General features: G+C 69.8%; 108 protein-coding genes, 1 tRNA gene and 1 riboswitch (1 of these 110 cut by a window edge). Of the genes, 50 read left to right on the top strand and 59 right to left on the bottom strand.

All coding sequences use genetic code 11. From position 1 onward, the window contains the following. Positions 1-23: 23 nt before the first annotated feature. Entirely contained in the window at positions 24-653 is a 630-nt protein-coding gene (locus tag ABKA19_RS05065; protein WP_353687935.1) for a CoA transferase subunit B, read from the bottom strand. Further along, positions 653-1,366, bottom strand: coding sequence for a CoA transferase subunit A (locus ABKA19_RS05060; RefSeq protein ID WP_353687934.1), 714 nt, complete (start codon positions 1,364-1,366; stop codon positions 653-655). Before ABKA19_RS05060 ends, ABKA19_RS05065 begins: the two co-directional genes overlap by 1 nt. Before the next feature lie 163 nt (positions 1,367-1,529). Here ABKA19_RS05060 and ABKA19_RS05055 point away from each other — a divergent pair, with 163 nt between their 5' ends. Both ABKA19_RS05055 and ABKA19_RS05050 read left to right on the top strand, forming a co-directional pair. Next, the gene (locus tag ABKA19_RS05055) at positions 1,530-2,876 is read left to right on the top strand and encodes a phosphohexomutase domain-containing protein (RefSeq protein ID WP_353687933.1); all 1,347 of its coding nucleotides are present in this window, start codon (positions 1,530-1,532) and stop codon (positions 2,874-2,876) included. Positions 2,877-2,901: 25 nt separating this feature from the next. Next, entirely contained in the window at positions 2,902-4,305 is a 1,404-nt protein-coding gene (locus tag ABKA19_RS05050; protein WP_353687932.1) for a mannose-1-phosphate guanylyltransferase/mannose-6-phosphate isomerase, read from the top strand. 156 nt (positions 4,306-4,461) lie between these two features. Here the strand turns inward: ABKA19_RS05050 and rfbD are convergent, their stop codons facing one another. Genes rfbD through rfbB form a run of 4 tightly spaced genes read right to left on the bottom strand, consistent with a single transcriptional unit; the run spans position 4,462 to position 7,872 of the window. After that, complete coding sequence (gene rfbD, locus ABKA19_RS05045) at positions 4,462-5,379, bottom strand: dTDP-4-dehydrorhamnose reductase (protein WP_353687931.1); 918 nt, start codon at positions 5,377-5,379, stop codon at positions 4,462-4,464. Next, positions 5,376-5,933: a dTDP-4-dehydrorhamnose 3,5-epimerase gene (rfbC, locus tag ABKA19_RS05040; protein WP_353687930.1), complete on the bottom strand. Its 558-nt coding sequence runs from the start codon at positions 5,931-5,933 to the stop codon at positions 5,376-5,378. Before rfbC ends, rfbD begins: the two co-directional genes overlap by 4 nt. Beyond that, positions 5,930-6,820, bottom strand: a complete 891-nt coding sequence (gene rfbA, locus ABKA19_RS05035; RefSeq protein WP_353687929.1) for a glucose-1-phosphate thymidylyltransferase RfbA — start codon at positions 6,818-6,820, stop codon at positions 5,930-5,932. The genes rfbC and rfbA overlap by 4 nt, the downstream gene beginning before the upstream one ends. After that, positions 6,817-7,872, bottom strand: coding sequence for a dTDP-glucose 4,6-dehydratase (gene rfbB, locus ABKA19_RS05030; protein ID WP_353687928.1), 1,056 nt, complete (start codon positions 7,870-7,872; stop codon positions 6,817-6,819). The genes rfbA and rfbB overlap by 4 nt, the downstream gene beginning before the upstream one ends. A gap of 225 nt (positions 7,873-8,097) precedes the next feature. On the opposite strand from rfbB, the gene ABKA19_RS05025 reads away from it, so the two are divergent. The 13 genes from ABKA19_RS05025 to ABKA19_RS04965 are packed head-to-tail and all read left to right on the top strand — an operon-like array spanning position 8,098 to position 19,947. After that, a complete protein-coding gene (locus ABKA19_RS05025) occupies positions 8,098-8,844 on the top strand; it encodes an electron transfer flavoprotein subunit beta/FixA family protein (protein ID WP_353687927.1) in 747 nt (248 codons plus the stop codon). Then, entirely contained in the window at positions 8,844-9,788 is a 945-nt protein-coding gene (locus ABKA19_RS05020) for an electron transfer flavoprotein subunit alpha/FixB family protein (protein ID WP_353687926.1), read from the top strand. The genes ABKA19_RS05025 and ABKA19_RS05020 overlap by 1 nt, the downstream gene beginning before the upstream one ends. 35 nt (positions 9,789-9,823) lie before the next feature. Further along, positions 9,824-10,780, top strand: coding sequence for a glycosyltransferase family 2 protein (locus ABKA19_RS05015; protein WP_353687925.1), 957 nt, complete (start codon positions 9,824-9,826; stop codon positions 10,778-10,780). Continuing rightward, positions 10,777-11,544, top strand: a complete 768-nt coding sequence (locus ABKA19_RS05010) for a GNAT family N-acetyltransferase (RefSeq protein ID WP_353687924.1) — start codon at positions 10,777-10,779, stop codon at positions 11,542-11,544. The genes ABKA19_RS05015 and ABKA19_RS05010 overlap by 4 nt, the downstream gene beginning before the upstream one ends. Next, on the top strand, positions 11,541-11,789 hold the full coding sequence (locus ABKA19_RS05005) for an acyl carrier protein (protein WP_353687923.1): 249 nt from the start codon (positions 11,541-11,543) through the stop codon (positions 11,787-11,789). The genes ABKA19_RS05010 and ABKA19_RS05005 overlap by 4 nt, the downstream gene beginning before the upstream one ends. A gap of 1 nt (position 11,790) precedes the next feature. Beyond that, positions 11,791-12,534, top strand: a complete 744-nt coding sequence (locus tag ABKA19_RS05000; RefSeq protein ID WP_353687922.1) for an SDR family NAD(P)-dependent oxidoreductase — start codon at positions 11,791-11,793, stop codon at positions 12,532-12,534. A gap of 3 nt (positions 12,535-12,537) precedes the next feature. Further along, positions 12,538-13,947 carry an AMP-binding protein gene (locus tag ABKA19_RS04995; protein ID WP_353687921.1) on the top strand — a complete coding sequence of 470 codons (1,410 nt, stop codon included), beginning with the start codon at positions 12,538-12,540 and terminating at the stop codon, positions 13,945-13,947. Further along, the gene (locus ABKA19_RS04990; RefSeq protein ID WP_353687920.1) at positions 13,947-15,038 is read left to right on the top strand and encodes a LuxE/PaaK family acyltransferase; all 1,092 of its coding nucleotides are present in this window, start codon (positions 13,947-13,949) and stop codon (positions 15,036-15,038) included. The genes ABKA19_RS04995 and ABKA19_RS04990 overlap by 1 nt, the downstream gene beginning before the upstream one ends. Next, positions 15,035-16,258 (top strand): acyl-CoA reductase, encoded by a 1,224-nt coding sequence (locus ABKA19_RS04985; protein ID WP_353687919.1) that lies wholly within the window; start codon positions 15,035-15,037, stop codon positions 16,256-16,258. The genes ABKA19_RS04990 and ABKA19_RS04985 overlap by 4 nt, the downstream gene beginning before the upstream one ends. A 4-nt stretch (positions 16,259-16,262) precedes the next feature. Then, complete coding sequence (locus tag ABKA19_RS04980; RefSeq protein WP_353687918.1) at positions 16,263-16,631, top strand: EamA family transporter; 369 nt, start codon at positions 16,263-16,265, stop codon at positions 16,629-16,631. A gap of 1 nt (position 16,632) precedes the next feature. After that, positions 16,633-17,259 (top strand): class I SAM-dependent methyltransferase, encoded by a 627-nt coding sequence (locus ABKA19_RS04975; protein ID WP_353687917.1) that lies wholly within the window; start codon positions 16,633-16,635, stop codon positions 17,257-17,259. Between the two features lie 19 nt (positions 17,260-17,278). After that, complete coding sequence (gene rffA / locus ABKA19_RS04970; protein WP_353687916.1) at positions 17,279-18,409, top strand: dTDP-4-amino-4,6-dideoxygalactose transaminase; 1,131 nt, start codon at positions 17,279-17,281, stop codon at positions 18,407-18,409. An 8-nt stretch (positions 18,410-18,417) separates the two neighbouring features. Further along, complete coding sequence (locus ABKA19_RS04965) at positions 18,418-19,947, top strand: hypothetical protein (protein ID WP_353687915.1); 1,530 nt, start codon at positions 18,418-18,420, stop codon at positions 19,945-19,947. 25 nt (positions 19,948-19,972) lie between these two features. Here the strand turns inward: ABKA19_RS04965 and ABKA19_RS04960 are convergent, their stop codons facing one another. The 16 genes from ABKA19_RS04960 to ABKA19_RS04885 all read right to left on the bottom strand — a co-directional run bounded on the left by ABKA19_RS04960 (position 19,973) and on the right by ABKA19_RS04885 (position 36,913). Beyond that, entirely contained in the window at positions 19,973-20,395 is a 423-nt protein-coding gene (locus ABKA19_RS04960; protein WP_353687914.1) for a hypothetical protein, read from the bottom strand. 121 nt (positions 20,396-20,516) lie between these two features. After that, positions 20,517-21,533: an acyltransferase family protein gene (locus ABKA19_RS04955; RefSeq protein WP_353687913.1), complete on the bottom strand. Its 1,017-nt coding sequence runs from the start codon at positions 21,531-21,533 to the stop codon at positions 20,517-20,519. Next, entirely contained in the window at positions 21,530-21,979 is a 450-nt protein-coding gene (locus tag ABKA19_RS04950; RefSeq protein ID WP_353687912.1) for a hypothetical protein, read from the bottom strand. Before ABKA19_RS04950 ends, ABKA19_RS04955 begins: the two co-directional genes overlap by 4 nt. A gap of 175 nt (positions 21,980-22,154) precedes the next feature. After that, positions 22,155-22,766 carry an HAD family hydrolase gene (locus ABKA19_RS04945; protein WP_353687911.1) on the bottom strand — a complete coding sequence of 204 codons (612 nt, stop codon included), beginning with the start codon at positions 22,764-22,766 and terminating at the stop codon, positions 22,155-22,157. Further along, positions 22,763-23,467, bottom strand: coding sequence for a sugar phosphate nucleotidyltransferase (locus ABKA19_RS04940; RefSeq protein WP_353687910.1), 705 nt, complete (start codon positions 23,465-23,467; stop codon positions 22,763-22,765). The genes ABKA19_RS04945 and ABKA19_RS04940 overlap by 4 nt, the downstream gene beginning before the upstream one ends. Continuing rightward, positions 23,467-24,045 carry a D-sedoheptulose-7-phosphate isomerase gene (locus tag ABKA19_RS04935; protein ID WP_353687909.1) on the bottom strand — a complete coding sequence of 193 codons (579 nt, stop codon included), beginning with the start codon at positions 24,043-24,045 and terminating at the stop codon, positions 23,467-23,469. The genes ABKA19_RS04940 and ABKA19_RS04935 overlap by 1 nt, the downstream gene beginning before the upstream one ends. Continuing rightward, on the bottom strand, positions 24,042-24,983 hold the full coding sequence (locus tag ABKA19_RS04930) for a GHMP family kinase ATP-binding protein (RefSeq protein ID WP_353687908.1): 942 nt from the start codon (positions 24,981-24,983) through the stop codon (positions 24,042-24,044). Before ABKA19_RS04930 ends, ABKA19_RS04935 begins: the two co-directional genes overlap by 4 nt. Positions 24,984-25,072: 89 nt before the next feature. Then, positions 25,073-26,029 carry a GDP-mannose 4,6-dehydratase gene (locus tag ABKA19_RS04925; RefSeq protein ID WP_353688053.1) on the bottom strand — a complete coding sequence of 319 codons (957 nt, stop codon included), beginning with the start codon at positions 26,027-26,029 and terminating at the stop codon, positions 25,073-25,075. 14 nt (positions 26,030-26,043) lie between these two features. Then, positions 26,044-29,538: a methyltransferase domain-containing protein gene (locus ABKA19_RS04920; protein ID WP_353687907.1), complete on the bottom strand. Its 3,495-nt coding sequence runs from the start codon at positions 29,536-29,538 to the stop codon at positions 26,044-26,046. Beyond that, a complete protein-coding gene (locus ABKA19_RS04915; RefSeq protein WP_353687906.1) occupies positions 29,535-30,917 on the bottom strand; it encodes an ABC transporter ATP-binding protein in 1,383 nt (460 codons plus the stop codon). Before ABKA19_RS04915 ends, ABKA19_RS04920 begins: the two co-directional genes overlap by 4 nt. Beyond that, positions 30,907-31,698: an ABC transporter permease gene (locus tag ABKA19_RS04910; RefSeq protein WP_353687905.1), complete on the bottom strand. Its 792-nt coding sequence runs from the start codon at positions 31,696-31,698 to the stop codon at positions 30,907-30,909. Before ABKA19_RS04910 ends, ABKA19_RS04915 begins: the two co-directional genes overlap by 11 nt. 13 nt (positions 31,699-31,711) lie before the next feature. Continuing rightward, positions 31,712-32,896 (bottom strand): cystathionine gamma-synthase, encoded by a 1,185-nt coding sequence (locus ABKA19_RS04905; protein WP_353687904.1) that lies wholly within the window; start codon positions 32,894-32,896, stop codon positions 31,712-31,714. 263 nt (positions 32,897-33,159) lie between these two features. After that, positions 33,160-34,536, bottom strand: a complete 1,377-nt coding sequence (locus ABKA19_RS04900; RefSeq protein ID WP_353687903.1) for a pyridoxal-phosphate dependent enzyme — start codon at positions 34,534-34,536, stop codon at positions 33,160-33,162. Positions 34,537-34,895: 359 nt separating this feature from the next. Next, positions 34,896-35,111 carry an HP1242/YdcH family protein gene (locus ABKA19_RS04895; RefSeq protein WP_162376279.1) on the bottom strand — a complete coding sequence of 72 codons (216 nt, stop codon included), beginning with the start codon at positions 35,109-35,111 and terminating at the stop codon, positions 34,896-34,898. 531 nt (positions 35,112-35,642) lie between these two features. After that, positions 35,643-36,524, bottom strand: coding sequence for a hypothetical protein (locus ABKA19_RS04890; RefSeq protein WP_353687902.1), 882 nt, complete (start codon positions 36,522-36,524; stop codon positions 35,643-35,645). Next, entirely contained in the window at positions 36,521-36,913 is a 393-nt protein-coding gene (locus ABKA19_RS04885; RefSeq protein ID WP_353687901.1) for a DUF4398 domain-containing protein, read from the bottom strand. The genes ABKA19_RS04890 and ABKA19_RS04885 overlap by 4 nt, the downstream gene beginning before the upstream one ends. A 110-nt stretch (positions 36,914-37,023) precedes the next feature. Here ABKA19_RS04885 and ABKA19_RS04880 point away from each other — a divergent pair, with 110 nt between their 5' ends. Beyond that, positions 37,024-38,160, top strand: coding sequence for a PilT/PilU family type 4a pilus ATPase (locus ABKA19_RS04880; protein WP_162376282.1), 1,137 nt, complete (start codon positions 37,024-37,026; stop codon positions 38,158-38,160). 174 nt (positions 38,161-38,334) lie between these two features. Here the strand turns inward: ABKA19_RS04880 and maiA are convergent, their stop codons facing one another. Beyond that, entirely contained in the window at positions 38,335-39,003 is a 669-nt protein-coding gene (gene maiA, locus ABKA19_RS04875) for a maleylacetoacetate isomerase (protein ID WP_353688052.1), read from the bottom strand. 107 nt (positions 39,004-39,110) lie between these two features. Beyond that, positions 39,111-40,109 (bottom strand): fumarylacetoacetate hydrolase family protein, encoded by a 999-nt coding sequence (locus ABKA19_RS04870; RefSeq protein ID WP_353687900.1) that lies wholly within the window; start codon positions 40,107-40,109, stop codon positions 39,111-39,113. 387 nt (positions 40,110-40,496) lie between these two features. On the opposite strand from ABKA19_RS04870, the gene ABKA19_RS04865 reads away from it, so the two are divergent. The 3 genes from ABKA19_RS04865 to ABKA19_RS04855 all read left to right on the top strand — a co-directional run bounded on the left by ABKA19_RS04865 (position 40,497) and on the right by ABKA19_RS04855 (position 42,965). Next, positions 40,497-41,873 carry a DEAD/DEAH box helicase gene (locus ABKA19_RS04865; RefSeq protein ID WP_162376422.1) on the top strand — a complete coding sequence of 459 codons (1,377 nt, stop codon included), beginning with the start codon at positions 40,497-40,499 and terminating at the stop codon, positions 41,871-41,873. An 82-nt stretch (positions 41,874-41,955) separates the two neighbouring features. After that, positions 41,956-42,309 carry a 6-carboxytetrahydropterin synthase QueD gene (gene queD / locus ABKA19_RS04860; protein ID WP_353687899.1) on the top strand — a complete coding sequence of 118 codons (354 nt, stop codon included), beginning with the start codon at positions 41,956-41,958 and terminating at the stop codon, positions 42,307-42,309. A gap of 266 nt (positions 42,310-42,575) precedes the next feature. After that, complete coding sequence (locus ABKA19_RS04855; protein WP_162376285.1) at positions 42,576-42,965, top strand: phasin family protein; 390 nt, start codon at positions 42,576-42,578, stop codon at positions 42,963-42,965. Between the two features lie 161 nt (positions 42,966-43,126). Here the strand turns inward: ABKA19_RS04855 and bioD are convergent, their stop codons facing one another. Beyond that, a complete protein-coding gene (gene bioD / locus ABKA19_RS04850; protein ID WP_353687898.1) occupies positions 43,127-43,795 on the bottom strand; it encodes a dethiobiotin synthase in 669 nt (222 codons plus the stop codon). Continuing rightward, positions 43,788-44,522 (bottom strand): TMEM175 family protein, encoded by a 735-nt coding sequence (locus ABKA19_RS04845; protein WP_353687897.1) that lies wholly within the window; start codon positions 44,520-44,522, stop codon positions 43,788-43,790. Before ABKA19_RS04845 ends, bioD begins: the two co-directional genes overlap by 8 nt. 98 nt (positions 44,523-44,620) lie before the next feature. Between ABKA19_RS04845 and msrC the strand changes: the two genes are divergently transcribed. From msrC to ABKA19_RS04825, 4 genes are all read left to right on the top strand, one after another. Next, positions 44,621-45,106: a free L-methionine (R)-S-oxide reductase MsrC gene (msrC, locus tag ABKA19_RS04840; RefSeq protein WP_353687896.1), complete on the top strand. Its 486-nt coding sequence runs from the start codon at positions 44,621-44,623 to the stop codon at positions 45,104-45,106. Beyond that, positions 45,103-45,495: a TfoX/Sxy family protein gene (locus ABKA19_RS04835; RefSeq protein ID WP_353687895.1), complete on the top strand. Its 393-nt coding sequence runs from the start codon at positions 45,103-45,105 to the stop codon at positions 45,493-45,495. Before msrC ends, ABKA19_RS04835 begins: the two co-directional genes overlap by 4 nt. Positions 45,496-45,608: 113 nt before the next feature. Beyond that, positions 45,609-45,850, top strand: a riboswitch (cobalamin riboswitch). 122 nt (positions 45,851-45,972) lie between these two features. Then, positions 45,973-47,829, top strand: a complete 1,857-nt coding sequence (btuB, locus tag ABKA19_RS04830) for a TonB-dependent vitamin B12 receptor (RefSeq protein ID WP_353687894.1) — start codon at positions 45,973-45,975, stop codon at positions 47,827-47,829. A gap of 261 nt (positions 47,830-48,090) precedes the next feature. After that, positions 48,091-48,378, top strand: a complete 288-nt coding sequence (locus ABKA19_RS04825; protein WP_353687893.1) for a DUF2218 domain-containing protein — start codon at positions 48,091-48,093, stop codon at positions 48,376-48,378. Between the two features lie 150 nt (positions 48,379-48,528). Here ABKA19_RS04825 and dinB read toward each other — a convergent pair whose 3' ends face one another. Beyond that, entirely contained in the window at positions 48,529-49,626 is a 1,098-nt protein-coding gene (gene dinB / locus ABKA19_RS04820; RefSeq protein WP_353687892.1) for a DNA polymerase IV, read from the bottom strand. Positions 49,627-50,017: 391 nt separating this feature from the next. On the opposite strand from dinB, the gene fabA reads away from it, so the two are divergent. Together fabA and fabB are read left to right on the top strand one after the other, a co-directional pair. After that, entirely contained in the window at positions 50,018-50,533 is a 516-nt protein-coding gene (gene fabA / locus ABKA19_RS04815) for a 3-hydroxyacyl-[acyl-carrier-protein] dehydratase FabA (RefSeq protein ID WP_162376293.1), read from the top strand. 2 nt (positions 50,534-50,535) lie between these two features. Further along, a complete protein-coding gene (fabB, locus tag ABKA19_RS04810) occupies positions 50,536-51,747 on the top strand; it encodes a beta-ketoacyl-ACP synthase I (protein ID WP_353687891.1) in 1,212 nt (403 codons plus the stop codon). A 242-nt stretch (positions 51,748-51,989) separates the two neighbouring features. Here fabB and ABKA19_RS04805 read toward each other — a convergent pair whose 3' ends face one another. Continuing rightward, positions 51,990-54,017 (bottom strand): M3 family metallopeptidase, encoded by a 2,028-nt coding sequence (locus ABKA19_RS04805; protein ID WP_353687890.1) that lies wholly within the window; start codon positions 54,015-54,017, stop codon positions 51,990-51,992. Positions 54,018-54,271: 254 nt separating this feature from the next. Next, a complete protein-coding gene (locus tag ABKA19_RS04800; RefSeq protein WP_353687889.1) occupies positions 54,272-55,375 on the bottom strand; it encodes a PLP-dependent cysteine synthase family protein in 1,104 nt (367 codons plus the stop codon). Positions 55,376-55,658: 283 nt separating this feature from the next. Here ABKA19_RS04800 and ABKA19_RS04795 point away from each other — a divergent pair, with 283 nt between their 5' ends. Continuing rightward, positions 55,659-57,398 (top strand): alpha/beta hydrolase, encoded by a 1,740-nt coding sequence (locus ABKA19_RS04795; protein ID WP_353687888.1) that lies wholly within the window; start codon positions 55,659-55,661, stop codon positions 57,396-57,398. Positions 57,399-57,512: 114 nt separating this feature from the next. On the opposite strand, the gene glmS is transcribed toward ABKA19_RS04795, so the two are convergent. Next, complete coding sequence (gene glmS / locus ABKA19_RS04790) at positions 57,513-59,345, bottom strand: glutamine--fructose-6-phosphate transaminase (isomerizing) (RefSeq protein ID WP_353687887.1); 1,833 nt, start codon at positions 59,343-59,345, stop codon at positions 57,513-57,515. Between the two features lie 243 nt (positions 59,346-59,588). On the opposite strand from glmS, the gene ABKA19_RS04785 reads away from it, so the two are divergent. From ABKA19_RS04785 to ABKA19_RS04755, 7 genes are all read left to right on the top strand, one after another. Then, positions 59,589-60,863, top strand: coding sequence for an efflux RND transporter periplasmic adaptor subunit (locus ABKA19_RS04785; protein ID WP_162376299.1), 1,275 nt, complete (start codon positions 59,589-59,591; stop codon positions 60,861-60,863). Positions 60,864-60,934: 71 nt separating this feature from the next. Then, positions 60,935-61,660 (top strand): ABC transporter ATP-binding protein, encoded by a 726-nt coding sequence (locus tag ABKA19_RS04780; protein WP_353687886.1) that lies wholly within the window; start codon positions 60,935-60,937, stop codon positions 61,658-61,660. 10 nt (positions 61,661-61,670) lie between these two features. Further along, entirely contained in the window at positions 61,671-62,972 is a 1,302-nt protein-coding gene (locus ABKA19_RS04775) for an ABC transporter permease (protein WP_353687885.1), read from the top strand. 122 nt (positions 62,973-63,094) lie between these two features. After that, positions 63,095-64,330: an ABC transporter permease gene (locus ABKA19_RS04770; protein ID WP_353687884.1), complete on the top strand. Its 1,236-nt coding sequence runs from the start codon at positions 63,095-63,097 to the stop codon at positions 64,328-64,330. Next, the gene (locus ABKA19_RS04765) at positions 64,327-64,893 is read left to right on the top strand and encodes a nuclear transport factor 2 family protein (protein WP_353687883.1); all 567 of its coding nucleotides are present in this window, start codon (positions 64,327-64,329) and stop codon (positions 64,891-64,893) included. The genes ABKA19_RS04770 and ABKA19_RS04765 overlap by 4 nt, the downstream gene beginning before the upstream one ends. A gap of 45 nt (positions 64,894-64,938) precedes the next feature. Continuing rightward, positions 64,939-66,273, top strand: coding sequence for a sigma-54-dependent transcriptional regulator (locus ABKA19_RS04760; RefSeq protein ID WP_162376304.1), 1,335 nt, complete (start codon positions 64,939-64,941; stop codon positions 66,271-66,273). Positions 66,274-66,315: 42 nt separating this feature from the next. Continuing rightward, positions 66,316-67,650 carry a sensor histidine kinase gene (locus ABKA19_RS04755; RefSeq protein ID WP_353687882.1) on the top strand — a complete coding sequence of 445 codons (1,335 nt, stop codon included), beginning with the start codon at positions 66,316-66,318 and terminating at the stop codon, positions 67,648-67,650. Positions 67,651-67,896: 246 nt separating this feature from the next. On the opposite strand, the gene glmU is transcribed toward ABKA19_RS04755, so the two are convergent. After that, a complete protein-coding gene (gene glmU, locus ABKA19_RS04750; RefSeq protein WP_353687881.1) occupies positions 67,897-69,264 on the bottom strand; it encodes a bifunctional UDP-N-acetylglucosamine diphosphorylase/glucosamine-1-phosphate N-acetyltransferase GlmU in 1,368 nt (455 codons plus the stop codon). A gap of 180 nt (positions 69,265-69,444) precedes the next feature. Here glmU and ABKA19_RS04745 point away from each other — a divergent pair, with 180 nt between their 5' ends. After that, positions 69,445-69,828: a GtrA family protein gene (locus ABKA19_RS04745; RefSeq protein WP_353687880.1), complete on the top strand. Its 384-nt coding sequence runs from the start codon at positions 69,445-69,447 to the stop codon at positions 69,826-69,828. A gap of 42 nt (positions 69,829-69,870) precedes the next feature. On the opposite strand, the gene ABKA19_RS04740 is transcribed toward ABKA19_RS04745, so the two are convergent. From ABKA19_RS04740 to ABKA19_RS04720, 5 genes are all read right to left on the bottom strand, one after another. Further along, on the bottom strand, positions 69,871-70,449 hold the full coding sequence (locus ABKA19_RS04740) for an anthranilate synthase component II (RefSeq protein WP_353687879.1): 579 nt from the start codon (positions 70,447-70,449) through the stop codon (positions 69,871-69,873). 10 nt (positions 70,450-70,459) lie between these two features. Continuing rightward, entirely contained in the window at positions 70,460-71,947 is a 1,488-nt protein-coding gene (gene trpE / locus ABKA19_RS04735; protein WP_353687878.1) for an anthranilate synthase component I, read from the bottom strand. A gap of 125 nt (positions 71,948-72,072) precedes the next feature. Beyond that, positions 72,073-73,053 carry a lipid kinase YegS gene (gene yegS, locus ABKA19_RS04730; RefSeq protein WP_353687877.1) on the bottom strand — a complete coding sequence of 327 codons (981 nt, stop codon included), beginning with the start codon at positions 73,051-73,053 and terminating at the stop codon, positions 72,073-72,075. A 250-nt stretch (positions 73,054-73,303) separates the two neighbouring features. Then, entirely contained in the window at positions 73,304-73,990 is a 687-nt protein-coding gene (gene rpe / locus ABKA19_RS04725) for a ribulose-phosphate 3-epimerase (RefSeq protein WP_353687876.1), read from the bottom strand. A 48-nt stretch (positions 73,991-74,038) separates the two neighbouring features. Then, on the bottom strand, positions 74,039-74,374 hold the full coding sequence (locus ABKA19_RS04720) for a J domain-containing protein (protein WP_162376328.1): 336 nt from the start codon (positions 74,372-74,374) through the stop codon (positions 74,039-74,041). A 143-nt stretch (positions 74,375-74,517) separates the two neighbouring features. Between ABKA19_RS04720 and ABKA19_RS04715 the strand changes: the two genes are divergently transcribed. Further along, complete coding sequence (locus ABKA19_RS04715; protein WP_353687875.1) at positions 74,518-75,462, top strand: phosphoribosylaminoimidazolesuccinocarboxamide synthase; 945 nt, start codon at positions 74,518-74,520, stop codon at positions 75,460-75,462. Between the two features lie 120 nt (positions 75,463-75,582). Further along, positions 75,583-76,062: an Mpo1 family 2-hydroxy fatty acid dioxygenase gene (locus tag ABKA19_RS04710; RefSeq protein WP_162376330.1), complete on the top strand. Its 480-nt coding sequence runs from the start codon at positions 75,583-75,585 to the stop codon at positions 76,060-76,062. 16 nt (positions 76,063-76,078) lie between these two features. Here the strand turns inward: ABKA19_RS04710 and ABKA19_RS04705 are convergent, their stop codons facing one another. Then, positions 76,079-76,960 carry an NAD-dependent epimerase/dehydratase family protein gene (locus tag ABKA19_RS04705; protein ID WP_353687874.1) on the bottom strand — a complete coding sequence of 294 codons (882 nt, stop codon included), beginning with the start codon at positions 76,958-76,960 and terminating at the stop codon, positions 76,079-76,081. A gap of 270 nt (positions 76,961-77,230) precedes the next feature. Between ABKA19_RS04705 and ABKA19_RS04700 the strand changes: the two genes are divergently transcribed. From ABKA19_RS04700 to ABKA19_RS04675, 6 genes are read left to right on the top strand one after another with little or no spacing between them, the layout of a single operon-like run. Further along, positions 77,231-80,059 carry a monovalent cation/H+ antiporter subunit A gene (locus tag ABKA19_RS04700; RefSeq protein ID WP_353688051.1) on the top strand — a complete coding sequence of 943 codons (2,829 nt, stop codon included), beginning with the start codon at positions 77,231-77,233 and terminating at the stop codon, positions 80,057-80,059. A gap of 13 nt (positions 80,060-80,072) precedes the next feature. Next, positions 80,073-80,516 carry a Na+/H+ antiporter subunit C gene (locus ABKA19_RS04695; RefSeq protein ID WP_162376333.1) on the top strand — a complete coding sequence of 148 codons (444 nt, stop codon included), beginning with the start codon at positions 80,073-80,075 and terminating at the stop codon, positions 80,514-80,516. Then, a complete protein-coding gene (locus tag ABKA19_RS04690) occupies positions 80,513-82,078 on the top strand; it encodes a monovalent cation/H+ antiporter subunit D (protein WP_162376334.1) in 1,566 nt (521 codons plus the stop codon). The genes ABKA19_RS04695 and ABKA19_RS04690 overlap by 4 nt, the downstream gene beginning before the upstream one ends. Before the next feature lie 2 nt (positions 82,079-82,080). Continuing rightward, on the top strand, positions 82,081-82,593 hold the full coding sequence (locus ABKA19_RS04685) for a Na+/H+ antiporter subunit E (protein ID WP_162376335.1): 513 nt from the start codon (positions 82,081-82,083) through the stop codon (positions 82,591-82,593). A 38-nt stretch (positions 82,594-82,631) separates the two neighbouring features. Continuing rightward, on the top strand, positions 82,632-82,874 hold the full coding sequence (locus ABKA19_RS04680; RefSeq protein ID WP_238394295.1) for a K+/H+ antiporter subunit F: 243 nt from the start codon (positions 82,632-82,634) through the stop codon (positions 82,872-82,874). Continuing rightward, entirely contained in the window at positions 82,871-83,224 is a 354-nt protein-coding gene (locus ABKA19_RS04675) for a Na+/H+ antiporter subunit G (protein ID WP_353687873.1), read from the top strand. Before ABKA19_RS04680 ends, ABKA19_RS04675 begins: the two co-directional genes overlap by 4 nt. 86 nt (positions 83,225-83,310) lie before the next feature. Here the strand turns inward: ABKA19_RS04675 and ABKA19_RS04670 are convergent, their stop codons facing one another. The 4 genes from ABKA19_RS04670 to hppD all read right to left on the bottom strand — a co-directional run bounded on the left by ABKA19_RS04670 (position 83,311) and on the right by hppD (position 87,637). Further along, positions 83,311-84,261 (bottom strand): calcium/sodium antiporter, encoded by a 951-nt coding sequence (locus tag ABKA19_RS04670; protein ID WP_162376338.1) that lies wholly within the window; start codon positions 84,259-84,261, stop codon positions 83,311-83,313. A gap of 61 nt (positions 84,262-84,322) precedes the next feature. Further along, positions 84,323-84,967 carry a hypothetical protein gene (locus ABKA19_RS04665; protein WP_353687872.1) on the bottom strand — a complete coding sequence of 215 codons (645 nt, stop codon included), beginning with the start codon at positions 84,965-84,967 and terminating at the stop codon, positions 84,323-84,325. Positions 84,968-85,130: 163 nt separating this feature from the next. After that, positions 85,131-86,432, bottom strand: a complete 1,302-nt coding sequence (gene hmgA, locus ABKA19_RS04660; RefSeq protein ID WP_353687871.1) for a homogentisate 1,2-dioxygenase — start codon at positions 86,430-86,432, stop codon at positions 85,131-85,133. An 80-nt stretch (positions 86,433-86,512) separates the two neighbouring features. Then, positions 86,513-87,637, bottom strand: a complete 1,125-nt coding sequence (gene hppD / locus ABKA19_RS04655; protein WP_353687870.1) for a 4-hydroxyphenylpyruvate dioxygenase — start codon at positions 87,635-87,637, stop codon at positions 86,513-86,515. 90 nt (positions 87,638-87,727) lie between these two features. On the opposite strand from hppD, the gene ABKA19_RS04650 reads away from it, so the two are divergent. After that, positions 87,728-88,240, top strand: a complete 513-nt coding sequence (locus ABKA19_RS04650; RefSeq protein WP_162376342.1) for a MarR family winged helix-turn-helix transcriptional regulator — start codon at positions 87,728-87,730, stop codon at positions 88,238-88,240. 109 nt (positions 88,241-88,349) lie between these two features. Here the strand turns inward: ABKA19_RS04650 and ABKA19_RS04645 are convergent, their stop codons facing one another. The 3 genes from ABKA19_RS04645 to ABKA19_RS04635 form a co-directional block, all read right to left on the bottom strand. Next, on the bottom strand, positions 88,350-88,952 hold the full coding sequence (locus ABKA19_RS04645; RefSeq protein ID WP_353687869.1) for a hypothetical protein: 603 nt from the start codon (positions 88,950-88,952) through the stop codon (positions 88,350-88,352). A 29-nt stretch (positions 88,953-88,981) separates the two neighbouring features. Continuing rightward, a complete protein-coding gene (locus ABKA19_RS04640; protein WP_353687868.1) occupies positions 88,982-90,505 on the bottom strand; it encodes a peptide MFS transporter in 1,524 nt (507 codons plus the stop codon). A gap of 245 nt (positions 90,506-90,750) precedes the next feature. Beyond that, entirely contained in the window at positions 90,751-91,614 is an 864-nt protein-coding gene (locus tag ABKA19_RS04635) for a tryptophan 2,3-dioxygenase (protein WP_353687867.1), read from the bottom strand. A gap of 214 nt (positions 91,615-91,828) precedes the next feature. On the opposite strand from ABKA19_RS04635, the gene pdhA reads away from it, so the two are divergent. From pdhA to ABKA19_RS04615, 4 genes are all read left to right on the top strand, one after another. After that, positions 91,829-92,911 (top strand): pyruvate dehydrogenase (acetyl-transferring) E1 component subunit alpha, encoded by a 1,083-nt coding sequence (gene pdhA / locus ABKA19_RS04630; protein ID WP_353687866.1) that lies wholly within the window; start codon positions 91,829-91,831, stop codon positions 92,909-92,911. Further along, complete coding sequence (locus ABKA19_RS04625; RefSeq protein WP_162376347.1) at positions 92,904-93,995, top strand: alpha-ketoacid dehydrogenase subunit beta; 1,092 nt, start codon at positions 92,904-92,906, stop codon at positions 93,993-93,995. The genes pdhA and ABKA19_RS04625 overlap by 8 nt, the downstream gene beginning before the upstream one ends. 94 nt (positions 93,996-94,089) lie before the next feature. Then, a complete protein-coding gene (locus ABKA19_RS04620) occupies positions 94,090-95,490 on the top strand; it encodes a dihydrolipoamide acetyltransferase family protein (protein ID WP_353687865.1) in 1,401 nt (466 codons plus the stop codon). A gap of 204 nt (positions 95,491-95,694) precedes the next feature. Then, a complete protein-coding gene (locus tag ABKA19_RS04615; protein WP_353687864.1) occupies positions 95,695-96,078 on the top strand; it encodes a VOC family protein in 384 nt (127 codons plus the stop codon). Between the two features lie 129 nt (positions 96,079-96,207). Here the strand turns inward: ABKA19_RS04615 and ABKA19_RS04610 are convergent, their stop codons facing one another. The 3 genes from ABKA19_RS04610 to ABKA19_RS04600 all read right to left on the bottom strand — a co-directional run bounded on the left by ABKA19_RS04610 (position 96,208) and on the right by ABKA19_RS04600 (position 99,017). Further along, positions 96,208-97,137 (bottom strand): MBL fold metallo-hydrolase, encoded by a 930-nt coding sequence (locus ABKA19_RS04610; protein ID WP_353687863.1) that lies wholly within the window; start codon positions 97,135-97,137, stop codon positions 96,208-96,210. A 190-nt stretch (positions 97,138-97,327) separates the two neighbouring features. Further along, positions 97,328-97,642 (bottom strand): hypothetical protein, encoded by a 315-nt coding sequence (locus tag ABKA19_RS04605; RefSeq protein ID WP_353687862.1) that lies wholly within the window; start codon positions 97,640-97,642, stop codon positions 97,328-97,330. A 13-nt stretch (positions 97,643-97,655) separates the two neighbouring features. After that, positions 97,656-99,017 carry a tryptophan--tRNA ligase gene (locus ABKA19_RS04600; RefSeq protein WP_353687861.1) on the bottom strand — a complete coding sequence of 454 codons (1,362 nt, stop codon included), beginning with the start codon at positions 99,015-99,017 and terminating at the stop codon, positions 97,656-97,658. Between the two features lie 126 nt (positions 99,018-99,143). Between ABKA19_RS04600 and ABKA19_RS04595 the strand changes: the two genes are divergently transcribed. Next, complete coding sequence (locus ABKA19_RS04595) at positions 99,144-100,034, top strand: hypothetical protein (RefSeq protein ID WP_353687860.1); 891 nt, start codon at positions 99,144-99,146, stop codon at positions 100,032-100,034. A 191-nt stretch (positions 100,035-100,225) separates the two neighbouring features. Here the strand turns inward: ABKA19_RS04595 and ABKA19_RS04590 are convergent, their stop codons facing one another. The 7 genes from ABKA19_RS04590 to birA form a co-directional block, all read right to left on the bottom strand. Beyond that, entirely contained in the window at positions 100,226-100,441 is a 216-nt protein-coding gene (locus ABKA19_RS04590; protein ID WP_162376354.1) for a CsbD family protein, read from the bottom strand. 221 nt (positions 100,442-100,662) lie between these two features. After that, positions 100,663-100,815, bottom strand: a complete 153-nt coding sequence (locus ABKA19_RS04585; protein ID WP_162408484.1) for an entericidin A/B family lipoprotein — start codon at positions 100,813-100,815, stop codon at positions 100,663-100,665. Between the two features lie 98 nt (positions 100,816-100,913). Continuing rightward, entirely contained in the window at positions 100,914-101,837 is a 924-nt protein-coding gene (gene rocF / locus ABKA19_RS04580) for an arginase (RefSeq protein ID WP_162376356.1), read from the bottom strand. Between the two features lie 119 nt (positions 101,838-101,956). Continuing rightward, positions 101,957-102,032: transfer RNA gene (locus ABKA19_RS04575), tRNA-Thr, on the bottom strand. A gap of 18 nt (positions 102,033-102,050) precedes the next feature. Further along, positions 102,051-102,725 carry an SPOR domain-containing protein gene (locus tag ABKA19_RS04570; protein ID WP_353687859.1) on the bottom strand — a complete coding sequence of 225 codons (675 nt, stop codon included), beginning with the start codon at positions 102,723-102,725 and terminating at the stop codon, positions 102,051-102,053. 11 nt (positions 102,726-102,736) lie between these two features. After that, positions 102,737-103,513, bottom strand: a complete 777-nt coding sequence (locus ABKA19_RS04565) for a type III pantothenate kinase (protein ID WP_353687858.1) — start codon at positions 103,511-103,513, stop codon at positions 102,737-102,739. After that, positions 103,510-104,478: a bifunctional biotin--[acetyl-CoA-carboxylase] ligase/biotin operon repressor BirA gene (birA, locus tag ABKA19_RS04560; protein ID WP_353687857.1), complete on the bottom strand. Its 969-nt coding sequence runs from the start codon at positions 104,476-104,478 to the stop codon at positions 103,510-103,512. Before birA ends, ABKA19_RS04565 begins: the two co-directional genes overlap by 4 nt. A 128-nt stretch (positions 104,479-104,606) precedes the next feature. Here birA and ABKA19_RS04555 point away from each other — a divergent pair, with 128 nt between their 5' ends. Both ABKA19_RS04555 and ABKA19_RS04550 read left to right on the top strand, forming a co-directional pair. After that, the gene (locus tag ABKA19_RS04555; protein ID WP_353687856.1) at positions 104,607-104,900 is read left to right on the top strand and encodes a hypothetical protein; all 294 of its coding nucleotides are present in this window, start codon (positions 104,607-104,609) and stop codon (positions 104,898-104,900) included. Further along, positions 104,867-105,649: a M90 family metallopeptidase gene (locus ABKA19_RS04550; RefSeq protein ID WP_353688050.1), complete on the top strand. Its 783-nt coding sequence runs from the start codon at positions 104,867-104,869 to the stop codon at positions 105,647-105,649. The genes ABKA19_RS04555 and ABKA19_RS04550 overlap by 34 nt, the downstream gene beginning before the upstream one ends. Before the next feature lie 144 nt (positions 105,650-105,793). Here ABKA19_RS04550 and ABKA19_RS04545 read toward each other — a convergent pair whose 3' ends face one another. From ABKA19_RS04545 to dusA, 5 genes are all read right to left on the bottom strand, one after another. Further along, the gene (locus ABKA19_RS04545) at positions 105,794-107,239 is read right to left on the bottom strand and encodes an ATP-binding protein (protein WP_353687855.1); all 1,446 of its coding nucleotides are present in this window, start codon (positions 107,237-107,239) and stop codon (positions 105,794-105,796) included. A 48-nt stretch (positions 107,240-107,287) separates the two neighbouring features. Then, positions 107,288-107,971, bottom strand: coding sequence for a response regulator transcription factor (locus ABKA19_RS04540; protein WP_162376362.1), 684 nt, complete (start codon positions 107,969-107,971; stop codon positions 107,288-107,290). A gap of 59 nt (positions 107,972-108,030) precedes the next feature. After that, positions 108,031-108,360: a hypothetical protein gene (locus tag ABKA19_RS04535; RefSeq protein ID WP_502945715.1), complete on the bottom strand. Its 330-nt coding sequence runs from the start codon at positions 108,358-108,360 to the stop codon at positions 108,031-108,033. 268 nt (positions 108,361-108,628) lie between these two features. Further along, positions 108,629-109,570 carry an arginine deiminase-related protein gene (locus tag ABKA19_RS04530; protein WP_353687854.1) on the bottom strand — a complete coding sequence of 314 codons (942 nt, stop codon included), beginning with the start codon at positions 109,568-109,570 and terminating at the stop codon, positions 108,629-108,631. Then, positions 109,567-110,238, bottom strand: partial view of a tRNA dihydrouridine(20/20a) synthase DusA gene (gene dusA, locus ABKA19_RS04525; protein ID WP_353687853.1) — the 3' portion only. The gene runs 342 nt beyond the window's last position; 672 of the gene's 1,014 nt are visible here — the last part of the coding sequence; the start codon falls outside the window, past its right edge; it ends in the stop codon at positions 109,567-109,569. Before dusA ends, ABKA19_RS04530 begins: the two co-directional genes overlap by 4 nt.

The following is a 110,238-nucleotide window of genomic DNA, read 5'->3' as shown; positions in this document are numbered from 1 at the left end:
CACTCGGGTGACGGAGGGTAGCGTCAGGCAGCGAACGGAACCCCGGTCTTCTCCTTGAGCTCGTCCGGCGCCACGCCCGGGGCCGCCTCGACCAGCTTCAACCCGTTCTCAGTCACGTCAAACACCGCCAGTTCGGTGATGATGCGGTCAACCACCCCGACGCCGGTCAGCGGCAGGGTGCATTCGGGCAGGATCTTGTGCTCGCCGTTCTTGGCGGTGTGCTCCATCAGCACGACCACGCGCTTGACCCCGGCGACCAGGTCCATCGCCCCGCCCATGCCCTTGACCATCTTGCCGGGCACCATCCAGTTGGCCAGGTCGCCCTTGTCGGTGACCTGCATCGCGCCCAGGATCGCCAGGTCGATGTGGCCGCCGCGGATCATCGCGAACGAATCGTGGCTGCCGAAATAGCTGGCCCCGGGGCGGGCGGTCACGGTCTGCTTGCCGGCATTGATCAGGTCGGCGTCCACTTCCTCCTCGGTCGGGAACGGGCCGATGCCCAGCAGGCCGTTCTCCGACTGCAGCCACACGTCCACCCCATCGGGTATGTGGTTGGCGACCAGGGTCGGCAGGCCGATGCCCAGGTTCACGTAGGCGCCGTCGGTCAGTTCGCGGGCGGCGCGCTGCGCCATCTCGTCGCGGGTCCAGGCCATCACTTGTTCTCCTGCTGGCGGACGGTGCGCTGTTCGATGCGCTTCTCGGGCGTCGGGTTGTGCACGATGCGGTCGACGTAGATCCCGGGCAGGTGCACCTGGTCCGGATCGATCGCGCCGACCTCGACCACTTCCTCGACCTCGGCCACGCAAACCTTGCCGGCCATCGCGCAGGCCGGGTTGAAGTTGCGCGCGGTCTTGCGGAACACCAGGTTGCCGGCCCTGTCGGCCTTCCACGCCTTGACCAGCGAGACGTCGGCGACCAGCGCGGTCTCCATCACGTAGTGCTTGCCGCCGAACTCGCGTGTTTCCTTGCCCTCCGCCACCACCGTGCCATAGCCGGTCGCGGTGAAGAACGCCGGGATGCCCGCGCCGCCTGCCCGCAGGCGCTCGGCCAGGGTGCCCTGCGGGTTGAACTCCAGCTCCAGCTCGCCAGCCAGGAACTGGCGCTCGAACTCCCTGTTCTCGCCCACGTAGGACGAAATCATCTTGCGGATCTGGCGGGTGGCCAGCAGCTGGCCGAGGCCGAATCCGTCGACACCGGCGTTGTTGGAGATCGCCGTCAATCCCTTCACGCCGGAGTCACGCAGGGCGGCGATCAGCGCCTCGGGGATGCCGCACAGGCCGAAACCGCCCACTGCCAGCGTCTGGCCGTCGGCGACCAGGTCGGCCAGCGCGGATTTCGCGTCCGGATAGAGTTTGGAAGCGGCCATGCCTGCCCTCGTCTGGAAACCCAAGACCCGGATTCTAGCCGGGCATGCTGCGGCGCGACACGTACCTTCGGGCAATGGGGCCCGGGTCGGCCACTGCGGCACGGCCCCGGGAAGGCGACGCCGGACCGGCTAGAATCGTAGATCCGCTCCGCCAGGTAGCCCGATGCCCCTGCCCGCCTTCAAAGCCTATGACATCCGCGGCCGCGTGCCGGACGAACTGGACGCCGACCTCGCACGCCGGATCGGCGTGGCGCTCGCCGCACGGCTCGGCGACGGCCCTGTGGTGTTGGGTCATGACGTCCGCCTCAGCAGTCCGGATTTGAAGGCGGCGTTATCGGCCGGATTGCGCAGCCAGGGGCGCGAAGTACTCGACATCGGCCTGTGCGGGACCGAAGAGGTCTATTTCCAGGTCGACCACCTCGGCGCCGCCGGCGGCGTGATGGTGACCGCCAGCCACAACCCGATGGACTACAACGGGATGAAGCTGGTCAAGGAGCAGGCCCGTCCGATCTCCTCCGATACAGGCCTGTTCGCTATTTCTGATGCGGTCCAGGCCGATCGCTCGCCCGCCGCACCACCGGTCGCCGGCGAACGGATGCACGCGGACAAGTCCGCATACATCGACCATCTGCTCTCCTATGTTGACCTGCCCGCGCTCAAGCCGCTGAAGCTGGTGGTCAACGCCGGCAACGGCGGCGCCGGCCTGATCGTGGACCTGCTAGCGCAGCACTTGCCGTTCGAGTTCGTCCGCGTCTTCCACGAGCCGGACGGCAGCTTCCCCAACGGCATCCCCAACCCGCTGCTGCCCGGCAACCGCCAGGCCACCGCCGACGCCGTCCGCGCGCATGGAGCGGACTTCGGCATCGCCTGGGACGGAGATTTCGACCGCTGCTTCTTCTTCGACGAAGCCGGCCGCTTCATCGAGGGCTACTACCTGGTCGGCCTGCTCGCCCAGGCGATCCTGGCGAAGAAGCCGGGTGGCAAGGTGGTCCACGATCCGCGCCTGGTCTGGAACACGGTCGAGCAAGTCGAGGAAGCTGGCGGCATTCCTGTGCTGTGCAAGAGCGGCCATGCGTTCATCAAGGAGAAGATGCGCGCCGAAGACGCCGTCTACGGCGGCGAGATGAGTGCACACCATTATTTCCGCGAGTTCGCTTACGCCGATTCGGGCATGATTCCGTGGTTGCTGATCGCCAGCCTGGTCTCCGGCACCGGCCGGAGCCTGGGCCAGCTGGTGGGCTCGCGCATGGAAAAGTTTCCCTGCAGCGGCGAGATCAACTTCCGCGTGGCCGATGCGAAGGCCGCGGTGGCCCGGGTGTTGGCCCATTACGCGCACCTTTCGCCATCGCTGGACGAGACAGACGGCATCAGCGCCGATTTCGGCCAATGGCGCTTCAACCTGCGCAGCTCCAATACCGAACCACTGCTGCGCCTGAACGTGGAGACCCGCGGCGACGCCGACCTGCTAAAGAGGCACACCGAAGAACTGTCCGGCCTGATCGCAGGCTGATCCCACTCCCTACGGCGGTAACGAGATGAACGAGCTCCTTCCCGTGATCCTGTCAGGCGGTTCCGGTACGCGCCTGTGGCCGCTTTCACGCGAGTCGTACCCCAAGCAGTTCCTGCCCCTGACCGGCGAGCTGACGATGCTGCAGGCCACTTGGCGCCGGGTCGCGCCGATCGCCGGCCGCGCCCCGCTGGTGGTCGCCAACGAGGAGCACCGATTCGTCGCGGCCGAGCAACTGCAGCAGGTCGGCGCGGAACCGCAGGCAATCCTGCTCGAACCCATCGGCCGCAACACGGCTCCTGCGATCGCGGTCGCCGCACTCGAGGCCACCCGTGGTGGCGACGATGCGATCCTCCTGGTCCTGCCCTCGGACCACGTGATCGACGACGAAGCGGCCTTCCAGCGGTCGGTGCAGCTGGCGCTCCCGGCCGCCGCCGCCGGCAGGCTGGTCACGTTCGGTATCGTGCCGACCGGCCCGGTGACGGGGTATGGCTACATCAAGGCCGCATCCGGGACCGAGGTACGTGCCGTCGAGCGTTTCGTGGAAAAGCCCGACCTGGCCACGGCGCAGGCCTACGTGGCGTCCGGCGAATATTTCTGGAACAGCGGCATGTTCCTGTTCAAGGCGTCGCGCTACCTGGAAGAGCTGCAGAAGTTCAATCCCGCCATACTTGACGCCTCCCGTAGCGCGTGGAATCAGGCCCGGCGCGACATGGATTTCGTCCGCTTGGACAAGGAAGCGTTCGCCGCGGTTCCCTCCGATTCGATCGATTATGCGGTGATGGAGAAGACCGCGGACGCGGCGCTCGTTCCGATGGATGCCGGCTGGAACGACGTCGGCTCTTGGACGGCGCTGCGCGAGGTCTCCACACAGGATGCCGATGGCAATGCCCACCACGGCGATGTCATCGCCGTCGACTGCCGCAACACCTATGCCTATGGCGAGCGCCTCATCGCCCTGGTCGGCCTGGACGACGTCATCGTCGTCGAGACGCCCGATGCGGTACTGGTGGGCAACGGCCAGCGCATGCAGGAGGTCAAGGAGGTCGTGGCCCGGATCAAGCGCGAGATGCGTTCCGAGGCCACCTGGCACCGCAAGGTGTACCGCCCGTGGGGTGCCTACGACTCGATCGACAACGGGGAGCGCTTCCAGGTCAAACGGATTACGGTCAAGCCCGGCGCGAGCCTGAGCCTGCAGATGCACCACCATCGCGCCGAACACTGGATCGTGGTTTCCGGTACCGCCGAAGTTACGCGTGGCGACGAGGTCATCCTGCTCACCGAAAACCAGAGCACCTACATCCCGCTAGGCGTCACCCACCGCCTGAAGAACCCGGGCAAGCTGCCGCTGGAGCTGATCGAAGTGCAGTCCGGCAGCTACCTGGGCGAGGACGACATCGTCCGCTTCGAGGACACGTACGGACGCGCGTAGCGGCCGCACAGGCAGCGCGGCGAAACGCCTGCCCTGGCGTACGCTGGTTGTGGTGACCGACAGTAGGCCCTCGAGACCGCCGGGGCCTTGCAGCTTCCTACGGCGCGCCTGGAACTTGGCGGCCTAAGCGGGGTCGGGTCGCCGATGAATCGGCCCCTACGTGGAACGCGCCAGCGCTGCGATCACTTCGTGCAGGCCTTGGCGCCAGTCCGGCAGGTCGATGCCGAAGTCGTGCTGGAAGCGTGAGGTGTCGAGCCTGGAATAGGCGGGCCTGCGCGCGGGCGTGGGATAGTCGGCCGTGGCGATGGGTTCCACCTTCGGCGCGCGCGCAAGCAGGCCCGCGGCAACCGCCTCGTCGAAGATCGCTTCGGCAAAGCCATGCCAGCTGGTTCCACCTGAAGCGACCAGGTGCCAGGTGCCGCCGCCGCGTCCCGTGTCGGCCAGCGCTTGCGACACGACCGCCGCGGTGCTGTCGGCGATCAGGGCCGCCGGCGTTGGCGATCCAACCTGGTCGGCAACCACGCGCAGCAAGTCGCGTTCGGCACCGAGGCGCAGCATTGTCCTCAGGAAGTTGTGGCCATGCGCGCCGTAGACCCAGGCGGTACGGAATATGAAGTGCCGCGCCCCGCTCCCGCGCACGGCCTCCTCGCCGGCCAGCTTGCTCGCCCCGTAGACCCCCAGTGGCGCGGTCGGGTCGTCTTCGCGATAAGGTCGCATGCCCTGGCCGTCGAACACGTAGTCGGTCGAGTAGTGGATGAACGGAACGCCCGCAACAGCACACGCACGCGCCAGCGCGCCGGGGGCCTCGCCATTGACCGCGAACGCCGACTCCCGGTCGCCCTCGGCCTTGTCCACCGCGGTGTAGGCGGCGGCATTGACCACGGCCGACGGTGCCACATCGGCGACCAGCGCGGCGAGAGCCTGCGGATCCGACAGGTCCGCGACCTGGCAGGCCTCACCTGAATCGAGGACGCCATCGCGGGTCGCGCCAACCACCTCGCCCAAGGGTGCCAGGCTGCGACGCAACTCGCGCCCGACCTGGCCATTGGCGCCGACAACCAGCAGCCGGGTCATGCGGAGTAGAGCGGCAGCCGCTCTTTCGGGATGTCGGCCAACAACGGGGCGGCCTTGTCCTTGTCCGACAACAACGGATCGGAGACCGGCCAGTCTATGCCGATGCCACCATCGTTCCAGCGCACGCCGGCGTCGGCTTCCTTCACGTACACATCGGTGCACAAGTAGCTGAAAACCGCGCGCTCGGACAATACCGCGAAGCCGTGCGCGAAGCCTTCCGGGATCCAGAACTGGCGACGGTTCTCCGCACTGAGGATCACCGCCTCCCAACGACCGAACGCCGGCGAACCGCGGCGGATGTCGACCGCCACATCGTACACCTCGCCTTCCAGCACGCTGACCAGCTTGCCCTGTGGGCGCGGCCACTGGTAATGCAGGCCGCGCAGCACGCCCTTGACCGACGTGGACACGTTGCTCTGCACGAACTTCGCCGGCAAGCCGTGCTGGGCGAAACGCTCCGCGTTCCAGGTCTCGAAGAAGTCCCCCCGTTCGTCGCCGAATACCGCCGGTTCGATTACCAGACAGCCCGGCAGGCCGGTCTCGACCAGCTTCACCGGGCCACCGTGCCACGCCGGGCCAGTTCGAGCAGGTAGTGTCCGTAGCCGTTCTTGGCCAGAGGCGCGGCGAGCTTCTCCAGCGCAGCCACGTCGATCCAGCCATTGCCGAACGCGATTTCCTCGGGACAGCACACGCGTAGGCCCTGTCGTGCCTCGATCGTCTCAATGAACGTCGAAGCCTCCAGCAACGACTGGTGCGTGCCGGTATCGAGCCAGGCATAGCCCCGGCCCAGTTGCTCCAGGTAGAGCTTGCCGTCCTCGAGGTAGCGCTTGTTGAGGTCGGTGATCTCCAGCTCCCCGCGCGGCGACGGCTTCAGTTCGGTGGCATAGTCGCTGGCCTTGCCGTCATAGAAATACAGGCCGGTCACCGCATAGTTGGAGCGAGGATGGACCGGTTTCTCCTCGATACCGACCACCCGGCCCTGCGCATCGAAATCCGCCACCCCGTAACGCTCCGGGTCGCGCACCCAGTAGCCGAACACGGTCGCTCCGTCCTTCCGCGCATCAGCGCGCTTGAGCAGGGCGGTCAGGCCATGGCCATGGAAGATGTTGTCGCCAAGCACCAGGCAGCTTGGCTGGCCAGCGACGAAGTCGCGGCCGATCAGGTACGCCTGGGCCAATCCGTCGGGACTGGGCTGCACCGCGTACTCGATGCGCATCCCCCACTGCGAACCGTCGCCGAGCAGCGCCTGGAACAGCGCCTGCTCGTGCGGGGTGTTGATGATCAGCACCTCGCGGATCCTCGCCAGCATCAGCACGCTGAGGGGGTAGTAGATCATCGGCTTGTCGTAGACCGGCAGCAGCTGCTTGCTGATCGCGCGGGTGATCGGATACAGCCGCGTGCCGGAACCGCCGGCCAGGATGATGCCTTTGCGTGCGCTCATGCCGTCACTCCGATGCGCTCCAGACGATAGCTGCCGTCCAGTACCCGCTGCACCCAGTCCTGGTTTTCCAGGTACCAGTCCACGGTGGTGGCGATGCCTTGTTCGAACGTGTACTTCGGCTCCCAGCCAAGCTCGTCCTTCAGCTTGGAGGCGTCGATCGCGTAGCGGCGATCATGGCCCGGGCGATCGGCGACATAGGTGATCTGGCTGCTGCGCGGCTGGCCGTCCTGCCGCGGGCGGCGCTGGTCGAGCAGGGCGCAGATCGCATACACCACCTCGATGTTCTGCTTCTCCGAATTGCCGCCGACGTTGTAGGTCTCGCCCACCCGCCCCTTTGCCAGCACGGTGCGGATGGCCTCGCAATGGTCGGCCACGAACAGCCAGTCGCGCACCTGCTTGCCATCGCCATAGACCGGCAGCGGCTCGCCGGCCAGGGCCTTGGCGATCACCAGCGGAATGAGCTTTTCCGGGAAGTGGTAGGGGCCGTAGTTGTTCGAGCAGTTGGTGGTGAGCACCGGCAGCCCATAGGTATGGTGGAAGGCGCGGACCAAGTGGTCGGACGCGGCCTTCGATGCCGAATAGGGGGAGTTGGGCGCGTACGGGGTCGTTTCGGTGAATTTTCCGGTCTCGCCCAGGGTGCCGTAGACCTCGTCGGTGGACACATGCAGGAAACGGAAACCGTCCCTGGCATCGCCCTCCAGGCCCTTCCAGTAGTCGCGCACGGCCTCCAGCAGGCCGAGGGTACCAACGACGTTTGTCTGGACGAACGCGGCCGGACCGTCGATGGAGCGGTCCACGTGGCTCTCGGCGGCGAAGTTCACGACCGCCTCAGGGCGATGCTCGGCCAGCAGCCGGGCCACCAGCTCCCGGTCGCCGATGTCGCCGTGGACAAACACGTGACCCGGATGGCCTTCGAGCGAGGACAGCGTGTCCAGGTTGCCGGCATAGGTCAGTGCGTCGAGGTTGACGACCCGCACCCCCCTGGCAACCGCCTCGAGTACGAAATTGCCGCCAATGAAGCCGGCTCCGCCGGTGACCAACCAAGTTGCCAAGCAAGACTCCTAATCCGCGGGCGGAGCTGAAAATCCATGGGCAGATAGCATAGCGTCTTCGGGTGGAACCGATCGGGTCGGAGGGCGCGGAACCTTGAGCCCGGTCGCGGAAGACGGAGACCATACCCGATCGCATGGACCCCCTCCACCCGGTACAATCGGCGGTCCGCCCCGGGCCTGCCGCCGCGGCCGGGCCGCCCCGTTATCCGAAGGAATCCCCGCACGATGAAGATCCTGGTCGCCTACAAGCGCGTGGTGGACTACAACGTCCGCATCCAGGTCAAGCCGGACGGCTCCGGCGTGGTCACCGAGGGCGTCAAGCTCTCGCCCAACCCGTTCGACGAGATCGCCCTGGAAGAAGCCCTGCGCCTGCGCGACAAGGGCATCGCCACCGAGGTCGTGGTCGCCACGATCGCCCCGGCCGACGCCCAGGCCCACCTGCGCAACGGCCTGGCCATGGGCGCCAACCGCGCCATCCACGTGGTCACCGACCAGCCGGTCCAGCCGCTGGCGGCCGCCCGCACCCTGCTCAAGCTGGTCGAGAAGGAACAGCCGGACCTGGTGATCCTGGGCAAGCAGGCCATCGACGACGACGCCAACCAGACCGGCCAGATGCTGGCCACCCTCTGGGGCCGGCCGCAGGCCACCTTCGCCTCGAAGGTCGAGGTCGCCAGCGGCAAGGCCACCGTCACCCGCGAGGTCGACGCCGGCCTGGAAACGCTGGAAGTCGACCTCCCCGCCGTGGTCACCACCGACCTGCGCCTGAACGAACCGCGCTTCATCAAGCTGCCGGACATCATGAAGGCCAAGAGCAAGCCGCTGGAGACCCTGCAGCTGGCCGAGCTGGGCGTCGAGGCGGGCGCGGAACTGAAGACCACCACCTATGCCCCGCCCGCGAAGCGCAGCAAGGGCGTGATGGTGAAGGACGCGGCCGAGCTGGTCGCCGCACTGAAGCAGAAGGGGTTGCTGTGATGGCAAACAAGGTACTGGTCATCGCCGAACACCTGGACGGCAAGCTCAACGCCTCGACCGCGCGCACGGTCAGCGCCGCGCAGGCGCTGTCGCCGGACGCCATCGACATCGTCGTGCTGGCAGCCGACCCGTCGGCCGTGGCCGCGCAGGCCGCGCAGATCGGCGGGGTGGCGCGCGTGCTGGCGGTGGCCAACCCGGCCAACGCGCACGCCCTGGCCCAGGTCCTCGGCCCGCAGGTCGCGCAGCTGGCAGCCGGATACAGCCACGTCTTCGGCCCCTCCACCACCTTCGGCAAGGACCTGATGCCGGTCGTGGCCGCGCTGCTGGGCGTCAACCAGGTCTCCGACCTGATGGCGGTCGAGGGCAGCCACACATTCAAGCGGCCGATCTATGCAGGTAACGCAGTCACCACGGTCGAGGCGCCGGCCGGGAAGACCGTGGTCGCCACCGTACGCACCGCGTCCTGGCCCGAAGCAGCCGGCGGCGGCAATGCCGCGGTCGAAGCGACCAGCGCCGAGGCCCCCCTTCCCTCGCACACGCGCTGGATCGGCCTGGCGGCCGGCAGGTCGGACCGTCCGGACCTGCAGAGCGCGCGCCGGGTGGTCTCCGGCGGCCGCGGCGTGGGCTCGGAGGAGAACTTCCGCATCGTCTACAGCCTGGCGGACAAGCTCGGCGCGGCGGTGGGTGCCTCGCGCGCCGCGGTTGACGCCGGCTACTGCCCCAACGAGATGCAGGTCGGCCAGACCGGCAAGATCATCGCCCCGGAACTGTACGTGGCGATCGGCATCTCCGGCGCGATCCAGCACCTGACCGGCATCAAGGACGCCGGCACGATCGTGGCGATCAACAAGGACCCGGAGGCGGCGATCTTCGAGGTGGCCGACATCGGGCTGGTGGGGGACCTGTTCCAGCTTCTGCCGGAACTGGAAAAGGCGCTCGGCTGACCGCCGCCCCGCACTCGCCGGAACGCACTGCACGCATGTATAACCAGGCCCCACCCGACGACCATTGCATCCCGATTTCCGTGGTCTCCCCCGTCTACGGATGCCGCGGCTGCCTCGAGGAGCTGGTCGACAGCGTCGCCGCCCACGTCGGTGGGCTTGGGGAGGCGTTCGAGCTGATCCTCGTCGACGACGCCAGTCCGGACCAGGCCTGGCCGCGCATCCAGGAGCTGGCCGCGACGCGTCCATGGCTGCGGGGCCTGCGCCTTGCACGCAACTTCGGCCAGCACTCGGCCATTTCCGCGGGCATCGAGCATGCGCGCGGGGAGTGGGTCGTCGTGATGGACTGCGACCTCCAGGATCCGCCCGCGGCCATCCCCGACCTCTACCGCAAGGCTTGCGACGAGGGCTACGATGTGGTGTTCGCTCAGCGGCGTAACCGCAAGGACAGCTGGTCCAAGCGCCTGTCCTCGTGGGGCTTCTTCCGGCTGCTGAGCTGGCTGACCGGCAACGCCCAGGACTCGAGCACCGCCAATTTCGGAGTCTTCCACCGGCGCGTGGTCGATGCCGTGTGCAGGATGCCCGAGCGCGACCGTTCTTTCCCGCTGATGGTCAAGTGGGCCGGCTTCCGCCATGGCTACCTGCAGGTGGAACACTCCGAACGCGCCGAAGGACGCAGCTCGTACACGCTGCGCAAGCTGCTGCGGTTGGCGACCGGCATCACCCTGAGCTATTCCGAGAAGCCGCTCAAGCTGGTGGCCATGCTGGGCATCGGCTGCTCGATGCTGGCCTTCGTCATGGTCGCGCTGGCGGTCGCGCGCTGGTTCGAGGGCGACATCGCCGTGGCCGGTTACACCTCCATGATCGCCTCGGTCTGGCTGGTGGGCGGCATGCTGCTTTTCAGCCTTGGCGTGGTCGGGCTGTACGTGGGACAGGTGTTCCGCAACGTACAGGGGCGGCCGTACTACATCGTCGCCGAGGACACCTCGTCGTGAGTGCAGGCACGATCTCCCTCGAGCTGCCGGGCGGCAGCGCCGACGTGCGGCTGACCCCATGGGACGAGCGCGCGCTCGGCATGCGCACGGCGGAAATCGTGCGCCTGCAGGTCGACACGACCGAGACCGCCGTCGAGCTGCTGGAGCAGGCCGAACAGTGGTGCGCCGGGCAGGACGTTCGCTACCTGTTCGGTCGCTTCGACGCGGCCTGCGGGCCCGCCAAGGCAGGCGTGCTCGCCACCGGCTACGCCATCGTCGAGTGTTCCCTGACGCTGGCGCGCAACGGGTTCGACGGACTGCCGGCCGTCCCCGAGCGCATGCGCCCGCAGTTGCGCGATGTCGCCGCTGACGACATCGAGGAACTCAAGCGCATTGCACGCGAGGACTTCCACCATGGCCGTTTCCTCGAGGATCCCGCAATCGGTCGCGACCTCGCCGCGGCCCGCACGGCGAACTGGGTCGGCGACCTCGTGCAGCAGGGCCTGATGCGCACCGCCGAGTCCGGCGGCCGGGTCGTCGGATTCCATGCCGAGCGCGTCGCCGCGGACGGGCGCCATGCCGACCTGATCCTCACCGGCGCCACCGCGCGCTATGCCGTCCTCGCGCTGCCGCTGTGGACCGTGGCGCTGGAGTCTCTGCGCGATCGCGGCGTTGCCTCGTGTTCCACCCTCGTCTCGGCGGCCAACACCGGCATCGTCAACCTGTACGCGAAGCTTGGCTTCCGTTACGAATCGACCCTTTTCGGCTTCAGGAAATTCATATGAACGACAGTGCCTCCAATGACCGCGTCATCGAAGTGTTCGCCAGGGTCCTGGCCATTGCACCGGAGCGCGTGACCGACGACCTCAGGTACGCATCCATCCCCGAATGGGATTCGATCGCGCACATGTCCGTCGTGGCAGGGCTGGAAGACGCCTTCGGGGTGATGATCGACATGGACGACGTCATCGACATGAACTCGGTCGGCAAGGCGCGGGAGATCCTCGCCAAGCACGGCGCATCGGCCTGACATGGCCACCGACGGCACTGTCATCATCGTGACCGGGGCTTCGCGCGGCATCGGCCGCGCGATCGCACTGGACAGTGCCGCGCGGGGCGCGCACCTGGTGCTGGCGGCACGCGATTCGGCCAGCCTGGACGACGTGGCCAGCGAGTGTCTGCGAGCCGGCGCGGCGGACGTGCACGGCGTCGCACTGGACCTTTCCAACAGCGACGGCATCGCCCCCTTCTTCCAGCAGGTGTTTGCACGGCATGGCCGGCTCGACGGGCTGGTGAACAACGCCGGCGTCCTCCATGAAGGACTGCTCGGGATGATCCGGCCGGAGGACATCGATCGTGTCCTGGCGGTCAACGTCAAGGCACCGCTGATGGCCATGCAGTACGCCGCGCGCCTGATGACGCGGGGTGGCGCCGGCAGCATCGTGAACCTGGTGTCGATCATGGGCACGCGCGGCGCGGCCGGCCTCTCGCTGTATTCGGCAAGCAAGGCGGCCATGGTCGGAGCGACGCTCTCGGCGGCCAAGGAACTCGCGCCCCGCGGCATCCGCGTCAACGCAATCGCGCCCGGGTTCATCGACACCGACATGACGCGGGACATGCCCGAAGCCGCCCACGCCGCGCGGGTCGCATCGATCGGCATGGGCCGCGCCGGCACCCCGGAGGAAGTCGCGCGCCTGGCAGGTTTCCTGCTCGGCCCGGACTCGACCTACGTGAGCGGGCAGGTGATCGGCATCGACGGCCAGATGGTGGTCTGAGCCATGGCTTTCTGGGAGCTCGAGCGTCACCCGCCGCAGTCGCCCGCGCTGGTCGACGCGCAGCGCACCACCAGCTACGGGGCGCTGGCCGCGCAGGCCGACGGACTCGCCGCCACGCTCCCGCCGGGCGGGAGGTCGCTGGGCTTCCTGGCGTTCTCCAACACGGTCGAAGCCGTAGCCCTGTACCTAGGCGCCCTTCGCTCCGGGCGCCATGCCCCCCTGCTGCTGCAGGCGGACATGGATCCCGCCTTGTTGTCGTCGCTGGCATCGCATTACCGGCCAGACTGGCTGGCGCTTGCCACCGGCGTCGTGCCCCCCGACGGCTATCGCATGCAGGCCGTCCATGGCGACCTGGCCATCCATGTCGCGATCGAAACCTGCACCGGCACCGAGCCGCACCCCGACCTCGCGCTGCTGCTGAGCACCTCCGGCAGCACCGGCTCCTCGAAGCTGGTCCGGCTTTCATACGCCGGACTGGCTGCCAATGCAGCCTCGATCGTCGCTTACCTCGGCCTGCGCCGGGACGACCGGGCGATCACGACCCTGCCGATGGCGTACTCGTTCGGCATGTCGATCCTCAACAGCCACCTGGAGGCGGGAGCCTCGATGGTGCTGACGGACGAAAGCCTGCTCGGCCGGGGGTTCTGGGAACTGGCCCAGGCGCAAGGCATCACTTCGCTTTCCGGCGTGCCGGCCACGTTCGAGATGCTGCGCAGGATCGGCCTGGAGCGGTTCCGTCTGGACAGGCTGCGCATGCTGACCCAGGCCGGCGGCCGCCTGCGCGACGCGCTGATCCAGGAGTTCCTGGACGCCAGCGACCGCCTGGGATTGGAGTTCTTCGTCATGTACGGCCAGACCGAAGCCGGTCCCCGGATCAGCTACGTCCCCCCCGGCCAGCTGCGCTCGAAAATCGGCAGCATCGGCATCGCCGTTCCCGGCGGCGAACTCGAGCTGGACGCGGCCAGCGGCGAACTGGTTTTCAGCGGTCCGAACGTGATGCTCGGCTATGCCACCCGGCGCGAGGACCTGGCAGGCCCGGACGAAACCCGCGGGGTCCTGCGCACGGGCGACCTGGCACGGCGCGACACGGACGGGTATTTCTACATCACCGGGCGCGCCAAGCGCTTCGTCAAGATCTCGGGCAACCGGGTGAACCTGGACGAAGTGGAAGGCATGCTCGCCGGCGAGCTTGCCCGCGCGGTCGCATGCGCCGGCAGCGATGACGACCTGGTCGTCTTCGTCCCGGGCGAGGCCGGCGTGGACCAGGCCATGGTCCGCCGGCTGATCCAGCAACGCTACAAACTGTTCCCGGGCCACGTCCGGCTCATATCCCTGCCTGCCCTGCCGCTGCTGGGCACCGGCAAGACCGACTACCAGGCGCTCAAGGCGCTGTGCGAGACCAAAGACACGTGATGCAGCCACCTTCCACGACCACGCCGCTCGACGCGGAGGTCTTCGGCCTCGGCCGCGAGGCCAAGCGCATCTGGCTGACGCAGGGGCTCAATGCGCTTACCCGCCACCATATCGGCCATTGCGAGCCCTATGGCCGGATGATGGCATCGCTGTGGCCAGGCGCCGATGAAGCGCCCGACCTGGAGTCTGTTCCGTGGCTGCCGGTGCGCCTGTTCAAACTGATGGATCTGCGGAGCATCCCGGCCGACCAGGTCGCGCGCACGCTCGTTTCCAGCGGCACCTCGGGCGCGGCCGTGTCGCGAATCTACCTGGACGCGGATACGGCGCGCGCGCAGGCCAAGGCGCTCACCCGGATCTTCGCCCAGTTCGCCGGCAACCAGCGCATGCCCATGCTCGTGGTCGACGACAACGGGTTCCTGCAGGACCGCAGTCGATTCAACGCGCGCGCAGCGGGCATCCTCGGTTTTTCCAATTTCGGCAGGGACCACCTGTACCTGCTCGATGGACAGCTGCGTCCGGACTGGGACGCACTGGATGCGTGGCTGGCGCGCCATCCCGACAAGCCGATTTTCCTGTTCGGCTTCACCTTCATCGTCTGGCAGTCGCTGGTCATGGCGGCGCGGCGCGACGGACGCAGGTTCAAGCTGCCAGCCGGAAGCCTGCTAGTCCACGGCGGAGGCTGGAAGAAGATGGAAGAGAACAAGGTGGACAACCCGACGTTCAAGGCCGGCCTGAAGGAAGTACTCGGCCTGGAGCACGTCCACAACTACTACGGCATGGTGGAGCAGGTCGGCTCGGTCTTCTTCGAGTGCGAGCACGGGCATCTGCACGCCCCGGCGTACGCGGACGTCATCATTCGCGATCCCGCCAGCCTGGCCCCGGCCGCGGTAGGCGAAACCGGCCTGGTGCAGGTCGTGAGCCTGCTTCCGCGCAGCTATCCCGGGCACAGCCTCCTGACCGAAGACCTGGGGATCCTCCACGGTGAAGATGACTGCCCCTGCGGCCGCCTGGGCAAGCACTTCGGCGTGCTTGGCCGCGTCAGGAACGTCGAGGTCCGCGGTTGCAGCGACACACGGGCGGTGCCCGCATGACCACGCTGCTGTTCACCACCGAGTCCACCGGCGTCCTGGAAGGCCAGCTCCAGCGCCTGGGATCGCTGCCGAACCTGCCCCCGTTTTCGCCACAGGCGCGCGGCTTCGTCGCCGAATTCACTCGCCGCATCCTCAAGCTTCCGGGCCTGCGCGGCTTCCCGGAACTGGCCACGCTTTCGCACTGGTTCCGCCCGGCGGCGATCGATCACCTCGCGCGACAGGCCACCGCACTGGAATCGGGCACCGTGCTTCCGCGCGGCACCGTGTTCCACCTCGCCCCGGCCAACGTGGACGTGCTGTTCGCCTATGCATGGCTGATGTCGTTGCTGGCCGGCAACCGGAACGTGGCCAGGCTGTCGCAGAAGCCGGGGCAGCAGCGCGATGCGCTGATCGGCATCCTGCACCAGATGCGGGCCGAAGACCTGTTCCCGGAAGTGCTGGAACGCACCGTACTGGTCACCTATCCGCACGACGACGCCATTACGCGCGCCATATCCGCGCGCTGCCACGCGCGCATCGTGTGGGGAGGCGACGCCACCGTCGCCAAGATCCGCGCGGTGCCACTGGCCCCCCAGGCCATCGAGCTGGTGTTCCCCGACCGGTTCGGCATCGCGGCACTCGACGCCTCGTCCGTCGCCTCACTGCCGGCGCAGGACCTGCGTGAGCTTTCCAGGCGCTTCTGCAACGACATGCTGTGGTTCGCGCAGCAGGCGTGCTCGTCGCCACGATGCCTTTACTGGATCGGCGCCACCGACGCGATCGCATCGGCGAAGGCCGCGTTCTGGCCGGCCGTCCGCGAGCAGGCCACGCAGTTCGAGGACGAGACCGCGGCGCTGATGGCGCGGATCACCGATGCCTGCCTGCTGGCCACCGTCGCCGAGGGCGCCCGCCTCGAGGACTCCCTGGCTGCCTATCCGATCCGGCTGGCGGTCGGCCGTGCCGGCGGCGACCTGCGGGAGATCCAGTCCGGCTATGGCCTGGTCACCGAGGTCGACCTGCCGCGGCTGGACCTGCTGGCGGACCAGCTGGACGACCGCGACCAGACGATGGTGGCATTCGGGCTCGACCATGCCCAGCTGGCCGCCTTCGCCTCCTCCCTCCCCAATCGCGCCCTCGACCGCATCGTTCCGGTCGGGCGCGCCCTCGATTTCCACCACATCTGGGACGGCACGGATCTTTTCGCCGTGCTGATGCGTCGAGTCACCTTGCCCAGGAACTGATCCAATGAGCTATGTATTCATCGCGCTGACCGTGCTGTTCACGGTCTATGGACAGGTGGTGCTCAAGTGGCAGGTGGGGCTGAACCCCGGGGCGACCATCGAGAACCTCAACCTCCGCGCCCTGGTCACCCTCCTGCTCAACCCGTGGGTGATCAGCGCATTCGCCGCGGCATTCGGCGCCTCCCTGTTCTGGATGGCCGCCATCGGCAGGATGCCGCTGAGCAAGGCGTATCCCTTCACCGCGCTGAGTTTCCCCCTGGTGGCGGTGATCTCGGTGTGGGCCTTCCGGGAGGGCATGGACTGGCATAAGATCGCCGGCACGTCGCTGATCATCGCCGGCGTCATCGTACTTTCCCGCTCGGGCGCCCCTTGAAATGGCACAGAAGACCGACGGCCTCCATGCGATCCTTTCGAACCCGGCCGTGTACGACTTCGTACAGGCGCTGTTTGGCGCGGGGAAATCGAGACGGCGACTGGTGCTGGACCATATCCGGGCCGAACCGGGCGACGTGATACTCGACATCGGCTGCGGGACCGGGGAACTGCTTGAGTTCCTCCCGCGGGGGATCGACTACCACGGCTTCGATCTATCCCCGCGCTACATCGATGCCGCGCGCGCTCGCCACCCTGGTCAGGGCACGTTCGAATGCATGGATATCGCCGACTACCACCCGGCCGACGGCGCGCCCGCCGCGGACATCGTGCTGGCGATCGGCGTCCTGCACCACCTGGACGACGACCTCGCGGCAAAGCTTCTCCGCACGGCGCGCGACCAGCTGAGGCCGGGAGGACGCTTCGTGTCCCTTGACGGCACCCTGGTGGACGACCAGTCGGCGATCGCGCGCGCGCTGGTGCTGCGCGACCGCGGCCAGAACATCCGCGCCCCCGGGGCCTACACCAGCCTGGCGCACGAGGCATTCGAGCGGGTCGATACGCACATACGTAGCGACCTGCTGCGCATCCCATACACGCACTGCATCCTCGAATGCACGCGCCTGTAACTTCCCAGGAGAAATCCGCTTGATCCCTTTCAACAAGCCGTTCATGGCGGGCGGCGAGCTGGCCAACATCACGGAAGCCCATCGCGTCGGCCACCTTTCCGGCGACGGCCCGTTCACCCGTCGCTGCCACCAGGAGCTCCAGCGGATCTGCGAGGTCCCCAAGGCCCTGCTGACGCACTCGTGCACGGCGGCGCTGGAGATGGCGGCCATCCTGCTCGACCTCCAGCCCGGCGACGAGGTGATCATGCCTTCGTTCACCTTCGTTTCCACCGCCAACGCGTTCGTGCTCCGGGGTGCTGTGCCGGTGTTCGTCGATATCCGTGCCGACACCCTCAACCTGGACGAAACCAGGATCGAGGCAGCGATCACCCCCCGGACCCGCGCCATCTGCGTCGTGCATTACGCCGGCGTGTCCTGCGAGATGGATGCGATCCTGGCGATCGCGGCGCGGCATGGCCTGAAAGTCGTCGAGGACGCCGCGCAGGGGATCTACTCCAGCTACCGCGGCAAGCCCCTCGGCGGGCTCGGAGACTACGGCGCGCTGAGCTTCCACGAGACCAAGAACGTGATCTCCGGCGAAGGCGGTGCGCTGCTGGTGCGTGACGCCGGCAATGCCGAGCGCGCGGAGATCATCCGGGAGAAGGGCACCAACCGCAGCCGATTCCTGCGCGGGCAGGTGGACAAGTACACCTGGGTCGACGTCGGCTCCTCCTATCTGCCCAGCGAACTGCTGGCGGCCTTCCTCCAGGCCCAGCTCGAGCATGGCGAGGAGATCACCCGGCGCAGGCTGGCCATCTGGGACCGCTACCACGCCTGGGCCGAGCCGTACGAACGCAAGGGAGTGCTCCGGAGGCCCGTGGTTCCCTCGCACTGCGAGCACAACGCGCACATGTACTACCTGCTGTTGCCCGACCTCGAGGCACGCACGGAGTTCATCGCCAGGATGAAGGCCGATGGCGTGGGGACCGTCTTCCACTACGTGCCGCTGCATGCGTCGCCCGCCGGGCAGCGCCTTGCGCGCGCGCACGGTGACATGGCCAATACCGACGGACTGAGCGAGCGGCTGGTCCGCCTGCCCCTGTGGGTCGGCGTGGACGAGCACTTCGAGACGATCTTCGATTCGGCCGACCGCGCACTGGCATCACTTTGAAGGCGGCGATGGACAGCGTCCAGGTGGTGGGCCCGGCTCCGGCCGCGGGCGCCGGATGGCGTGGGAGGGGCGCGCGTCTGCTCGTGCTCGCCGCCATGCTGCTCAGCTTCGGCAACGCGGCCGCCTACATCGCCTATGCGTCCAATCCCCTGGCCGTGGCCGACGCCTGGTACTTCATCAATGCGTTTCTCGCCAAGGCTTACGACGGCGGGTTCGACCTCGTCGACCTCTACGTCAAGCGCCCCGGCGCCGACCATGCCCAGCCCCTGCAGAAGCTGCTCCTGCTTGCCAATGCCCGGTGGTTCGGCCTCGATTTCGTGGTCGAGTCGTACATGGGGCTGGCGATGGCCCTGGCGACGTTTCTCGCGCTGTGGCGGATCACGTCCGTCGATGCGCGCGCCAGGGGCCTGGACCCCTGGCTGCACGCAGCCTTGTGCGGTGCGATGGCCGGCTTCCTCGTGTCGCTCAACGCGGGCTCGGTCTTCAACTGGTCGCTGGTGACCCTCGGGTACCTGCCGCACCTGTTCCTGGTGCTGGCGGCAGCGGCATGCTGGCGCAGCCTGCATGGCCGGGGCAGCGGCATGTTCGCCCTGGCATTCGGGCTCATGGCGTTCACGCTGGACAACATGGCGATGATCACCGGCGCCGCGCTTCTGGCCAGCGCCGCCCTGGCCTGCGGCAGGGAGAAACTGCCGCCGCGCAGGCTGGCACTGGTCGCCGCGCTGGTGGCAGCGCCGCTTGTGGCCTATGCGATGGCGAGCCGGTTCTACCTGCACGCGGGCCTGGCGGTCGATCCTGGCGGCGCCCCGGTCTCGCTGACACTACTACTGTCCCATGCACCGAAGATGCTGACGGGCGTGCTGGCCTCATCGGTGGCCTACCCGCTTCCGTTGCAGTTCTATCTGGATGCGACCGGCGCGTCCAAGGTGGAGGGAGTGCTTGGCGTCGCCTTGGCCCTGGCCCACCTGTGGTTCTGGTGGGCGGCGTTGCGGAAACCCTGGAACCGGACCATGTTCGTCGCGGTGTCCATGATGCTTACCCTGTATGCATCGGTCGCCGGCATCCTTTACGGGCGAGTCCCCACTTTCGGCCCCGAGTACATCTACCAGCCGCGCTACGTCCTCACGTACCAGATGGGACCGGTAGCCCTGATCCTGATGCTGCTGGGAACGCTCCGTCCGCCCGGCTCTGCAGGTACCCGTGCGCTGGCGGCGGCCTTGCTGTGCGCCACGCTGGCGCTGCAGGTGATGCTCTCCCGCTACAGCTGGGACGAGGCCCGCTACATCCAGGGTTACATCCACACAATGGCGCGCCAGATGTACCTGATGGGACTGGATCCCGAAGCGCCGCTGGCCTCATGCGTGCCGAACCTGAGCGTATGCGAGTACCCGGTCGCGGAACGCGTCCAGGCAATCGAGTTCCTGCGCGACCACCATCTCAATGCCTACTCGCCATCGGTTCTGCGCCGCTATCGCCTCGAAGCCGTCGCCAGCGCCCCGCACGGATATCGCGTCGTCGAGCGCCCGGAAAGCCAGTGAGCGCGGATGGGCTGCGCAGCCCTGCTCAGCATCCGACCCCGGCAACGGCAAGCTCGGCCAACAGGCGGCCATCGGCGTCGTCCCGCAGTTGGAAACTCTGGCCCGGGCGTATCCACGGGCCGACCTCGACCGTACCTTCGGGTCCGTACTGCGCGAAGGGCTTTTCGCTGCCCCCGGGATCCGAAACGAAGATGTTGACGACGCGCGCGCCGCTTTCCTGCAGATGCCAGTGCAGGCGGATGGTGGCATTGCCGGCGTCGCATTCGCGGACCGCATCGGGCACCGAGCAGAACCGGCACGAGTCGCTATAGGCGGAAGGGGTCAGGACCTGGTAGTCGCCCGGGGCAGGAGGCGGCGCCGGCGCCCGGCTGCAGCCGCTGGTGCCGGCCAGCAGCAGCAAACAGGCCGCAGCGCCGGGCTTCATCCATGACCGGCCGCGAACGGCCATCGACTTTCCACTGTTCACGGGCACTCCTGGTCTGCAATGGCAGCCGTGTACGACCGTCCGCCCGGCGCCGCCGGCCCGGTGCGACCGCATGCTACGGGGCGATCGGCGGCGGCGCAGCCCGTCAAGCGATGCCTCCGCTCCGGCCACCACCCAGCGCATCCCCCGGGGCCTTGCGCTTGAGGCGGGACAGGGGCCGATCGATGAGGATGACGATGAGCCACGACAGCAGCAGGGTCACCGCAAAGGCCTGGAAGAAGAACTGGAGCGAACGCGAGGTGCCGCATGGGCACAGGAACCATGCCGCCACCGTGGTGTGTATGAGGTACACCGGATAGCTCATGTCCCCCAGCATCCTGTCCACCTGCCCGGATCGCTGCCGGTGCAGCGACACCACCATCCAGACGGACAGCGGCACCGAGACGTACAGTCCCCACACCCACGGCCATTCCGGCACGATCCACCAGCCGAGCCCGTGCAGCAACCAGACGGCGGTGCTGATCCAGGGCGCGCTGAAGCGGTGCAGGGCATCGCGATAGTGGCAGGCGAGCGACCCGGCGGCGAATGGCAGCATGCATGGGAGGAACGTTGCGTAGCGCTCCCCGAAGGTCTCCACCACCACGCCGATCTGGAGGTTCAGCACGACGCCGATCACCAGCGCGAACCATGCCGTGCTGCGCGAACGCGCGAGGAGCGGCATCAGCAGGTAGAACCCGACCTCGATCGCCAGGGCGTTGGATACCGGGACTGGCAAGCCCCCGCGCTGGAAACCGGGGAACAGCGTCACCACATGCAGCCACTGCACCGTCCCTTCGGGCGTATAGAACTCGCCATTGATCACGCGCAGGTCTATCCCGTGCCGCCCGGCGTAGGCCAGCGTCGCCAGGCCTGCAATGACCGCCAGCCAGTACAGCGGGAATATCCGCATGAAGCGGTTGAAGCCGTAGGAACGCAATCCCGCCGCGCTGAAACCGTAGCGCGTGCTCAGCACCAGCGTCATCAGGAACCCGCTGAGCACGAAGAACGCCCAGACGGCGTAGGCCGCATAGCCTTGGGTCATGTCGGCCCACAGGTGCGAGGCAGCCACGAGCGAAGCCAGCAACAGGCGGCAGGTACCGAATCCGAAGGATGGCAGCCTCATTCCACCGCCTCCCCGCCGCAAGGGCCCGCATCGGCGCGCAACTCCACCAGGGATGCGCCGCTGGCCAGGTCCTCGATCGTCAGGACCGTGCCGTCCTTGACCCAGGGCCCGGTCACGCCTTGCCCGACCGCTCCGGCGTCCATCCACACCTTGCGTTCGCCACCATCCGGCCCGACGCGGATGCGCACAGCCATGACGCCGGGGCTGGAGATGTTCCAGTCGAGCGCGACGACAGCCGAACCGCCGCGACCGTCGACGCATGACACGCTTTCGACACGGGCCTGGACCTTTGCGTCCGCCCCTGCCCTGATCACAAGCCGCATGGGTTCGGGCGTGTCTGCCGCCGGCGCCGGAGCGACCGCCGCCAGTTCCCTGCGTGCCGCCTCCTCGGCCTTGCACTGGGCGATTCTCGCCTTGTCGCAGCAACCCGAAAGCAGGAGCGCCATCGCCGCCGAAGCCACCCAGTAACGACCTCGTCCACCCGCTCTCAACAACATCGATCCATCCTCAGTGATTTCCGTCCAATGCGACCCTGCGCGCCCCAAGCACGCGCAGGCGGCCGTGCTTTCGATCCGGGCGGGACCGACGCTTGCCCCGTCCCCGGGGATCCCGCCGGGACCCCTACTCCGGCACCCGCTCCAGATCCGCCTGTGCCTGCCACGGCGGCGGGACCGAAGCGAGGACCCCCGCTGCAACCGCTCCAAGACCACCGCCGCGCACCATCATTGCCAGGCCGATGCCCGCGCTGGCGGCGGCCGCCATGTCCGAAACCTGGTCCCCGACCAGGATCGAACCGGCAGGCTCCAGGTTCCAATCGCTGATCGCCGCCAGAAGCATGCCCGGACGCGGCTTGCGGCAATCGCACTGGACCCGCAGCTCCCCCTGGCCCGCATCCGGGTGGTGCGGGCAGTAATAGGTGGCAAGCAACGGCGCACCCTCTTCCGCGAAACGCCCGTGCAGCCAGCGTGTGTACGCCTCGAACTGCGCCTGCGTGTAATAGCCCCTGGCGATCCCGGCCTGGTTCGTGACCACCACCAGGACGAACCCCGCGCTCGTCGCGGCGCGGGCGAGGTCGAAGATGCCCGGCATCCAGTCGGTCCGGTCCGGTGTATGGACGTAGCCGTGATTGACGTTGATCACTCCATCCCGGTCGAGGAAGAGCGCTCGCCGTGCCGGCGGAGCCCCGGACGCATCCGTGGCGCCCGTGATGATGGGCCGCGGTATCGGCGTCATGCCACGCCTTGCGCGAACTGGGACTGCGCGCGCGCGAAATCCTCAGGGACGCCGATATCGATGAAGTCGCGGGTGGCATCGAATGCAGCGACCCTGCCTTCGCGGCACCAGGGGAGCAGCACCCGTTCCTCGAACGACCACGCCGCCTCACGCGGAAGCATGCCGAGGGCCTCGGCGGAGAGGAAGTAGCTCCCGGCATTGATCAGGCCCGGCCCGCTCCCGCCCTTTTCGCGAAAGCCGGCCAGCTTTCCGTCCAGCACCTCGACCGCCCCGTACCGCCCGACGTCCGGCACCCCCGCCAGACCCACGCCGAGCACGCACCCGTTCTCGTGGGTGACGCGCTCCAGCGCCTGGGGGCTGTACGAAAGATACGTATCGCCATTGGCGACGTGCACGCCCTGGCCGGCAACAAGGGTCGCGGCTTTCAGGATGGCGCCGCCTGTTCCAAGCGGTGCCTCCTCACGCGAATAATCCACCGCCATGCCCTGCCAGCGGGTGCCTATCGCGGCCTGCACCGCTTCAGCACGATAGCCGGTCGCAAGGATCACGCGCCGCATCCCGTTGGCTGCAAGCGCATCCAGCAACCAGGCAAGGAAGGGTCGTCCGGCGACGGGCGCAAGCGGCTTGGGCAGGTCGGGCACGACCTGCCTCAGGCGGGTGCCCAGCCCGCCGACCAGGACAATGGCTTCGCTGGCGGCCATCAGCGCGGGAAAATTTCGCTCTCGATCAGCGCGCACAGCAGGTGGCCAATGAACTCATGGCCCTCCTGGATGCGCGGCGTCTCGCTGGAGGGCACCTGGAAGCAGATCTCGCAGCGCCCGGCCATGTGGCCGCCGCCCGCGCCGGTGAAGCCGATCACCTTGACCTTCTTCTCGTCCGCCGCGTCGAGCGCGCGCATGATGTTCTTGGACTTGCCCGAAGTTGAAATGGCGATGAACACGTCGCCTTCCTGCCCCAGCGCCTCGATCTGTCGGGCGAAGGTGTAATCGTAGCCGTAGTCGTTGCCGATGGCGGTCAGGATGGAGGTATCGGTGGTCAAAGCGATGGCCGGCAGGCCCGGCCGGTCGTAGTAGAAGCGGCTGACCAGCTCTCCCGCCCAGTGCTGCGCGTCCGCCGCGCTGCCACCGTTGCCGGCGAACAGCAGCTTGCGCCCCGACTTGAGCGCCCCGACGCAAAGAGCGACGGCGTCCGCGATCTGCTCGCGCAGCGCCGCGTCGGCTGCCATCGCCTGGAAATTGGCGAGGGTCTTGTCGAACTCCGACTGTATGAACTGGTTCATCCGAGTTTCCACGATGAAGCTCCGTGCTGCGTGAAATGCGTATCGTAAACCGTGCCCCCTGCGCCAGATAGGGCACGGACCAGGCGGACCCGCTCGCCGGGGTCGCACATGAACATCATGAAGCCACCGCCTCCCGCCCCGGAGACCTTGGTCGCGTGGGCGCCGTTGGCAAAGGCCAGCTTCTCCAGCTCGTCTATCATCGGGTTGGTGATGCTCGAGGCGCTCTGCTTCTTGGCCTGCCATCCCGACTGCATGACCTGGGCTAACCGGTCAAGATTGCCCCGCAGCAGCGCTTCCTTCATCTGCACCGCCTCCTGCTTGAGGCGTTGCATCGCGTCGAGCGACTCGGTCCGCCCCTCGCGGATGTTGCGCGACTGCTCGTCGATGATCTTGGCGGAAGAGCGCGACACGCCGGTGAAGTAAAGGACAAGGCTGGCTTCCAGCTCGCTCCATATCCAGTCCTTGATCCGCAGGGGATTCACGATCACCCGGTCGGCATCGTAGAACTCCATGAAATTGAAGCCGCCGAATGCCGCCGCGTACTGGTCCTGCTTCCCGCCTGCCAGGGCCAGGTCCTCCCGCTCGATCGAGTAAGCCAGATGGGCGATCTCGTACTCGCCCAAGGGGAGCCGGAAGTACTCGGCGAACGCCGTGACCAGCGCCACCACCATGGTCGACGAGGAACCCAGGCCGGAACCGGGCGGCGCGTCCGAATGCGTGCGAATGCGGATGACCGGCGCCCTGCCCCCGAGGTAGTCGCGGACCACGCGCGCGTAGACGCCCTTCATCAACTGCAGCGGCCCCGGTGCCAGGTCGACCAGTTCAGGGCGCAGCTGCTCGGCGGCCCCGGCGTCCTGGGCGGCGAACTCCACCATGCCGGCCGACGTGGCTGGCGCATCGATGGTCGCGTAGGCGTACTTGTCGATGGTCACGTTCATCACGAAACCACCATGCTGGTCGCAGAACGGGGACACATCGGTCCCACCACCGGCCAGGCCCAGGCGCAACGGGGCGCGGCTTCGAACGATCATGCCCGCCCTCCGCCGGCTACGCCGAGGCAACCGCGCCAGTAGTCCAGCATGTCCTGCAGCGTGTCCTCGATCGCCACTTCCTGGCGCCATCCGGTACGCGCGATCAGGCGGGCGGAGTCGCCGAAGATGACCTTCTCGTCGCTGGGGCGCAGCAACGCCGGATCGGTTTCGACCGTGATCGGAACGCGTGCGCGGGCCAGGACCTTCTGGACCAGCTCGCGGATCTGGTACGTGCGGGCGCCACTGATGTTGTAGACCTCGCCTGCTTCCCCCTTCTCGGCGAGGAGCTCCAGCGCGCTGGCGAGGTCACGCACGTCCGTGATCGCACGCCAGGTCTCCTGGTTGCCGATCTTGAGCACCGGCGCTGACTGGCCCGCCTCGATGCGCACAACGCGCTGGGTCATGTCCGCGCACACGTCCCCGCTCTTGCGCGCGCCGGTGGTGTTGAAGATCCGGGCGCATACGCTCCTGACACCCCAGTTCGACCAGTACTGCAGGGCGAGCATCTCGGTGGCCACCTTGCTGATTCCATACGGATGCAGCGGCCGCAACGGATGGGATTCCTTGACCGGAATGTCCTCGGCCGCCACCTCGCCGTACTGGGCGCTCGAGCAGGCGACCACCACCACGGGATCGATGCCGCACGCGCGGATCGATTCGTAGACGTTCGCCGTCCCCAGCACGTTGGTGTCGAGCGTCTCGATCGGCGCCTTCCACGAAAGCGCCGGATAGCTCTGCGCCGAAAGGAGGTAGACCACGTCAGGCCGGAACCCCGCGATCACCTGGTCGGTCTGCTCCCGGTAGCGGATGTCGCACCGGACAACCTTGTCCTGGAAGGAAGACCAGTCCCGGGGTTCGATCGTGGGGTTGTAGCTGGTACCAAGCACCTCGTGCCCGGCGGCGATGGCGCGCTCCATCAAATAGCTTCCGACGAATCCGGTCGCTCCCAACACAAGTACCTTCACTGTCAGCTCCTGTTTCTCATTACGCTGGCCACGCGCGCCCGGCGCGCCTCGACATCCGGGTAAGGACTCGCATCGACGTCCTCGGCGACGATCTTCCAGAGGGCGTCCTCGGAGAATCGGGCCTTCGCGAACGCCTGTGCCTCGGAGGACACGCCCAGCCACCGCGCATCGTCCTCCAGCAGCCCGAGCACCGCATCCGCAAACTCCCCGGCGGATTCCGCGACAGCGAGGAAACCCGCGGCGCTGGCCAGGCCCTGCGCGCCCGCAGGCGACGTGACCGTCGGCACGCCGAAACGCATCGCCTCCACCACCTTGCCCTTCATGCCACCGCCATAACGCAGCGGGGCCACCACGACGCGACAGCGCTCGTAGTAGCCGACGAGTTCCTCGTCGCTGACGAAGCCGGTCACGTTGACCGTGTCGCTGGCGAGGTTCCGCACCGCCGGGGTCGGGTTCGAGCCCACGAGGTGGACGCGCAGCCCGGGCTTCCTGCTGGACAGCAGGGGCATGACCTCGTTGACGAACCAGACGGCGGCGTCGCCATTTGGACTGTGGCCGAAACCGGCGACGAACAACAGGTCGCGCCGATCCTCTAGGCCTGCACCCGGGTCCTCCGGGAAGGTTTCGAATGCGTATACCGGGATGGTGAATGCCTTCCCGCCAGGTCTGCTGCGCGCCTGCATCCAAGATTCCACGTATGTGGTCTCGGTCACCGAGGGATAGTAGACGGTGTCGACGCTCTCCCATACGCGCTCCTCGAGCGCCTGCATCGAGCGCATCTCCTCGGCGATCGCTTCTCCGTCCTCGGCACCGAGCGCCAACTGGGCCGCAAGCCGGTGATGGTGGATGTCGTGTCCATAGTAGAGGAGGGTCGCATCGGTGTGACGACGAAGCGCTTCCACGAAGTGCATCGAAATATGGGGCCGGCTGAGAAGCACGTAGTCGATGCACGCGCCATTCTCGCGGATCCATTCCTCGAACCGGCCGCCGTACTCATGCCCGTAGAACACCTCCACTCCGGCCTGCTGCAGGCGGGGCGTGTACACCGGGTCGTACCAGAGGTTCTCCGGCCAGAACTTGACCGACAGCCCCTTCTTGCGGAACAGCGACATGAACTGCCACATGGTGCGCGAACCGGCATCGCGATCAGGCTGCGGAACGTAGTGGTCGATCACCAGCACCGTCTTGCGCAACTGCGACCGATCGCGCGCCAAGAAGGGCAATTCGCCGTTGGCGAAATGCTCGCGCTCTAGCGTGGCCCGCCAGCGCTCGCGGAACTTGCCCTGGTTGGCGACCTGGTACGCCTTGATGCCCGAGCCGGTGTCGGTCCCGTGCGAGATCCCCTCGTGGTGGACCACCACCGCCGCGGGCTGGTAGTAGACCTTCAGCCCGCGCTCGCGGATCCGGAAGGCCAGGTCCGTGTCCTCGCAATACGCGGGGAGGTACAACGGGTCGAACCCTTCCAGCTCGTCCAACAGCGCCCGCGGCGACATGATCGCCGCGCCTGAAATGTAGTCAGACTCGTGCAGGTAATTGAACGGCGCCGCCTGGGGATCCTGCAGCCGCCCGAAATTCCAGGCACTGGCATCGGCCCAGACGATCCCGCCTGCCTCCTGCTGCCTGCCGTCGGGATAGACCAGTTTTGCCCCCACGAGGCCCGCATCTGCGTGGCCGCGGAACACGTCGACCAGCGCATCAAGCCAGCCATCGCGGACTTCGGTGTCGTTGTTCAGGTAGCAGACGAACTCGCCGCGCGCCATTCCCAGGGCGCCATTGCAGGACATGAGGAAGCCGAGGTTCTGCGGATTCTCGTGGTACCGGAGCCCATCGATCGTGGCGAGCTTGCCGATGTCCGGATCGCCCGAGGCGTCCTCGACCACCAGAACCTCGAACGAAACCAGGGTCCGGGCCTTGGCGATGGAACGGATGCAGGCGAGGCTGTAGGGAAAGTTGCCGTAGGTGGGCACGATGATCGTGACCACGGGCGAGTCCACGTGCGGGAAGGACAGATTCTCGATCACCGCGTGCTGGTCGGCTTCGACCTCCGTCAGCGCCAGCCCTTCCACCGCCTGCACCGAGCCGCGAGCGCGACGCATCAGCCAGTTCTTCACCGGCACGCGCAGCGGCGAGAGAACGGCGCTGCGCGCAAGCGGGGAACCCCGCAGCGAATCGATCACGGCGGGCCAGTCCCCGCGCACGAGCTTGCCGGCGAACCGGAGCGGCTTGGTCAGCTTCCAGGAGCGCGACCCGAGGACCGCAGCGAGTTCTCGGCGAAGCTCGCCCACTTCGCGCCGACGGGCCTCGTCCGCCGCCGCCGCGTCCGCACGCGCCAGCTCGAGCCGCGCGGCCGCATCCGACGCCTGCGCCTGGAGCAAACCGGAAATCGACTGCACCTCGTCCTTCGCGCCTGCGAGCTCTCGTTCCAGCAGCCGTAGTGACGCGGTCTGCTCCAGCATGGTGTCGCGCGTGCCCTTGAGTTCCAGCTGCAGTTCGACCGCGCGGGACCGGGCCTCGTCCCCTTCCACCCTAAGACGGTCGTACGCCACACGCAGGGAAGCGAGTTCGGAATCCAGGCGCTGGGCCCATTCGGCGCGGCCGTCCAGTTCGGCTTGCTTGGCGGCATTGGCAGCGCGCAGTTCCTTCACGTCGCGATCGAGGCCCAGCGCCCACGCCGTGCGCTCGTCGCTGAGCGCACGCAACGACTGCACCTCCGCGTCCTGGGATTGCGCCCACCGCGCCACCTCGCGGTGGTGCTCGTACAGGTCCTCGCTCTCGGACATCATGATCGACGGGCCGAGCGGCGGAAGGAAACTCTCGGACGCGGCGGCCAGGGCGATGAAATAGACCGGGTCGGCGATGGACGCTACGCGCGCCGCCACCTCGCCGCCCACGTCGGTCAGCGCGTGCCATTCCTGCGAACCGACCTCCGGGGCCAGGGGCGCGATCGCCGAGCACACCGTCAACCGGTGACCCACGAAACGTACCGCCGGGAACTGGGTGGCAAGCAGGACCGAGAGCTCCTCGAAGTCGAGCTCCCGGACATGGAACTCGTTGTGGTGCCCGGCCTTCTCCGAGTAAACCAAGCGATTGGGCGAGGACATGACGAGGAAGCCATCCGGACGCAGGACGCGCCGGATCTCGGCGAGCATCTGTTCCTGCTCCCTCAGGTGCTCGACGGTTTCGAAAGAGACGACGACGTCTACGCATGAATCCGGCAGCGGCATCGACACAGCCGAGCCCTGCCGGAAGTCAAGATTCCCAAGGCCGGCATACTGCACGCGAGCATGCGCGATCGCTTCCGGCGAGATGTCGACGCCGACCACGGACCGCGCAACCGCAGCCATGGCGGCGCTGCCGTAGCCTTCGCCGGACGCGATGTCGAGGACGTCCTTGCCCGCCAGCGCCGTCAGGCACCAGGAGTACCGGTGCAAATGCTCCTGGCGAATCTCGCCGGCCTCGGTAGGCACGAAACGCTCGCCGGTGAACTCCATGGTCATGGGCTGCTCTGCCTTTTCACATCGATCGCGGCCATCGGAATGCCCACCAGGCCATGACGCATGGTTTCGTCTATGGCCCTGAATTCCAACGCGTCATGCACCCAGTGTTGCTGCGTATGATCATCCTGGTCGCCCGAAGCCACCGCCGCGTCGATCATGTAGCTGCCGGAGGGCAACACGGGCATGCGGAAGGAAAACGTCGCACTTATTGTGTCGCCCTCGGCGACCGAGGCGGTTACGTCCCGGTGGACGAGATGGGTATTGTCCCCGAACAGGCGCTGCCCCAGTCTGTCCTTGACGTAGAAGCCTAGAATGACCGACTCGAGCGCCTGGTTGGCGCGCGCAGTGAGTGTAAGTTGCACCAGTTCTCCGCCCGCCAGCAGGCTGGCACTCCTGCCGTCCGCGGAACGGAGCGAGACTTCTACGATCGTTGCGCCACCCGTGCCGAACTGGGCCCCCGTTGATTCCGGGTTGAACTCGAACACCGCGATGCGGTTCGACACCCCGAGCGATTCCAGGAGTTCCCGGCGGAAGTCGGGGGAAGATGCGGCTGCCGCCGGCGCCGCGGCGGCGCTGCGCACGCCCAGCTGCACGATGTCGCCCGCGCTTTCGGCGCGATCCTTGGCGTGCTGCTGGGCCATATAGGACTCGACGACCGAAGCCGCGGCCCCTTCCATGCGGACATGTCCGCCGTCCAGCCACAGCGCCCTGGCACAGAGGTTGGTCACAGCGGCCGCGTCGTGGCTTACGAACAGCAGCGTTCCGTTCTTCTGGAAAGCGCGCAAGAAGCGCATGCACTTCTGAGAGAAGAAGGCATCGCCCACCGACAGAGCCTCGTCCACGATCAGGATGTCCGCGTCGACGTGCGCAATGACTGCGAACGCGAGACGAACCGCCATACCGCTCGAGTAGCTTCGGACCGGCTGGTCGATGAACTCGCCGATGTCGGCGAAGTCCAGGATCTGCGGCATGCGCTGGTCGATCTGAGCGCGGCTGAGGCCGAGGATGGTGCCGTTGAGGTAGACGTTCTCGCGCCCGGTGAACTCGGGATTGAATCCGCTTCCGAGCTCCAAGAGCGCGGCGACCCTGCCACGTACGATGCAGCTCCCGCTCGTCGGCGTGAGCGTGCCCGCGATGATCTGCAGCAGCGTAGACTTGCCCGAGCCGTTGCGACCGATGATGCCGACGGTTTCGCCACGTGCAATCTCGAAGGATACGTCCTGGAGCGCGCGGAACTCCTTGTGGCTGTCGTCACGGCCCAGCAATCCCTGCCACAGCCTGTGCACCGGCTTCTCGTACATGCGGAAGCTCTTGCACACGGCTTCGACCTGGATCACCGGTTCGCCGCCGGCGCCCGCGCCACGTAGGTCAGAGGACATCGGCGAACCCCCCGCGCATCTTCCTGAAGAATGCCAGCGCGAGCCCGGCCAGCACGGTCACGCAGGCGGCATAAAGGCCCAGCGCGGCCCAGTCAGGCGACCGTCCCCAGATCACCACTTCGCGGGCCTGATCGATGATCAGCGTCAGGGGGTTCGCATAGAACACCCATCGATAGCTTTCGGGGAGCGTCTCCACCGGCACGATCGCCGAGGACAGGAACAGCATGGCGGCCGCAAGCACGCCCACGATCTGGCTGATGTCGCGGACGAACACCCCCAGAGCGGAGAGGAACCAGCCGACCGCCACCGACAGTATCACCAGGGGGGCGATCACCAAGGGCAAAAGAAGCATCTGCCAGTAAAGTTCGCCATGCCAGAACCACTTCAGCGCGACGAGCACGACCACGTTCATCGCTAGGTGGAACAGGGCCGTGAGCGTCATGCTGCAAGCCAGCAGCTCCAGCGGAAACACGACGCGCTTAACGTAGGAGGGATTGGACAGCACCGCCAGCGGCGCGCGCGTGAGGCATTCGGCGAAGAATCCGTGGACGATGAGGCCGACGAACAGGATCAGCGCGAAATCGGTGGTTGCACCCGACGTGCCCGGCCATTTGCTGCGGAGGATGTACCCGAACGCCAAGGTGTAAACCATCAGCATCAGGAACGGACTGATCAGGGACCACAGGAGGCCGATGGCGGCGCCCCGGTAGCGGCCCAGGATTTCCCGCTTGGTCAACTCCACCAGCAGCGAGCGGTAACGGGCACCGATCGACGAGTTCAAGGCAACTCTCCGTTCACGCAGACAGCGCCACTTCAAGATCCCGCTGGAGATCTACCAGCGACTCCACCCCCACGCTCAACCGCACCAGCGCATCACTGATCCCCAGCCGCGCGCGCCGCTCCGCCGGCACCGACGCATGCGTCATCACCGCCGGATGGTTGACCAGGCTCTCCACGCCTCCCAGCGATTCGGCCAGCGTGAACAGCTCGGTGCGCTCGCAGAAGCGCCTGGCCGCTTCGAAGCCGCCCTTGAGCACCACCGAGACGATGCCGCCGAACCCCTGCATCTGCCGCGCGGCCAGCGCGTGCTGCGGGTGCGAGGCCAGGCCCGGATAGATCACCTTCTCCACGGTCGGCTGCGTCTCCAGCCACTGCGCCAACGCCAGCGCGTTCTCGTTGTGCGCGCGCATGCGCAGCGGCAGGGTCTTCAATCCGCGCAGGGCCAGGAAGCTGTCGAACGGCCCCTGCACCGCGCCGATCGAATTCTGCAGGAACGCCATCCGCTCGCCGAGTTCGTCGTCGGCGGCCACCACCATCCCGCCGACCATGTCCGAGTGCCCGTTGAGGTACTTGGTCGCCGAATGCATCACCAGGTGCGCGCCCAGCTCCAGCGGTCGCTGCACGATCGGCGAGGCGAAGGTGTTGTCGACCACCACCAGCAGGCCGCGCTTGCGCGCCAGTTCCGCCACGGCGGCGATGTCGACGATCTTCAGCATCGGGTTGGTCGGGGTTTCGATCCAGACCATGCGCGTCTTCGGCGTGATCGCGGCCTCGAACGCGGCCAGGTCGCACAGGTCGACGAAGCTGAAATCCAGCCCGGCGCTGCGCCGGCGCACGCGCTCGAACAGGCGGTAGCTGCCGCCGTAGAGGTCGTCCATCGCCACGACGTGGTCGCCGCTGTCCAGCAGCTCCAGCACGGTGGAGGTGGCGGCCATGCCCGAGGCGAACGCGAAGCCACGGCGGCCGCCCTCCAGCACCGCCACGCAGCGCTCGTAGGCGAAGCGGGTCGGGTTGTGGGTGCGCGAGTATTCGAAGCCCTGGTGCTCGCCGGGGCTGCTCTGGGCGTAGGTCGAGGTGGCGTAGATCGGCGGCATCACCGCCCCGGTGCTGGGGTCGGGAGCCTGGCCGCCGTGTATCGCCAGGGTGGCCAGGGCCAGCCTGCGGCCATCCGGCGAAGTATGGGGAGGGTGCTGCGACATGACCGGTCTCGTCAGAGGACCGCGGATTCTACCAGTGAAGGCTTAACGCTTCGGCTTTCCGGGGCGCCAGCCGGCAGCCCGGGGACGAAACCCGGCCGGCCGCGATCCTTCGCTGGGCCGCCACGCCCGACCGGAACGTGACCACCGTCACGGGGCGCGTCAAGGCCCCCGCAGCGGCAGCAGGCCTGTTGCCGCCCGGGACATGCGCCCGTGCCCCCCTAGCCGGAAGCAGCGAGAACCGGACTGGTGGAGACCGGGCCGGCCTACTGCACCCGCCGTCGCAGGTAGTTCAGCAGGTCGATCCGGGTGATCAGGCCCAGGAACCGGTCCCCATCCGTCACGATCGCCACCTGGCCGCGGTCGAACACCGGCAGCAGCGCCTCGATCGGCGACTTCACGTCCAGCTTCTCCAGCTTGCTGACCATGGCCACCGACACCGGGTCGCGGAAGCGGGCCTCGTCGCCGTAGACGTGCAGCAGCACGTCGCTCTCGTCGATGATGCCGACCAGCCGCTCGCCGTCCATCACCGGCAGCTGCGAGACGTCGTACAGCTTCATCCGCTGGTAGGCCGTGGTCAGCAGGTCCTTGGGCCCGACCACCACGGTGTCGCGCTGGCTGTACGGGCGCAGGATCAGGTCGCGCAGGTCGCCGTGCTGCGGCCGCTCGAGGAAGCCGTTGTCCAGCATCCAGTAGTCGTTGTACATCTTCGACAGGTACTTGTTGCCGGTATCGCAGACGAACACCACCACCTTCTTCGGCACGGTCTGCTCGCGGCAGTACCTCAGCGCCGCGGCCAGCAGGGTGCCGGTGGACGACCCGCCGAGGATGCCTTCCTTCGCCAGCAGCTCGCGTGCGGTGTGGAAACTCTCCGCATCGGAAATCGCATAGGCCTTCTTCACCCGGCTGAAGTCCGAGATCGGCGGCAGGAAGTCCTCGCCGATGCCCTCGACCAGCCAGCTGCCCGACTTGTCGCTGAGCACGCCTTCGTTGATGTACTGGGTGAGGATCGAGCCGACCGGGTCGGCGAGCACCAGCTCCACCTGTGGCGCGTGCTCGGCGAAGCAGCGCGACAGGCCAGTCATGGTCCCGGAGCTGCCGCAGCCGAACACGATCGCGTCAAAGCCGCCGACGTCGGCCATCTGCGCGATGATCTCCGGGCCGGTGCCGGTCTCGTGCGCCACCGGGTTGTCGGGGTTGCCGAACTGGTTGATGAAGTAGGCGCCGGGCGTCTCGGCGGCGATCTTCGCGGCCAGGTCCTGGTAGTACTCCGGGTGGTCCTTGGCCACGTCCGACCGGGTCAGCACGACCTCGGCGCCCATCGCCTTGAGGTTGAAGATCTTCTCCCGGCTCATCTTGTCGGGCACGACCAGCACCAGCTTGTAGCCCTTCTGCTGGGCCACCAGCGCCAGGCCCAGGCCAGTGTTGCCCGCGGTGCCCTCGACCAGGGTGGCGCCGGGCTTGAGGTCGCCGCGGCGTTCGGCCGCCTCGATCATCGACAGGCCGATGCGGTCCTTGATCGAGCCACCGGGATTGGCGTTCTCCAGCTTCAGGTAGAGCTCGCAGACGCCGGTGTCCAGGCGCCGGGCCTTGACCATGGGCGTGCGCCCGATCAGTTCGAGCACGGAGGCGTGCGGGGCCATCATCGATCCGGTTGCATGGCCGCGGGGCGCGGCGGAACCGGGATTATCGGCCGAATGTGGCAGCCAAGTCAGCGTTCGGGCCGCCCTGCTGTGTGTAGGAGCCCATCCTCATGGGCGACGCGGGCGGGGAACGGCACAAGGGTCGCGCGGTCGGGGGCTGCGCGTCGCCGATGAAGATCGGCTCCTACAAAGGAGCGCCGCCGCAGGCTGGGACATTGCCCGGACCCAGAGCGTCGTTATCGCGGCGACAGCCGGCTCCTGCAGTGCCGGCATGGGGACGCCAATTGCGTGGGCGGTGGCGGACCGACGAGGAAGCCGCCACCGCCCACGGCATGAAGCGTGGTCGACGGGAGTCCGGGTCAGTGCGCCCGGTCGTAGATGCGCAGCAGCTTTTCCTTGGCGTGGAGCTTCTCGCGCTTCATCTGCCACAGGGTGGCGTCGTCGAGCGGCAGGACCCCGAGCTCGGCATCCATCACTTTCTTGTCCAGCGTGCGGTGTCGCTGGTAGAGCTGCTTGAATTCGGGGTCGCGCTTCATCAGCGCATCGATCTCGGCCTGTGGTTGCCCTTCGAACATGTCTGCACCTCCTGGGGGTCTGCGCGCGTCCGTGCCGGAGATGCCGGCCTGCCTGGCCGGCCCATGAAAGCGAACGCCCCGGGCCTGGAGGGTCCGGGGCGTCGCGTTGTCGGAGCAGTCGTGGAGCACGATGGCCAGTTCGCCACCGGACATCTCCGGCCGGGCCTGCTGCGGCCCGACGGCGATCTCCAGTGAAGCGGACAACGGCTGCATCGGCAGAGTGCTCCGGTCAGCCAGGCAGCGAGGACGCCGCCTGGGTATCCGACCCTACGCCTGCCCCGGAGCAGTGGCAACCCGGCCCGCAAACCCTTGAATACATGGGGAAAGCAGGCGCAAACGAAGCTTTAACCAAGTCGATGGAAAGCCGCGAAAGACCGTGTAACCGAATGATGTAACTGGATTTTTCACAGCGCCGGGGAGTCGCCCTGGCGTGCTTGTCGGACCGCGGCGCCGGTCAGCGGGGCAAGCCCCGCTCTACGGCTACCGCGCTCGCATCGGGACATACGTCGTGGCAGCGGGGCAAGCCCCGCTCTACGGGGCGACGATCACTTCGGCGGCCTTCTTGGCGCTGGCCCCGGCGGTCTTCCCCGCCGCCTGCACCTGTCCGGCCGGCACGCCTCCGGCGACCAGGGCCGCCTTCAGCGCATCGGCACGGGCGCGGGCGACCTTGGCATCCTTGTCGTACGCCTCCACCCGGACCTTCCCGCGCTTGCCGATCTGCAGGTAGGCCGCCAGGGCGCTCGCGCCGGCCTGGCCGTCGGCGCTCAGCCGGCTCTGGGCGAAGGCGGCGGCCGGCAGGGTGAACACTTCCCCACGCGACTCGAACGTCGAGGGCGGCAGCTTGGCCCCGGCCACCAGCTCGGCCTCCTGCCGTGCCAGCTGCGCCTCCTTGCGCCGCGCCGCGCTGAGCTGGGCGGTCTGCTTGCCGGTGACCGACGTCAGTGCCTGCTCGACGTCGGTGCGCGCCGCGGCCTCGGCCTCGGCGGCCAGCCGCAGGCGCTCGGCCTCCTCGGCCTGGATCTGCGACTGGATGCGCAGGCGCTCGGCTTCCTGGCGCGCGCGCTCGGCGTCACGCCGGCTGGCCTGCAGCAGCAGCTCGCTGCGCTGCAGGTCCAGGGCGGCCAGCTCACGGCGGGCGGACTCGGCGGCCGCGGCGGTTTCGGCGATCTCGACCCGGCGCTCGGCCACGTACAGCATCCCCGCCCGCTCGCTGCGGCGGGCATCGTCCAGGCGGGCGATGGCCTGGCGGGCCTCCATCTGTTCGAAGGCGGCCATCCGGCCCAAGGCCGGATCGGCCTGCAGGGTGTCCATCCGCGCCTGCAGGCGCGCCACGTCCGCGTCATCCGCCGCGCGCACGGATACCGAGGCGAGTGCGAGGCAGGCGGCGAGCAGGATCGTCAGCAAGCGGCTCATGGGGTCGCCTCCAGTCCCAGCGAGCGGCGCAAGTCGGCGATCTCGTCGCGCCGTTGCTGGACGGCCGCCTCGGCCTGGGCGCGGTCGCTGCGCACCCGGGCCAGGTCGGCATCGGCCGCCGCCTGGCGGGCCAGTTCGTCGGCCTCGCGGCGCTGGCCGCGGCTGCGCGACAGCGTCCCGGCCTGCGCCCGCACCAGGGCCTGGCGGGCCGAATCGATCAGGTCGGGGGCGTAGTGGTCGGCATCGGCGTCCTGGGCCTGCTGCACCGCCTGCTGGGCGCGCAGGACATCCGGCGAGGCGACCTGGGCATGGGCTGTGACCGCCAGCCCGGATGCGGCGACCAGCGCGCACAGGCGCCGGCGGAAGTGTGCGAAGCTAGGCTCGTTCATTGGGGAACGTCGTGTCGTTAGTGGCACGGCCATTGTCTGAAGCCTGCGCCGAACGTGCAATGGCACGTCCGCGGACGCCAAAAACTACGAGTAGTGGGGATCGTCGCACCATGGATATCGGCTATTTCCTGAAGCTGATGACCGAGAAGAACGCCTCGGACATGTTCCTGACCACCGGCGCGCCGGTGTACATCAAGATCGAAGGCAAGCTCTATCCGCTCGGCAACACCGGCCTGCCCGCGGGCATGGTCAAGAAGATCGCCTACTCGCTGATGGACGAGGGCCAGGTTCCGCAGTTCGAGCGTGAACTCGAGCTCAACATGGCGATTGCGCTGCCCGATTCCGGCCGCTTCCGCGTCAACGTGTTCAAGCAGCGCGGCGAGGTCGGCATGGTGATCCGCGCGATCCGCAGCGTGATCCCCAGCATCGAGGACCTCAACCTGCCCGAGGTGCTGAAGGACATCATCATGACCCCGCGCGGCCTGGTGCTGCTGGTCGGCTCCACCGGCTCGGGCAAGTCGACCTCGCTGGCCTCGATGATCGACTACCGCAACAGCAACACCACCGGTCACATCCTCACCATCGAGGACCCGATCGAGTACCTGCACCGGCACAAGAAGTCCATCGTCAACCAGCGCGAGGTCGGCCTGGACACCCACGCCTTCCACAACGCGCTGAAGAACGCGATGCGCGAGGCGCCGGACGTGATCCTGATCGGCGAGATCCTGGACGCGACGACGATGGAGGCGGCGATCGCCTTCGCCGAGACCGGCCACCTGTGCCTGGCGACGCTGCATTCCAACAATGCCGACCAGACCATCGAGCGCATCCTCAACTTCTTCCCCGAGAGCGCGCACAAGAACGTGCTGATGAACCTGGCGCTGAACCTGCGCGCGGTGGTCTCGCTGCGCCTGGTCAAGGGCCTGGACGAGCGCCGGATCCCGGCGACCGAGGTGCTGATCAACACGCCGATGATCCGCGACCTGCTGCGCCGCGGCCAGGTGCACGAGATCAAGGCGGCGATGGAAGGCTCGCTCGAGGAAGGCATGCATACTTTCGACCAATGCCTGTTCCGGATGGTCAAGCAGGGCCGCATCGAGCAGGAGGAAGCGCTGCGCGCGGCCGACTCGCGCGACGGCCTGGCGTTGAAGTTCCGCCTGTCCGAAGGCGCCAGCGAGGAACACGACCCCTATGCGGACGTGACCACCCCGCCGGCCACGCCGACGATCACGCACGGCTTCGTGTAGGAGCCACACCCGCACCTGCGTGCACCGCCTCGCGAGCTCCGCAGGGGCGGCCCGGCGGGTTCTTCCCTGTAGGAGCCCATCCTCATGGGCGACCGCGCCGCCGGAGTCGTTGGAGCGTCGCCCGTACCGACGGTATCGGGTCGCCCATGAGGATGGGCTCCTACACAGGGGCGGTCAGGCGCCTTTCGGGGCGTCGGGCTGCGCTTCGGGCGCCGCCGCCTTGAACGCCGGCAGCGCCAGGCAGGCCTGCTCGATGCGGGCCAGGGTCGGCCAAGGCCCCAGGTCCACCCCGAAGCGGCGCGCATTGTAGAGCTGCGGCACCAGGCAGCAATCGGCCAGGCCGGGGGCGTCGCCGTGGCAGAACGTGCCGGTGGCCGGGTCGTCGGCGACCAGCCCCTCGAACGCGGCCAGGCCCTCGACGATCCAGTGCCGCACCCATTCGTCGCGCTCGGCCTGCGGCACGTTCCACTGCCGCTCGAAGAACTGCAGCACGCGCAGGTTGTTGAGCGGGTGGATGTCGCAGGCCACCAGCTGCGCCAGCGCGCGGACCCGGCCGCGCTCGCGCGCGGTACCCGGCAGCAGCGGCGGCGCGTCGGGCCAGGCCTCTTCCAGGTATTCGATGATCGCCAGCGACTGGCGGATCGCACGCCGGCCATGCAGCAGCACGGGCACCAGCTGCTGCGGATTGACCTGAACGTAGGCAGCCCCGTGCTGCTGGCCGCCGTCCTTGAGCAGGTGGACCGGAAGGGTCTCGAACGCCAGCGCCTTCAGCGCCAGCGCGATGCGCACGCGATAGGCCGCGCTGGAGCGCCAGTACGAATACAGGTGCAGGCTGTCGTCGATTGTCGGATGGTCCACCGCACGCCTCCTGCGCCCCGGCCGTCGCACGATAGCGCGGCCCGTTCTCCCCGCCATGGCCGCCGGTCGCGGCCGCGGCACCGCCCGCCGGCTCAGCCCTGTCCGGGTAGCGGCTGGCGTTCGATCCGCTGCTCGATCGCGCCGAACAGGCTGCGGCCTTCGCGGTCGAGCATCTCGATCCGCACAGTGTCGCCGAACTTCATGAAGGGCGTGCTCGGCTTGCCGTCGCGCAGGGCCTCGACGGTACGCTGCTCGGCGAAGCACGAGGCGCCGCGGGACACGTCCTGGTTGGCGATCGTGCCGGAGCCGACGATCGTGCCGGCGGCCAGCGGACGGGTCTTCGCGGCGTGGGCGACGAGCTGGGCGAAGTCGAACTGCATGTCCTCGCCGGCCTCCGGTGCGCCGAACCACTTGCCGTTGATGTGGGTCAACAGCGGCAGGTGCAGCTTGTTGCCCCGCCAGGCCCCGCCCAGCTCGTCGGGGGTGACGAACACCGGCGACAGCGCCGAACGCGGCTTGGACTGCAGGAAGCCGAAGCCCTTGGCCAGCTCGGCCGGGATCAGGTTGCGCAGCGAGACGTCGTTGACCAGCCCGACCAGCTGGATGTGGCCGGCGGCCTGCTCCGGCGTGACCGCCATCGGCACGTCGTCGGTGACCACCACGATCTCCGCCTCCAGGTCGATGCCGTGGTCCTCGCTGGTCACGCGCACGGGGTCGCGCGGGCCATAGAAGCCGGCGCTGGTGGCCTGGTACATCAGCGGATCGGTGTAGAAGCTCTCCGGCACCTCGGCGCCGCGGGCGCGGCGGACGCGCTCCACATGCGGCAGGTAGGCGCTGCCGTCGACGAATTCGTAGGCGCGCGGCAGCGGCGCGGCCAACGCGGCCGGATCCAGCGCGAAAGCATCGGCGGCGTCGCCGGCTTCCAGCGCCGCGGCCAGGGCGTTGAGCCGCGGCGCGGCGCGCTGCCAGTCGTCCAGCGCCTGCTGCAGGGTCGGCGCGATGCCCGTGGCGCGCACCGCCGTGGACAGGTCGCGCGAGACCACCACCAGGGTGCCGTCGCGGCCGCCCTCCTTGAGGGATCCAAGCTTCATGGCGACGCGCTCTCCTGCAGGGCTGGGCTGGCGATTGTACGGATTCGCCTCCATGGTTTCATTGGAAAACATCGCGGCGCGACCGATCCGCCAGCGGATCCCGGTGGTGGGCTCCAACCTGAACGGGATCCCCGGCACGGCACCCATTCATCGCGTAGAATTCGCGGCCTGATTGCCAGCGGCCGTCCGTTTCCCTCCGGGACCGGCAGCGCCGGGTCACTCCGGCGTCCGCCCCACTCCGACGCCATTCGCAGGCCATCGGGCCGGTCCATACCGGCCGTACACCCTCTCGCAGCGCGGTTCACGGGAACGCTCCGAGCCACCAGATCGAACAACGATCCGCCCGCCGACACCTGTCCGCGGGCTGTTGCCATGGAGCTTTCCAAGATGTCCTTCGAGTCGCTGGGCCTGGCGCCCTTCCTCCTGCGTGCCCTGTCCGAACAGGGTTACGAAACCCCCACCCCGATCCAACAGCAGGCGATCCCGCTGGCGCTGGCCGGCCACGACCTGCTGGCCGGCGCGCAGACCGGTACCGGCAAGACCGCCGCGTTCGGCCTGCCGCTGCTGCAGCACCTGGGCACGGCCCCGCAGGCCGTCGGCCATGGCCCACGCAAGCCGCGCGCGCTGGTCCTGACCCCGACCCGCGAACTGGCCACCCAGGTGCACGACAGCCTGCGCGGCTACGGCAAGCACCTGCGCATCCCCAGCGCCGTGATCTACGGCGGCGTGGGCATGGGCAACCAGCTCGACACCCTGCGCCGTGGCGTCGACCTGGTCATCGCCTGCCCGGGCCGCCTGATCGACCACATCGAGCGTCGCAGCGTCGACCTGTCCGGGATCGAGATCCTGGTGCTGGACGAGGCCGACCGCATGCTCGACATGGGCTTCCTGCCGTCGATCAAGCGCATCCTGGCCAAGCTGCCCAAGCAGAACCGGCAGACCCTGCTGTTCTCGGCGACCTTCCCGGACAGCATCAAGCAGCTGGCGATGGAATTCATGCGCCATCCGCGCGAGGTGCAGGTCACCCCGCAGAACACCGTGGCCGAGAAGATCGCCCACCGCGTGCACCCGGTCGATGGCGGCCGCAAGCGCGAGCTGCTGCTGCACCTGCTGGCGCAGGACGCGCGCGTGCAGACCCTGGTGTTCGCCCGGACCAAGCACGGCAGCGACAAGCTGGCCACCTTCATCGAGAAAGCCGGGATCCAGACCGCTGCGATCCACGGCAACAAGAGCCAGGGCCAGCGCATGCGCGCGCTCAGCGACTTCAAGGCCGGCAAGGTCAAGGTGCTGGTCGCCACCGACATCGCCGCGCGCGGCATCGACATCGACCAGCTGCCGCGGGTGATCAACTTCGACCTGCCGATGGTGGCCGAGGACTACGTGCACCGGATCGGCCGCACCGGCCGCAATGGTTCCACCGGCGAGGCGATCTCGCTGGTCGCCCAGGACGAGGCCAAGCTGCTGCGCGCCATCGTGCGCATGCTCAACCGCGACATGGACATCCGCGACGTGCCGGGCTTCGAACCGCAGGTGCCGATCCGCTGGGGCAACAGCGCGCCGGGCAAGGCCGAGATCCCCGGCGGCGAGCGCGCGCCGCGCAAGCCGGGCGGTGGTCGCGGACGGCGTCCGCACGGCGGCGGGGATGGCCAGCGCCATGCGCATGCCGGCGCCAAGACGCACGGCGGCCCGCGCGAAGGCGCACGCAAGCCGGCCGACGGCCGCCGTCGCGGCGGCGGTGGCCCGCGCCGCGACGCGCAGCGCTGATACCGTCATGCCCCGGGCCGGCCGACTTGCGTCCGGCCCGGTAGCACCGCCCCCGCCTGCACCCGATCCATCGGACCACGCCATGGACATCTTCAAGGTCTTCACCCTGGAAGCGGCCCACCGCCTGCCCCACGTCCCCGCCGGGCACAAGTGCGCGCGCCTGCACGGGCATTCGTTCCGGGTGGAAATCCACGTCTCAGGGGACGTCGACCCGCACACCGGCTGGGTGATGGACTTCGCCGAGATCAAGGCCGCGTTCAAGCCGCTCTACGAGCAGCTGGACCACCACTACCTCAACGACATCGACGGCCTGGACAACCCCACCAGCGAGCGCCTGGCCGCGTGGATCTGGGAGCGGCTCAAGCCCGCCCTGCCGCTGTTGAGCGAAGTCGTCGTCCACGAGACCTGCACCTCGGGCTGCCGCTACCGCGGCTGAGACCTGCTGCATCGCCCTGGGGCCTGTTCAGGGGCCTTTCCACGCCCCGCCAGCTCCTGTTCGCCGCCCAGATGCGTCTTCGGGCGCACCCCGCCCCGGATCCGTGCGCTGACGGGTGCCGTATGGGCACAAGCCACCGTCTATCTGTCTGATTTATCGAACCTTGCTGAAGGATCGAAAGAATCTTGCCGAAAGTTGTTGCATTGCAACAAAAGACGGTCTATGCTGCATCGCACCATAGAGGCAAATCCGTAACGGAGTCCGCCATGTCCTACCAGTTCAACGACCAGTTCAGCGCCTACACCCACCAGTTCGCCGCGGTCGCCGCGCGCATGAACCGGCTGGCCCTGGAGAACGCCGAGACCATGTTCGGCGTGCAGCTGCGCACGCTCGAGAAGAATGTCGACGCCACCACCAGCTTCCTCGGCGAGCTCGTCGAAGCGCGTGACCTGGAGTCGTACAAGACCCTGGTGCCGAAGGGCCTGCAGGTGGCCCGCGACAACGCCGAGCGCGTCGCCGCCGCAGGCCAGGAAGTGTTCGGCCTCACCCTGAAGACCTCCGAAGTGCTCGGCCAGCTGGCCAAGAGCCAGTTCGAGGCCGCCACCGAGCAGGCCCAGGCCACCGTGGCCAAGGTCGCCAAGGCGACCAAGCGCTAAGCCGACCGCTTCAACGCTCCAAGTTCTACGAAATTTGCGCGGATCCCTCCCTCCGCGCAGACCCAGGCCCGGCAGCTCCCTCCCGCTGCCGGGCCTTTTTTGTCCGCGAATCACGCCACGGCCGGCCATGGCACGCGTTGCCCGCGGACGCGCCACCGCGGCTACGGCGGCAGCACGATCCGCGAGGCCAGGACCGCGGGATCGGGATCGCGTACCGGCGGCAGGTCGCCCAGACGCGGCACGCCGAGTCGCGCGTCGAGCAAGGCCAGGTTTTCCTCCCGGCACGCCATGTCCGGATCCACCCCGCTGGCGATCCAGCCCACCAGCTCGCAGCCTTCGGCGGCGATCGCCGCGGCGGTCAGGCGGGCATGGTTGAGACACCCCAGCCGCATCCCCACCACCAGCACCACCGGCAGGCGCAGCGCGCGCACCAGGTCGGCCTGGTCGATCGTGGCCGCCAGTGGCGCGGCCCAACCGCCGACGCCCTCGACCACCACCGCGTCGGCCTGCGCCTGCAGGCGCGCGTAGGCGGCCAGGATCGGTTCCAGGCCCACCTGCACGCCGGCCGCCCGCGCGGCCAGTTCCGGCGCCAGCGGTTCGGGCAGGGCGAACGGGTTGAGGTCGGCATAGGCGGGGCGCGGCTGGCTCGCCTGCCAGAGCGCCAGCGCATCGGCATTGCGCCATCCTTCGGCGGTGCGTTCGCAACCGCTGGCGACCGGCTTCATGCCCACGGCCCGATGGCCGCGCGCGCACAGCGCATGCAACAGCGTGCAGCTGGCCAGGGTCTTGCCCGCCCCGGTATCGGTGCCGGTCACAAACACGCTACGCATCGGCGGCTCCCTCGGCCTCCACGCGGCGCCGCGCGCGTCGCCGCCCGAGCACGTGCACCAGCCCGGTCAGGGAGAGCAGGAAATACAGGGTGCCGGGGATCGCCACCTGCCACGGCACCGCATCCTCCGGCAGGCCGATGGCCACCAGTGCCGAGAGCATGCCGACCGCGCAGAAGTAACCGTACGCGGCGACTTCGCCCATCGCGTCGGCGGCCCGGTCCGCATCCAGCGCCAGCTGCCGGCGCCGGCGCCAGGCCAGCAGGTACAACCCGCCCATGCACGCCGACATCGAGGCGAAGGCCAGCCCGTAGAACACGAACACGAACGCGATCTGGGGCGCGCCGGCGACGTCGGACAGCGGCATCGGCAACCAGCCGGCGGTGATCCAGGCGAAGAAGGTACCCAGCAACAGGCGCAGCGGATAGACGTACACCAGCACCAGGAACACCAGCAGCAGGCTCAGCAGCGTGGCCAGCATGCCGTCGAGGCGGTAGTGGCGGCTCCAGCGCACGTGCGCATACCAGAACAGCGCCAGCAGCGCGAAGCCGGCGGCGAACGCGGGGACCTGCTTGAGCGCCAGCACCAGCGCGCGCACGCTGTCGGGGACCCGGTCGGCCGAAATCACCAGCAGGGTCACGGCGAAGGCGAAGGCGGCATCGACGAACGCCTCCAGCCGCGTGGCGCCTCCTCCGCGCCATCCGGCGGGGGGCGTGGCCTGTTGGTCCATGCATCGCTCCTGGTGATCGGGCGCAATCATAAATCCGGCATTGCGCCGCCGCGACGGGCGTCCGCGCCCTCGACCGGCATGGGGGTAGAATCGGCCGCATGTCCTTTTCCGCCATCCCCCTGGCCGGCAGCAAGCCGGACCAGTACGCACAGTTGCTCGAGCAGGCACGCAGCCTGATGCACGGCGAGCGCGACCGGGTCGCCAACGCCGCCAACCTGTCGGCGCTGGTGTTTCATGCGCTCCCGCAATTGAACTGGGTCGGCTTCTATTTCTACGACGGCGCCGAGCTGGTGGTCGGGCCGTTCCAGGGCCTGCCGGCGTGCATCCGCATCCCGCTGGACAAGGGCGTGTGCGGTGCCGCCGCGAGCAGTCGCCAGACCCAGCGGGTAGCCGACGTCCACGCCTTCCCCGGGCATATCGCCTGCGACTCCGCCTCGCGCTCGGAACTGGTGGTGCCGCTGCTGGACGGCGACCGGCTGGTCGGGGTGTTCGACCTCGACAGCCCGGTGCCGGACCGCTTCGACGCCGACGACCAGCGAGGCCTGGAAGCGATCGCCGCCGCCTTCGTCGAGTCGCTGCGTTGAGCACCGCCGAGCTGCGCAACATCGGACCCAAGAGCGCGGCCTGGCTGCGCCAGGTCGGCCTGCGCAGCGCGCAGGACCTGGTGGCGGTGGGCGCCGTGCAGGCCTTCCTCAAGGTCAAGCGCGCCGGCTTCAAGCCCAGCCTCAACCTGCTGTACGCGCTGGAAGGCGCGCTGCTGGACTGCCATTGGCACGACGTGCCCGAGCCGCGCCGGCAGCAGTTGCTGGCCGAGCTGGAGACCGCCAGCGCCGCCCTGCCGCCCCCTCGTGGCCGCCCGGTCGGCGGGCCGGTGACCACCGCGTTCTATGGTGACCACGGCGAAGGCGCCGAAGCAGCCGCGGGCGCGGAAGCGCCCCCCGCCGAAGACGACGGCGGCAACCGCTTCACCTGAGCGGCGCATCCGCGCCTGCGTGCCAAGGCCTGTGGCGGCGCACGCCTCCGGCCGCTGGCGCCGCCGGCAGGGCTCCGTCGGGGGCCATCGCCGCGCGCCGACGCCGATCGCATACAATCCACCGCCTGCAAGGTGACCCTCTGCGCGGACGCGGGGAGGGTTGAAACGGGAAGCCGGTGCGTCTTCGGGTGCGAACCCTCGACAAGGCCGGCGCTGCCCCCGCAACGGTAAGCGACCGCAACGCGCGACATCCGCCACTGTGCCCTGCACGGGAAGGCGTCGCCGCTGGAATCCGGCAATCCAAGCCGGATTCCCGATCGCAAGCCCGGAGACCGGCCTTGCAGGACCCAGGTTGCGATGCGGAGGGCGTCGCGGCGTGCCGACGCCGCTTGGCGCCTGTCCGCTCCCGTGCATCCTCCTGTCGCGACTCCCCACACGGGCGCCGGGTGCGGCGCCACGCACGCATGGAGTTGCACGATGACGTTCCGCCCGCTGACCACCGCCGTCGCCCTGGCGCTGGCCCTGCCCCTGCTCGCCCCCGGCACGGCCCTTGCCGCCGACCCGGCCACCGACCTGGACGAGGTGCTGGTCACCGCGACCCGGACCCAGATCGCATTGCGCGACAGCCTGTCACCGGCCCAGGTGATCGGACGCGCCGAGATCGAGCGCAGCCAGGCGTCCTCGCTGCAGCAGCTGCTGGCCGGCCGCGCCGGCATCAACCTGACCAACACCGGCGGGCTGGGCAAGCAGACCTCGCTGTTCCTGCGCGGCGCCGGCTCCAACCAGCTGCTGGTCCTGGTCGACGGCGTCCGCATCGGCTCGGCCACCGCCGGCCTGCCCGCGCTGCAGGACCTGCCGGTCGAGCAGATCGAGCGGATCGAAATCGTGCGCGGCCCGCATTCGAGCCTCTACGGCGCCGACGCGATCGGCGGCGTGATCCAGATCTTCACCCGCCGCGACACCGGCGGCCTGAAGCCGCGCGCGATGGCCGGCATCGGCAGCAACCACCTGCGCGAGGCCAGCGCCGGCCTGGGCCTGGGCGGCGAGCGCGGCTGGTTCGGCGCCGACGTCGCCTTCCTGCGCACCGACGGCATCAACGCCTGCGAGGGCACCGCCGCCGGCTGGGGCGCCGGCTGCTTCGCCGACGAGCCTGATCGCGACGGCTACCGCAACCGCTCGGCCAGCCTGCGCGGCGGCGGCAAGCTCGGTGATGCCTGGACGCTGGAAGGCAGCGCACTGCGCGCCGAAGGCTACAACCACTACGATGGCAGCTGGGCCAACTACTCCGAGACCGTCCAGCAGGTGTTCTCCGGCAAGCTGCGCTTCGCGCCGTCGGCCGCAGGTTCGCTCCAGGCCACCGTGGGCCGCAGCTATGACGATTCGGACGACTATGGCGCCACCGGCTTCGTCGGCGGACTGGAAACCCGCCGCGACCAGGCCGCGCTGCAGGGCGACTTCATCCTGCGCGAAGGCCAGGCACTGACCGCCGGCGTGGACTGGCTGGATGACCACATCACCGGCAGCACCGCCTACGACGTGGACAGCCGCGACAACACCGGCGTGTTCGCCGAGTACCAGGGCCGCTTCGGCGCGCAGCAGCTGCAGGCCGGCCTGCGTAGCGACGACAACGAGCAGTTCGGCAGCCATACCACCGGCAACCTCGGTTGGGGCTGGCACTTCGATGGCGGCATGCTGCTGTCGACCCGATACTCCACCGGCTTCCGCGCCCCGAGCTTCAACGACCTGTACTACCCGTACTACGGCAACCCCGAACTGCAGCCGGAAGAGTCGAAGAGCCTCAACATCGGCCTGTCCGGGGAGCTGCAGGCCTGGCGCTGGACGCTGGACGTGTTCGAGAACCGCGTCGACGACCTGATCAGCTTCGACTCGGCGACTTTCCTGCCCGGCAACATCGACACCGCGCGCCTGCGTGGCGGCGAGTTGACCGTGGGCACGACGCTGGCCGGCTGGGACTTGGCCGCGCAGTACAGCCACGTCGATCCGCGCAACCGCTCCGAAGGCGCCAACCGCGGCAACCTGCTGCCGCGGCGCGCGCGCGACACCGGCCGCATCGACCTGGACCGCGACTTCGGCGATTTCGCCTTCGGCACCACGCTCAACGCTGCCGGCAGCCGCTATGACGACGCAGCCAACCTGGTCCGCGTGGGCGGCTACGCGACCCTGGACCTGCGCTTCGAGTACGCGTTGGGCAGCGACTGGACCGTGCTGGCGCGGGTGACCAACCTGTTCGACCGCGACTACCAGCTGGTGGACTGGTACGCCCAGCCCGGCCGCGAGTACGGGCTGAGCGTGCGCTGGCAGCCGCGCGGCTGAAATCCCGTAGGAGCCCGGCTTGCCGGCGACGCGACGTCGCCAGTACCGGGGATCCCGCCTGCGGGCCGCGGGCGCGGATCGCGGGCGCTCCTCCACGGACGCATGTCCGGTCTCCCCGGCTCCTGCCCAGCCGCATACGCCGCCACCGCTGCGCCGCCCCCCGGCGCAGCGGTCCGGGAACGCATCATCCCGCCGGTGGCCACGGCCGCGCGCCGCAGGTTGCCTAGACTGGCCGGGCCGTCCCCCACGGATACCCGACCCATGCCGACCAGCCGCGCCCTAGTGGCCTCCAACGACGCGCCGCGCCTGCTGCGCACCCTGAGCAACCACTGGCGACACAAGTTCGACGTGCGCCGCGACAGCGACACGCACGCCCACATCCCCTTCGCCGAAGCCGCCGGCGCGGACTTCGAAGTCGCCGGCGACGCCCTGCTGATCAAGCTCGTCCACGACGACGGCGCCGGCATGGCGCGGTTGCGCGAGGTCGTCGAATCGCACCTGCAGCGCTTCGCCCGCGACGAGACGCTGGAATTCCACTGGCAGGCGTGATCGCGGATGCGGGACGCGGCCCCGTGCCGGCGCCCCCCCAAGGCAGCGCGACGCCCTGCTGTAGGAGCCGATTCATCGGCGACCCGACGCCACCGGACAGGCGACGCCTTATCTTGCGGCCGGCCTCGGGTCGCCGATAAGGATCGGCTCCTACAACAGCGCGGCGTCGAACAGGTCGGCCTGCGGTGCGGCCTCGTCCGGGTCCCGGAACCCGGACAGGCCGACGCCGACGAGCCGGTAGCGCGTCGATGGCGGCAGGTCGACGCGATCACGCAGCGCCAGTGCGATCCCGGCCAGCGCCTGCGCCGAATCCGGCGGCGTGTCCGGGGTCAGGCTGCGGGTCAGGATGCGGAACTGCGCGGTCTTGAGCTTGAGCACCACCGTGCGCGCAACCCGTCCGGTCTTGCGCGACGCCTGCCAGGTCTTCTCGGCCAGTTGCCGGATCGCCGGCTCCAGCGCGTCCAGCGGCAGGTCCTGGGCGAAGGTGTCTTCGGCCGAGACCGACTGCACCGGCTGGTCCGGCTCGACCGGGCGTTCGTCGATGCCGCGCGCACGCCGGTACAGCGCGGCGCCGAAACTGCCGAAGCGCCCCTGCAGTTCTTCCAGTGCCAGCGCGCGCAGGTCGCCGACGGTGGCGATTCCAAGCGCCTCGAGCTTGCCCTGCATCACCTTGCCCACGCCCGGAATGCGCCCGACCGGCAGCGGCGTCAGGAACGCCTCGACCTGGTGCGGGCGGACCACGAACAGGCCATCGGGCTTGTTCCAGTCCGAGGCGATCTTGGCCAGGAACTTGTTCGGCGCCACGCCGGCCGAGGCGGTCAGCGAAGTCTCCTCGCGGATCCGCGCGCGGATCGCCTCGGCCACCGCGGTGGCGCTGGCCAGCCGGGATTTCGGCGCGGTCACGTCGAGGTAGGCCTCGTCCAGCGAAAGCGGTTCGACCAGGTCGGTGTGGGCGAGCATGATCTCGCGCACCTGGCGCGACACCGCCTTGTAGCGCACGAAATCCGGCGGCACGAACACCGCATCCGGGCACAGCCGCTCGGCGCGCAGGGCCGGCATCGCCGAGCGCACGCCGTATCGGCGCGCCTCGTAGGACGCCGCGCACACCACCGAACGGGCGCCGCGCCAGGCCACGACCACCGGCCGCCCGCGCAGCGCGGGATCGTCGCGCTGCTCCACCGAGGCGTAGAACGCATCCATGTCGACATGGATGATCTTGCGTGGCGCAGGCGGGGTTTCGGCGATCATGCCTGCCCATTGTGCGACCTGGCGCGCCCGCAGGAGACCCCTGCGTGCGCAGGAGACCGTGGCCGGCAGCACGCGCGCCCGCGGGACACGATGCCGTCGCCCTGCTGGCGCCGGTTCGCGGGCGAGCCCGGCTCCTTCGAAGCACCCGCAGGCGCGCGGCTGGCCGGCGACGCCAAGGTCGGCAGCCGGATCGCCGGGGATGGGGTCTGCGCTTCGCCTGCGGTACAGGGCCGAAGGGGCGAGCGGCGGGTCGACGACGCGGCGTCGCGGAGGACCCCGTCCCGCAAAGCTGCTCGCCGCCACCGGGAACACACGCCGGCGTATGTCCAAGCATTTGATTGAAACAGGGTTTCTCGGGCACGATTCGGTGCTTTTCCGCACCGGATCCCCCATGACTCGCGCTTCCTCGTTCACCCGCGAACAGCTGGTCGCCAGCGGTCGCGGTGAACTGTTCGCCTCCGGCGACGCCCGCCTGCCCGCCGACCCGATGCTGATGTTCGACCGCATCGTCGAGATCAACGACGACGGCGGCAAGTACGGCAAGGGCTTCATCCGCGCCGAACTCGACATCCGCCCGGACCTGTGGTTCTTCCAGTGCCACTTCATCGGCGACCCGGTGATGCCCGGCTGCCTGGGCCTGGACGCGATGTGGCAGCTGGTCGGCTTCTACCTGACCTGGCTGGGCGCGCCCGGCCGCGGCCGCGCGCTGGGCTGCGGCGAGGTCAAGTTCACCGGCCAGGTGCTGCCCAAGGCAAAGCTGGTCACCTACGAGATCGACATCAGCCGGGTCATCAACCGCAAGCTGGTAATGGCCCAGGGCGACGCGCGCATGCTGGTCGACGGTCGCGAAATCTACACCGCCAAGGACCTGCGCGTGGGCCTGTTCACCTCGACCGAGGACTTCTGAGCATGCGCCGCATCGCCATCACCGGCATGGGCATCGCTTCGTGCCTGGGCAACGACCTCGACACGGTTTCGGCCTCGCTGCGCGAAGGCCGCTCCGGCATCCGCTTCCTGCCCGACCACGCCGAGCGCGGCCTGCGCAGCCAGGTCGGCGGCGCGGTGGAGCTGGACCTGGACGCAGCCATCGACCGCAAGCTCAAGCGCTTCATGAGCGACGCGGCCGCCTACAGCTACGTGTCCATGCGCGACGCGATCGCCGACGCGGGCCTGGATGAGGCCAAGGTCAGCCATCCACGCACGGGCCTGATCGCCGGTTCCGGCGGCGGCTCCAGCCGCTGGCAGGTCGAAACCGCCGACCTGCTGCGCGAGCGCGGCGTGCGCAAGGTCGGCCCGTACATGGTGCCGCGCACGATGTGCTCGACGGTGTCGGCCAACCTGGCCACCGCGTTCAAGATCAAGGGCCTGAGCTACTCGATCAGCGCGGCCTGCGCGACCTCGGCGCACTGCATCGGCGCTGCCGCCGACCTGATCCGCCACGGCGCCCAGGACATCGTCTTCGCCGGAGGTGGCGAGGACCTGGACTGGACCATGAGCGTGATGTTCGACGCGATGGGCGCGCTGTCGACGGGGTTCAACGACCGGCCGCAGCAGGCTTCGCGTCCGTACGACGCCGATCGCGACGGCTTCGTCATCGCCGGCGGCGGCGGCATGCTGGTGCTGGAGGACTGGGACCATGCGATCGCGCGCGGCGCGCGCATCCATGCCGAGCTGGTCGGCTACGGCGTGACCTCCGACGGCGCCGACATGGTCGCCCCGTCCGGCGAAGGCGCGGTGCGCTGCATGCACATGGCGCTGGAAGGCGTGCGTGGCCGCAAGGTCGACTACCTCAACACCCACGGCACCTCGACGCCGCTGGGCGACGTCACCGAGCTGCAGGCGGTGCGGGAGGTGTTCGGCGAGGCGTTGCCGCCGCTGTCGTCGACCAAGGCGTTGTCGGGCCATTCGCTCGGCGCGGCCAGCGTGCACGAGGCGATCTACTGCCTGCTGATGATGCGCGACGGCTTCATCGCCGGCTCGGCCAACATCGACAAGCTGGACGAGCGCGCCGAAGGCTTCCCGATCGTGCGCGGGAGCCGCGATGCACGGCTGGACCTGGTCGCGTCCAACAGCTTCGGCTTCGGCGGCACCAACAGCACCCTGGTATTCGCGCGGCCCTGATCGCGGGAACGGGGGCCAGGAACAGGAACGGGAAGCCCGGCGCGAGCCGGGCTTCTTGTTTTCAGGGAGCAGCGGGGCAAGCCCCGCTCTACGAGAGCGCGCCGGTCCTTGGCGCGTGCCGCCAGGTTTCGTGGTGCATCTGGCCAGCGCCGTTCCGGCCGACATACCGCCCCCCGTAGAGCGGGGCTTGCCCCGCTGCTTTGCCCGGCTGTCCAGTTGCCCCGCTTCCGCTCCTCGCAGCCTCAGGCCTTCATGCCGCTGTGTCGCAGCAGCGCATCGATGCTCGGCGCGCGGCCGCGGAAGGCGGTGAAGTTTTCCAGCGCGCTGCGGCTGCCGCCGCGCGACAGCACCTCGGCCAGGAAGCGGGCGCCGGTCTGCGCGAGCTGGTCCGGCGCCTCCTCGAAGGCGGCGTAGGCATCGGCGCTGAGCACTTCGGCCCACTTGTAGCTGTAGTAGCCGGCTGCATAGCCGCCGGCGAAGATGTGGCTGAACTGGTGCGGGAAGCGGTGCCAGGCCGGCGCCCGGTTCACCGCCACCTCGTCGCGCACGCGTTCGAGCAGCTGCAGCACGCTGTCCTGCGACGGGTCGAAACGGCTGTGCAGCTCCATGTCGAACAGGGCGAACTCGAGCTGGCGCACCGTGAACATGCCGCTCTGGAAGTTCTTCGCCGCCAGCATTTTCCCGAACAGTTCGCGCGGCAGCGGCTCGCCGCTGTCCACGTGCGCGGTCATCGCCCGCACGCGGTCCCACTCCCAGCAGAAGTTCTCCATGAACTGGCTGGGCAGCTCCACGGCGTCCCACTCCACGCCGTTGATCCCGGCCACCGGCAGGTCGCCGATCGCGGTCAGCAGCTGGTGCAGGCCATGGCCCATCTCGTGGAACAGGGTGGTGACCTCGTTGTGGATGAAGGTGGCCGGCTTGCCGTCCACGCCCTTGCCGAAGTTGCAGACCAGGTACACCAGCGGGGTCTGCACCCCGTCGGCGCCGGCGCGGCGGTTGCGGCAGTCGTCCATCCAGGCGCCACCGCGTTTGCCCTCGCGCGCGTACAGGTCCAGGTAGAACTGGCCGACCAGGCGGCCACCGGCATCCTCGACCCGGAAGAAGCGCACGTCCTCGTGCCACGCCGGCGCAGAGTCCGGCACCACCTTCACCCCGTAGAGCGACTCGATCACGCCGAACAGGCCAGCCAGCACGCCCGGCTCGGTGAAGTAGCGCTTCACCTCCTGCTCCGAGTAGCTGTAGCGCGCCTGCTTGAGCTTCTCGCTGGCATAGCCCAGGTCCCAGGGCTCGAGCACGGCCACCCCCAGTTCGTCGCGGGCGAAGGCCTCCAGCTCGGCGCGATCGGCGCGCGCAAACGGCAGCGCGCGGCCGGCCAGGTCGCGCAGGAACGCCAGCACCTCGCCCGGCGACTGCGCCATCTTGGTGGCCAGCGAGTACTCGGCGTAGCTGGCGAAGCCCAGCAGCGCCGCCAGTTCCGCGCGCAGGGCGAGGATGCGGTCGATGAGGCCGCTGTTGTCCAGCTCGGCCGGACCGGCTTCGGAGGCGCGCACGCCGTTAGCGCGGTACAGCGCCTCGCGCAGCCCGCGGTCCTCGGCATAGGCCTGCACCGGCAGGTAGCACGGCATCTGCAGGGTCAGCTTCCAGCCGGGGCGGCCATCCTTCTGCGCCGCGGCGCGGGCGGCGGCGACCACCTCCGGCGGCAGGCCGGCCAGGCGGGCCTCATCTTCCACGTAGAGCCCGAACGCGTCCGTCGCGTCGAGCACGTTTTGGGAGAATTTCGCCGAAAGCGCGGCCAGCTCCTCCTGCGCCGCCGAGAAGCGCGCCTTGGCGGCGTCATCGAGCTCGGCGCCGCCCAGGCGGAAATCGCGCAGCGCGTTGTCCACCACCTTGCGGCGTGCCGCGTCATAGGTGGCGTACTCGGGCGAGGCCGCCAGCGCCTTGTACTGCGCGTACAGCGCCAGGTTCTGGCCCAGCGCGCTGCCGAACCGGGTCACCTTCGGCAGGTTGGCGTTGTACGCCTCGCGCAGCTCGGGCGTGTTGACCACGGCCTGCAGGTGCCCGACCTGGCCCCACGCGCGCCAGAGCCGCTCGGTGGCGTCCTCCAGCGGGGTGACGAACGTGGTCCAGGTCACCGGCGCCACCCGCTCGGCCGCAGCCACGGCGGCTTCCGCCTGGGCCAGCAGCGTGTCGATGGCCGGTCCGATGTGGTCGGGCCGGATCGCGTCGAAACGTGGCAGGCCGGAGAAATCGAGCAGCGGGTTGTCGTGCATGGGGGCGGACCGTGTCGGAGTCATCCGACTAGATGCGCGCGGTGGCGGTGAAAATCAACCCGGGACTCCACACCCGCGGTTCGGTCGACGGACGGGGTTCGACTCTCGAGCGGCAGGATCGGCCCGCATCGGGGTTGCGTGCAGGAACCGGTTCATCGGCGACGCGGACGTCCGGGCAATGCGGACGACGCCTGTGCCGACGGCGTCGGGTCGCCGATGAATCGGCTCCTACAAAAAAGCGTGCGCACCCCGGGTTAGAGGTCCCCGCAGGCCGGCAGGTCGGCCAGCGGTGCGCCCGCCACCGCCTCGGCGATGGCGCGGTCGGCGCCGTCCACGTCGATGCCATGGCGCGCGTACCACGCCGGGTCGTAATAGCTGTGCGCGTAGCGCGCGCCGCTGTCGCACAGGATGCTGACGATCGAACCATCCTGGCCCGCCTCGCGCATGGACTGGGCCGCGCGCAGCACGCCGACGAAGTTGGTCCCGGTGGAGCCGCCCACCCGCCGGCCCAGCACCGCGCCGACATGGCGCATCGCCGCCAGGCTCAGCGCATCGGGCACCTTGACCATCGCGTCCACGCAGCCGGCGATGAAGCTGCGCTCCACCCCGGGCCGGCCGATGCCCTCGATCCGCGAGCCGCCGGCGATGGCCAGCGCCGGATCGGGGCGACCGTCGCGGCAGGACACGTAGTAGTCGTAGAACACCGAGGTCTGCGGATCGGCGCACAGCACGCGCGTGTCATGCCGCCGGTAGCGCACGTAGCGGCCCAGCGTCGCGCTGGTGCCGCCGGTGCCCGGGCCGCAGACGATCCAGGCCGGCACCGGGTGCGGCTCCTCGCCCATCTGCTTGAAGATCGACTCGGCGATGTTGTTGTTGGCGCGCCAGTCGGTGGCCCGCTCGGCGTAGGTGAACTGGTCCATGAAGTGGCCACCGACCTCGCGCGCCAGCCGCTCGGATTCGGCGTTGAGTCCGCATGCGCTCTCGACCAGGTGGCAGCGGCCGCCCTGGAACTCGATCGCCGCGATCTTCTCCGGCGAGGTCGATGCCGGCATCACCGCGATGAACGGCAGGCCCAGCAGGCGCGCGAAGTACGCTTCCGACACCGCGGTCGACCCGCTGGAGGCCTCCACCACCGTGCTGCCCTCGCGCAACCAGCCGTTGGCCAGCGCATACAGGAACAGCGAGCGCGCCAGCCGGTGCTTGAGGCTGCCGGTCGGATGGCTGGACTCGTCCTTCAGGTAGACATCGATGCCCGGATAGCCCGGCAGCGGCAGCGGGATCAGGTGGGTGTCGGCCGAGCGGTTGAAGTCGGCCTCGATCTTGTGGATGGCGGCGGCCACCCAGGCGCGCTGGGACATGGCGGGGACTGCGGGAGAACAGGCGACGATTCTAACGATCCGGCGCCCGGCGATCCGTGCCGCCGTGCCCGCCGTCGGCAGGAGGGGCTGCGGACGGCGGCACATCGGCCGCCGGATCCCCTGCTGCGACCAACAGGAAAGCGAGCAGGCACCGCGTAAGCGACAGGCGCATGGGCTCTTCCCGGGCGGCGTTGCCGGGAGTCTACGACAGCCGCATTGCCCGCCGCCCCGGCCAATGCAGGCCGTATATTGGCCCCGGGGACCACGACTACGGGGAAGGAACATGCGCCAGGACGTCGCCGCCGCTCCCGCTAAAGTTCCCTCGCCGCCCGGCCCGCTCGCGCGCCTCAGGCGCACGCTGCTGGCCGCGCCCGCGAACACCGGGCTGGTCGTGGCCACGCTGTTCTTCGCCGCCTCGCTGACGCCGAGCCTGACCCCTCGCATCACCCTCGCCCAGGCGGTGTTGTCGGGCCTGTGCCTGGCCGCCGGCTATGGCCTCGGGGTACTGCTGCGCTGGCTGTGGGGCTACCTGGAGGTGCCGGCGGCCGGCCATGCCAGCGCCTCGCGCCGGCGCCGCATCGTGCTGGCCGCCTGCGCGGTCCTGGCTGCGGTCGCCCTGTGGCGCAGCCAGCATTGGGAGAACATCGTCCGCGCGCTCATGGGCCTGGAGCCGGCCGGCCCGGCGCGGATCGTGGGCGTGGCAGCCGGCGCGATCGTCGTCGCCGTGCTGGTGGTCGTGGTCGGACGCATGGCGCTGCTGGCGGTCAGGGCGATCGTCGGCCTGGTGGAGCTAAGGGTGCCGCGCCGGATCGCGCGCGTGGCGGGCGCCATCGGCGGCGTGATGCTGCTGGTCGGCCTGGCCAACGGCGTGGTGTTCGCCGCGCTGCTGGACATGCTCGACGCCTCCTACCGGCAGGCCGATGCGCTGATCCCACCGGACATGCCGCCGCCGACCGCGGCCGACAGCCCGGGCAGCGCGCAATCGCTGGTGGCCTGGGACCAGCTGGGCCGCATGGGTCGTCGCTACGTCGATGCCCGGCCCACCGCCGCCGACATCGCCGCGTTCGCCGGGCCGTCGGCGAAGGCGCCGCTGCGCGTGTACGCCGGCCTGCCCACCGGCCACACCCCCGAAGCGCGGGCGAAGCTGGCGCTGGAAGAGCTCAAGCGCGTCGGCGGCTTCGAGCGCAAGGCGCTGATCCTGATCACCCCCACCGGCACCGGCTGGGTCGACCCGTCCGGGATCGACGGCATCGAGTACCTCTACCGCGGCGACGTCGCGTCGGTGGCGGTGCAGTACTCGTACCTGTCCAGCCCCCTGACCCTGTTCCTGGATCCGGACACCGGCGGAGTGACCGCACGCGCGCTGTTCCGCGAGGTCTATGGCCACTGGCGCACGCTGCCGCGCGAGCGCCGGCCCAAGCTGTTCCTGCACGGGTTGAGCCTGGGCGCGCTCAACTCGGAGCGTTCGTTCGAGTTGTTCGAGCTGCTGGGGGATCCGTTCGACGGTGCGGTGTGGAGCGGCCCCCCGTTCGCCGCCGCCAGGTGGGCCTCGCTCACCGCCGCGCGCAACCCCGGGACACCGGTGTGGCTGCCGCAGTTCGGCGACGGCGCCTTCGTGCGCTTCATGAACCAGGATGGCAGCCCGACGCCGGCTGAAACCCCCTGGGGCCCGATGCGCCTGGTCTACCTGCAGTACGGCAGCGATGCGGTGACGTTCTTCGACCGCAATGGTTTCTTCCGCGAGCCAGAACTGCTGCACCGGCCGCGGCCGCCCGACGTGTCGCCGGCGATGCGCTGGTATCCGGTGGTGACGATGATGCAGATGGCGATGGACACCTCCCTGTCGATGAGCGCGCCGATGGGCTTCGGGCACGTGTATGCGCCCTCGCACTACATCGATGCCTGGCTGGAGGCCACCGGCATCGACGACTGGTCGCCGGCCGAGGTGGAGCGGCTGCAGCGCTTCCTGGACGAGCGCCGCGCCCAGGAGCTTTCGAAGACCGGCGAGGAAGTGGACGGCTGAAGCCACGCGCCGGGATCGGCGCGTGGCTGCGTCGGGAAGGGTCGTGCGCCACGCCCCGGGAGTGCGCTGCCGCCGCGCCGCCCCGGGGGGCAGCGCGGCCAGAGCCGCGCGGAGTTACTCGACCGTCACCGACTTGGCCAGGTTGCGCGGCTTGTCCACGTCGGTGCCGCGCGCCAGGGCCGTGTGATAGGCCAGCATCTGCACCGGGATGGTGTGGATCACCGGACTGAGCACGCCGGCATGGCGCGGCGTGCGGATCACGTGCACGCCTTCGGACTCGCTGAAGTGGCTGTCCTGGTCGGCGAACACGAAAAGCTCGCCGCCGCGCGCGCGCACTTCCTGCATGTTGGACTTGACCTTCTCCAGCAGGCGGTCGTTGGGGGCGATCACCACCACCGGCATTTCCGCGTCCACCAGCGCCAGCGGTCCGTGCTTGAGTTCGCCGGCCGGGTAGGCCTCGGCATGGATGTAGGAGATTTCCTTGAGCTTGAGCGCGCCTTCCAGCGCGATCGGGTAATGCAGCCCGCGGCCGAGGAACAGCGCGTTGTGCTTGCCGGCGAAGCGCTCGGCCCAGGCCTGGATCTGCGGCTCCAGGTTCAGCGCGTGCTGCACGCTGCCGGGCAGGTGGCGCAGCTGCTCGACGTAGTCGGCCTCCTGCTCCGCAGACACCCGGCCATGCAGCTTGCCCAGCACCACGGTCAACTGGAACAGCGCGGCCAGCTGGGTGGTGAAGGCTTTGGTCGAGGCCACGCCGATCTCGGCGCCGGCGCGGGTGTAGCAGACCAGCTCGCTGGCGCGCGGGATCGCGCTTTCGGGCACGTTGCAGATCGACAGGGTGTGGCGATGGCCCAGCGACTTGGCGTACTTCAACGCCTCCATCGTGTCCAGGGTCTCGCCCGACTGGGAAATGGTGACGATCAGGTGGCGCGGGTCGGCATACGCGTCGCGGTAGCGGTACTCGCTGGCGATCTCGACGCTGCACGGCAGGCCGGCGATGGCCTCGATCCAGTAGCGCGCGGTCAGGCCGGCGTAGTAACTGGTGCCGCAGGCCAGGATCTGCACCCCGGTCACGCCGCCCAGCACGTCGCCGGCTTTCGCCCCGAACAACCCGGCCTCGAACCCGCCGGCATCGATCGCCGCCTCGATGGTGTCGGCGATGGCGCGCGGCTGCTCGTGGATCTCCTTCTGCATGAAGTGCCGGTACGGGCCCAGCTCCAGCGAGGCCAGCGACACGTCGGACAGATGGATCTCGCGCTCGACCGGCCGGTCGTCGCCGTCGAACACGCGCACCCCGCCGCGGGTCAGCTCGGCGGTGTCGCCTTCCTCCAGGAAGATCACCCGGCGGGTGGCCTGGATGATGGCCGAGACGTCCGAGGCGACGAAGTTCTCGCCCTCGCCCAGGCCCACCAGCAGCGGGCAGCCCATGCGCGCGCAGACCAGCCGGTCCGGCTCGCGATGGCTGAGCACCGCCAGCGCGTAGGCGCCGGTCAGTTCCTTCACCGCCGTCTGCAGCGCGGCGAGCAGGTCCTTGCCGCCGGCCATGTGGTGGTGGATCAGGTGGGCGATGACCTCGGTATCGGTCTGCGACTCGAACACGTACCCCAACGATGCCAGGCGCTCGCGCTGGGCCTCGTGGTTCTCGATGATGCCGTTGTGGACCAGGGCCAGGTTGCCGTGGCTGATGTGCGGATGGGCGTTGGCCTCGGTCACCCCGCCATGGGTCGCCCAGCGGGTGTGGCCGATGCCGAGCACGCCGTGGAAGCCCTCGGCCACGGCCGCCTGCTCCATCTCGGCCACCCGCCCGGTGCGACGCACCCGGCGCACGCTGGCAGCGTCGGCCACCGCGATCCCCGATGAGTCGTAACCGCGGTATTCCAACCGCTTCAGGCCCTCCACCAGGACCGGGACCACATCGCGATCGGCGATCGCGCCAACGATTCCGCACATGCCAGCACCCAGCGGGAAACAAACCGCGATTCTAGCGGAGCCGGTCCCGCCACTGTCCGCCACGTGTCCTGCCAGGCCATGCCGGTGTCCCGTGCCTGTCCATCGGCGACCGGAGTGTCCGCAAGTGTCCGCTGGACGTAGCGGACACTGTTGGCCTGCGCATATTTCGTCTGGAAACAGTCACTTGCGGTTGGCACGCGGCGTGCGTTGGGTTGGAGGACTCCATCCGACCGCATGGCCCCGATGATCCCCGACACCTCCGCCCAGGACCGCCCCCTCTCCGCCGCCCGACCGGAACGCCCGGCCTGGCGCCGCTGGCTGTGGCCGGCCGTGGCCGCCGTGCCGGTGCTGGCCCTGCTGGCCTGGGTCGTGGCCGGCTGGGGCGCCGGGTCGCGCTCCTACGACGCCTCCCGGATCCGCATCGCCGAAGTCACCCGCGGCGACCTGGTCCGCGACATCTCCGCCGACGGCCGGGTCATCACCGCCAACAGCCCGACCCTGTACGCCATCGCCGGCGGCACGGTCAGCCTGAAGGTGGTGGCCGGCGACGCGGTCAAGCAGGGCCAGGTGCTGGCGGTGATCGACAGCCCGGAGCTGCGCAGCAAGCTGGTCCAGGAGGAGTCGACCCTGGCCAGCATGGAGGCCGAGGCCAGCCGCGCCCAGCTGGACGCGCAGATCGCCCAGCTCAACGCGCGCCGCGCCCTGGACCAGGCCGAGATCGACCACACCGCCGCCCAGCGCGACCTGGAGCGCTACGAGCGCGGCCATGCCGGCGGCGCGGTCTCCAACATCGAACTGGCCAGCGCCCGCGACGAACTGAAGAAGGCCGACATCGGCCTGCAGACCGCGCGTCGCGACGCCGGCCTGCAGGGCCAGGGCGCGGCGCTGGACGCGCGCAACAAGCGCCTGCTGGCCGACCGCCAGAAGGCCGTGGCCGCCGAACTGCAGCGCCAGGTCGAAGCGCTGACCCTGCGCGCGCCGTTCGACGGCCAGGTCGGCCAGGTGCAGATCTCCCAGGGCACCAACGTGGCGATCAACGCGCCGATCCTGAGCGTGGTCGACCTGAGCGAGTTCGAGGTCGAGATCCGCGTGCCGGAAAGCTTCGCCCGCGACCTGGGCATCGGCGTGCCGGCGCAGGTCACCAGCCAGGGCCGGCCGTTCCCGGCCAAGGTCTCGGCGGTGTCGCCGGAAGTGGTCAACGGCGAGGTCACCGCGCGCCTGCGCTTCGACGAGGGCCAGCAGCCGCCGGGCCTGCGCCAGAACCAGCGCCTGTCGGCGCGGATCGTGCTCGACACCCGCAAGGACGTGCTGATGGTCGAGCGCGGCCCGTTCGTCGAGCAGGAAGGCGGCCGCTTCGCCTGGGTGGTCGAAGGGCGCAGCGCCGTGCGCCGCCCGGTGCAGACCGGCGTCAGCAGCCTGGGCTACGTGGAGATCGTCTCCGGCGCCAAGGAAGGCGACCGCATCGTGGTCTCCGGCAGCGACCAGTTCGGCGACGCCGAACGCGTGGCCGTCAACTGATCCATCGCGTCACCGCCCCTCCCCACTCCCTTTCCCGTTCCAACGTACCCCAGACAAGAAGGAATCCCGCCATGCTGGAAATGCGCCAGGTCTCCAAGATCTACCGGACCGCGATGGTCGAAACCCACGCACTGCGCTCGCTCGACCTGCACGTGCGCGAGGGCGAGTTCGTCGCCGTCACCGGTCCGTCCGGATCGGGCAAGACCACGTTCCTCAACATCGCCGGCCTGCTGGAGACCTTCACCGAAGGCGACTACCTCCTCGACGGTGAGAACGTGCGCGGCATGTCCGACGACGCGCGCAGCCGCCTGCGCAACCACAAGATCGGTTTCATCTTCCAGGGCTTCAACCTGATCCCGGACCTGAACCTGTTCGACAACGTGGACGTGCCGCTGCGCTACCGCGGCCTGCCCTCGGCCGACCGCAAGGCGCGGATCGAGAAGGCGCTGGCCCAGGTCGGCCTGGCCTCGCGCATGCGGCACTACCCGGCCGAGCTGTCCGGCGGCCAGCAGCAGCGCGTGGCCATCGCCCGCGCCCTGGCCGGCGAGCCCAAGCTGCTGCTGGCCGACGAACCCACCGGCAACCTCGACTCGCAGATGGCGCGCGGGGTGATGGAACTGCTCGAGCAGATCAATGCCGATGGCACCACCATCGTGATGGTGACCCACGACCCGGAACTGGCCGCGCGCGCGCAACGCAACGTGCACATCGTCGACGGCGTGGCCACCGACCTGTCGGTCGAGCCGAACCTGGCCCGCCTGGCGCGCAACGACGCCGCGTCCAACGCCACCGCCTGAGGAGGCGCCCATGTTCGCCTACTACTGCAACCTGGCCCTGCGCAGCTTCCGCCGCGACAAGGCACTTACCGCACTGATGGTGCTGGCCATCGCGCTGGGCATCGGCGCGTGCATGACCACGCTGACCGTGTTCCACGTGCTTTCCGGCGACCCGATCCCGGGCAAGAGCGACCGCCTGTTCTACGTGCAGCTCGACCCGGCCGAGATGAACGACTTCACCCCCGGCGAGGAACCGAGCCAGCAGGTCACCCGCCTCGACGCCGAGACCCTGCTGCGCGAGAAGCGCGGCGCCCGCCAGGCGATGATGACCGGCGGCGGCGTGTCGATCACCCCCGGCAAGGAGGGACTGATGCCGTTCGTGAGCGATGCGCGCTACACCTCGGCCGACTTCTTCCCGATGTTCGACGTGCCGATGCTTTACGGCAACGGCTGGGGCGCCAAGGAGGACGACGCGCACGCCCGCGTGGCGGTGATCTCCCGCTCGCTCAACGACCGCGTGTTCGGCGGCGGCAACAGCGTCGGCAAGCAGCTGCGCATCGACCAGTCCGACTTCACGGTGGTCGGCGTGGTCGACGAGTGGCGGCCGACGCCGAGGTTCTACGACATGAACAGCGACCGCTACGGCGCGCTGGAGGACGTGTTCCTGCCGTTCAGCACCTCGCGCGACCTGGACATGGGCCGCAACGGCAGCATGGACTGCTGGGGCGACAGCGGCGGCGATTCCACCGGCGTCAACGCGCCCTGCGTGTGGATCCAGTACTGGGTCGAGCTGGATTCGGCGCAGAAGGCCGGCGAGTACCGCGACTACCTGGTCAACTACTCGGACCAGCAGCGTGCCTCCGGCCGCTACAAGCGCCCCACCAACGTGCGCCTGCGCAACGTCATGGAATGGCTGGAGTTCAACCGCGTGGTGCCCAACGACGTGGTGATGCAGCTGTGGCTGGGCTTCGGCTTCCTGCTGGTGTGCCTGGTCAACACCGTGGGCCTGCTGCTGGCCAAGTTCCTGCGCCGCGGCAGCGAGATCGGCGTGCGCCGCGCGCTGGGCGCCTCACGCGGGGCGATCTTCACCCAGTGCCTGGTCGAAGCCGGCGCGATCGGTCTGGCCGGCGGCATCCTCGGGCTCGGGCTGTCGCTGCTTGGGTTGTGGGCGGTGCGCCTGCAACCGGCCAGCTACGCCGAGCTGGCGCACCTGGACCTGGGCATGCTGCTGCTGACCTTCGTCATGGCCATCGTCGCCAGCGTGCTGGCCGGCCTGCTGCCGGCATGGCGGGCAATGCAGGTCACCCCCGCGATCCAGCTCAAGAGCCAATGACGTAGAGCGGGGCTCGCCCCGCTGCTGCCGCCACACGAACCAGCGATCGACCCGGCCGCGAGCCGGCAACCCAGAACGAAGCAGCGGGGCAAGCCCCGCTCTACGAAACCCGGAGAGACTCCATGGACATCCGACCGATCCTGTCGACGCTGATGCGGCACAAGACCGCCGCATCGCTGATCGTCATCGAGATCGCGCTGACCTGCGCGATCATCTGCAATGCCCTCTTCATGATCAGCGACCGAATCCGCGAGGTTCGCGAGGTCAGCGGGCTGGTCGAGGACGAGCTGGTCCGCGTGCAGATCCTGAGCATCGGCAGCGACGCCGACCAGTCCGCGCGCACCCGCACCGACCTGGCCAACCTGCGCGCCATTCCCGGGGTCAAGGACGCGACCGTGCTCAACCAGGTGCCGTTCGTGAACTCCTCCTGGAACAGCGGCGTGCGCCTGGCCCAGGAACAGCAGCAGTCCACGCTGAGCGCGACGACGTACATGGCCGAGGACCAGTTCATCGAGACCCTCGGGCTGAAGCTGGTCGCCGGCCGCGACTTCAACCCCGACGAGTACCAGGAAGCCTCCGACCTCCTGGATGGCCTCACCGAAGACGGCAGCGTGCCCGGTGCCATCATCACCCGCTCGCTCGCCGACAAGCTGTACCCCGGCGAGGATGCCGTGGGAAAGAGCTTCTACAGCTGGGGCGACAAGCCGATCCGCGTGATCGGCGTGGTCGAGCACCTGGTGCGGCCGAGCCAGATGGGGGGGCCGTCGGCGCGCGAGTACTCGATGGTGTTCCCGCTGCGTCCGCACTACAACCTCGGCGGCAACTACGTGATCCGCACCTCGCCGGAGCGGCGCGCGGAGGTGCTGGCGGCGGCCAAGAAGACCCTGCTGGCCAACGGCGCCGACCGCATCATCCTGGAGGACAACAGCAAGACGGTGGAGGAGCTGCGGCATGAGTTCTTCCAGGCGCCGCGGGCCATGGCCTGGCTGCTGGGCATCGTCTGCGTGGCGCTGCTGCTGATCACCGCGCTGGGCATCATCGGCCTGGCCAGCTTCTGGGTGCAGCAGCGCACCAAGCAGATCGGCGTGCGTCGGGCACTGGGCGCCACCCGCGGGCAGATCCTGCGCTACTTCCAGACCGAGAACTTCCTGCTGGCCACCATCGGCATTGCAGTCGGCATGCTGCTGGCGTTCGCGATCAACCAGCTGCTGATGGGCAAGTACGAGATGGCGCGGCTGCCGCTGTTCTACCTGCCGGCGGGCGCGGTACTGCTCTGGGCGCTGGGGCAGCTGGCGGTCTGGGCACCGGCGCGACGCGCGGCTTCGATCCCGCCGGCCGTGGCGACCCGCAGCGTATGAACCGCCGCCACCAGGCGCGGCGCCACGCGCACCCCGGTTCCGCGACGCCCCTGGCCCGGGCCGCGTACGCTGGCGTGCTGCTGGCGGTCGCCTGGCTGGCGGCCGGCCCGGCTTCGGCATCGGCCCCGGCCGGTGCGGAGCCGGCGGCCGGCGAGGCCGGCCTGGCGCAGACCATCGCGGCGCTCGACGCCGCCGTCTTCGATGCCTTCAACCGTTGCGCCGATTCGGCGCAGCTCGACCGCCATGCCAGCCACTTCGACCCGGCGGTCGAGTTCTACCACGACACCGGCGGGGTGACCTGGACCCGCGAGGCGATGCTGGCCAACACCCGCCAGTACGCCTGCGGCAAGTTCACCCGGGAACTGGTGCCGGGCAGCCTGGTGGTCCATCCGGTCCGCGGTTTCGGCGCGATCGCGCAGGGCCGGCACCGCTTCTGCCAGAACGGCGGCAGCACGTGCGACGGGCTGGCCGACTTCACGATGGTCTGGCAGCGCCTGCACGACGGCCAGTGGCGCATCACCCGCGTCCTCAGCTACGGCCACCGCGCCAATCCCGGCCCCTGAGCCGGTACGATCCACCGTTCCTCCGCTTTCCTTGCCCTGGCGCCCATGTCCAACCTCCTCGTCATCGACGACAACCCCGCCGTCGCCACCGCGCTGGAGGTCCTGTTCTCGCTGCATGACATCTCCACCGTGCACGCCTCCTCGCCCGGCGAGGGCCTGGCGCTGCTGGACAGCGAGCCGGTCGACCTGGTGATCCAGGACATGAACTTCACCGCCGACACCACGTCCGGCGACGAAGGCCGCGCGCTGTTCGCGGCGATACGCGAGCGCCACCCGGACCTGCCGGTGGTGCTGCTGACCGCCTGGACGCACCTGGAGAGCGCGGTGGAACTGATCAAGGCCGGCGCCGCCGACTACGTGGCCAAGCCCTGGCAGGATGCCAAGCTGCTGGCCACGGTCAACAACCTGCTGGAGCTGGCCGAGGCACGGCGCGAACTCGAGCAACGCCGCGACGGCGAACGCCGCCGCCGCGACGACCTGGCCCGCCGCTACGACCTGCGCGGGGCGGTGTTCGCCGATCCGGCCAGCGAGCGCGTGGTCGCGCTGGCCTGCCAGGTCGCGCGCTCGGACCTGCCGGTGCTGATCACCGGGCCCAACGGCAGCGGCAAGGAAAAGATCGCCGAGATCATCCAGGCCAATTCGGCGGTGAAGTCCGGCCCGTTCGTCACGGTCAACTGCGGCGCGCTGCCGGCGGAGCTGATCGAGGCCGAGCTGTTCGGTGCCGAAGCCGGTGCCTACACCGGCGCCAACAAGGCGCGCGAAGGCAAGTTCGAGGCCGCCGACGGCGGCACCCTGTTCCTGGACGAGATCGGCAACCTGCCGCCGGCCGGGCAGATGAAGCTGCTGCGCGTGCTCGAGACCGGCCGCTTCGCGCGGCTGGGCTCCAACCGCGAACGCCAGGTCAAGGTACGCGTGGTCAGCGCGACCAACGCCGACCTCACCGCGATGATCCGCGAGGGCACGTTCCGCGAGGACCTGTACTACCGGCTCAACACCATCGAACTGGCGATGCCCCCGCTGGCCGAAAGGCCCGGCGACATCCTGCCACTGGCCGAGTACTTCGGCGACGGCGGCAAGCCGCTCTCCCCGGCGGCCGGAACGGCGCTGCAGCGGCATCCATGGCCGGGCAACGTGCGCGAGCTGCGCAATGTGATCCAGCGCGCCCAGCTGCTGGCCACCGGCCCCCGGATCGAAGTGGCCGACCTGGGGCTGCCGCGCGCGACCGCCGCGCGCGGCCCGGCACGCGAGCCCGAGCGCGAGCAGATCGAGGCGGCGCTGCAGCGCGCCGGTGGCGTGATCGCGCAGGCTGCCGCCGAACTCGGCATGAGCCGGCAGGCCCTTTACCGGCGCATGGAGCGCCACGGGCTCAAGCCGGCATGACCCCGGACGCCACCATGGCCCACCCCGCTTGAGCCGGCCCCGATGATCCGCCGCAACCTCACCCTGCGCCTGTTCCTGCGCCTGCTGCCGGTGCTGGCGCTGGCCGCGGCCTTGCCTTGGGCCTTCGCCTACTGGATCGACCGCGGCTGGATCCTGGCCGTGCTGTCGGTCGTGGTCCTGCTCGCGCTCATGTGGTGGGCGCTGCGACGCGCGCTGGCGCCGTTGAATGCGCTGTTCCGCGCCCTGGCCGGCAGCGTCAACACCTACCGCGACGGCGAGTTCAACTTCGGCGTGCACTGGAGCAGCGACGACGAACTGGGCGAACTGGTCCACGCGCACCGGCAGCTCGGCGAGGTACTGCGCGAGCAGCGGCAGGAACTGGTCCAGCGCGAACTGCTGCTGGACACCATGGTCCAGAACACGCCGGTGGCGATGCTGCTTTCGGCCGAGGGCGGCGACGGCGTGCGCCGGGTGGTGTACGCGAACCTGGCCTCGCGCAAGCTGCTCCACGACGGCCGCAAGCTGGAAGGCCTGCGCATGGCCGAGCTGATGGACAGCCTGGCGGTGGAGCTGCGCGAAGCGGTGGCGCGGGGCGGCGACAGCCTGTTCGCGGTCCCGGGCGAAGGCGACGAGGAGGAGGTCTACCACCTGTCGCGGCGCAATTTCAGCCTCAACGGCCGCCGCCACGAGCTGCTGCTGATCCGCCTGCTGACCCACGAGCTGCGCCGCCAGGAAGTGCAGACCTGGAAGAAGGTCATCCGGGTGATCAGCCACGAACTGAACAACTCGCTGGCGCCGATCGCCTCGCTCGCGCACTCCGGCGCCGAGCTGGTCCGCCGCGGCCGCCACGAGCGCCTGGGCGAGGTGTTCTCGACGATCGAGGATCGCGCGCGGCACCTGGAAGGCTTCATCCGCGGCTATGCGCGTTTCGCCAAGCTGCCGCAGCCGCAGCTGCAGGCGGTGGCCTGGGACGACTTCCTCGCCCGCCTGCAACGCCAGATCGGCTTCGACCTGGAAGGCCCGGTGGCCGAGCTGCGCGCGCGGGTGGATCCGGCGCAGATGGAACAGGCATTGCTGAACCTGCTCAAGAACGCGCACGAGGCCGGCAACGACGCCACTCCGCCCAGCGACGAGGTGCGCGTGCGCGTGCAGCGCCTGCCCGGCTGGTCCCGGATCGAGGTGCTGGACCGCGGGCCGGGCATGAACGAAGCGGTGCTGGAGAACGCGTTGCTGCCGTTCTACTCGACCAAGCGCAACGGCACCGGCCTGGGCCTGGCGCTGACCCGCGAGATCGTCGAGGCACATGGTGGCCGCCTCTCGCTGCAGAACCGCAGCGACCATGGCCTGTGCGTGGCGGTCATGCTGCCCGAAGCCTGACGCCGGGCGGGCGCCCTTCGCGGCGCTGCGTAGAGCGGGGCTTGCCCCGCTGCCGCCGGGCGCATCGCTTCGACAGCCGTGGAAGTCGGGCAAGCCCGACTCTACGAAGCGCATCCCTTAGACCGTGGAAGCCGGGCAAGCCCGACTCTGCAAGATGCGCCGCTTCGATAGTCGTGGTGTCGGGCAAGCCCGACTCTACAAGACGTCGTTACGCCGGGCGGGAACAGGGCGGTCCCGATCCGCGCCTCAACCCTTCTTCTGTGGCCGCTTCCAGCCTTCGACCGTGGATTGCCGCGTGCGCGACACGGTCAGCTCGCCGGCCGGCGCGTTGCGGGTGATCACTGAGCCGGCGCCGATCGTCGCGCCAGCGCCGATCTCGACCGGTGCCACCAGCGACGAATTGGAGCCGATGAACGCGCCATCGCCGATCACGGTGGTGGACTTGTTCACGCCATCGTAGTTGCAGGTGATGGTGCCTGCGCCCACGTTCACGCCTGCCCCGATCGCCGCGTCGCCCAGGTAGGCCAGGTGGTTGGCCTTGCTGCCGACCCCCAGCACCGCCTTCTTGGTCTCGACGAAATTGCCGATATGCACGCCGTCGGCCAGCACCGTGCCCGGCCGCAGGCGGGCATAGGGGCCGATCTGGACGGCGCCTTCGGCCACCACGCCATCGAGGTCGCAATGCGCGCGCACCTCGGTACCCGGCCCCAGCTTCACGTCCCGAAGCCGGGTGAACGGGCCGATGCGCACGCCATCGCCCAGTTCCACCTCGCCTTCCAGCACCACGTTGGCATCGATCTCCACGTCGCGGCCGACGCGCACGGTGCCGCGCTGGTCGAAGCGCGCCGGATCGACCAGGCGCGCGCCCTGCGCGCACAGCTCGCGGGCGCAGCGCAGCTGGAACGCGCGCTCGAGCTGGGCCAGCTGCCACGGATCGTTCGCACCCTCGGCTTCCAGCGGATCGCCGACCAGCACCATCTCGGCGGCGTTGTACTCCTCGGCAGCCATGGCGAACACGTCGGTGAGGTAGTACTCGCCCTGGCTGTTGTCGCTGGACAGCCGCGACAGCCAGCGCTTCAGCGAATCGGATTCGGCGGCGATGATCCCGGTGTTGATCGTGCGGATACGGCGCTGCTCGTCGTCCGCATCGCGGTGCTCGACGATCGCCGCCACGCGACCCTGCGGATCGCGCACGATGCGCCCGTAACCGGCCGGGTCGGCCGGCTCGGCGACCAGCACGCGCAGCAGCCCGGGCGCGGCCAGGAGGCGGCGCAGCGTTTCCGGCGAGGTCAAGGGCACGTCGCCGTACAGGACCAGCACGTCCACGGCCTCGGGAATGTCCGGCAAGGCCTGCTGCACCGCATGGCCGGTTCCCAGCTGGCGGGCCTGCTCGACCCAGTGCAGGTCGTCGTGGCCGGCGAACGCGGCGCGCACCGCGTCGCCGCCATGGCCATGCACCACGTGGATGCCGGACGGCCGGAGCGTGCGTGCGGTGTCGATCACGTGCGCCAGCATCGGCCGGCCACCGACCGGCTGCAGCACCTTCGGCAAGGCCGACCTCATCCGCTTGCCCTCGCCGGCGGCGAGGATCACCACGTGCAATGCCTTGGTCATGGCGCAACCTGTAATCGGGATGCGCCGATTCTACGCCGGGCGGCCTCCGCTCCTGTAAGGCCCTGGTGTCCGTGACTCGGCACGTTGGGCACAGGCGACACCCTCGGCGCGCCGGCACCCATGTCGCCGGCAGGCCGGCCTCCTACAATGATGCCCCCGTCCCGCGAACGCCGCCCACCGATGCCTCTCCTCCGCCAGGGCAGCCACTACCTCGCGTTCGGCGTGCTCCAGCTGCTGCTGGACTGGCTGCTGTTCGTCGCCCTCACCGCGCTGGGCATGCCGGCCGCACCGGCCAACCTCGCCAGCCGCACCGCCTCCGCAGTGGTGGGCTTCTGGCTCAACGGCCGCTACACCTTCGCCGACGGCCAGGGCAGCCGCCTGGGCTGGCGCCGTTTCGTCCGCTTCTGGGCGCTGTGGCTGGTGATGACCGCGATCAGCAGCCTGTTGCTTGCCTGGGTCGAGGCCCAGCTCGGGCTGCAATGGGCCTGGCTGGCCAAACCGGTCGTCGAGGCCGGCCTGGCCGTGGTCAACTTCTTCCTGCTGCGGCACGTGGTGTATCGCTGAGGCCGCGGGGTTGCGCGGCTCCACGTAGCCGTCGCGAACGCCTCAGCGCTCGAGGAAGTTCTTCAGCAACGCGTGGCCATGCTCGGTCAGGATCGACTCCGGATGGAACTGCACGCCCTCGACCGGATGCTCGCGGTGGCGCAGGCCCATGATCTCCTCGAACGAGCCGTCCTCGTTCTCGGTCCAGGCGGTGACCTCCAGTTCCGGCGGAAGCGAGCCGCGCTGCACCACCAGCGAGTGGTAGCGCGTGGCCTCGTAGGCGTCCGGCAGCCCGGCGAACACGCCGCGCCCCTCGTGGCGGATCCGCGAGGTCTTGCCGTGCATGATGTTGCCCGCGCGCACCACCGTGCCGCCGTAGGCCTGGCCGATGCTCTGGTGGCCCAGGCACACGCCGAGGATCGGCGTGTTCGCACCCATCCGGCGTATCACCTCCAGCGACACGCCCGCCTCGTTGGGCGTGCACGGGCCGGGCGAGATCACGATGCGCTCCGGCTGCAGCCGGGCGATCTCCTCCACGGTCATCGCGTCGTTGCGAACCACCTTCACCTCGGCGCCGAGCGACTGCAGGTACTGCACGAGGTTGAAGGTGAAGCTGTCGTAGTTGTCGATCATCAGCAGCATGGCATTCCCCTCACAGCCCCTTCGCCGCCTGCGCCACCGCGCGGAACAGCGCGCGGCCCTTGTTCATGGTCTCGTCCCATTCCTTCTGCGGGTCGGAGTCGTAGACGATGCCGGCGCCGGCCTGCACGTGCAGGCGGCCGTCCTTGATCACCGCCGTGCGGATCGCGATCGCGGTATCGGCGTCGCCATGCCAGCCGATGTAGCCGATGCTGCCGGCATAGACATTGCGCTTGATCGGCTCCAGCTCGCGGATCACTTCCAGCGCGCGGATCTTCGGCGCGCCGCTGACCGTGCCGGCCGGGAAGGTCGCGCGCAGCACGTCGGCATAGCTCAGGCCCGGCAGCAGCTTGCCGGTGACCTCGCTGACGATGTGCATGACGTGGCTGTAGCGCTCGATCACGAAGCGCTCGCCGACCTCCACGCTGCCGGCTTCCGACACCCGGCCGACATCATTGCGGCCGAGGTCGATCAGCATCAGGTGCTCGGCGCGCTCCTTCGGGTCGGCCAGCAGGTCCTGTTCCAGCGCCAGGTCCTCGGCCGGGGTCGCGCCGCGCGGGCGGGTGCCGGCGATCGGGCGCACGGTCACTTCGTCGCCCTGCTGGCGCACCAGGATCTCCGGCGAGGAGCCGACCACCTGCACCTCGCCGGTATCGAGGAAGTACATGTAGGGCGACGGGTTCAGCGCGCGCAGGGCGCGGTACACGTCCACCGGCCGCGCGTTGAACGGCACGCTCAGGCGCTGGCTCAGCACGACCTGGAACACGTCGCCGGAGCGGATGTATTCCTTGGACTTCTCCACCGCCTCGATGAAACCCTCGCGGGTGAAGCCGGACACGAAGTGGCTCTCGTCGAGCACGTCGCGGCTCAGCGGTACCGGGTAGCTGCCCGGCTGGCGCAGCTTGTCGACCAGCCCGTCCAGCCGCGCCTGCGCGGCGTCCCATGAGCCGGCATCGCGCGGATCGGCATGCACCACCAGGTACAGGCGGCCCTTGAGGTTGTCGAACACCGCCAGCTCTTCGGACAGCATCAGGTAGATGTCCGGGGTGCCGAGCTCGTCGCGCTTGTCGCCGCCGGCCAGGCGCGGCTCGATGTAGCCGATGCATTCGAAGCCGAACCAGCCCACCAGGCCGCCGGTGAAACCGGGCAGGCCTTCGAGCCTCGGCACCGAGTACGACGCGCGCAGCGCTTCGACCTCGGCGAACGGATCGGCCACCTCGCGCCGCTCCACGACCTGGCCGTGATCGCGCACTTCCATCTGCTGGCCGCGGAACGCGACGGTGCGGCGCGCGGGCAGGCCGATGATCGAATAGCGGCCGAAGCGTTCGCCGCCCTCGACCGATTCCAGCAGGTAGGTGTGCGGGGCGTCGGCGAGTTTCAGGTAGACCGACAGCGGCGTGTCCAGGTCGGACAGCACCTCGCGGACGACGGGGACACGCGGATTGGGACTGGAGCGGTGGACGTCAGCAGCGTGCTGCCGGAACTGTTCGGGCGTGACCAAGGCGGGATTCCTTGCGGGCATTCGGGGCGTGGCGTGGGACGAGGACGGCTGAAGGCCGCCATCGCCGGCACCGGCGCGCGGAAGCAAGGGAAAGCCTGGTCGTCTGGCCGAACATGGCCGCAACTTTAACCGGATTGGCCGTCGCCGCGCAGCCGCCCGGACGGTTGCCCCAGCAACGGACTGTCCGCCGGCAGGTGCATGCGCACGCGACCGGGCACGCATTCGATCCGGAACCGGCGTGCCTGCACCGGCTCGCCGTCGAGGTTGAGGGTCATCGCGCCTTCGCCCGACTCCAGCTCCACCCAGGGCAGGCGCGCGCGCACGGCGCTGCGCTCCAGCGCGGCACGCTGGCCCTCCTTTACCAGGGTGCCGACGGTGGCCAGCAACTCGCCGGACAATTCCGGGATCACGGTGAGGTCGAGCAGGCCGTCGTCCACCAGCGCGTCGGGGCACAGCGCCTGCCCGCCGCCGGCCTGGCGCCCGTTGCCCAGGCCCAGCGCGATCAGGCCGCCGTCCCAGGCGAAGTCCGGGCCGCGCAGGCGCACCGGCAGCGGCTCGATCCGGCCCAGCCGGGCGATGCCGGTGACCAGGTAGGCCAGGCCGCCGAGCAGCTTCTTCAGGCCTTCGTCGGTCTCCACGGTGACCTCGGTGCCGAAGCCACCGCTGGCCAGGTTGGCGCACCAGTGCCGCTGGCCATCGGCGTCGATCCGCAGCAGGTCGAGCGCATGGGCGGAGCCGGAAGCGGCCAAGGCCAGGGCTTGCATCGGATCCAGGGGAACACCGGCGGCCGTCGCGAAGTCGTTGGCCGTGCCCAGCGGCAGCAGGCCCAGCGCCGGCAGGCGCGCTGCCGGCAGGTCGTGCGCGGCCAGGGCGGCGGCCACTTCGCTCAGCGTGCCGTCGCCGCCGGCGGCAACCACGCTGGACGCGCCGGCCTCGATCGCGTCGGCGACCCAGCGCGCGGCATCGCCGCTTTCCCATGTCACCCGCACCGCCAACCGGACACCGCGGCAGCGCATCTCCGCCACCGCCTCGCGTACGGCGTCGTCGCCGGCGGACTTGCCGTTGAGGATCAGCCAGCAGACGGCGGGTTCGGCTGCAGCGCTCATGCGCAGTTCCGGAGCAGGGCGGCGCAGCGTAGCAACCACGATGGCGCGGTCGCGTGAACCGGCTATCGCCGGAACGCGGGCGGCGGCCCATCCGCGCTGGCATGCAGCGTCATCATGCTGTCACCGGCGGTGGCCAGCATCGAAGGCCATGGCAGGGACGACGGGCGGAGGCGGGATTGCCTCCACGTGGGTGAAGGGGCCGGCGGCGCGTGGAGGCGTCGCCGGCCGGCCGGCAAGCGCCCCGCCCTGCTCAGCCGCGGACCGCGTCCACCGCCGCTTTCATCTTCCCCACCACGCCGGCGTAGTGCTCGCGCGTGCGCGGCGCGCCGAAGATCGCCGAGCCGGCCACGAAGGTGTCGGCGCCGGCCGCGGCGATCTCGCCGATGTTGTCCGCCTTGACCCCGCCATCGATCTCCAGCCGGATCGGCTTGCCGGTCTTGTCGATCATCGCCCGCACCGCGCGCAGCTTGTCCAGCGTCGAGGGGATGAAGGCCTGGCCGCCGAAGCCGGGGTTGACCGACATCAGCAGGACCATGTCCAGGTCCTCCAGCACCCAGTCCAGCACTTCCACCGGCGTGGCCGGGTTGAGGACCAGGCCGGCCTGGCAGCCATGCGACCGGATCAGCTGCACGGTGCGGTGCACGTGGCGGCTGGCCTCGGGATGGAAGCTGATCAGGCTGGCGCCGGCCTCGGCGAAGTCCGGCACGATCCGGTCCACCGGCTCGACCATCAGGTGCACGTCGATCGGCGCGGTGACGCCATGCTTGCGCAGCGCCTGGCAGACCATCGGGCCGATGGTCAGGTTGGGCACGTAATGGTTGTCCATCACGTCGAAGTGGACCCAGTCGGCGCCGGCGGCGAGGACGTTGTCCACTTCCTCGCCCAGGCGGGCGAAGTCGGCCGAGAGGATGGACGGGGCGATGACGGTGGGCTGCATGGTCGGCTCGGGGAAAGCGGTGGGAATCGGATGGCGCCCGCGCGCGGCTCAGCGCCGGCGCAGGGTGCGGATGCGGTCGTAGGCGGCGTTGATGGCGCGTGCGCGCTTCTCGGCCTGGTCGCGCAGTTCCGGCGCGGCGCCGGCGACCTTGTCGGGGTGGTACTGGGACATCAGCCGGCGGTACGCCTGGTCGATTTCCGCATCGCTGGCCTCGGCCGTCAGGCCGAGCTCGGCGTACGGGTTCTCCCGCGCGCGCAGGCGGAACCAGTCGCGGTCGAAGGCATGGCCGACCAGCAGGCCCACCACCGCGCCGAACAGCGGGTTGGGCCGGAACAGCAGCGCGCCGGCGATCAGGCCCAGCAGTTTTCCGTACCAGCGGTTCATTCGACGGCGGCACCGTGCGGGCGGAGCGCGAATTCTACGGCACAGCCGCCCCGGCTCGCCGTACACTGTGCGGCCGGCCGCCGCGCGCTCCACTGCCGGCGCGGCCCCGGGAGCCCCGCACTGTGCCCTGCCCGGAGACTGCGTTGTCCACGACCCTGCTCCAGTCCGACCTGCCCGGCCTGCCGCTGCGCCACCGCGGCAAGGTGCGCGACGTCTTCGACCTCCCCCGTGGGAACATCCCCGCCGCGGCGCTGGCCGCGGCCGAAGGCTACGACGGCGAGTTCCTGCTGATGGTGGCGACCGACCGCCTGTCGGCGTTCGACGTGGTCCTGCCCGACCCGATCCCCGGCAAGGGCGAGATGCTCTGCCAGATCTCCAATTTCTGGTTCGGCAAGACCGCCCACCTGATCCCCAACCACCTCACCGGCATCGAGGTGGCGGCGGTGCTGCCCGGGGGCGTGGACCCGGCGCTGTACGCCAGGCGCGCCGTGGTGACCCGCAAGCTCAAGCCGGTGCCGGTGGAGGCGATCGCCCGCGGCTACCTGATCGGCAGCGGCTGGAAGGACTACCAGCGCACCGGCCAGGTCAGCGGCATCGCCCTCCCCGACGGCCTGCGCCAGGCCGAGCAGCTGCCCGAGCCGATCTTCACCCCCTCGACCAAGGCAGCCGTCGGCGACCACGACGAGAACATCGATTTCGACGCGATGGTGCGCACCGTCGGCGGCGAGTTGGCCGAGCGCGTGCGCGATGCGACCCTGCGCCTGTACCGCTTCGCCGCCGCCTATGCGGCCGAGCGCGGCATCCTGCTGGCCGACACCAAGTTCGAGTTCGGCACCGACGCCGACGGCCGCCTGTACATCATGGACGAGATGCTGACCCCGGACTCCTCGCGCTACTGGCCGGCCGACGAGTACCAGGTCGGCACCAGCCCGCCCAGCTACGACAAGCAGATCGTGCGCGACTACCTGGAGACGCTGGACTGGGACAAGACCCCGCCGGGTCCGTCGCTGCCGGCCTGGGTGATCGAGCGCACCCGGGCCCGCTACGCCGAGGCGCTGCAGAAGCTGGCCGGGATCGACATCGACTGAGTGGCGGCATCCGGGCGGCGGGCAGCCGGGCAAGCCCGGCCCTACCCGAGGCTCCCGAGGTCCCGACGCCCGCGCTATGCTCCATACCCGAGCGCACAGAGTCCCCGGGAGGGGTGTGGGATGGACGCAACCCTGCAGCGGCCGATCGACCGCTACTTCGCCAGCTATTCGGACGACCACCGCAACGCACTGAACCAGCGCATCCACGTGGTCGCGGTGCCGGCGATCCTGTGGTCGGTGGTGGCGCTGATCTGGTGCATCCCGACCTTCGGCACCTGGATGAAGACCGGCATCTGGGCCGCCCTGGCCATGTTCTTCGCGTGGATGTTCTATTACCGGCTCTCGCGCAGCCTGGGACTGGGCATGCTGGCGGCGTTCTTCGTCTGCGGCTGCCTGTGCCGGCTGATCGAAACGCGCTTCGGCCTGCCGGCCTTGCTGTGGTCGGCAGTGACCGTGTTCGTCGTCGCCTGGATCGCGCAGTTCATCGGCCACAAGTTCGAGGGCCGCAAGCCCAGCTTCCTGACCGACCTGGTCTACCTGCTGATCGGCCCGGCCTGGGTGCTGGCCAAGCTGTACCGCCGCCTGGGCTGGAGGTACTGAGCGGGCATCCGCGGGCTCAGCGCGGCGGCGCGTCGAACATCGCCGCGTCGGGCAGGAACGGGCGGGGCGCGTAGCCCAGCGCTTCGCGCGCCGGGCCGGCATCGAATGCCAGGTCCTGGCGCATGCGCGCCAGTACCGCCTCGCCGGCATCGTGCAGGCCGGTGACGCGCGCCAGCCGCGCGGCCAGCGCGAACACCGGCCCTGGCAGCACCAGCAGCCGCGCCGGTGGCTGCAGCGCGGCCAGCACCCGCGCGACCATCTCGCGGTAGGCCAGGGTTTCGCCCCCGGGCAGGTCGTAGGCGCGCAGGCCGGGCCCGCGCAACGACAGCGCCGCCACCGCCGCCGCCGCCAGGTCGTCCACGTGCACCGGCTGGCGCAGTCCGCGCGCATCGTGCGGCAGGATGAAGAAGCCATGCCGGCGCGCGAGCGTGGCGATGCGGGTCAGGTTGCGGTCGCTGCCGGCGCCGTAGACCAGGGTCGGACGCAACAGCGTGGCCGCCGCGCCGCGCGCGAGCGCGGCATCGGCCAGTCGCGTTTCGGCCAGGCGCAGCCGCGCGGCGACGTCGCGTTCGCCGGGATCGGAGGAGTCGGCCTTGACGTGGACGCTGGTCGAACCGAAGGCGACCACGCGCGCATCGCCGGTGGGCGTGCGGGCATACCAGTGCGAGAACAGGTCCAGTGGACCGCAGCTGATGATCGCGTCGAAGCCGTCGCCGGGACCGGCGGAATCGGGCAACACGCCGCGCCGCCATTCCACGCCGGCCATCGCCGGCCGTTCCTCGCGCGACAGCGCCACCACCCGCCAGCCGCGCGCGCGCAGGTCGGCCAGCACGCGCCGGCCGATCTGCCCACTGGCGCCGTACAACAGCGCGCGCGGCGGATGGCCAGGAGTCGTCATCGAAGTGCGGAGGCCTGCATGCGCGACAGGATAGCGGGATCGAGGCATCCCCTGTCCGGCGACGGCTCGCGGGCGGGTGCACACCCAGAGCGGCGGGGACGTACCGACGGGCGCGCGCCGCGCCGGCGGGGTGCATGACGGGCACGCGCGATGGATGCCCAACGCGTAGCCCGGGACATGGTGGGTTCCGGTGCGACACCGGTTACGGCGTCGTGGAACCGGCTGCTACACTCGAACCTGTTCCACGCAGATCGATCCTGTTCGCGGATGATCCCCTTCCTGGAAATCCTGCTCGCGCTGCCGTTCCTGGCCGCCGTGGCGATGGTGTTCCTGCGCGCGCGGCCGCGCGGGCAGGTCGCATGGGTGGCCGCCGCGGCGCCGCTGCTGGGCCTGCTGGTGCTGGCCTGGGCCACGCCGGCGGTGATGCAGGGCTGGATCCTGCGCGCCGACCACGCCTGGATCCCGCAGATCGGCCTGGATTTCGACCTGCGCCTGGACGGATTCGCATGGATGTTCGCCGGCCTGGTGCTGGCGATCGGCGCGCTGGTGGTGATGTACGCGCACTACTACCTGGCCAAGGAGGACAGTGCGCCGCGCTTCTTCGGCTGCCTGCTGTTCTTCATGGGCTCGATGCTCGGCGTGGTGATCGCGGGCAACCTGCTCCTGCTGCTGGTGTTCTGGGAACTGACCAGCATCAGCTCCTTCTTGCTGATCGGCTTCTGGTACAAGCGCCAGGACGCGCGCGAGGGCGCGCGCATGGCCCTGGCGATCACCGGCGGCGGGGGCCTGGCGCTGCTCGGCGGCGTGCTGCTGATCGGGCGCATCGTGGGCAGCTACGACCTGGACGTGGTGCTGGCCTCGGGCGACCTGATCCGCGCCAGCGATCTCTACCCGTGGGCGCTTGGCCTGGTGCTGGCCGGCGTGTTCACCAAGAGCGCGCAGTTCCCGCTGCACTTCTGGCTGCCGCACGCGATGGCCGCGCCGACCCCGGTGTCGGCCTACCTGCATTCGGCCACGATGGTGAAGGCCGGCGTGTTCCTGCTGGCGCGGCTGCACCCGGCGCTGGCCGGCACCGACCTGTTCTTCTACGTGGTCACCGGCATCGGCGCGATCACCCTGCTGCTGGGCGCGTGGCACGCGATCTTCCAGCACGACCTCAAGGGCCTGCTGGCCTACTCGACCATCTCGCACCTGGGCCTGATCACCCTGCTGTTCGGCCTGTCCACGCCGATGGCGGTGGTGGCCGGCGTGTTCCACATCCTCAACCACGCCACGTTCAAGGCCTCGCTGTTCATGGCCGCGGGCATCATCGACCACGAGACCGGCACCCGCGACATGCGCCGGCTCGGCAACCTGCGCCGCTGGATGCCGATGACCAGCGCGCTGGCCATCACCGCCTCGCTGGCGATGGCCGGCATCCCGCTGCTCAATGGCTTCCTGTCCAAGGAAATGTTCTACACCGAGGCGCTGGAGATCGGCGGACACCACTGGTGGCGCATCGGCATCAACATCGCCGCGCTGCTGTACGGCATCTTCGGCGTGGCCTACAGCCTGCGCTTCGTCTACGAGACGTTCTTCGGCAGCGGGCCGCGCGCACTGGACCACATGCCGCACGAACCGCCGCGCTGGATGAAGATCCCGGTCGAGGTGCTGGTGGTGCTGTGCGTGGCGGTCGGCGTGGCGCCGGCACTGACCGTCGCCCCGGTACTGCACGCCGGCGCGGGCGCGATCCTGGGTGACGCGCTGCCCAAGTACAGCCTGGCGATCTGGCATGGCTTCAACAAGCCGCTGATGATGAGCCTGGCCGGAACCTTCGGCGGCATCGCCCTCTACTTCGGCCTGCGCCGGCTGTTCGACCTGCACGCGATCGTGCGCCACTCGCTGGGAAGGCGCGCATTCCGCTGGAACATGGAGGCGTTGTACGCACTGGCCGGGCGCTTCACCTCGGGGGTAGCCAACGGCAGCCTGCAGCGCAGCCTGGTCTGGCTGGTACTGGCGGCGCTGGCGGCCGGCGCCGCGCCGTTCCTGTCCGGCAGCCATGCGCCGCTGGTGCTGCGCGCGCCGCAGCCGATGCCGCTGCTGGGCTGGCTGCTGTGGCTGGTACTGGTGGCCTGCGCGCTATACACGGTGCGCACGTACCGGCAGCGCCTGCTGGCGCTGATCGTGCTGGGCGGCGCGGGCCTGATGGTCAGCCTGGTGTTCGTTTTCCTGTCCGCGCCCGACCTGGCCCTCACCCAGCTGCTGGTGGAGATGGTAAGCCTCGCCTTGCTGTTGCTGGGCCTGCACTACCTGCCGCCGCGATCGCCACCCGAGCGCGCACCGCGGCGCCGGGTCCGCGACGTGGCCGTGGCGCTGGCCGCCGGCCTGGGCATCGGCCTGCTCTCCTATGCGGTCATGACCCGACCGGTGGGTGAGCCGGCGAGCCTCGAGATGCTGGCCCGCTCGCTGCCGGAGGCCTACGGCCGCAACGTGGTCAACGTCATCCTGGTGGACTTCCGCGGCTTCGACACCTTCGGTGAGATCACCGTGTTCGGGATCGCCGCGCTGATCGTGCATGCCCTGCTGCGCCGGGCGCGGCTGGCGCCGGAGAAGGTGATGGCCGGGCCGCCGGTGAAGCTGCCGGTGCCGGCCGACCTGGCCCAGCTGATGTTCCCGCTCACCCTGACCGTCTCGGTGTTCCTGTTCCTGCGCGGCCACAACGCGCCCGGCGGCGGCTTCATCGCCGGCCTGGTGCTGGCGGTGCCGCTGCTGACCCAGTACGTGATCCAGGGCGCGGCGTCGGTCGAGTCGCGCTTCGGCTTCGACTACATCCGCTGCATTGGCGTGGGCCTGATCGTGGCCGGGATCAGCGGCGCGGCCTCGCTCCTGTTCGAGGTCGAGTTCCTGACCAGCGGCCACGTCGACCTCGACGTGCCATGGGTCGGCAAGGTGCCGCTGGCCAGTGCGATCGGCTTCGACACCGGCGTCTACCTGGTGGTGTTCGGCGGGGCGATGCTGATCCTGTCCATGCTCGGCACGATCAAGCCTTCGCGCACCCGGGTCGCGCACCTAGGCGTGATCGAGCCGGGCCAGCGTTCGACCCGGACGGGAGAGATCTGATGGAGGCGTCCTGATGGAGCTGGCGATGGCGAGCGCGATCGGCATCCTCACCGCGGCCGGGGTGTACCTGCTGCTGCGCGCGCGCAGTTTCGACGTGATCCTGGGCCTGACCCTGCTCTCGTACGCGACCAACCTGCTGATCTTCGCCGGCGGCCGGCTGGTGGCGGGCAAGCCCCCGGTGCTGCGCGACGGGGTGACGCCTACCCTGTCGCACTACAGCGATCCGCTGCCGCAGGCGCTGGTGCTGACCGCGATCGTGATCGCCTTCGCCATGACCGCGGTCAGCATCGTGGTCGCCATCCGCAGCCGCGCGGACAACGACAGCGACCATGTCGACGGCAGCCGCGCCGAGCGTGAATTCCTGCTCGCCGAGCAGCGCCGGCACGAGGAAGCGCGCGAGGAAGCGCGGACCGCGGCGCAGGCGGCCGAGGCTGGCGCCAAGGCGGGTGGCGCATGACCCACCTGCCGCTGCTGCCGGTCCTGGTGCCGCTGTTCGCCGCGGCGCTGGTCCTGTTCTTCGAGAACCGCCGCTTCGGCATGGCGCCGCAGCGGATCGTGGCCTGGATCTCGATGGCGGTGATGCTGGGGGTGTCGGTGGCGCTGGCCATCGAAGCCTCCAGCGGCCGGATCCCGGTCTACCTGGTCGGCGACTGGCCGGCGCGGCTGGGCATCGTACTGATGGTGGACCGCCTCTCCGCGTTGATGCTGCTGGTCGGCCAGCTGCTCGGCGCGGCCAGCCTGCTGCACGCCTGCGCCGGCTGGGACCGGCGCGCGCCGCACTTCCACGCGTTCTTCCAGTTCCAGATGATGGGCCTCAATGGCGCCTTCCTCACCGGCGACGCGTTCAACCTGTTCGTGTTCTTCGAGGTGCTGCTGATCGCCTCCTATGGGCTGATGCTCAGCGGTGGACGCGGCGAGCGCATGCGCGCGGGGCTGCACTACGTCGCCTTCAACATCGCCGCCTCGGCATTGTTCCTGATCGCACTGGGGCTGCTGTACGGCCTGCTGGGCACGCTGAACATGGCCGAGATGGCGCTGCGCGTGGCCCAGGCCCCGCCGCAGGACCTGGCGCTGGTCCAGTCGGCGGCCGGCCTGCTGGTGGTGGTGTTCTGCGCCAAGGCCGCGCTGCTGCCCATGTACTTCTGGCTGCCGCAGACCTACACCCATGCCCCGGCGGCCGTCGCCGCGCTGTTCGCGGTGATGACCAAGGTCGGCCTGTACGCGGTATTGCGGGTGGCGATGCTGAGTTTCGGCGCGGCGGGGGCGTTGGAGGGCTTCGCCTGGCCGGCGCTGCTGGCGCTGGGCGGGGTCACGCTGACCCTGTCCGCGCTCGGCGTGCTGGCATCGCGCCAGCTGCGCTCGCTGGCCGCCTACCTGGTGCTGGGTTCGGCGGCGACGCTGTTCCTGGCCTTCGCCCTGTCCACCACCGGCACGATCGCGGCCGGGCTGTATTACCTCGTGCACAGCACGTTCGCCGGCGCGGCGCTGTTCCTGCTCGCCGACCTGATCCGCCGCCGGCGTGGCAGCGCGGGCGACCGCAAGGACCTGGTGGCCGCATTGCCGGGCCGCATGATCCCGGGCGTGCTGTTCCTGGTCACGGCGGTCTCGCTGGCCGGGCTGCCGCCGCTGTCCGGCTTCATCGGCAAGCTGCTGCTGCTCGAGGCGGTGCCGTCCGGCGCCTCCACGGCATGGGTATGGGCGCTGGTGCTGGGCAGCAGCTTCATGATGATCGTCGGCCTGGCCCGCGCCGGCACGCGCCTGTTCTGGCGCGTGGAGCCGTGGCCGGATGCCTCGCCGGAACGGCTGGCCGCCTACACCCCGCTGGACGAGATGCGCGCAGCCCCGGGCCGCCCGCTCGAGACCGCGGCCACGGTCCTGCTGCTCGCGTACGGCATCGCCATGGTGGTCGCCGCCGCGCCGCTGCTGGATTACACCCGCGCCACCGCCGCCCAGCTGCAGTCCCCCGGCGACTACGTGCAGCAGGTGCGCGCGGCGACGCCGGCGCTGAGGGAGCCCTGAGCATGGCGACGAAACGCTTCTCCGAATGGCGCAAGCGCTGGCTGCCGTCGCTGCCGCTGGCGGCGGCGGTGTTCTGCTTCTGGCTGCTGATGAACGACCAGGTCACCCGCGGCCACGTGCTCATGGCGCTGGTGCTGGCCCTGCTGATCCCGCCGTTCGCCGCGCGCCTGGACCGCGAGTTCGCCCGCATCGGCAACCTGCGCGGGGCACCGCGGATGCTGGGCATCCTGCTGCTGGACATCGTGCGGTCGAACGTCACCGTCGCCCTGCAGGTGCTCGGCCCGGAGGCGAAGATCCGCCCCGGCTTCATCTGGGTGCCGCTGGACATCGCCAACATCCACGGCATCGCCGCCTTGACCAGCATCATCACCCTGACCCCGGGCACGGTGTCGTCGGCGCTGTCCGACGACCGCCGCTACCTGCTGGTGCACGTGCTCAACCTGGACGACGCCGACCGGGTGGTGCGCCAGATCAAGACCCGCTACGAGGCGCCGCTGATGGAGATCTTCCCGTGACCCCGCACGCGCTGGTGGCCTGGGCCGTGGTCGGCTCGATGCACGTGGTCGGCGTGGCGCTGCTGCTGGCGCTGTACCGGCTGTTGAAGGGACCCAGCGTCCCCGACCGGATCCTCGCCCTGGACACCATGTTCGTGTGCGCCATCGCCCTGCTGGTGCTGTTCGGCATGCACCTGGGCACGGCGGTGTACTTCGAGGCCGCGCTGGTCATCGCCATGCTCGGCTTCGTCGGCACGGTGGTGCTGAGCAAGTACGTGATGCGCCGGGACATCGTCGAATGAGCTGGCTGGTCGCCATCGCGCTGGTGCTGCTGCTGGCCTCCAGCTGCTTCTTCATCCTGGTCGGATCGCTCGGCCTGGTGAAGCTGTCGGAGTTCTTCAAGCGCCTGCACGCACCGACCAAGGCCAGCACGCTGGGCGTCGGCTGCGTGCTGCTGGCCTCGGTCGGCTACCACTGGTTCGCCGACACGGATCCGCAGCCGCGCGAACTGCTGATCACCGCGTTCCTGTTCATCACCGCGCCGATCAGCGCGCACCTGATGGCCAAGGCCGCGCTGTCGCTGCACATGGCCGAGCCGCCGCGGCAGCCGCGGATGGATGCGGAGAAGGACGAGGACGCAGGCTCTTTGTAGGAGCCCATCCTCATGGGCGACCCGACACCGTCGGCACAGGCGACGGAACCGTAGTCCCGACGCCCGTGTCGCCGGTGAATCGGCTCCTACAGGAACAGCAGCAGTTCCAGCACCACCCAGGCCAGGAAGGCCAGGCAGAGGATGCCGCCTTCCTGCTGGCTGATCCGGCGGCCGCTGCGCAGCAGCGGATAGACCAGCAGGGTCAGCACCAGCACCGCCGGCAGCTCGAACCGGACGAACGAGGCAGGCAGCGCCAGCGGCTGCAGCACCGCCATGCCGCCGACGATCGCCAGCAGGTTGAACAGGCTCGAGCCGATGACGTGGCCGGCGACCATGTCGCCCTGCCCGCGCCGCGCCGCGGCGATCGCGGCCGCGACCTCCGGCAGCGCCGTGCCGATGGCCACCGGCAGCAGGCCGGCCATCAGCGGAGTCATGCCGAGCGCCTGGCCGAGGCCGAGGCCGCCGTCGACCACCCAGCGCGCGCCGAACCACAGCAGCGCGATCGCGATGGCGAGCCGGAACAGGTTCAGACCCAGCCCGGTGCGGGTGGTGGCGAAGGCGGCGATCTCCGCCTGCACTTCGTCCGCCTCGCGGCGTCCCTGCCGCAACAGGAACGCGGTGCTGGCGACGAAGCCCAGCAGCAGCACTGCCCCCTCGATGCGGTTGACGTAGCCGTCGAGCCCGAACGCCATCAGCGCGAACGTGGCCACCGCCAGCAGCACCAGCAGCGGGACGCCCATGCGGGCGCGCAGCAGCAGCGGCGCCGCCAGCGCGGCCAGGCCCAGGGTCAGGCCGAGGTTGACCACGTTGCTGCCGACGGCGTTGCCGAGGGCCAGGTGCGATTGCCCCTCGAACACCGCGCGTGCGTTGACCGCCAGCTCCGGCACCGACGTGCCGAACGCGACCAGCAGGAGCCCGGCCACGAATGGCCGCACGCCCAGGTGCTGGGCCAAGCCAGACACCCCCTTGACCACCGAATCCCCACCCAGCGCCAGCAGCAGCAGGCCGAGCGCGAACAGTCCCAACGCTTCCGCCATCGCCATACCCTCCCGAGTCCCGCGCTGATTCTATGCCGGCACCAGGCCGCCGCGGGCAGGATCAGCCGCAGCCTTCGACGTAGTCGACCTGCGGCGGCAGGCCGATGCGCCATTCCTCGACCCGGCCCTGCGCGTCGGTCTCGAACAGCAGCACCGCCTCGCTGCCGTCGCGGGTCACCCGCAGGTACTTCGCCCCGTCCACGTACTTGTGCGGGCGCTCCTCGATCCGCCCCGGGTACATTGCTGCGATCTCGCTGGCGGCCATGCCGATGCGCCCGCCGCCCGGCGCGGTGGCGGCCGGATCGTCCACGTCCACGCGCACGAAGCGGCCGCCCTCGACCATGAAGCCGGTGCCGTAACCGTGCGCCGGCCGCGGTTGCGGGAACAGGTAGTGGCACGCGTCCGCGTCGCCCTGCGCCTCGCCGCCGCCCTCCAGCGGCCCACCCCACGCCAGCCGCAACGCCTGCGCGTCGCTGCCGAACGGCACCGGGCCGAACCCGGAGAAGTCGGCGGCCAACGGCGCCAGCGCCCTGGCCGCGCCGGGCACGGTGGCCGGGGGCACCTCTTCCTGCGGCGCATCCAGGGCCGGATCCACCCCGGCCTCGTGCGCGGCGGCCGATTGCGCCGCGTCGCCCGGCGCCTGCGCGCACGAGACCAGCAGCAATGCGAAGGTCAGGAGGCAGGCATCGAGCATCCTGGACGACATCGGTTTCCCCTGCGTGGACGACGGCGGCGAGGTTGGCAGGCGCTGCGTCAACGCCGGGCGAAGGCTCCGGCAAGCGCGCGCCTGTTCCGGGCGCGCCTCGACGGCACGGCCGTGGGCGGCAGGGTGCCTGCGTGCCGGACGCCCTTCCCGCGCGGTCCGGCCGTTACGCCGGTGGCTGGAAGTTGCGCCGCAGGCCGGCCCAGCAGGCCTGGTAAGCGCGCTGCCGGTGCCCGGCCGCCAGTGCCTGGGCGCAAGGCCGGATCACCGCGCGGGTCTCGAACATGAAGGCCATGGTGTCGGCGATCACGTCGGGCCGGGACAGGTCGGCGGCCGACGCCTTGTCGAAGGTGGCCGCGTCCGGGCCGTGCCCGCTCATGCAGTTGTGCAGCGATGCCCCGCCGGGCAGGAAGCCTTCGGCCTTGGCGTCATAGGCGCCGTGGACCAGGCCCATGAACTCGCTGGCCACGTTGCGGTGGAACCAGGGCGGCCGGAAGGTGTGCTGCGCCACCAGCCAGCGCGGCGGGAAGATCGCGAAGTCGACGTTGGCCGTGCCCGGGGTGTCGCTGGGCGCGGTGAGCACGGTGAAGATCGACGGATCGGGGTGGTCGAAGCTGATCGAGCCGATCGCATTGAATCGGCGCAGGTCGTAGCGGTACGGCGCGTAGTTGCCGTGCCAGGCGACCACGTCCAGCGGGCTGTGGCCGATGTCGGCGCGCCACAGGTGCCCCTGGAACTTCGCCACCAGCTCGAACCGGCCCTCGACATCCTCGTAGGCCGCCACCGGCGTCTCGAAATCGCGCGGGTTGGCCAGGCCATTGGCGCCGATCGGTCCCAGCTCCGGGAGCCGCAACGGCGCGCCGAAGTTCTCCAGCACGTAACCGCGCGAGGGGCCATCGGGCAGTTCGACGCGGAAGCGGATCCCGCGCGGCACCACCGCTACCTGCTGCGGCTCGACGTCCAGCACGCCGAGCTCGGTGGCGATGCGCAGCCGGCCCAGCTGCGGCACCAGCAACAGCTCGCCATCGGCGTCGTAGAAGAAGCGGCCAGCCATGTCGCGGTCGGCGGCGTACAGGTGGATGCCCACGCCCTGCTGCGCGGCCGGCGACCCGTTGCCCGCCATCGTGTACAGGCCTTCGACGAAATCGACGGAGGTGGATGGCAGCGGCAGCGGATCCCAGCGCAACTGGTCCGGCGTCACCGGGCCGTCGCCGAAGTCGTTGTGGAACCGCGGCTGCGCGAACGGGGAGAAGGTCCCGTGCATCGCCGCCGGCCGGATCCGGTAAAGCCAGCTGCGCCGGTTCTGCCCGCGCGGCGCGGTGAACGCACTGCCGGACAGCTGCTCGGCGTACAGCCCGTGGGCCACGCGCTGCGGCGAGTTCTGCCCGACCGGCAGCGTGCCGGGCAGCGCTTCGGTGGCGAATTCGTTGCCGAAGCCGGTCATGTAGGCGGAACGGTCGGTGCTCATCTCGATCTCGTCCTTGCGGTGGGGGCGCACCCGGCGCGCGCCCGGCCCTCCCGCCGTCGCACGCCGGGCCACCGGCCGGGTCAGAGCACGCCGCGGCGCATCTGGTCGCGTTCGATGCTTTCGAACAGGGCCTGGAAGTTGCCTTCGCCGAACCCTTCGTTGCCCTTGCGCTGGATGATCTCGAAGAAGATCGGGCCGATCGCGTTCTGGGTGAAGATCTGCAGCAGCTTGCGCTGCTTCGTCTCCGGGTCGGCGTCGATCAGGATCTTGTTGCGGCGCAGCCGCTCCACGTCCTCGCCATTGTCCGGGATGCGCTGGTCGATCACGTCGAAGTAGGTGTCGGGCGTGTCGAGGAACTCGACCCCGGCCTCGCGCATCTTCTCCACCGTCACGTAGATGTCGTCGGTGAAGCAGGCGATGTGCTGGATGCCTTCGCCGCCGTAGGCATCGAGGTATTCGTTGATCTGCGACTTCGGGTCGGAAGATTCGTTGAGGGGGATCCGGACCATGCCGTCGGGCGCGGTCATCGCCTTGGACAGCAGGCCGGTCTTGGCGCCCTTGATGTCGAAGTAGCGGATCTCGCGGAAGTTGAACAGCCGCTCGTAGTAATCGGCCCACTTGGCCATGTTGCCGTGGTACAGGTTGTGGGTCAGGTGGTCGATGAAGGTCAGGCCGAAACCCTTGGGCATCAGCTCCACGCCCGGCAGGTATTCGTAGTCCGGGTCATGGATGGTGCCCTTGTCGTCGTAACGGTCGACGATGTAGAGCATGCAGTCGCCGATCCCCTTGATCACCGGCGCGGCCACCGCCTTGCTCAGTTCGTCGCGAGCGTCGAAAGCCTCGGCGCCGTTCTTCAGCGCCTGGGTGCGCGCCCAGTCGGCGAGCTTCTTCACCCGGATGGCGAAGCCGCAGGCGCTGGGTCCGTGCTGCTGCGCGAAGCGCGCGGCGAAGGAGTCGGGATCCTCGTTGATCAGGAACGTGCAGTCGCCCTGGCGGTAGGTGCTGATCGGACGCGTCTTGTGTCGCGCGACCTGGACGAAGCCGAGCTTGCGGAAATAGTCGTGCAACTGCTGCGCCTGCCCGGCCGGGGCGGCGAATTCGACGAATTCGAAGCCGTCGATACCCATCGGGTTCTCAAACTGGCTCACGGCCATGCCGGCGTTGGCGGGCGACGTGCTGGGGAGGGCTTGCGATTGCGCGCTCATGATGGCTTCCTGAACACCCGCGGGGGAGCGGTCCGTTTCGACCCCCTTTTATAGTTACTCCTGCAACCATAAGCAAGGTGTCCTGCCGCAATGACCGTTCCGAACGCTTCCGACGCCACCGGTGCCGCGCCTGCCGCGGATGCCACTCGCCACGCCCAGCTGGAGCTGGAGAACTTCCTGCCCTATCGCCTGAGCGTGCTCTCCAACCGGGTCAGCCAGACCATCGCCGACCTCTACCAGAAGCGGTTCGGGCTGGCGATCACCGAATGGCGGGTGATGGCGGTCCTGGGCCGTTTCCCCGACCTGTCCGCCAACGAGGTCGCCGACCGCACCGCGATGGACAAGGTGGCCGTCAGCCGCGCGGTGGCGCGCCTGCTGGAGCGGAGCCTGATCAAACGCGAGATCCACAGCGACGACCGACGCCGTTCGGTACTGGCGCTGTCGGAGGTGGGGTACTCGGTCTACGACGAGATCGCGCCGATGGCGCTGGGCTGCGAGCAACGGCTGGTCGCCACCCTCGACGACGAGGAGAAGGCCATGCTCGACCGCCTGCTGCGCAAGCTCTCCGGCCCGGGCCTGGCGGCCCTGCGCGACGGCGGCTGACGCCCGCCGCCGTAGTCCGGGGATTCACCGAAAGGGTTGAGGGACCAGGACGGGCGCGTTGCCACGCGCCCCGTCCATGCAGGCCGGCGCTCCGCCCGCCTGTCGCCGATCAGGGCTGCGCGGGCGCCTCCGGCGGCGCCCACTCCTCCAGGAATGCCTCGATCCGGCGCCGGTCCGGCTTGCCCTTGCGCAGCAGGTCGTGGCCTGACTGCGCGTGCAGGACCTGGCCGTCGGCATCCAGCACCAGCAGGTGCGGTGCGTGGGCCTCGGCGCTGCCCGGGTAGGCGGCCAGGAACGCGACGTTGCCCGGCGCGCTGCGATCGACCTTGACCCAGATGAAGCCGGCGTCGCGCCGGTGGCGCAACGGGGCTTCGCCCTCGATGCGCTCGTCGAGCACCGCGCACTCGGCGCAGGCCGCGTCGCCCAGTTCCAGCACGATGCGCTTGCCGCCGCGCTTGGCTTCGACTTTCGCCGTCTCCAGGTCGTTGGCGGCGCTGCGGTTCGGGTCGAACGACGCGCCGAGCGCGGCGATCGCGGCGATGTCGGCCGCCGCGCGCGTGTTGCCGGAGGCGACCGGCTCGCGGACGTCGGCCACCGGCGGCTTCTGCGGAGTGGTGTCCACCGGCAGCGGCGGCCCGGACGTCGCCGGCGGCTCCTGCCCGCTGCATGCGGACAGGAGCGCCACCACCAGCAGCGCCAGCGCGGAAGCCATGCCGATACCGCCACGCAGGTCCGCCATCCTCACTTGACCCCGTGCATGAGCCGGTTGACCAGCGGCGCCAGCAGGAACAGCAGCACGCCCGAGCCCAGCAGCGCCCAGAAGCCGAAGGTGTAGCCGGCATGCGCCGAGGCCACGGTCATGCCGCCCTCGCCGCTGACGCTGGAGGCGAAGATGCCCGAGAGGTTGTTGCCGATGGCGATCGACAGGAACCAGCCGCCCATCGCCAGGCCGGTCAGGCGCACCGGCGCCAGCTTGGTGGTCATCGACAGGCCGATCGGCGACAGGCACAGCTCGCCCACCGACTGGATCACGTAGACCATGAACAGGGTCCAGAACGGGATCTTCAGCGACTGCGGGTCGACCAGGCTGGACAGGGCGAACATCAGCAGCAGGAACGCCAGGCCGTTGAAGATCAGGCCCAGGCCGAACTTGCGCGGGATCGAGGGGTTCTTCGAGCCCATCTTCACCCAGATCCAGGCCATGAGCGGCGCCAGGGTGATGATCGCGATCGAGTTCACCGACTGGAACCAGCCGACCGGGAACTCCCAGCCCCACAGGTCGCGGTTCACGATGTTCTGGGCGAGGAAGTTGAACGAGCTGCCGGCCTGCTCGAAGAACATCCAGAACAGCACGTTGAAGCCGAAGATGATCAGCATGGCGATCACCATGTCGCGCTGCACCGCACCCTCGCGCATGCCCTCCACCAGCAGCATCAGCGCCGGCGCCACGAACAGCGCGATCAGGATCCAGTTCAGGACCCCGGCATCGATGGTCAGCAGGAAGTAGAACCCGGGCACCGCCAGCATCGCGCCGAGCACCACCAGCAGCAGCCGGCCGGTGCCGGCCATCGCGCCGGTAGCCGCGCCGATGCCCTTGAGCTGGCCGCGGCCGAACCAGAACCACACCAGGCTCAGCACCATGCCGATGCCCGAGGCGATGAACACGACCTTGTACGACGGCATCTCCGGCGTGCCGAACACCTTGTCGGCGAGCAGGCCGGTCAGGATCGGGGCGATGAACGCGCCCAGGTTGATGCCCATGTAGAAGATGGTGAAGCCCGAGTCGCGGCGGCCGTCGCCGGTGGCGTAGAGCTTGCCGACCACGGTGGAGATGATCGGCTTGAACATGCCGTTGCCGACGATCACCGTGGCCAGGCCGAGCTTGAGCATCGCCTCGCTGGGCAGGGTGATCAGGAACAGGCCGGCGGCCATGAACGCCGCGCCGACCAGGATCGATCGCTGGTAGCCGATCAGCTTGTCGGCGACGTAGCCGCCGAAGATCGCCGCGGCGTAGACCAGCGCCAGGTAGGCACCGTAGAGCATGCTCGCCGGCGCCTCGCCGGCACTGTCGCCGCCGTGGAACTGGGCGACGATGTACAGGGCCAGGGCCCAGCGCATGCCGTAGAAGGCGAAGCGCTCCCAGAACTCGGTCATGAACAGCATCCACAGCGGACGCGGATGGCCCATGACCTGGGCGAACTCGGGCAGGGTGGGCGGCGGCGCGGGCGGGGCCGCGACCTTGGGCTCGACGACGTCGGCGCTCATGAAGATCCTTGCGTACTGATGGGATACAAAGGGGCGTCGCCCCCGGAGTGGGCCGAGAATCACCGACGACGGCGCCGGGCGTCAATGCGAGTGCGCCGCGCACCCCGCCCCCGCAAGCCGGTTTTTTCCTTGCATGGCGGCCACTTGCGTCCGCAACGAACGGCCGCCTCTGGGTCTCCGGCCGGCCCATGGGCGGGCGGGCCAGCCCCGGGCGGGCCCCTGCGGGGCGCGATCGGATGCCCGGCTCAGCCCGGACCGATGCTGGTCCGCACCTCGAACAGCTCGGGGAAGAAGGTCAGCTCCAGCGCGTCCTTGAGGAAGCCCACGCCGCTGGATCCGCCGGTGCCGCGCTTGAAGCCGATGATCCGCATGACCGTGCGCATGTGCCGGAAGCGCCAGAGCTGGAACTGGGTCTCCAGGTCGACCAGGTCCTCGCACAGGGAGTACTCGCGCCAGTAGCGGTCGGTGTCCTCGTAGATCCGCTCGAACACCGGCCGCAGCACCGGGTCGGAGACGTGGGCGGTGGTCCAGTCGCGGTCCGGCGCCAGGTATTCGCCCGGGATCGGGTGGCCGAAGCGGGCCAGGTAGCGCAGGAATTCCTCGTACAGGCTGGGCAGCTCCAGCTCGGCGCGCAGCACCGCCTGGCCGTCCGGATCGTGGGCGAACACCTTGACCATGCCGGCGTTCTTGTTGCCCAGCAGGAATTCCACCGCCCGGTACTGCAGCGACTGGAAGCCCGACGAGGGCCCCAGCAGGTGGCGGAAGCCCATGTACTCGGACGGCGTCAGGGTCTCCAGCACCGACCACTGTTCGGTCAGCTGGCGCAGCACCTGCTTGCTGCGCGCCAGCACCTTGCGGCACTGCCAGACCTGGTCGGCCTTGAGGAATTCGCGCGCGGCATGCAGTTCGTGCATCAGCAGCTTCAGCCACAGCTCCGAGACCTGGTGCTGGACGATGAACAGCATCTCGTCGTGGTGCGGCGGGTCGGACAGCGGCTGCTGCGCCGAGAGCAGGCGCTCCAGGTGCAGGTAACCGGCATAGGTCATCCGCCCCTGCAGGTCGGTGTGGATGCCCGGTTCGAGCGGACGCTGGTTCTTGTCGAGGGTCATCGGCAGGTGGCGGGGACACGGGGGGCCGCAAGGGTAACCCAGCGTGGCCGGGGGGCGTCTGGCCACCGCTGTCATGCGTCCGCCCCTGGCTGAACGACCCGGCGCAAGTATGTGGAAAACAAGCGTTGTTGCGCTGCACGGCGGGTTTTCTCCGGGCATTCCGTACCATATGCAACTTTCCTGCACCGCATTCGGGCCCACGCCCGCACACGCAATGACCCAAGCCGCAAGCTTCCAGATCGACTACCTGCAATACCTGGGCGCGGACGGGCGACCGGTCCGCGAGTTCCCCGCCGCGCTGCGCGATCCGGCCACGCTGGTGCCGCTGTTCAAGCAGATGCTGTTCGTGCGCGCCTTCGACACCAAGGCGATCGCCCTGCAGCGCACCGGCAAGCTCGGCACCTACGCGCCCTGCCTGGGCCACGAGGCCACCCACGTCGGCATCGGCGCGGCGATGGCCGAGGGCGACGTCTACGCGCCCAGCTACCGCGAGTACGGCGTGCTGTTCATGCGCGGCGTGCGCCCGCGCGAGGTGTTGCTGTACTGGGGCGGCGACGAGCGCGGCAACGACTTCCAGGAAGGCGGCGCGCGCCACGATTTCCCGTTCTGCGTGCCGATCTCGACCCAGTGCCTGCACGCGGCCGGCGCGGCGCTGGCGTTCAAGCTGCGCGGCGAGCCGCACATGGCGGTCGCCACCTGCGGCGACGGCGGCACCTCCAAGACCGATTTCTACGCCGCGCTGAACTCGGCCGGCGCCTACGAGCTGCCGCTGGTGCTGGGCGTGGTCAACAACGGCTGGGCGATCTCGGTGCCGCGTTCGGCGCAAACCGGCGCGCAGACCCTGGCGCAGAAGGGCATCGCCGGCGGCCTGTTCTGCCTGCAGGTGGACGGCAACGACCTGGTCGCCGTGCTCGAGGCGATGCGCATCGCCAGCGAACGCGCGCGCAGCGGCCAGGGCGGCAGCGTGATCGAGTTCATGACCTACCGCCTGTCCGACCACACCACCGCCGACGACGCGCGCCGCTACCGCGACGACGCCGAGGTCAAGGCTGCGTGGGAACGCGAGCCGATGACCCGCCTGCGGACCTGGCTGACCGCGCAGGGCGCGTGGAGCGAGGCCGAGGAAGCGGCCTGGAAGCAGGAATGCGACCGCCTGGTGAACATCGAGGTCGACGCGTACCTGGCCACGCCGGTACAGCCGGTGGAGGCGATGTTCGACTACCTTTACGCCGATCCGCCGCCGGAGCTGCTGGCCCAGCGCGCGGCCGCGGTGGCCCTGGAGCAGCGCCATGGATGACATCCGTTCGCCCTCGCGCGACGCCCACAACGCCGCCCACGGCGATGCCGCCGCATCGAACGACGCCATCCGCGGAGGACAGCCGATGACCGCGACCCCGACCGCCGCTCCGATCACCCTCATCGAAGCGATCACCCAGGCCCTGGCCTGGGAGCTGGAACACGATCCGTCGGTGCTGGTCCTGGGCGAGGACGTGGGCGTGAACGGCGGCGTGTTCCGCGCCACCGCCGGCCTGCAGCAGACCTTCGGCGCGCAGCGCGTGCTGGACACCCCGCTGGACGAGACCACCATCGCCGGCCTGTCGGTCGGCCTGGCCGCGCAGGGCATGAAGCCGGTGGCCGAGGCGCAGTTCGACGGCTTCGTCTACCCGATGGTCGACCACCTGATCTGCCATGCCGCGCGCCTGCGCAACCGCACCCGCGGCCGCATGCACTGCCCGATGGTGCTGCGCGTGCCGTGGGGCGGCGGGATCCGCGCGCCCGAGCACCACAGCGAGGCCAACGAGGCGATCTTCACCAACGTGCCGGGCCTGCGCGTGGTCATGCCATCCTCGCCGCAGCGCGCCTACGGCCTGCTGCTGGCCGCGATCCGCGACCCGGATCCGGTGATCTACATGGAGCCCAAGCGGCTCTACCGCCAGTACAAGGAACTGGTCGCCAACGACGGCGAAGCCCTGCCGCTGGACGTGTGCTTCGTCCTGCGCGAAGGCACCGACGTGACCCTGGTCGCGTGGGGCGCGCAGGTGAAGGAGGCGCTGGAGGCGGCCGACGCGCTGGCGAAGGACGGCATCAGCGCCGAGGTGGTGGACGTGGCCACCCTGCGCCCGCTGGACTTCGACACCATCGCCGAATCGGTCTCGCGCACCGGCCGCTGCGTGATCGTGCAGGAAGCCCCGCGCACCGCCGGTTTCGGCGCCGAGATCGCCGCGCGCCTGGCCGAGCAGTCGATGTACGACCTGCTCGCGCCGGTCGAGCGCGTCACCGGCTGGGATACGCACATCCCGCTGTTCCGCCTGGAGATGAAGTACCTGCCCAGCGTGGAGCGTATCGTGGCCGCTGCCCGGCGCGCGGTGGCGCACGGCTGAATCGCGGCGCCGCGCGCGATGCCGCGGCGCCGCTCGCCCGACTTTCCGGCGTGGCCCGCGGCCGCGCCCGCTATGACCTGCCAGGAACAACCGCATGAGCCAGAGCAAGACCTTCCACCTGCCCGACCTGGGCGAGGGGCTCCCGGACGCCACCATCGTCGAGTGGTACGTCAAGGAGGGCGATGTCGCCCGCCTGGATGAGCCGCTGGTGTCAATGGAAACGGCCAAGGCCGTGGTCGAGGTGCCCTCGCCGGTCTCGGGCAAGGTGCTCAAGCTCGCCGGTGCGGCCGGCGACGTGATCGCCACCGGCGCGATGCTGGCGGTGTTCGAGCCCGACCCGAACCTGCCGCAGCGCGCCGAAGGCCAGGACACCGGCCACCACCACGGCGCTGGCCACGCCGCGCCGGCCAAGGCCGCGGCCAGCGACGACGGCGGCGAACTGCCGACGCAGCCGGCGCCGTCCGAGGCGCGCGGCGGCGACGCCGGCACCGTGGTCGGCGCGATGCAGTCCTCCGATGCCGTGCACAGCGAGACGGCGATCTCCGTCGGGGGCGTGAAGGCGATGCCGGCGGTGCGCGCGCTGGCGAAGAAGCTCGGCGTCGACCTGGCGCGCGTGCGCGCCACCGGCGCCGACGGCACCGTCAGCCTGGCCGACGTGAAGAACGCGGCCGCCTCGCCCTCCAGCCTGCTTCCCGCCGCTCCCGGCGGCACGGGCCCGGCAGCGGCCGCTGCACAGTCCCCGGCCGCGGCGGCGTCGCGCGGCGTCAGCCGCGGCGAAGAGCCGCAGCGCACCCCGATGTCCGCCGCCGGCAAGCCGATGCGCACCCGCCCGCCGGGCGCGGAGACCGCTGCCGCCAGCGGCCAGCCCGAGCAGCTCAAGGGCGTGCGCCGCAACATGGCCCGGGTCATGGCCGATGCGCACAGCAAGGTGGTACCGACCACGCTGGTCGACGATGCCGACCTGCACGGCTGGATCGGCAAGCAGGACATCACCGCGCGCCTGGTCCGCGCGATCACGGTCGCCTGCAAGACGGTGCCCGCGCTCAACGCCTGGTTCGATGGCGACGCGCTGGCGGTGACGCGCCACCCGCACGTGGACGTGGGCATCGCGGTGGACACCGACGACGGCCTGTTCGTGCCGGCCCTGCGCAACGCCGACATGCTCGATGCACGCGGCATCCGCGAGGGCATCAACCGCCTGCGCCTGCAGGTGGAGGAACGCTCCATCGCCGCCAGCGAGCTGTCGGGCTACACCATCTCGCTGTCCAACTTCGGCATGTTCGCCGGCCGCTACGCCACGCCGGTCGTGGTCCCGCCGTGCGTGGCGATCGTCGGTGCCGGCAAGCTCAGCCACGACGTGGTGGCGGTGATCGGCGGCATCGAGGTCCACCGCCGCCTGCCGATCTCCCTGACCTTCGACCACCGCGCCGCCACCGGCGGCGAGGCCGCGCGCTTCCTCAAGGCGCTGCTCGACGACATGGCGCTGCCGCAGTAAGCAAGGCCGGAGGCGCCATGGAGCGCCCTTCCGTAGGAGCCCATCCTCATGGGCGACACGGGCGTCGGTAGTACGAGTGAGTCGCCCGTGCCGACGACGTCGGGTCGCCCATGAGGACGGGCTCCTACAAGGAGGCCGCCGCCGTCACATGCGTTGCGACGGTGGCGGCGTACCGTTGGAATCCCCTTTCGACGGAGCAGCGCCATGCCACACCACAGTCGCCTGAGCACCCTGGTCCTCGACTGCAAGGTCGACGACCTCGCCGCATCGACCGAGTTCTGGAGCCAGGCCCTGGGCAAGCCGGTCGCCAGCCCGGACCAGGACGGCGACGGCAGGTACGCCGAACTGGAAACCGCCGAGGACGAGCCGATCATCCTGCTGCAGAAGGTCGGGCACGATGCGCGGGTGCACCTGGACATCGAGACCGACGACGTCGAGGCCGAAGCCGAACGGCTGGTCGCGCTGGGGGCGAAGAAGATCGCCTTCATCAAGCGCTGGTGGGTGATGGAAGCACCCAGCGGCCATCGCTTCTGCGTGGTGCGGCAGCAGCGCAAGCCGTTCGGGCCGCACGCCAACCGCTGGGAGTGACGACGCGCGGCGGATCCACCCTGCCGCCGCGGTTGTTGTAGGAGCCCATCTTCATGGGCGACCCGAGATCGTCGGCACAGGCGACCTCCTCGTCACCCCGACACCCGTGTCGCCCATGAGGATGGGCTCCTACAGCCGCGAACGCTCCAGCCAGGTTTCCAGGCCCTGGGCGTTGAGCTCGATGTCCATCGCCAGCAGCTGCAACACCGCTGCGTCGTCCAGGGCGACGCCATGCGCGCGGGCGCGCTCGAGGTAGTACTCCGACAGCGCGGCCACCAGCGCGCGGTGGCGATCCGGCTGCCCATCGCAGGCCTGCGCCAGCGAGACCATCGCATCGATCTGCTCGTGCATCTCCGCGGCCAGCCGGGCCACCTCCCCGACGCGACCGTAGTGGGTCAGGTACAGGGCCTGCGGCGACTGCGCCATCATCCGCTCGATCGACGCCTGCATCGCCTCGGGCTCGAACTGCACCGGCGAGGACGTGGGCAGGATGAAGGCACCGTGCGCGCCGTCCAGTTCGCGGTACGAAAGGCCGAAGGTGTCGCCGGTGAACCAGCTGCGGCTGCGCGCGTCCCACACGCACTGGTGGTGGCGCGCGTGGCCGGGCGTGTCGATGCAACGTAGCGCCCTGCCCGCCAGGCCGACCTCGTGGCCATCGGCGGCCACCACCACCCGCCCGGACGGCACCGGCACCAGCTCGCCGTAATGCCGGGCGAATTCGGCTTCGCCGTACACGGCGGTCGCCCCGGCGACCAGTCGCGCCGGATCGACCATGTGCGGCGCCGCGCGCGGATGCGCGACCAGCCGCGCGTTCGGCAGGTGCCGCATCAGGGTGCCGGCGCCGCCGGCGTGGTCGAGGTGGACGTGGGTCAGGATCAGCCAGTCGACGTCGGCGGGCGCGAGGCCGGCCTGCGCCAGCGCCGCCAGCAGAACCGGCACGCTGTGGTTGGTGCCGCAATCGATGAACGCGCCCCGCCCCGCCTCCACCACCAGGTACGCCGCGTCGAAGCCGGGCCGCACGTAGCCGGTGTCGATGGTGTGGATGCCGTGTTCGGGCATGTCGGCCTCCTTGCTGGCTGTCTTCCGTGGCGCGGGACCATCCTAGTCAGGGCAGGCCGTGCCTGCGATCCGGCTTTGGTCGTAGACCGGACGCCCCCATTTGTAGGAGCCGATTCATCGGCGACACGGGCATCGGGGTGACGAAGATGTCGCCTGCGCCGGCGGCGTCGGGTCGCCGATGAACCGGCTCCTACATGGGCCCTTGGCGCCACGCATCCATCAACCGCATGCGCAGGGGAATCGCCAGCGCCAGCACCGCCAGGAACGCGCCGTAGGCGTACAGCACCGCGAGCACCTGGCGCCAGATCGGCCCGCTGCGTGCGTCGGCCACGCCTTCGCTGTAGCCCCAGAGCATGCCGGCGATGCTCAAAACCAGCGCCAGCATCAGCACCGCGGTGTCGAATACGCGCCGCGCCAGCGGCCGAGGCGTGCGCGGGTACACCCAGTACAGGACGCCCAGCAACGCGAACCAGGGCAGGAACAGCAGCAGGGACAGCCAGGCCATCAGCGTCGCGCCCTCACGCCTCGGCCTCCGCCAGCTGCCGCAGCGCATCGAGTACCTCGTCCACGCCGGCCAGGCCCTCGCCGAGCGTGCCGATCCTCTCGCCCAGCAGGCCGACCGCGCGCAGCTCCATCTCGTGCAGCGCGTTCAGGCCCTCGCGCCTGAGCCGGGCGATCACCTCGCCGGCTTCGCGCGGCGACTGGTGGCCATCGCCCTGCAGCAGCAGGCGCCCGTCTGCATCCACCAGCTTGAAATGGAAGCGGCCGTCGGCTTCGCGGTACTGCTTGATCTGCGGAAGCCTGGCGGCGGCCGCCTTCTTCGCACGGGTACCGGCTGCAGCCGCCCGGAACGGGCCCAGGCCGACGGCGCGCTGCAGGCCGTCGAGCAGCGGCACCGTGATGTCGCGCGCCTTGCGTGCGCCTTCCTGCAGGATTTCCTCCAGCTGCGCCGGCCTGGCGATCAACTGCGCGTACTGCTCGCGCATCGGCGCCACCGACTCGTCGACCAGCGCGAACAGCCGCTGCTTGGCGTCGCCCCAGCCGATGCCATCGGCGAAGGCATGGCGCATCTCTTCGGCCTGCGCCGGCGTGGCAAAGGCCTGGTAAAGCTGGAACAGGGCCGAGCCCTCGGTGTCCTTGGCTTCGCCGGGCGCGCGCGAGTCGGTCACGATCGACATCACCAGCTTCTTCAGTTCGGCCGGCGGCGCGAACAGCGGGATCGTGTTGTCGTAGCTCTTGGACATCTTGCGCCCGTCCAGGCCGGGCAGCGTGGCCACGTTCTCGTCGATCTGCACCTCCGGCAGCACCAGCGGCTCGCCGGTGTTGCCCGTGGCCTGGCGCCAGGCCTCGCCGTAGAGGTGGTTGAAGCGTTGGCCGATATCGCGCGCCATCTCGATGTGCTGGATCTGGTCGCGACCCACCGGCACCTTGTGCGCGCCGAAGGCCAGGATGTCGGCGGCCATCAGCACCGGGTACATGTACAGGCCGGCGTTGACGCCCGCGTCGGGGTCTTCGCCGGCGGCGACGTTCTTGTCCACCGCCGCCTTGTATGCGTGCGCGCGGTTGAGCAGGCCCTTGGCCGCCACGCAGGTCAGCAGCCAGGTGAGCTGGGGGATCTCGACGATGTCCGACTGCCGGTAGAAGGTCACCTTCCGCGGATCCAGGCCGCAGGCCAGCCAGGTCGCGGCGATCTCCTGGCGCGAGCGGGCGACGCGTTGCGGATCGTCGGCCTTGATCAGCGCGTGGTAGTCGGCCAGGAAGAAGAAGCTCTCCACCCCGGGCGCGCGACTGGCGACGATCGCCGGCCGGATGGCGCCGGCGTAGTTGCCCAGGTGCGGGGTACCGGTGGTGGTGATGCCGGTGAGGACTCGGACGGTCATGGCGGATGCGCGGTTGAGACCGGTCGATTCTACCTTGGACGGCCGTCGGGTCCGGCGACAAACGAAGAAAACCCCATTGCCGCCCGTGGCGCGTTCATCGCAGGCAACCTCCCAGCGGCCACTGCCATGACCACCCCGAGCAACGCGATCGCGACCGCATTGGCGTCTTTCGCACGGTTTCTCCTGCTGGCGCTGGCGATGACCGCGCCGGCACACGCCCACCGGCCCGACCCCTCGCCGGCGCTGGTGGAACTGGAAATCGTCGACCGCGGCAGCGGCCGGCGCCTGCAGTCCTGGCACCACCAGGGCCAGGCGTGGGTGGCCGGCGAGCCTGGCCGGCCCTACGCGATCGGCCTGCGCAACCTCACCGGCAGCCGCGTACTGGTGGTGCTGTCGGTCGACGGGCTCAACGCCATCGACGGGCGCTCGGCAGCCTTCGGCCAGGCCGGTTACGTGCTTGGCCCCTGGCAGGCGCTGGAGGTCACCGGCTGGCGCAAGTCGCTCGGCACCGTGGCCCGGTTCGTGTTCGACGACCCGGCGCGCAGCTACGCCGCGAGGACCGGCCGTCCGGCGAACATCGGCGTGATCGGCGTGGCCGTGTTCCGCGAGCATGCGCCCACCTATCTGCCTCCCCCGATCGCCATCGGCAGCGCCCGCGAAGCGCATGACAGCGAACCATCGAACGGCCGTCAGGCCAGGGCGATCCAGCGGACGACCGATGGCGTCCACGGCCCGCATCGCGACGGCGTGCATTCCGAGGCCCGTGCCATCGCATCGGGCGCGCCAGCCCCGGGCCTGGGCACCGGCCATGGCGCCGTGGAGGGATCGCGGGCCTATTACACCGGCTTCGAGCGCGAAGCCGTGCCATCACAGGTCAGCGAGGTGCGCTACGACACACGGGCCGGGCTGCTCGCGCGCGGCGTGCGCATGCCGACCCTGCATCGACCGGGCAGGCACCGGCCGCCCCTGGACGAGCCACGTCCATTCCCTGGCGAGTTCGTCCCCGATCCGCGCTGAGCGCGGCGGAACCACGCCCGCCTTTCCCTTTCGAGGGAGAAGCAAAACCGGCTTGCACGACCGCGCTGGCGGCGCAGGCGGGCAACGCTCCGGTCCGCTCGACTTCGCACCCGTCGACCGGGAGCGACGAGCCATAGACACGGAAAAGGGCGGCTTGCGCCGCCCTTTCCCCTGTCGAGGCAGTCGCCCCGTCAGTGGCGGTAACGCTCGTCCAGGCTGCTCTCGAACTCGCGCACTTCCTTCTCGGCGCGATCCTTCTCCCAGCCATAACGCTCCTGCAGTTTGCCGGCAAGGTACTTGGCGTTGCCTTCGGCCACATCGAAATCGTCATTGGTCAGGTCGCCCCACTTGGCCTGCATCTGACCCTTGAGCTGCTTCCAGTTGCCACCGATGATGTCGCGATTCATGTGATGCTCCTGCTTGTGCGTGTCGGGGGACGGCCACTTCGCTTCGTTGCTCGGTTGACCGTGGCGCCAGTGTCCCGCGTACGCCGTTGGGCGCCGATCCATCCCGCGTCAATGCGAAGTTATCCGGCTGAACCGCTCATCACCGCCGCACGCTTGCATCGCCGCGAAAAGAAAAGGGCCGGATGGCCGGCCCTTTCCCGCGACGCGATGCGGATCGGCGATCAGCACTTGCCGTCCTTGCAGTCCTGCGCCTTGTCGTCGATCTTGTCGCCGGCCGCTTCGATGTCCTTGCCGGCGCCGGAAACGGTGTTGCACGCCGACAGCATGGATACGGAGAACAGGCTCAGCAGGGTCAGGGCGATGATGCGCTTCATTTCGGGCTCCTCGTGACGGTTCGACCGCAACCTGTGCGGGTTGGCGGCCAATCTGGAGGGGGCACCGTGGAACCGGCGTGAATGCGTGCCGGGGATGTTCAGTCGCGCATCAGCGTGGATTTGCCGAACAGGCTCTCGACCAGGTCCACGGCCAGCTCGGCGGTGATGTTGTGGTCGTCCAGCACCGGGTTGAGCTCGACGATGTCCAGCGAGCCCATCCGTCCGGTGTCGGCGATCATCTCCATCACCAGCTGCGCCTCGCGGTAGTTGGGGCCGCCGGGGACGGTGGTACCCACGCCCGGCGCGATCCCCGGATCGAGGAAGTCGACATCGAAGCTGACGTGCAGGTGGGTGTCGGCGTCCACCCCGTCGAGCGCCTGCGCCATCACCCGCTTCATCCCGACCTCGTCGATGTAGCGCATGTCGTAGATGTCCAGGCGGTGCTGCTTGACCAGCCGCTTCTCCTCCGGATCCACCGAGCGGATGCCGATCTGGCGGATCTGGCCCGGCTGCAACGCCGGCGCCTCCCCACCCAGGCGGGTGAGCGCCTCCGGCCCGAGGCCGCACAGGCACGCCACCGGCATGCCGTGGACGTTGCCCGACGGCGTGACGTCGCTGGTGTTGAAGTCGGCGTGCGCGTCCAGCCACAGCACGCGCAGCTTCTTGCCGGTCTCGCGGCAGTGGCGCGCCACGGCGGTGATCGAGCCGATCGCCAGGCAATGGTCGCCACCGAGCATCACCGGCATCCGGCCTGCGCGCAGCTCGCGCAGGCTGGCTTCCATCAGCGCGCCGTTCCAGGCCACGACCTGGTCCAGGTGCCGGTAGCCGGCCTCGGGCGGCAGCCAGGGATTGGCCGGGCCGGCCAGGTTGCCGCAGTCGCGCACGTCGATGCCGCGCCCGGCCAAGGCCTCGGCCAGGCCAGCGATGCGCAGGGCCTCGGGCCCCAGCGAGGCGCCGCGATGGCCGGCGCCGATGTCGGTCGGCACGCCGATGAAGGAAACAGGGGGATAGCTGCGGGGCATGGATCGTCTGCAGGTGGATTGCGGACGTCCATTCTAGGCAAGGGCGCGGACGCTGGCCCGCCGCAACGCAGCGACGAGCGGCTCGCGCAGATGCCTTCGCGCCCCGACCGGACGCGATGTGGTGCCGCCTATCCGGATCGAACGGATGACCTACCGCTTACAAGGCGGTTGCTCTACCAGCTGAGCTAAGGCGGCGTCGTGGCGCGTCGGATTCTAGCGCAGCGTGCCGCCAGGCAGCGTCGCGCAGTCGCGCTCCTGCGCGGCGGGGAACGTTGCGCGCACGGCATCGGCATCGGCGCTGGCACCGTCCAGCCACCAGCGCGACGGTCCAGCCGCGCCCTGCGCGCGCAGCTGCGCCGGGAACCCGGCCGCGCGCAAGGCCGCGACGCGGCGCTCGGCGGTCTCGCGCCCGCGATAGGCACCCAGGGCGATGCCGTTGGCATCCTCACCCTGGTTGAGCAGCAGGAAGTCCTGGAAGCCTGCGGCCGCGATGCGATCGGCGGTCGCCTGCGCCTCGGCGCGACTGGCGGCCGGCGGCAGCAGCACGCGATAGCCGCTCGCCGCGCCGGGTTCCTCGCGGATCTCCGCCTCGCGCAGCAGCGTGCCCAGCCCCGCCTGCGCGACCTCGGCCGCGCCCCGGTCGGGGAACGGCCCCACGCTCAGGCAGGTGGCGGGCGCGGGGCCGGCAGCCTGCGGCCCGACGTCTCCGTTGCCGCTGGCGGTCGCAGGCGAGGTCGTCGCCGCCTGCGCCGGCAGCAGGACCAGCGCGACGCCGCCCTTGTCCGACGCTGGCAGCGGCCGCGGCGCGGGCGACGGCCGCGTCAGCCACCAGGCGGCGACACCGAGGTTGAGGGCGACCAGGACGACGATCAGGGCACGGACTCGCATGGACGGCGATTCTAGCGGGACGACAGCGGCGCCGGCCCATCGGCTTCGTCCGGCGCGTGCAGCTGCGCCCATGCCGCCAGGCCCTCCAGGACCAGGGCCACGCGCAGCTGTGCCGCCGGCATCAGCGGCAGCAACGCCTCCGCCCCGCCACCGTGGAGCAGCAGCGCCGGCTCGCGGCCGAGCCGTTCGCGCGCGTGCCGCAGGGAGCGCTCGACCAGCGCGACCGCCGCGCCATCGCAGCCGGATGCCAGCGCATCCTCGGTATCGTCGGCGAACTCGCGGTAGTGACCCCCGGAGGCAGCCAACTGCACCGCACGCTGTTGCAGCGCCTGGCGCATCAGCGTCGGCGAGGCCGCGATCCGCCCCCCGTGGTGGATGCCATCGGCGTCGAGCAGGTCGATCGTCAGCGCGGTGCCGACACCGGCGACGAGCACGTCGCCACCGCCCGCACGCGCGGCGAGCAGGGCGAGGAAGCGGTCCACGCCCATCCGCTGCGGTTGCGGATAAGCCACGCGCAGGCCGCCGCATTCGGCCAGGGTGCGGGCGACCTGCACCTCCTCGAAGCGTTCGCGCAGCAGCGCCATCACCCGCGTGGTCAACGCCGTTGCGGCCACGCTCGCGACCCAGGCGCGGCGACCGCGGGGCAGCGGGACCTGGCCGGCATCGTCGCCGCTGGCCATCGCCTCGGCGCCGTGCGGCCAGGCCAGCACCTCGCCGATGCCACCGTCCGGCCGCCTGCGCGCGGCCTTGAAGCGCGAGTTCCCCAGGTCGAACAACCAGTCGCTCATCGCGGCCTCACGCTCACTTCGCCCGCATGGAAAATCCGGTCGCCCTCGCCGGTGCGCACGCGCAGGCCGCCGTCGACGGCCAGGCCGATGGCCTGGCCGTCGACCACCTCGCGCCCCGCGAGCACGCGTACCGGGCGCCCGGCGAGTACGTCCAGCGCTTCGTAGCGAGGCAGGAACGGCGCCAGCCCGTCGCGATCGAACGCATCGAGCGCCGGCAGCAGCCGCTGCAACACCGCCGCCGCGACGGTATTGCGCGAGGGTGGTCGGCCGTCGGGCGCGAGCCCGGCCAGGTCGGTCCAGGGCTGGTCGATCGCGGCGGCGACGGCCGCCGGCAGGCGCACGTTGATCCCGATTCCGACTACCGCCTGCACCGGGCCGGCGTACTCGCCTCCGCCCTCGACCAGCAGGCCGGCGAGCTTGCGATCGCCCGCCACCAGGTCATTGGGCCACTTCAGGCCGACCGATCCGAAGCCCAGCGCGCGCAGCGCCTCGGCCACCGCGACGCCGGCCACCAGGCTGAGTCCGCCTAGGCGGGCCAGTCCGCCCTCGAATCCGCGCCGCACCGACAGGCAGACCTGGCCGGCCAGCGGCGTATTCCAGGCCCGCCCCAGGCGTCCGCGCCCGGCGGTCTGGCGCTCGGCCAGCAGCACCAGCGTGCCGGCCGGCGGCGGGCGGCGCAGCAGTTCGCTGTTGGTCGAATCCAGGCTCCAGGCCAGTTCGAGCGAATCGCGGCCGGCCACCAGCGCGCCGGCCAGCGACGCCTGCAACCCGGCCAGGTCGAGCAGGTCCGGCGGATGCGCCAGGACGTAACCCTGCCCGGGGCGGGCCTCGATCTCGACGCCCGCCGACCGCAACGCCTCGATCCGCTTCCACACCGCTGCGCGGGTCACCCCGGCCTCGCGCGCCAGCGCGTCGCCGGACACCGCACCGGTCCCGAGCCTGACCAGCAATTGGCGATCGTCCACGCAGACTCCCCGGCCGGGCGGCCACTTCCGACCGGCGATTATCACCCCTGGCGCCACGCCCCAGGCACATGCCGGGCGGCGCCGGCCGCGCTATAGTCGGGCCCTCCGCCCGGTCGATGGATCCGCCGATGCGCCGCCTGCTCCCGTTCCTGTTGCTGCTCGCCGCCCCGGCGATGTGCTGGGCGGCGCCTGCCGAGTCCGAGCCGGCACCGAAGAACGGCGCCTGCGTGTACGCACGCCCCGCAACGACGGTGGCGGTGGCCGAGGGCGATGCACCGCAGGCCCGCCCGGCCACGCCGCCCGCGGCCAGGAGCACGCCGAAGCCGGCCGCGACCGGCGGTGGCGGCGGCGATGGCGAAAGCGCGGTCCCGCGCGTGCGCGGCAATCGCTGGCACAGTTTCCTGCCGGGCATGTTCCGCTGATAGCCACGCTGTTGCGCTGGCTGCGGCCGCGCCCCGGATCCCTCGACGACACCCTCTGGCACGCGGCCTGCGCGCGCCTGCCGTGGGTGGCCGCGCTCGAACCGGAACGCCGCGAGCGCCTGCGCGCGCTTGCCGCCCGCTTCCTGCACGAGAAGACCATCACCCCGCTGGCAGGCCTGCAGCTGGACGACGGCGAGCGGGTGCTGCTGGCCGCGCTGTGCTGCCTGCCGCTGCTGGAGTTCGGCGCTGCCGGCCTGCGCGGCTGGTCGCAATTGCTGGTGTACCCGGACGCCTTCCGGGTGCGCCGCAGCCATGTCGATGCGGCCGGCGTGCTGCACGAATGGGACGACGACCTGGCCGGGGAGGCCTGGGACCACGGCCCGCTGATCCTGTCATGGGCCGACGTGCAGGCCGACCTGGAAGACCCGGCGGCCGGCTACTGCGTGGCCGTCCACGAGATGGCGCACAAGCTGGACGTGCTCGACGGCGAACTCGACGGCACCCCGCCCCTGCCGGCCCGCTGGCATCGCGAATGGGCCCGCGACTTCCAGCGCGCCTACGAGGCGTTCTGCGCACAGGTGGACGCCGGCCGCGAGACCGCCATCGATCCCTACGCGGCGGAGGCACCCGAGGAGTTCTTCGCGGTCGCCACCGAGTACCACTTCTCCGCCCCGTCACTGCTGGCCGAAGCGATGCCGGAGGTGGCCGCGCACCTGGCGCGCTTCTACGGCCCGCCCCCGGCCCTGTAGGAGCCGATTCATCGGCGACGCGAAGGCGTCCGGGGCCCAGCGTTCAACGTCGCCCCATCGATGCCCTCGTGTCGCCCATGAGGATGGGCTCCTACAGGAACACTGTCGCGCGGCCGCGTGCGCCATGCGTGGGCGGCACGGGAATCACAATCCCGGCGGCAGGGTCACCTCGAAGCGGGCGCCACCCAGTTCGGGCGAGCGGCTGACCTGCAGCTCGCCGCGGTAGTCGCGGACCAGGTCCTGCACGATCGCCAGGCCGATGCCGTGTCCCTGCACGCGTTCGTCGCCGCGCACGCCTCGCTGCAACACCTTGGCCACGTCTTCCGGCGCGATGCCGGGGCCGTCGTCGTCCACCGCCAGTTGCAGGCCGGCGCGGCGGTTGGGCGCGCCCGGGGCCGGGCGCGCGGTCAGCAGCACGCGGTGGCGCGCCCACTTGAAGCCGTTCTCGAGCAGGTTGCCCAGCAGCTCCTGCAGGTCGCCGGCCTCGCCGTAGAACTGCACCCCGGGCGCCACGTCGAATTCGCACAGCACGTTCTTGGCCGCGTACACCTTCTCCAGGCCGCGCACGATCTCCTCGGCGGTGGACTCGATCGGCACCGGCGCCGAGAACAGCTTGTGGCCGCCCGAGGCCGCGCGCGCGAGCTGGTAGGAGACCAGGTCGTTCATGCGCTTGAGCTGGACGTCGAGCTCTTGTCGGAGCACGTCCTCGCGCAGGCCGGCCTCGCGCGGCCCCTTGCCCTCGCCGGCATCCAGCTGGGTGCGCAGCACCGCCAGCGGCGTCTTCAGGCTGTGGGCCAGGTCGGCCAGGGTGTTGCGCTGGCGGTCCAGGTTTTCGCGTTCGCTGTCGATCAGTGCGTTGATGCTCTCGGTCAGCGGCTCCAGCTCGCGCGGGTGGCGCTCGCTCATGCGCTGCAGCTGGCCGCGCTGGACACGTACCAGCTCGGCGATCACGCGCTGCAGCGGGCGCAGGCTCCAGTTGAGGATCACCACCTGCAGCAGCAGCAGGATCAGGCCGGCGCCGCCGAGGTAGACCCACAGCGCGGCGCGGAACACCCGCACCTGCGCCGCCAGCGTCTGCGCGTCCTCCATCACGAAGATCGAGTACGGGAACTCGTTGTCGGGCCCGCGCTCGGCCCAGACCAGGCCGATGCCATAGCGGTAGACCTCGCCCTCGCTGCCATCGACCTGGGTCATCGCCAGTGGCCCGTCGAAGCGCTCCTGGCGCGGTTCCAGCTGGCCGGCTACCTCCGGCAGCAGCGGCCCTTCGGCCGACAGCGAGGCCCAGTGCGCGTTGGGCATGACCACTTCGGCGTACAGGCCGCTGCCGGGGCGGTGGAAGCGCGGGTCGGGGCCCAGCTCCGGCGTGTACAGGGATCCGTCGCGGCCGAAGTCGATGTTGTCCGCGTACGCCATCGCGTAGCTCTTCAGGCGCTGGCGCAGGTTGGCCTCCGCCGTCTCGGCGAAGGCGCGGTCCAGGGCGAAGCCGGCCAGCATCAGGAACGCGACCAGGCTGATGCTGGCCGCGGTGAGCTGTCGTGCCTTGAGCGAGCGCGGCCGCCACGGCCGGAACCCCAGTCGGCTGCGCTGCACGGAGTCTCCCGTCGTCCTGCCCGGTTCCAGGCGGCCCGTGCGCCCGGCTCAGCCGTCGGTGCGCGGGATGGCGAAGCGGTAACCGCGACCGCGCACGGTCTCGATCGGCTTGAGTTCGCCGTCCGGATCCAGCTTCTTGCGCAGGCGGCCGATGAAGACCTCCAGCACGTTGGAGTCGCGGTCGAAGTCCTGCTGGTAGATGTGCTCGGTGAGGTCGGCCTTCGAGACCAGTTCGCCGGCGTGCATCATCAGGTATTCGAGCACCTTGTACTCGTAGCTGGTCAGGTCGACGTTGCTGCCCGACACGCTGACGGTCTGCGCCGCCAGGTCCAGCGCGACCGGTCCGCACTCGAGCACCGGCTTGCTCCAGCCGGCGGCGCGGCGCACCAGCGCGTTGAGCCGGGCCAGCAGTTCCTCGACGTGGAACGGCTTGACCAGGTAGTCGTCGGCGCCCTGCTTGAGCCCTTCCACCTTGTCCTGCCAGCTCGAGCGCGCGGTCAGGATCAGCACCGGGAAGTTCTTGCCTTCGTCACGCAGGGCCTTGACCAGCTCCATGCCCGACATCTTGGGCAGGCCCAGGTCGATGATCGCCACGTCGAACGGCACCTCGCGGCCCATGTACAGGCCTTCCTCGCCGTCCTGCGCGGCATCGACCGCGAAGCCTTCGCGCTTGAGCCGCGCTGCCAGCGTTTCCCGCAGCGGCGCTTCGTCTTCGACCAGAAGGATACGCATGCACTCTCCCTGAGTTGCAGTGTCTGATGGGGCCGGCCTCCGGGCCGGGTGCCCATTGTCTAGCGTTCGTCGTTATCGGCGCGTCGCGGCTGCCCGCGCTGCGCCGTGCCCGGGTCCCCGGTGTAATCCATGTAGCGGACCCGGCCGCGGTCGTCCATGTACTTGACCCGGGTGATGTTGCGCCCCTCGAAAGGCACCTGCTCGGCGCCCAGGATCTGGCCGCCGGTGGTGCGCTGCACCCGGCGCACGGCATCGGAGATCGAACGGCTGTCCTGGGCCGGCGGGCGCGCCGGCTCCCGCGCGGGCCGGGAGGCCTGCGGCATCTCGCGCTCGCTGCGGCCGCGCTGCATCAGGGACTCGCGGGGACGTACCTCGCGCGGTCCACCCATGCGCGGGCCGGACTCCGGGCCGCGCTGCCGCGGCGCCTCCTGCGCGCCAGCCGCGGCCGTGCCCAGGGCGAGCGGCAGCAGGGCGATGGCAAGGCGGAGCAGGCGGGTCATCACGACTTCCTAACGGACTCGGGCGGGAATGGCAAATCCCGCCGCATACGGGCAGGGGGCCAATGGCGCTGTTGGACGACGATGTTCGTTAGAAAGCGGTGAATCCGGTCTGAACTTATCCACATGCGGCCAGCATCCGGTTCAGCCGGCGACCGGCTCAGAACACTTCCGCCACGCAGCACCGCAGCGAACCGCCGCCGGCCTCGATCGCCGCCAGCGGCACCTGCCCGAGCGCGAAGCCGGCCGTGGCCAGCACCTGCCGCTGCCCGGGATCGAGCGAGTCGGCGGCGGCCTGGCTCATCCATGCGCGCCCGGGCGCCAGGGCGATGGCATTGCCGGCGAACGCCGCCTGCTGCTCGGCCCGCAGCCGCACCACGTGCGGCGCATAGAACCCGGCGATCGCCTCGGCGATGGCCGGGTCGGCGAAACCGGCCGGGCTGACCAGCACCGCGCGCCCGGCCAGCACCGCCAGCACGACGTTGGCGTGGTACTCGCCCGGCGCCAGGTCGAACACCAGCGTCGCGCGCAGGCCGAAGGCCTCGTGCACCAGGCGCGCGCCGGTCTCGTCGCAGCGTTCGGACAGGCCGCAGTAGCCCAGGCCACGGGCGCGGTCGACCACCATCGATCCGGTCAGCTCGCACGGGTGCGGCTGCTGCGACAGGTCGATCTCCTCGGTGCCGGCCAGCGCGCGGAAGAAGCCGCGGATGTCGGCGCGGTCGGCCTCGCCGCGCCGCACCGGGTGGCGCATGCGCCCCACCACCAGCCGCGGTCGGCCATGCGGATCCACCCGCGCATCCGGCCGCGCGGTGGCGAAGACGTTGTTCGGGAACACCGCGTCCGGCGTGGCCGGGTCGCCGGGGAAGGCGAAAACCGGCAGGTCCGCAGCCAGCGCGCGTTGCAGCGCGCGATGCTCGGCCAGCGCCGCTTCGCAGTGGTAGCCCCCGGCCGCGGCCATGTAGCGGTTGTCGAGGGCCGACTGCTCGGCCCGGGCGAAACCTTCGGGCGTGACCAGGAACGCGGCGCGCGCGGTGGCCGGGCCGAAGTCCGGCGCCATGCCCCGCGCCAGCGCCAGGAACGCCTGCGTATCGCGGGTGATCACGCCGCCACGCGCCGCTGCGCGGTCGCGTACAGCGCCTGTTCCACCAGCGTCCAGCCGGCGCCGTCGCGGTGCGCGCCCTCGCTCAGCACCTGGCGGAACGCGCGACCGCCGGGCTGGCCATGGAACAGGCCGAGCACGTGGCGGGTGATGTGCTTGAGCGCCACCCCGGCGGCCAGCTGCGCCTCCACGTACGGGCGCAGCGCGCGCAGCAGTCCGGCGCGGTCGCGCAGCGGGCCGCCGTACAGGGCGACGTCGAGGCGGTGCAGCAGGTAGGGGTCGTGGTAGGCCGCGCGGCCCAGCATCACCCCATCCGCATGCGCCAGTTGCGCCTCGACCGCCTCAGGCGAGGCGATACCGCCGTTCACCAGCACCTGCAGGCCAGGCCGGTCGCGCTTGAGCTGCCAGGCCCATTCGTAGCGCAGCGGCGGCACCTCCCGGTTCTCCTTCGGCGACAGGCCCTGCAGCCAGGCGTTGCGGGCATGGACCACGAAGGTCGCGCAGCCGGCCGCGGCGACCGTATCGATGAAGGCAAGGAAGCGCTCGTAGTCCTGGTCGTCGTCCACGCCCAGCCGACACTTCACCGTGACCGGGACCGGCGTAGCCGCGCGCATCGCCGCCACGGCCTCGGCCACCAGCGCCGGCTCGCGCATCAGGCAGGCGCCGAAGCG

Origin of the sequence: Pseudoxanthomonas sp. Soil82, from assembly GCF_040446535.1 — a bacterium.
Lineage (GTDB): Bacteria > Pseudomonadota > Gammaproteobacteria > Xanthomonadales > Xanthomonadaceae > Pseudoxanthomonas > Pseudoxanthomonas kaohsiungensis.
This window is presented reverse-complemented; position numbering and strand designations above follow the sequence as displayed.

What these genes read in the sequence shown, in the direction of transcription:
- ABKA19_RS04915 (WP_353687906.1), bottom strand. Translation starts at nt 30,917, where the DNA reads ATGTCCTCTGACCTACGTGGCGCGGGCGCCGGCGGCGAACCGGTGATC.
- ABKA19_RS04780 (WP_353687886.1), top strand. Translation starts at nt 60,935, where the DNA reads ATGCTGGAAATGCGCCAGGTCTCCAAGATCTACCGGACCGCGATGGTC.
- ABKA19_RS04975 (WP_353687917.1), top strand. Translation starts at nt 16,633, where the DNA reads ATGGCACAGAAGACCGACGGCCTCCATGCGATCCTTTCGAACCCGGCC.
- ABKA19_RS04670 (WP_162376338.1), bottom strand. Translation starts at nt 84,261, where the DNA reads ATGGCGGAAGCGTTGGGACTGTTCGCGCTCGGCCTGCTGCTGCTGGCG.
- ABKA19_RS04895 (WP_162376279.1), bottom strand. Translation starts at nt 35,111, where the DNA reads ATGTTCGAAGGGCAACCACAGGCCGAGATCGATGCGCTGATGAAGCGC.
- ABKA19_RS04955 (WP_353687913.1), bottom strand. Translation starts at nt 21,533, where the DNA reads ATGAGGCTGCCATCCTTCGGATTCGGTACCTGCCGCCTGTTGCTGGCT.
- ABKA19_RS04555 (WP_353687856.1), top strand. Translation starts at nt 104,607, where the DNA reads ATGCGCCGCCTGCTCCCGTTCCTGTTGCTGCTCGCCGCCCCGGCGATG.
- ABKA19_RS04745 (WP_353687880.1), top strand. Translation starts at nt 69,445, where the DNA reads ATGCCTCTCCTCCGCCAGGGCAGCCACTACCTCGCGTTCGGCGTGCTC.
- ABKA19_RS04600 (WP_353687861.1), bottom strand. Translation starts at nt 99,017, where the DNA reads ATGACCGTCCGAGTCCTCACCGGCATCACCACCACCGGTACCCCGCAC.
- hppD (WP_353687870.1), bottom strand. Translation starts at nt 87,637, where the DNA reads ATGAGCGCGCAATCGCAAGCCCTCCCCAGCACGTCGCCCGCCAACGCC.
- ABKA19_RS04845 (WP_353687897.1), bottom strand. Translation starts at nt 44,522, where the DNA reads ATGGACCAACAGGCCACGCCCCCCGCCGGATGGCGCGGAGGAGGCGCC.
- ABKA19_RS04585 (WP_162408484.1), bottom strand. Translation starts at nt 100,815, where the DNA reads ATGAAGCGCATCATCGCCCTGACCCTGCTGAGCCTGTTCTCCGTATCC.
- ABKA19_RS04805 (WP_353687890.1), bottom strand. Translation starts at nt 54,017, where the DNA reads ATGCACGACAACCCGCTGCTCGATTTCTCCGGCCTGCCACGTTTCGAC.
- ABKA19_RS04920 (WP_353687907.1), bottom strand. Translation starts at nt 29,538, where the DNA reads ATGACCATGGAGTTCACCGGCGAGCGTTTCGTGCCTACCGAGGCCGGC.
- ABKA19_RS04565 (WP_353687858.1), bottom strand. Translation starts at nt 103,513, where the DNA reads ATGAGCGACTGGTTGTTCGACCTGGGGAACTCGCGCTTCAAGGCCGCG.
- ABKA19_RS04605 (WP_353687862.1), bottom strand. Translation starts at nt 97,642, where the DNA reads ATGGCCTGGCTGTCCCTGCTGCTGTTCCTGCCCTGGTTCGCGTTGCTG.
- ABKA19_RS04625 (WP_162376347.1), top strand. Translation starts at nt 92,904, where the DNA reads ATGGATGACATCCGTTCGCCCTCGCGCGACGCCCACAACGCCGCCCAC.
- ABKA19_RS05000 (WP_353687922.1), top strand. Translation starts at nt 11,791, where the DNA reads ATGGCCACCGACGGCACTGTCATCATCGTGACCGGGGCTTCGCGCGGC.
- ABKA19_RS04870 (WP_353687900.1), bottom strand. Translation starts at nt 40,109, where the DNA reads ATGAAGCTTGGATCCCTCAAGGAGGGCGGCCGCGACGGCACCCTGGTG.
- btuB (WP_353687894.1), top strand. Translation starts at nt 45,973, where the DNA reads ATGACGTTCCGCCCGCTGACCACCGCCGTCGCCCTGGCGCTGGCCCTG.
- pdhA (WP_353687866.1), top strand. Translation starts at nt 91,829, where the DNA reads ATGACCCAAGCCGCAAGCTTCCAGATCGACTACCTGCAATACCTGGGC.
- ABKA19_RS04965 (WP_353687915.1), top strand. Translation starts at nt 18,418, where the DNA reads ATGGACAGCGTCCAGGTGGTGGGCCCGGCTCCGGCCGCGGGCGCCGGA.
- ABKA19_RS04940 (WP_353687910.1), bottom strand. Translation starts at nt 23,467, where the DNA reads ATGGCCGCCAGCGAAGCCATTGTCCTGGTCGGCGGGCTGGGCACCCGC.
- ABKA19_RS04635 (WP_353687867.1), bottom strand. Translation starts at nt 91,614, where the DNA reads ATGACCCTCGACAAGAACCAGCGTCCGCTCGAACCGGGCATCCACACC.
- ABKA19_RS04865 (WP_162376422.1), top strand. Translation starts at nt 40,497, where the DNA reads ATGTCCTTCGAGTCGCTGGGCCTGGCGCCCTTCCTCCTGCGTGCCCTG.
- ABKA19_RS04760 (WP_162376304.1), top strand. Translation starts at nt 64,939, where the DNA reads ATGTCCAACCTCCTCGTCATCGACGACAACCCCGCCGTCGCCACCGCG.
- ABKA19_RS04950 (WP_353687912.1), bottom strand. Translation starts at nt 21,979, where the DNA reads ATGGCGCTCCTGCTTTCGGGTTGCTGCGACAAGGCGAGAATCGCCCAG.
- ABKA19_RS04740 (WP_353687879.1), bottom strand. Translation starts at nt 70,449, where the DNA reads ATGCTGCTGATGATCGACAACTACGACAGCTTCACCTTCAACCTCGTG.
- ABKA19_RS04650 (WP_162376342.1), top strand. Translation starts at nt 87,728, where the DNA reads ATGACCGTTCCGAACGCTTCCGACGCCACCGGTGCCGCGCCTGCCGCG.
- rfbD (WP_353687931.1), bottom strand. Translation starts at nt 5,379, where the DNA reads ATGACCCGGCTGCTGGTTGTCGGCGCCAATGGCCAGGTCGGGCGCGAG.
- ABKA19_RS04995 (WP_353687921.1), top strand. Translation starts at nt 12,538, where the DNA reads ATGGCTTTCTGGGAGCTCGAGCGTCACCCGCCGCAGTCGCCCGCGCTG.
- rpe (WP_353687876.1), bottom strand. Translation starts at nt 73,990, where the DNA reads ATGCAGCCCACCGTCATCGCCCCGTCCATCCTCTCGGCCGACTTCGCC.
- ABKA19_RS04595 (WP_353687860.1), top strand. Translation starts at nt 99,144, where the DNA reads ATGACCACCCCGAGCAACGCGATCGCGACCGCATTGGCGTCTTTCGCA.
- yegS (WP_353687877.1), bottom strand. Translation starts at nt 73,053, where the DNA reads ATGAGCGCTGCAGCCGAACCCGCCGTCTGCTGGCTGATCCTCAACGGC.
- ABKA19_RS04990 (WP_353687920.1), top strand. Translation starts at nt 13,947, where the DNA reads ATGCAGCCACCTTCCACGACCACGCCGCTCGACGCGGAGGTCTTCGGC.
- ABKA19_RS04960 (WP_353687914.1), bottom strand. Translation starts at nt 20,395, where the DNA reads ATGGCCGTTCGCGGCCGGTCATGGATGAAGCCCGGCGCTGCGGCCTGT.
- ABKA19_RS04905 (WP_353687904.1), bottom strand. Translation starts at nt 32,896, where the DNA reads ATGTCGCAGCACCCTCCCCATACTTCGCCGGATGGCCGCAGGCTGGCC.
- ABKA19_RS04695 (WP_162376333.1), top strand. Translation starts at nt 80,073, where the DNA reads ATGGAGCTGGCGATGGCGAGCGCGATCGGCATCCTCACCGCGGCCGGG.
- ABKA19_RS04570 (WP_353687859.1), bottom strand. Translation starts at nt 102,725, where the DNA reads ATGCGAGTCCGTGCCCTGATCGTCGTCCTGGTCGCCCTCAACCTCGGT.
- ABKA19_RS04825 (WP_353687893.1), top strand. Translation starts at nt 48,091, where the DNA reads ATGCCGACCAGCCGCGCCCTAGTGGCCTCCAACGACGCGCCGCGCCTG.
- ABKA19_RS04705 (WP_353687874.1), bottom strand. Translation starts at nt 76,960, where the DNA reads ATGACGACTCCTGGCCATCCGCCGCGCGCGCTGTTGTACGGCGCCAGT.
- ABKA19_RS04935 (WP_353687909.1), bottom strand. Translation starts at nt 24,045, where the DNA reads ATGAACCAGTTCATACAGTCGGAGTTCGACAAGACCCTCGCCAATTTC.
- ABKA19_RS04930 (WP_353687908.1), bottom strand. Translation starts at nt 24,983, where the DNA reads ATGAACGTGACCATCGACAAGTACGCCTACGCGACCATCGATGCGCCA.
- ABKA19_RS04720 (WP_162376328.1), bottom strand. Translation starts at nt 74,374, where the DNA reads ATGAACCGCTGGTACGGAAAACTGCTGGGCCTGATCGCCGGCGCGCTG.
- ABKA19_RS04680 (WP_238394295.1), top strand. Translation starts at nt 82,632, where the DNA reads ATGCACGTGGTCGGCGTGGCGCTGCTGCTGGCGCTGTACCGGCTGTTG.
- ABKA19_RS04795 (WP_353687888.1), top strand. Translation starts at nt 55,659, where the DNA reads ATGCGCCAGGACGTCGCCGCCGCTCCCGCTAAAGTTCCCTCGCCGCCC.
- ABKA19_RS04880 (WP_162376282.1), top strand. Translation starts at nt 37,024, where the DNA reads ATGGATATCGGCTATTTCCTGAAGCTGATGACCGAGAAGAACGCCTCG.
- ABKA19_RS04900 (WP_353687903.1), bottom strand. Translation starts at nt 34,536, where the DNA reads ATGGCCCCGCACGCCTCCGTGCTCGAACTGATCGGGCGCACGCCCATG.
- ABKA19_RS05005 (WP_353687923.1), top strand. Translation starts at nt 11,541, where the DNA reads ATGAACGACAGTGCCTCCAATGACCGCGTCATCGAAGTGTTCGCCAGG.
- ABKA19_RS04685 (WP_162376335.1), top strand. Translation starts at nt 82,081, where the DNA reads ATGGCGACGAAACGCTTCTCCGAATGGCGCAAGCGCTGGCTGCCGTCG.
- ABKA19_RS04775 (WP_353687885.1), top strand. Translation starts at nt 61,671, where the DNA reads ATGTTCGCCTACTACTGCAACCTGGCCCTGCGCAGCTTCCGCCGCGAC.
- ABKA19_RS04945 (WP_353687911.1), bottom strand. Translation starts at nt 22,766, where the DNA reads ATGACGCCGATACCGCGGCCCATCATCACGGGCGCCACGGATGCGTCC.
- ABKA19_RS05060 (WP_353687934.1), bottom strand. Translation starts at nt 1,366, where the DNA reads ATGGCCGCTTCCAAACTCTATCCGGACGCGAAATCCGCGCTGGCCGAC.
- ABKA19_RS04540 (WP_162376362.1), bottom strand. Translation starts at nt 107,971, where the DNA reads ATGCGTATCCTTCTGGTCGAAGACGAAGCGCCGCTGCGGGAAACGCTG.
- ABKA19_RS04765 (WP_353687883.1), top strand. Translation starts at nt 64,327, where the DNA reads ATGAACCGCCGCCACCAGGCGCGGCGCCACGCGCACCCCGGTTCCGCG.
- rocF (WP_162376356.1), bottom strand. Translation starts at nt 101,837, where the DNA reads ATGCCCCGCAGCTATCCCCCTGTTTCCTTCATCGGCGTGCCGACCGAC.
- msrC (WP_353687896.1), top strand. Translation starts at nt 44,621, where the DNA reads ATGTCCTTTTCCGCCATCCCCCTGGCCGGCAGCAAGCCGGACCAGTAC.
- fabB (WP_353687891.1), top strand. Translation starts at nt 50,536, where the DNA reads ATGCGCCGCATCGCCATCACCGGCATGGGCATCGCTTCGTGCCTGGGC.
- glmU (WP_353687881.1), bottom strand. Translation starts at nt 69,264, where the DNA reads ATGACCAAGGCATTGCACGTGGTGATCCTCGCCGCCGGCGAGGGCAAG.
- ABKA19_RS04855 (WP_162376285.1), top strand. Translation starts at nt 42,576, where the DNA reads ATGTCCTACCAGTTCAACGACCAGTTCAGCGCCTACACCCACCAGTTC.
- ABKA19_RS04755 (WP_353687882.1), top strand. Translation starts at nt 66,316, where the DNA reads ATGATCCGCCGCAACCTCACCCTGCGCCTGTTCCTGCGCCTGCTGCCG.
- ABKA19_RS04770 (WP_353687884.1), top strand. Translation starts at nt 63,095, where the DNA reads ATGGACATCCGACCGATCCTGTCGACGCTGATGCGGCACAAGACCGCC.
- bioD (WP_353687898.1), bottom strand. Translation starts at nt 43,795, where the DNA reads ATGCGTAGCGTGTTTGTGACCGGCACCGATACCGGGGCGGGCAAGACC.
- ABKA19_RS04890 (WP_353687902.1), bottom strand. Translation starts at nt 36,524, where the DNA reads ATGAGCCGCTTGCTGACGATCCTGCTCGCCGCCTGCCTCGCACTCGCC.
- glmS (WP_353687887.1), bottom strand. Translation starts at nt 59,345, where the DNA reads ATGTGCGGAATCGTTGGCGCGATCGCCGATCGCGATGTGGTCCCGGTC.
- ABKA19_RS05025 (WP_353687927.1), top strand. Translation starts at nt 8,098, where the DNA reads ATGAAGATCCTGGTCGCCTACAAGCGCGTGGTGGACTACAACGTCCGC.
- ABKA19_RS05015 (WP_353687925.1), top strand. Translation starts at nt 9,824, where the DNA reads ATGTATAACCAGGCCCCACCCGACGACCATTGCATCCCGATTTCCGTG.
- ABKA19_RS04710 (WP_162376330.1), top strand. Translation starts at nt 75,583, where the DNA reads ATGGACGCAACCCTGCAGCGGCCGATCGACCGCTACTTCGCCAGCTAT.
- ABKA19_RS04785 (WP_162376299.1), top strand. Translation starts at nt 59,589, where the DNA reads ATGATCCCCGACACCTCCGCCCAGGACCGCCCCCTCTCCGCCGCCCGA.
- ABKA19_RS04675 (WP_353687873.1), top strand. Translation starts at nt 82,871, where the DNA reads ATGAGCTGGCTGGTCGCCATCGCGCTGGTGCTGCTGCTGGCCTCCAGC.
- ABKA19_RS04645 (WP_353687869.1), bottom strand. Translation starts at nt 88,952, where the DNA reads ATGGCTTCCGCGCTGGCGCTGCTGGTGGTGGCGCTCCTGTCCGCATGC.
- ABKA19_RS05020 (WP_353687926.1), top strand. Translation starts at nt 8,844, where the DNA reads ATGGCAAACAAGGTACTGGTCATCGCCGAACACCTGGACGGCAAGCTC.
- ABKA19_RS04535 (WP_502945715.1), bottom strand. Translation starts at nt 108,360, where the DNA reads ATGGGTGGACCGCGCGAGGTACGTCCCCGCGAGTCCCTGATGCAGCGC.
- ABKA19_RS04985 (WP_353687919.1), top strand. Translation starts at nt 15,035, where the DNA reads ATGACCACGCTGCTGTTCACCACCGAGTCCACCGGCGTCCTGGAAGGC.
- ABKA19_RS04640 (WP_353687868.1), bottom strand. Translation starts at nt 90,505, where the DNA reads ATGAGCGCCGACGTCGTCGAGCCCAAGGTCGCGGCCCCGCCCGCGCCG.
- ABKA19_RS05065 (WP_353687935.1), bottom strand. Translation starts at nt 653, where the DNA reads ATGGCCTGGACCCGCGACGAGATGGCGCAGCGCGCCGCCCGCGAACTG.
- rfbA (WP_353687929.1), bottom strand. Translation starts at nt 6,820, where the DNA reads ATGAGCGCACGCAAAGGCATCATCCTGGCCGGCGGTTCCGGCACGCGG.
- ABKA19_RS04690 (WP_162376334.1), top strand. Translation starts at nt 80,513, where the DNA reads ATGACCCACCTGCCGCTGCTGCCGGTCCTGGTGCCGCTGTTCGCCGCG.
- ABKA19_RS04615 (WP_353687864.1), top strand. Translation starts at nt 95,695, where the DNA reads ATGCCACACCACAGTCGCCTGAGCACCCTGGTCCTCGACTGCAAGGTC.
- ABKA19_RS04610 (WP_353687863.1), bottom strand. Translation starts at nt 97,137, where the DNA reads ATGCCCGAACACGGCATCCACACCATCGACACCGGCTACGTGCGGCCC.
- ABKA19_RS04885 (WP_353687901.1), bottom strand. Translation starts at nt 36,913, where the DNA reads ATGAACGAGCCTAGCTTCGCACACTTCCGCCGGCGCCTGTGCGCGCTG.
- fabA (WP_162376293.1), top strand. Translation starts at nt 50,018, where the DNA reads ATGACTCGCGCTTCCTCGTTCACCCGCGAACAGCTGGTCGCCAGCGGT.
- ABKA19_RS04665 (WP_353687872.1), bottom strand. Translation starts at nt 84,967, where the DNA reads ATGTCGTCCAGGATGCTCGATGCCTGCCTCCTGACCTTCGCATTGCTG.
- ABKA19_RS04800 (WP_353687889.1), bottom strand. Translation starts at nt 55,375, where the DNA reads ATGTCCCAGCGCGCCTGGGTGGCCGCCGCCATCCACAAGATCGAGGCC.
- ABKA19_RS05055 (WP_353687933.1), top strand. Translation starts at nt 1,530, where the DNA reads ATGCCCCTGCCCGCCTTCAAAGCCTATGACATCCGCGGCCGCGTGCCG.
- hmgA (WP_353687871.1), bottom strand. Translation starts at nt 86,432, where the DNA reads ATGAGCACCGACCGTTCCGCCTACATGACCGGCTTCGGCAACGAATTC.
- queD (WP_353687899.1), top strand. Translation starts at nt 41,956, where the DNA reads ATGGACATCTTCAAGGTCTTCACCCTGGAAGCGGCCCACCGCCTGCCC.
- ABKA19_RS04590 (WP_162376354.1), bottom strand. Translation starts at nt 100,441, where the DNA reads ATGAATCGCGACATCATCGGTGGCAACTGGAAGCAGCTCAAGGGTCAG.
- ABKA19_RS04980 (WP_353687918.1), top strand. Translation starts at nt 16,263, where the DNA reads ATGAGCTATGTATTCATCGCGCTGACCGTGCTGTTCACGGTCTATGGA.
- dinB (WP_353687892.1), bottom strand. Translation starts at nt 49,626, where the DNA reads ATGATCGCCGAAACCCCGCCTGCGCCACGCAAGATCATCCATGTCGAC.
- ABKA19_RS04620 (WP_353687865.1), top strand. Translation starts at nt 94,090, where the DNA reads ATGAGCCAGAGCAAGACCTTCCACCTGCCCGACCTGGGCGAGGGGCTC.
- ABKA19_RS05050 (WP_353687932.1), top strand. Translation starts at nt 2,902, where the DNA reads ATGAACGAGCTCCTTCCCGTGATCCTGTCAGGCGGTTCCGGTACGCGC.